The 115,070-nt window shown below is 59.7% G+C and carries 98 protein-coding genes and 1 pseudogene (1 of these 99 running past the window's edge); 38 read left to right on the top strand and 61 right to left on the bottom strand.

Annotated features, from left to right (window positions below):
• The 4 genes from CGA21_RS15285 to CGA21_RS15270 all read right to left on the bottom strand — a co-directional run.
• Window positions 1–988, bottom strand: partial view of an MFS transporter gene (locus tag CGA21_RS15285; protein ID WP_110747663.1) — the 5' portion only. Its footprint begins 308 nt before the window's first position; only the first 988 of its 1,296 coding nucleotides appear in the window; its start codon is at window positions 986–988; its stop codon lies beyond the left edge, outside the window.
• Window positions 989–1,100: 112 nt separating this feature from the next.
• On the bottom strand, window positions 1,101–2,075 hold the full coding sequence (locus CGA21_RS15280; RefSeq protein WP_188264520.1) for a sugar kinase: 975 nt from the start codon (window positions 2,073–2,075) through the stop codon (window positions 1,101–1,103).
• Window positions 2,068–2,850 (bottom strand): sugar phosphate isomerase/epimerase family protein, encoded by a 783-nt coding sequence (locus CGA21_RS15275; protein ID WP_188264519.1) that lies wholly within the window; start codon window positions 2,848–2,850, stop codon window positions 2,068–2,070. The genes CGA21_RS15280 and CGA21_RS15275 overlap by 8 nt, the downstream gene beginning before the upstream one ends.
• A gap of 79 nt (window positions 2,851–2,929) precedes the next feature.
• Complete coding sequence (locus CGA21_RS15270; RefSeq protein WP_110747654.1) at window positions 2,930–3,955, bottom strand: LacI family DNA-binding transcriptional regulator; 1,026 nt, start codon at window positions 3,953–3,955, stop codon at window positions 2,930–2,932.
• Between the two features lie 627 nt (window positions 3,956–4,582).
• Here CGA21_RS15270 and CGA21_RS15265 point away from each other — a divergent pair.
• Entirely contained in the window at window positions 4,583–6,628 is a 2,046-nt protein-coding gene (locus CGA21_RS15265; RefSeq protein WP_188264518.1) for a fibronectin type III domain-containing protein, read from the top strand.
• Window positions 6,629–6,634: 6 nt separating this feature from the next.
• On the opposite strand, the gene CGA21_RS15260 is transcribed toward CGA21_RS15265, so the two are convergent.
• The 3 genes from CGA21_RS15260 to CGA21_RS15250 all read right to left on the bottom strand — a co-directional run bounded on the left by CGA21_RS15260 (window position 6,635) and on the right by CGA21_RS15250 (window position 11,737).
• Window positions 6,635–7,276, bottom strand: coding sequence for a DUF1345 domain-containing protein (locus tag CGA21_RS15260; RefSeq protein ID WP_110747649.1), 642 nt, complete (start codon window positions 7,274–7,276; stop codon window positions 6,635–6,637).
• 189 nt (window positions 7,277–7,465) lie between these two features.
• A complete protein-coding gene (locus tag CGA21_RS15255) occupies window positions 7,466–10,564 on the bottom strand; it encodes an efflux RND transporter permease subunit (protein WP_188264517.1) in 3,099 nt (1,032 codons plus the stop codon).
• Between the two features lie 15 nt (window positions 10,565–10,579).
• Window positions 10,580–11,737 carry an efflux RND transporter periplasmic adaptor subunit gene (locus tag CGA21_RS15250; protein WP_110747643.1) on the bottom strand — a complete coding sequence of 386 codons (1,158 nt, stop codon included), beginning with the start codon at window positions 11,735–11,737 and terminating at the stop codon, window positions 10,580–10,582.
• A 292-nt stretch (window positions 11,738–12,029) separates the two neighbouring features.
• On the opposite strand from CGA21_RS15250, the gene CGA21_RS15245 reads away from it, so the two are divergent.
• Together CGA21_RS15245 and CGA21_RS15240 are read left to right on the top strand one after the other, a co-directional pair.
• The gene (locus tag CGA21_RS15245) at window positions 12,030–12,731 is read left to right on the top strand and encodes a response regulator transcription factor (RefSeq protein WP_020797194.1); all 702 of its coding nucleotides are present in this window, start codon (window positions 12,030–12,032) and stop codon (window positions 12,729–12,731) included.
• A gap of 4 nt (window positions 12,732–12,735) precedes the next feature.
• Complete coding sequence (locus tag CGA21_RS15240) at window positions 12,736–14,034, top strand: ATP-binding protein (RefSeq protein WP_110747640.1); 1,299 nt, start codon at window positions 12,736–12,738, stop codon at window positions 14,032–14,034.
• A 104-nt stretch (window positions 14,035–14,138) separates the two neighbouring features.
• On the opposite strand, the gene CGA21_RS15235 is transcribed toward CGA21_RS15240, so the two are convergent.
• The 7 genes from CGA21_RS15235 to CGA21_RS15205 all read right to left on the bottom strand — a co-directional run bounded on the left by CGA21_RS15235 (window position 14,139) and on the right by CGA21_RS15205 (window position 19,075).
• Window positions 14,139–14,900: an anti-sigma factor family protein gene (locus CGA21_RS15235; protein ID WP_110747637.1), complete on the bottom strand. Its 762-nt coding sequence runs from the start codon at window positions 14,898–14,900 to the stop codon at window positions 14,139–14,141.
• Window positions 14,897–15,382: a sigma-70 family RNA polymerase sigma factor gene (locus CGA21_RS15230; protein ID WP_110747634.1), complete on the bottom strand. Its 486-nt coding sequence runs from the start codon at window positions 15,380–15,382 to the stop codon at window positions 14,897–14,899. Before CGA21_RS15230 ends, CGA21_RS15235 begins: the two co-directional genes overlap by 4 nt.
• 66 nt (window positions 15,383–15,448) lie before the next feature.
• Window positions 15,449–15,982, bottom strand: a complete 534-nt coding sequence (locus CGA21_RS15225) for a tetratricopeptide repeat protein (RefSeq protein WP_110747631.1) — start codon at window positions 15,980–15,982, stop codon at window positions 15,449–15,451.
• A gap of 139 nt (window positions 15,983–16,121) precedes the next feature.
• Window positions 16,122–17,075: a D-2-hydroxyacid dehydrogenase family protein gene (locus CGA21_RS15220; protein ID WP_188264516.1), complete on the bottom strand. Its 954-nt coding sequence runs from the start codon at window positions 17,073–17,075 to the stop codon at window positions 16,122–16,124.
• A gap of 13 nt (window positions 17,076–17,088) precedes the next feature.
• Complete coding sequence (locus CGA21_RS15215) at window positions 17,089–18,111, bottom strand: alpha/beta fold hydrolase (protein ID WP_188264515.1); 1,023 nt, start codon at window positions 18,109–18,111, stop codon at window positions 17,089–17,091.
• Window positions 18,112–18,194: 83 nt separating this feature from the next.
• Window positions 18,195–18,629, bottom strand: a complete 435-nt coding sequence (locus CGA21_RS15210; protein WP_033040427.1) for a YqaA family protein — start codon at window positions 18,627–18,629, stop codon at window positions 18,195–18,197.
• Window positions 18,629–19,075 (bottom strand): DUF411 domain-containing protein, encoded by a 447-nt coding sequence (locus CGA21_RS15205; RefSeq protein WP_188264514.1) that lies wholly within the window; start codon window positions 19,073–19,075, stop codon window positions 18,629–18,631. Before CGA21_RS15205 ends, CGA21_RS15210 begins: the two co-directional genes overlap by 1 nt.
• A gap of 380 nt (window positions 19,076–19,455) precedes the next feature.
• Between CGA21_RS15205 and CGA21_RS15200 the strand changes: the two genes are divergently transcribed.
• A complete protein-coding gene (locus CGA21_RS15200; protein WP_075945084.1) occupies window positions 19,456–19,644 on the top strand; it encodes a hypothetical protein in 189 nt (62 codons plus the stop codon).
• Between the two features lie 23 nt (window positions 19,645–19,667).
• Here the strand turns inward: CGA21_RS15200 and CGA21_RS15195 are convergent, their stop codons facing one another.
• The gene (locus tag CGA21_RS15195; protein WP_188264513.1) at window positions 19,668–20,039 is read right to left on the bottom strand and encodes a fe2+ zn2+ uptake regulation protein; all 372 of its coding nucleotides are present in this window, start codon (window positions 20,037–20,039) and stop codon (window positions 19,668–19,670) included.
• 255 nt (window positions 20,040–20,294) lie between these two features.
• On the opposite strand from CGA21_RS15195, the gene CGA21_RS15190 reads away from it, so the two are divergent.
• Window positions 20,295–22,631: an acylase gene (locus CGA21_RS15190; RefSeq protein ID WP_188264512.1), complete on the top strand. Its 2,337-nt coding sequence runs from the start codon at window positions 20,295–20,297 to the stop codon at window positions 22,629–22,631.
• A gap of 54 nt (window positions 22,632–22,685) precedes the next feature.
• On the opposite strand, the gene CGA21_RS15185 is transcribed toward CGA21_RS15190, so the two are convergent.
• Window positions 22,686–23,687 carry a FecR family protein gene (locus CGA21_RS15185; RefSeq protein ID WP_188264511.1) on the bottom strand — a complete coding sequence of 334 codons (1,002 nt, stop codon included), beginning with the start codon at window positions 23,685–23,687 and terminating at the stop codon, window positions 22,686–22,688.
• A 96-nt stretch (window positions 23,688–23,783) separates the two neighbouring features.
• Window positions 23,784–28,634 (bottom strand): dermonecrotic toxin domain-containing protein, encoded by a 4,851-nt coding sequence (locus tag CGA21_RS15180; RefSeq protein ID WP_188264510.1) that lies wholly within the window; start codon window positions 28,632–28,634, stop codon window positions 23,784–23,786.
• 183 nt (window positions 28,635–28,817) lie between these two features.
• On the opposite strand from CGA21_RS15180, the gene CGA21_RS15175 reads away from it, so the two are divergent.
• Window positions 28,818–29,858 (top strand): Ldh family oxidoreductase, encoded by a 1,041-nt coding sequence (locus tag CGA21_RS15175; protein WP_110747580.1) that lies wholly within the window; start codon window positions 28,818–28,820, stop codon window positions 29,856–29,858.
• Window positions 29,859–29,942: 84 nt separating this feature from the next.
• Here CGA21_RS15175 and CGA21_RS15170 read toward each other — a convergent pair whose 3' ends face one another.
• Entirely contained in the window at window positions 29,943–30,260 is a 318-nt protein-coding gene (locus CGA21_RS15170; RefSeq protein ID WP_110747577.1) for a YqjD family protein, read from the bottom strand.
• A 164-nt stretch (window positions 30,261–30,424) separates the two neighbouring features.
• Here CGA21_RS15170 and CGA21_RS15165 point away from each other — a divergent pair, with 164 nt between their 5' ends.
• Window positions 30,425–30,676: a hypothetical protein gene (locus tag CGA21_RS15165; protein ID WP_008061409.1), complete on the top strand. Its 252-nt coding sequence runs from the start codon at window positions 30,425–30,427 to the stop codon at window positions 30,674–30,676.
• 119 nt (window positions 30,677–30,795) lie between these two features.
• Here CGA21_RS15165 and CGA21_RS15160 read toward each other — a convergent pair whose 3' ends face one another.
• Entirely contained in the window at window positions 30,796–31,704 is a 909-nt protein-coding gene (locus CGA21_RS15160) for a LysR family transcriptional regulator (RefSeq protein WP_188264509.1), read from the bottom strand.
• 84 nt (window positions 31,705–31,788) lie between these two features.
• Here CGA21_RS15160 and CGA21_RS15155 point away from each other — a divergent pair, with 84 nt between their 5' ends.
• Window positions 31,789–32,712: a carbon-nitrogen hydrolase family protein gene (locus CGA21_RS15155; RefSeq protein ID WP_188264508.1), complete on the top strand. Its 924-nt coding sequence runs from the start codon at window positions 31,789–31,791 to the stop codon at window positions 32,710–32,712.
• Here the strand turns inward: CGA21_RS15155 and CGA21_RS15150 are convergent.
• Window positions 32,702–34,129 carry a nucleobase:cation symporter-2 family protein gene (locus CGA21_RS15150; RefSeq protein WP_110747569.1) on the bottom strand — a complete coding sequence of 476 codons (1,428 nt, stop codon included), beginning with the start codon at window positions 34,127–34,129 and terminating at the stop codon, window positions 32,702–32,704. The genes CGA21_RS15155 and CGA21_RS15150 overlap by 11 nt on opposite strands.
• Before the next feature lie 188 nt (window positions 34,130–34,317).
• Window positions 34,318–35,211 (bottom strand): LysR family transcriptional regulator, encoded by an 894-nt coding sequence (locus tag CGA21_RS15145; RefSeq protein ID WP_110747566.1) that lies wholly within the window; start codon window positions 35,209–35,211, stop codon window positions 34,318–34,320.
• Window positions 35,212–35,313: 102 nt separating this feature from the next.
• On the opposite strand from CGA21_RS15145, the gene CGA21_RS15140 reads away from it, so the two are divergent.
• From CGA21_RS15140 to CGA21_RS15120, 5 genes are all read left to right on the top strand, one after another.
• A complete protein-coding gene (locus CGA21_RS15140) occupies window positions 35,314–36,405 on the top strand; it encodes a polyamine ABC transporter substrate-binding protein (protein ID WP_188264507.1) in 1,092 nt (363 codons plus the stop codon).
• A 13-nt stretch (window positions 36,406–36,418) separates the two neighbouring features.
• Entirely contained in the window at window positions 36,419–37,378 is a 960-nt protein-coding gene (gene speB / locus CGA21_RS15135) for an agmatinase (RefSeq protein WP_110747561.1), read from the top strand.
• A 253-nt stretch (window positions 37,379–37,631) separates the two neighbouring features.
• Entirely contained in the window at window positions 37,632–38,750 is a 1,119-nt protein-coding gene (gene zapE, locus CGA21_RS15130; RefSeq protein WP_188264506.1) for a cell division protein ZapE, read from the top strand.
• Between the two features lie 18 nt (window positions 38,751–38,768).
• Window positions 38,769–39,350 carry a DinB family protein gene (locus tag CGA21_RS15125; protein ID WP_110747556.1) on the top strand — a complete coding sequence of 194 codons (582 nt, stop codon included), beginning with the start codon at window positions 38,769–38,771 and terminating at the stop codon, window positions 39,348–39,350.
• 91 nt (window positions 39,351–39,441) lie between these two features.
• Complete coding sequence (locus tag CGA21_RS15120) at window positions 39,442–39,933, top strand: GNAT family N-acetyltransferase (RefSeq protein WP_188264505.1); 492 nt, start codon at window positions 39,442–39,444, stop codon at window positions 39,931–39,933.
• A gap of 132 nt (window positions 39,934–40,065) precedes the next feature.
• On the opposite strand, the gene CGA21_RS15115 is transcribed toward CGA21_RS15120, so the two are convergent.
• From CGA21_RS15115 to CGA21_RS15100, 4 genes and pseudogenes are all read right to left on the bottom strand, one after another.
• Window positions 40,066–40,281 carry a hypothetical protein gene (locus CGA21_RS15115; RefSeq protein WP_020797165.1) on the bottom strand — a complete coding sequence of 72 codons (216 nt, stop codon included), beginning with the start codon at window positions 40,279–40,281 and terminating at the stop codon, window positions 40,066–40,068.
• Window positions 40,282–40,388: 107 nt separating this feature from the next.
• Window positions 40,389–40,597, bottom strand: a pseudogene (locus CGA21_RS15110) (hypothetical protein); the annotation flags it as partial.
• Between the two features lie 133 nt (window positions 40,598–40,730).
• Entirely contained in the window at window positions 40,731–42,461 is a 1,731-nt protein-coding gene (locus CGA21_RS15105) for a phosphoethanolamine transferase CptA (RefSeq protein WP_188264504.1), read from the bottom strand.
• A gap of 196 nt (window positions 42,462–42,657) precedes the next feature.
• On the bottom strand, window positions 42,658–42,834 hold the full coding sequence (locus tag CGA21_RS15100) for a DUF6026 family protein (RefSeq protein WP_177411564.1): 177 nt from the start codon (window positions 42,832–42,834) through the stop codon (window positions 42,658–42,660).
• 273 nt (window positions 42,835–43,107) lie between these two features.
• Between CGA21_RS15100 and gnd the strand changes: the two genes are divergently transcribed.
• The 3 genes from gnd to CGA21_RS15085 are packed head-to-tail and all read left to right on the top strand — an operon-like array spanning window position 43,108 to window position 46,426.
• The gene (gene gnd / locus CGA21_RS15095) at window positions 43,108–44,088 is read left to right on the top strand and encodes a phosphogluconate dehydrogenase (NAD(+)-dependent, decarboxylating) (protein WP_110747551.1); all 981 of its coding nucleotides are present in this window, start codon (window positions 43,108–43,110) and stop codon (window positions 44,086–44,088) included.
• Window positions 44,085–45,608 carry a glucose-6-phosphate dehydrogenase gene (gene zwf / locus CGA21_RS15090; protein WP_110747549.1) on the top strand — a complete coding sequence of 508 codons (1,524 nt, stop codon included), beginning with the start codon at window positions 44,085–44,087 and terminating at the stop codon, window positions 45,606–45,608. Before gnd ends, zwf begins: the two co-directional genes overlap by 4 nt.
• A complete protein-coding gene (locus CGA21_RS15085) occupies window positions 45,605–46,426 on the top strand; it encodes an HAD family hydrolase (protein ID WP_188264503.1) in 822 nt (273 codons plus the stop codon). Before zwf ends, CGA21_RS15085 begins: the two co-directional genes overlap by 4 nt.
• Window positions 46,427–46,541: 115 nt before the next feature.
• Here the strand turns inward: CGA21_RS15085 and nhaB are convergent, their stop codons facing one another.
• The 3 genes from nhaB to CGA21_RS15070 form a co-directional block, all read right to left on the bottom strand.
• Window positions 46,542–48,044, bottom strand: a complete 1,503-nt coding sequence (nhaB, locus tag CGA21_RS15080; protein WP_188264502.1) for a sodium/proton antiporter NhaB — start codon at window positions 48,042–48,044, stop codon at window positions 46,542–46,544.
• A 78-nt stretch (window positions 48,045–48,122) separates the two neighbouring features.
• On the bottom strand, window positions 48,123–49,412 hold the full coding sequence (locus tag CGA21_RS15075; protein WP_188264501.1) for a hypothetical protein: 1,290 nt from the start codon (window positions 49,410–49,412) through the stop codon (window positions 48,123–48,125).
• A gap of 283 nt (window positions 49,413–49,695) precedes the next feature.
• Window positions 49,696–49,962 carry a hypothetical protein gene (locus CGA21_RS15070; protein ID WP_110747535.1) on the bottom strand — a complete coding sequence of 89 codons (267 nt, stop codon included), beginning with the start codon at window positions 49,960–49,962 and terminating at the stop codon, window positions 49,696–49,698.
• A gap of 343 nt (window positions 49,963–50,305) precedes the next feature.
• Here CGA21_RS15070 and CGA21_RS15065 point away from each other — a divergent pair, with 343 nt between their 5' ends.
• Window positions 50,306–51,631, top strand: coding sequence for a sigma-54 dependent transcriptional regulator (locus CGA21_RS15065; RefSeq protein ID WP_110747532.1), 1,326 nt, complete (start codon window positions 50,306–50,308; stop codon window positions 51,629–51,631).
• A 157-nt stretch (window positions 51,632–51,788) separates the two neighbouring features.
• Here the strand turns inward: CGA21_RS15065 and CGA21_RS15060 are convergent, their stop codons facing one another.
• The 8 genes from CGA21_RS15060 to pnuC form a co-directional block, all read right to left on the bottom strand.
• Entirely contained in the window at window positions 51,789–53,069 is a 1,281-nt protein-coding gene (locus tag CGA21_RS15060; RefSeq protein ID WP_033038538.1) for a hypothetical protein, read from the bottom strand.
• Between the two features lie 46 nt (window positions 53,070–53,115).
• Window positions 53,116–53,862, bottom strand: coding sequence for a hypothetical protein (locus CGA21_RS15055; protein WP_110747530.1), 747 nt, complete (start codon window positions 53,860–53,862; stop codon window positions 53,116–53,118).
• Between the two features lie 33 nt (window positions 53,863–53,895).
• Window positions 53,896–54,576 carry a C39 family peptidase gene (locus CGA21_RS15050; RefSeq protein ID WP_020797151.1) on the bottom strand — a complete coding sequence of 227 codons (681 nt, stop codon included), beginning with the start codon at window positions 54,574–54,576 and terminating at the stop codon, window positions 53,896–53,898.
• 61 nt (window positions 54,577–54,637) lie between these two features.
• Window positions 54,638–56,155, bottom strand: coding sequence for a heme utilization protein (locus CGA21_RS15045; RefSeq protein WP_188264500.1), 1,518 nt, complete (start codon window positions 56,153–56,155; stop codon window positions 54,638–54,640).
• Between the two features lie 51 nt (window positions 56,156–56,206).
• The gene (locus CGA21_RS15040; RefSeq protein ID WP_110747521.1) at window positions 56,207–56,779 is read right to left on the bottom strand and encodes an adhesin; all 573 of its coding nucleotides are present in this window, start codon (window positions 56,777–56,779) and stop codon (window positions 56,207–56,209) included.
• 1 nt (window position 56,780) lies between these two features.
• Window positions 56,781–57,158 carry a hypothetical protein gene (locus tag CGA21_RS15035; RefSeq protein WP_110747519.1) on the bottom strand — a complete coding sequence of 126 codons (378 nt, stop codon included), beginning with the start codon at window positions 57,156–57,158 and terminating at the stop codon, window positions 56,781–56,783.
• Window positions 57,159–57,551: 393 nt separating this feature from the next.
• Entirely contained in the window at window positions 57,552–58,076 is a 525-nt protein-coding gene (locus tag CGA21_RS15030) for an AAA family ATPase (protein WP_110747516.1), read from the bottom strand.
• Entirely contained in the window at window positions 58,073–58,636 is a 564-nt protein-coding gene (gene pnuC, locus CGA21_RS15025) for a nicotinamide riboside transporter PnuC (RefSeq protein WP_110747513.1), read from the bottom strand. Before pnuC ends, CGA21_RS15030 begins: the two co-directional genes overlap by 4 nt.
• 286 nt (window positions 58,637–58,922) lie before the next feature.
• Between pnuC and CGA21_RS15020 the strand changes: the two genes are divergently transcribed.
• Together CGA21_RS15020 and CGA21_RS15015 are read left to right on the top strand one after the other, a co-directional pair.
• On the top strand, window positions 58,923–59,753 hold the full coding sequence (locus CGA21_RS15020) for an undecaprenyl-diphosphate phosphatase (RefSeq protein WP_110747510.1): 831 nt from the start codon (window positions 58,923–58,925) through the stop codon (window positions 59,751–59,753).
• Window positions 59,750–60,160: a DUF1294 domain-containing protein gene (locus CGA21_RS15015; protein WP_188264499.1), complete on the top strand. Its 411-nt coding sequence runs from the start codon at window positions 59,750–59,752 to the stop codon at window positions 60,158–60,160. The genes CGA21_RS15020 and CGA21_RS15015 overlap by 4 nt, the downstream gene beginning before the upstream one ends.
• An 11-nt stretch (window positions 60,161–60,171) precedes the next feature.
• Here CGA21_RS15015 and CGA21_RS15010 read toward each other — a convergent pair whose 3' ends face one another.
• Together CGA21_RS15010 and CGA21_RS15005 are read right to left on the bottom strand one after the other, a co-directional pair.
• Complete coding sequence (locus CGA21_RS15010; RefSeq protein WP_110747504.1) at window positions 60,172–60,531, bottom strand: MmcQ/YjbR family DNA-binding protein; 360 nt, start codon at window positions 60,529–60,531, stop codon at window positions 60,172–60,174.
• Window positions 60,528–61,436, bottom strand: coding sequence for a LysR substrate-binding domain-containing protein (locus tag CGA21_RS15005; protein WP_110747501.1), 909 nt, complete (start codon window positions 61,434–61,436; stop codon window positions 60,528–60,530). Before CGA21_RS15005 ends, CGA21_RS15010 begins: the two co-directional genes overlap by 4 nt.
• A 132-nt stretch (window positions 61,437–61,568) precedes the next feature.
• Between CGA21_RS15005 and CGA21_RS15000 the strand changes: the two genes are divergently transcribed.
• Together CGA21_RS15000 and CGA21_RS14995 are read left to right on the top strand one after the other, a co-directional pair.
• The gene (locus CGA21_RS15000; RefSeq protein WP_110747498.1) at window positions 61,569–62,180 is read left to right on the top strand and encodes an FMN-dependent NADH-azoreductase; all 612 of its coding nucleotides are present in this window, start codon (window positions 61,569–61,571) and stop codon (window positions 62,178–62,180) included.
• 183 nt (window positions 62,181–62,363) lie between these two features.
• Window positions 62,364–63,401, top strand: a complete 1,038-nt coding sequence (locus CGA21_RS14995; RefSeq protein WP_188264498.1) for an alpha/beta hydrolase family protein — start codon at window positions 62,364–62,366, stop codon at window positions 63,399–63,401.
• 27 nt (window positions 63,402–63,428) lie between these two features.
• Here the strand turns inward: CGA21_RS14995 and CGA21_RS14990 are convergent, their stop codons facing one another.
• The 3 genes from CGA21_RS14990 to CGA21_RS14980 form a co-directional block, all read right to left on the bottom strand.
• Window positions 63,429–63,851, bottom strand: a complete 423-nt coding sequence (locus tag CGA21_RS14990; RefSeq protein ID WP_110747493.1) for a tail fiber domain-containing protein — start codon at window positions 63,849–63,851, stop codon at window positions 63,429–63,431.
• Window positions 63,852–64,005: 154 nt separating this feature from the next.
• A complete protein-coding gene (locus CGA21_RS14985; RefSeq protein ID WP_110747490.1) occupies window positions 64,006–65,202 on the bottom strand; it encodes an MFS transporter in 1,197 nt (398 codons plus the stop codon).
• A 290-nt stretch (window positions 65,203–65,492) separates the two neighbouring features.
• A complete protein-coding gene (locus CGA21_RS14980) occupies window positions 65,493–67,079 on the bottom strand; it encodes an ABC-F family ATPase (RefSeq protein WP_033044478.1) in 1,587 nt (528 codons plus the stop codon).
• 490 nt (window positions 67,080–67,569) lie between these two features.
• On the opposite strand from CGA21_RS14980, the gene lpxO reads away from it, so the two are divergent.
• Window positions 67,570–68,469: a lipid A hydroxylase LpxO gene (gene lpxO / locus CGA21_RS14975; RefSeq protein ID WP_188264497.1), complete on the top strand. Its 900-nt coding sequence runs from the start codon at window positions 67,570–67,572 to the stop codon at window positions 68,467–68,469.
• 119 nt (window positions 68,470–68,588) lie between these two features.
• Here the strand turns inward: lpxO and CGA21_RS14970 are convergent, their stop codons facing one another.
• On the bottom strand, window positions 68,589–69,449 hold the full coding sequence (locus tag CGA21_RS14970; RefSeq protein WP_020797136.1) for a Ku protein: 861 nt from the start codon (window positions 69,447–69,449) through the stop codon (window positions 68,589–68,591).
• 193 nt (window positions 69,450–69,642) lie between these two features.
• On the opposite strand from CGA21_RS14970, the gene CGA21_RS14965 reads away from it, so the two are divergent.
• Together CGA21_RS14965 and CGA21_RS14960 are read left to right on the top strand one after the other, a co-directional pair.
• Window positions 69,643–69,987 carry a hypothetical protein gene (locus tag CGA21_RS14965; protein WP_188264496.1) on the top strand — a complete coding sequence of 115 codons (345 nt, stop codon included), beginning with the start codon at window positions 69,643–69,645 and terminating at the stop codon, window positions 69,985–69,987.
• 51 nt (window positions 69,988–70,038) lie between these two features.
• Window positions 70,039–71,190 (top strand): PQQ-dependent sugar dehydrogenase, encoded by a 1,152-nt coding sequence (locus CGA21_RS14960; protein WP_188264495.1) that lies wholly within the window; start codon window positions 70,039–70,041, stop codon window positions 71,188–71,190.
• Between the two features lie 61 nt (window positions 71,191–71,251).
• On the opposite strand, the gene eco is transcribed toward CGA21_RS14960, so the two are convergent.
• Window positions 71,252–71,734, bottom strand: a complete 483-nt coding sequence (gene eco, locus CGA21_RS14955; RefSeq protein ID WP_168758207.1) for a serine protease inhibitor ecotin — start codon at window positions 71,732–71,734, stop codon at window positions 71,252–71,254.
• Window positions 71,735–72,036: 302 nt separating this feature from the next.
• Here eco and CGA21_RS14950 point away from each other — a divergent pair, with 302 nt between their 5' ends.
• On the top strand, window positions 72,037–72,309 hold the full coding sequence (locus tag CGA21_RS14950; RefSeq protein ID WP_168758206.1) for a DUF1652 domain-containing protein: 273 nt from the start codon (window positions 72,037–72,039) through the stop codon (window positions 72,307–72,309).
• A 99-nt stretch (window positions 72,310–72,408) separates the two neighbouring features.
• On the opposite strand, the gene CGA21_RS14945 is transcribed toward CGA21_RS14950, so the two are convergent.
• Complete coding sequence (locus CGA21_RS14945) at window positions 72,409–72,681, bottom strand: DUF2790 domain-containing protein (RefSeq protein ID WP_020797130.1); 273 nt, start codon at window positions 72,679–72,681, stop codon at window positions 72,409–72,411.
• Between the two features lie 356 nt (window positions 72,682–73,037).
• Here CGA21_RS14945 and CGA21_RS14940 point away from each other — a divergent pair, with 356 nt between their 5' ends.
• Window positions 73,038–74,339 carry an OprD family porin gene (locus tag CGA21_RS14940; RefSeq protein ID WP_188264494.1) on the top strand — a complete coding sequence of 434 codons (1,302 nt, stop codon included), beginning with the start codon at window positions 73,038–73,040 and terminating at the stop codon, window positions 74,337–74,339.
• Between the two features lie 112 nt (window positions 74,340–74,451).
• On the opposite strand, the gene CGA21_RS14935 is transcribed toward CGA21_RS14940, so the two are convergent.
• The 10 genes from CGA21_RS14935 to CGA21_RS14890 all read right to left on the bottom strand — a co-directional run bounded on the left by CGA21_RS14935 (window position 74,452) and on the right by CGA21_RS14890 (window position 86,030).
• Window positions 74,452–75,390 carry a carbohydrate kinase family protein gene (locus tag CGA21_RS14935; RefSeq protein ID WP_188264493.1) on the bottom strand — a complete coding sequence of 313 codons (939 nt, stop codon included), beginning with the start codon at window positions 75,388–75,390 and terminating at the stop codon, window positions 74,452–74,454.
• 13 nt (window positions 75,391–75,403) lie between these two features.
• On the bottom strand, window positions 75,404–76,900 hold the full coding sequence (gene xylB, locus CGA21_RS14930) for a xylulokinase (RefSeq protein ID WP_188264492.1): 1,497 nt from the start codon (window positions 76,898–76,900) through the stop codon (window positions 75,404–75,406).
• A gap of 156 nt (window positions 76,901–77,056) precedes the next feature.
• Window positions 77,057–78,529: a mannitol dehydrogenase family protein gene (locus tag CGA21_RS14925; protein ID WP_188264491.1), complete on the bottom strand. Its 1,473-nt coding sequence runs from the start codon at window positions 78,527–78,529 to the stop codon at window positions 77,057–77,059.
• Between the two features lie 15 nt (window positions 78,530–78,544).
• A complete protein-coding gene (locus CGA21_RS14920; RefSeq protein ID WP_188264490.1) occupies window positions 78,545–79,648 on the bottom strand; it encodes an ABC transporter ATP-binding protein in 1,104 nt (367 codons plus the stop codon).
• Window positions 79,649–79,823: 175 nt separating this feature from the next.
• Window positions 79,824–80,654 carry a carbohydrate ABC transporter permease gene (locus CGA21_RS14915; protein WP_110747456.1) on the bottom strand — a complete coding sequence of 277 codons (831 nt, stop codon included), beginning with the start codon at window positions 80,652–80,654 and terminating at the stop codon, window positions 79,824–79,826.
• A gap of 8 nt (window positions 80,655–80,662) precedes the next feature.
• The gene (locus CGA21_RS14910; RefSeq protein ID WP_223194147.1) at window positions 80,663–81,562 is read right to left on the bottom strand and encodes a carbohydrate ABC transporter permease; all 900 of its coding nucleotides are present in this window, start codon (window positions 81,560–81,562) and stop codon (window positions 80,663–80,665) included.
• Window positions 81,563–81,813: 251 nt separating this feature from the next.
• On the bottom strand, window positions 81,814–83,124 hold the full coding sequence (locus CGA21_RS14905) for an ABC transporter substrate-binding protein (protein WP_188264489.1): 1,311 nt from the start codon (window positions 83,122–83,124) through the stop codon (window positions 81,814–81,816).
• Window positions 83,125–83,382: 258 nt separating this feature from the next.
• On the bottom strand, window positions 83,383–84,288 hold the full coding sequence (locus CGA21_RS14900) for an AraC family transcriptional regulator (protein WP_110747448.1): 906 nt from the start codon (window positions 84,286–84,288) through the stop codon (window positions 83,383–83,385).
• Window positions 84,285–85,592 (bottom strand): glycosyltransferase, encoded by a 1,308-nt coding sequence (locus tag CGA21_RS14895; RefSeq protein WP_110747445.1) that lies wholly within the window; start codon window positions 85,590–85,592, stop codon window positions 84,285–84,287. The genes CGA21_RS14900 and CGA21_RS14895 overlap by 4 nt, the downstream gene beginning before the upstream one ends.
• Window positions 85,593–85,664: 72 nt before the next feature.
• Complete coding sequence (locus CGA21_RS14890; RefSeq protein ID WP_110747442.1) at window positions 85,665–86,030, bottom strand: response regulator; 366 nt, start codon at window positions 86,028–86,030, stop codon at window positions 85,665–85,667.
• 263 nt (window positions 86,031–86,293) lie between these two features.
• Here CGA21_RS14890 and CGA21_RS14885 point away from each other — a divergent pair, with 263 nt between their 5' ends.
• The 5 genes from CGA21_RS14885 (at window position 86,294) to CGA21_RS14865 (ending at window position 92,836) form a co-directional block, all read left to right on the top strand.
• Window positions 86,294–89,782, top strand: coding sequence for a response regulator (locus CGA21_RS14885; protein ID WP_188264488.1), 3,489 nt, complete (start codon window positions 86,294–86,296; stop codon window positions 89,780–89,782).
• A complete protein-coding gene (locus tag CGA21_RS14880) occupies window positions 89,783–90,616 on the top strand; it encodes a CheR family methyltransferase (protein WP_188264487.1) in 834 nt (277 codons plus the stop codon). It abuts the gene before it with no gap.
• Window positions 90,613–91,206 carry a chemotaxis protein CheB gene (locus tag CGA21_RS14875; RefSeq protein WP_110747436.1) on the top strand — a complete coding sequence of 198 codons (594 nt, stop codon included), beginning with the start codon at window positions 90,613–90,615 and terminating at the stop codon, window positions 91,204–91,206. Before CGA21_RS14880 ends, CGA21_RS14875 begins: the two co-directional genes overlap by 4 nt.
• Entirely contained in the window at window positions 91,200–92,381 is a 1,182-nt protein-coding gene (locus CGA21_RS14870; protein WP_110747433.1) for a hybrid sensor histidine kinase/response regulator, read from the top strand. The genes CGA21_RS14875 and CGA21_RS14870 overlap by 7 nt, the downstream gene beginning before the upstream one ends.
• Window positions 92,382–92,458: 77 nt before the next feature.
• Window positions 92,459–92,836 (top strand): response regulator, encoded by a 378-nt coding sequence (locus CGA21_RS14865; RefSeq protein ID WP_020797118.1) that lies wholly within the window; start codon window positions 92,459–92,461, stop codon window positions 92,834–92,836.
• Between the two features lie 119 nt (window positions 92,837–92,955).
• Here the strand turns inward: CGA21_RS14865 and CGA21_RS14860 are convergent, their stop codons facing one another.
• From CGA21_RS14860 to CGA21_RS14850, 3 genes are all read right to left on the bottom strand, one after another.
• Window positions 92,956–94,626: an ATP-binding protein gene (locus tag CGA21_RS14860; RefSeq protein ID WP_110747430.1), complete on the bottom strand. Its 1,671-nt coding sequence runs from the start codon at window positions 94,624–94,626 to the stop codon at window positions 92,956–92,958.
• Window positions 94,623–96,125: an ATPase domain-containing protein gene (locus CGA21_RS14855; RefSeq protein ID WP_188264486.1), complete on the bottom strand. Its 1,503-nt coding sequence runs from the start codon at window positions 96,123–96,125 to the stop codon at window positions 94,623–94,625. The genes CGA21_RS14860 and CGA21_RS14855 overlap by 4 nt, the downstream gene beginning before the upstream one ends.
• Window positions 96,126–96,354: 229 nt before the next feature.
• Window positions 96,355–97,410 (bottom strand): tetratricopeptide repeat protein, encoded by a 1,056-nt coding sequence (locus CGA21_RS14850; RefSeq protein WP_020797115.1) that lies wholly within the window; start codon window positions 97,408–97,410, stop codon window positions 96,355–96,357.
• Between the two features lie 148 nt (window positions 97,411–97,558).
• On the opposite strand from CGA21_RS14850, the gene CGA21_RS14845 reads away from it, so the two are divergent.
• From CGA21_RS14845 to CGA21_RS14835, 3 genes are read left to right on the top strand one after another with little or no spacing between them, the layout of a single operon-like run.
• A complete protein-coding gene (locus CGA21_RS14845; protein WP_188264485.1) occupies window positions 97,559–99,694 on the top strand; it encodes an FUSC family protein in 2,136 nt (711 codons plus the stop codon).
• Window positions 99,684–99,884, top strand: a complete 201-nt coding sequence (locus CGA21_RS14840) for a DUF1656 domain-containing protein (RefSeq protein WP_008061285.1) — start codon at window positions 99,684–99,686, stop codon at window positions 99,882–99,884. The genes CGA21_RS14845 and CGA21_RS14840 overlap by 11 nt, the downstream gene beginning before the upstream one ends.
• Before the next feature lie 4 nt (window positions 99,885–99,888).
• Entirely contained in the window at window positions 99,889–100,854 is a 966-nt protein-coding gene (locus CGA21_RS14835; protein WP_188264484.1) for a biotin/lipoyl-binding protein, read from the top strand.
• 218 nt (window positions 100,855–101,072) lie between these two features.
• Here the strand turns inward: CGA21_RS14835 and CGA21_RS14830 are convergent, their stop codons facing one another.
• The 4 genes from CGA21_RS14830 to CGA21_RS14815 form a co-directional block, all read right to left on the bottom strand.
• A complete protein-coding gene (locus tag CGA21_RS14830) occupies window positions 101,073–102,533 on the bottom strand; it encodes an efflux transporter outer membrane subunit (protein ID WP_110747416.1) in 1,461 nt (486 codons plus the stop codon).
• Window positions 102,533–105,721 (bottom strand): efflux RND transporter permease subunit, encoded by a 3,189-nt coding sequence (locus CGA21_RS14825; protein WP_110747413.1) that lies wholly within the window; start codon window positions 105,719–105,721, stop codon window positions 102,533–102,535. The genes CGA21_RS14830 and CGA21_RS14825 overlap by 1 nt, the downstream gene beginning before the upstream one ends.
• Window positions 105,722–105,736: 15 nt before the next feature.
• Entirely contained in the window at window positions 105,737–106,990 is a 1,254-nt protein-coding gene (gene mexE, locus CGA21_RS14820; RefSeq protein WP_020797110.1) for a multidrug efflux RND transporter periplasmic adaptor subunit MexE, read from the bottom strand.
• Between the two features lie 313 nt (window positions 106,991–107,303).
• Window positions 107,304–108,221, bottom strand: coding sequence for a LysR family transcriptional regulator (locus tag CGA21_RS14815; RefSeq protein WP_020797109.1), 918 nt, complete (start codon window positions 108,219–108,221; stop codon window positions 107,304–107,306).
• Window positions 108,222–108,490: 269 nt separating this feature from the next.
• Between CGA21_RS14815 and CGA21_RS14810 the strand changes: the two genes are divergently transcribed.
• The 4 genes from CGA21_RS14810 (at window position 108,491) to pgm (ending at window position 114,796) form a co-directional block, all read left to right on the top strand.
• Window positions 108,491–109,513, top strand: a complete 1,023-nt coding sequence (locus CGA21_RS14810) for a zinc-dependent alcohol dehydrogenase family protein (protein WP_110747410.1) — start codon at window positions 108,491–108,493, stop codon at window positions 109,511–109,513.
• A gap of 568 nt (window positions 109,514–110,081) precedes the next feature.
• Window positions 110,082–111,560, top strand: coding sequence for a hypothetical protein (locus CGA21_RS14805; RefSeq protein WP_188264483.1), 1,479 nt, complete (start codon window positions 110,082–110,084; stop codon window positions 111,558–111,560).
• A 67-nt stretch (window positions 111,561–111,627) separates the two neighbouring features.
• On the top strand, window positions 111,628–113,028 hold the full coding sequence (locus tag CGA21_RS14800; RefSeq protein WP_188264482.1) for a PLP-dependent aminotransferase family protein: 1,401 nt from the start codon (window positions 111,628–111,630) through the stop codon (window positions 113,026–113,028).
• Window positions 113,029–113,149: 121 nt separating this feature from the next.
• Window positions 113,150–114,796: a phosphoglucomutase (alpha-D-glucose-1,6-bisphosphate-dependent) gene (gene pgm, locus CGA21_RS14795; protein WP_188264481.1), complete on the top strand. Its 1,647-nt coding sequence runs from the start codon at window positions 113,150–113,152 to the stop codon at window positions 114,794–114,796.
• Window positions 114,797–115,070 lie beyond the last annotated feature (274 nt).

Genomic DNA, 115,070 nt, shown 5'->3' with positions numbered 1-115,070 from the left:
GCAAGGTGTAGGACCACCAGAAATGTTCGGCGCCCAAGGCGTAGGAGCCATAGAAAGCGAATGAGGCGATCAGCAGCGGCGGCCAGACGAAGCGCTTGCGTTTTTGCAGTTTGTCCGAGCCCCAGGATACCAGCAGCATGCCGATCACCGCCGCCAGGTAAGGCAGCGCCGACAGCCAGCCGGCTTGCACCATGTCCATCTGCGCACCGGCCTTGAGGATCGACGGCAGCCACAGCACGAAGCCGTAGACGCCGATGCTCCAGCAGAAAAACTGCAGCGCCAGGAGGATGACTTTCGGCGAGCGGAAGGCTTCGGCGTAGTTCTTGACGGCCTTGATGCCGACTTGCTCGGCGGCCAGGGCGCTTTCCAGGTCCTGCTTTTCCTGGTCGTTGAGCCACTTGGCCTGGGACGGACGATCATCAGCCAGGCGCCACCAGATGAATGCCCACAGCACCGCCGGCAAACCTTCGACTATGAACATCCAGCGCCAGCTGTAATGTTGCACCAGATAACCCGAGACCACCGACATCCACAGCATGGTCACCGGGTTGCCGAGGATCAGGAAGGTGTTGGCCCGTGAGCGTTCGGCGCGGGTGAACCAATGGCACAGATAGATCAGCATGGCCGGCATCACTGCGGCCTCGACCACCCCAAGCATGAAGCGGATGACGATCAGCCAGTAGGCGTTGGAGACGATACCGGTCAAGGTTGCCAGACTGCCCCAGAGGATAAGGCTGACGAAAATCAGCTTCTTCACGCTGTGTTTCTGCGCATAGATCGCCCCCGGTACCTGGAAGAAAAAGTAGCCGAGGAAGAACAGCGCACCGAGCATCGACGACAGGCCCGGCGTGATCATCAGGTCGGCCGCCATGCCCGAGGCGGCGGCGAAGCCGTAGTTGGCGCGGTCCAGATACGCCAGGCTGTAGGTGATGAAGACAATGGGCATGATGTACCACCAGCGGCGGGTGGCGAGGGTTGCGGTTTTCATGGGTGGTGCTCCTGAGCTTGTTGTTTTTGTCGCAGCAGGTAACGGTGATCCTTCCCACGCTTCGCGTGGGAATGCCTCTAGGGACGCAGAGCGTCCCCTGTGACGCAGAGCGTCACGGGCTGCATTCCCACGCAGGAGCGTGGGAACGAGCGGTGAAAGGGGGAGGCAGTTCGGCGCGTGTAGGTAACCCCTCCATGTCCCCCCGGCTCTGCACCGCGCGGCTGCCAATCCAGTTGGCCCGCTGCACGGCGTCGGCAAAGCTGTGGTTTTCGAGCAGAGCACTGATCATGCCCACGGCAAATCCATCGCCGGCACCCACCGTATCGATCACTGTTTGCACCGGTACGCCAGCGACAAATCCCTGATCCTCTTGAGTGCGGTAGTAAGCGCCATGCGGACCGAGTTTGATCGCCACCGCCTCGGCGCCCTGATCGAGGTAGAACGCGGCGATGTCGGCCGGATCGTCGCAACCGGTGAGCAAGCGCCCCTCGCTCAGCCCCGGCAACACCCAATGGGCGAGCGCGGCGAGACGGTTAATCTCGCTGATCATCTGTTGCTCGCTGGCCCACAGGCTGGGGCGCAGGTTCGGATCGAACGATACGCTGCGGCCGGCCTCGCGCATGCGGGTCATCAATTCGAACGACATTTGCCGGGCGGTTTGCGACAGTGCTGGCGGGATGCCAGTGGCATGCAGGTGTCGGGCCTTGAGTAATTGGGGCACGATCGAGTGTGGTGACAGGTGACTGGCTGCCGAACCGCGGCGGAAATATTCGACGGCGGGGTCGCTGCCATCTTCGGTGCGCGACTTGAGCTGGAAACCGGTGGGGTGCGCGGTGTCGATGTCGACATGGCGGCAGTCCACGCCTTCCTTTTCCAGGGTATCGATCACGAAGCGGCCCAGTGAATCGGCACCGACCCGACTCAGCCATGCGACCTTGAAGCCCAGGCGCGACAGGCCGATGGCGACGTTGCTGTCCGCGCCGGCGATGCGTTTGTGGAACTGGCCGACGCTGGCCAGATCACCGGCCTGCTCGGCGACGAACATCGCCATGGTTTCGCCGAACGACAGGATATCGATCTCAGACATGTGCGTTCTCCCGCTGCGATTGGCCCAGGTGGGCGAGGGCGGCGACGTGTTCGCGGGTCAACTGCACCAGGTCATCGCCTTGCAACGGGTATTCCGCCGCGCGCATGACACCTTGGGCCATGTGCCGCAGCAGGTGTTCCCACTGTTGCAAGTCGCTGGCGGCGGGCGGGATGGCGACCAGTTTGCCGTCGGCGCGACGGGTCACCGCTTTGCAGTGCACATAGTCCACATGGCGTCCGAGCAATCGAGCAGCGCTCGTTGGCGACTGGTCCTGCCAGTGCCAATTGCCGATATCGAAGGTCATCCTGATCGGCAGGCTGTGCTGCTCGACCTGCGCGAAGAAGCGCTGGAAGGGCTCGATGCGACCACCATGCAGGGTCTGGTCGTTTTCCACCAGCAACTGCACGGCACTCTCGCTCAGCAGCCGGGCGAGGGTTTGCAGATCGCTGTTGTCGGTGAAATAGCCCAGCGACACTTTTAGCCATTTGGCGCCAAAAGCCAGGGCCCGCTGCAGGGCAGCAATCAGTTCAGGGTTGGGTTTGGGTTGACCCGCCAGCCACAGCTCAATCGGCGAGGAATAAACGCTCTCCAGACCCTCGGCTCGAGAAGCCATGGCCAGTAGAGCGGGGACCTCATTGGTCAGTAGCTCTTCGCGCCATTCAATGCGCGAGGCGCCGGCAGCGGCCAGTATTTCAATAAAACTGCCCTGGCCACGTTGGCGCACAAAATCGGCACCGTAGCTGGAGAGGCTGATGGAAACGGCGGGTATATTCATTGTTTTTCTACCTCTGAAACCGGTTTCATTTTTGTTCAAAAAAAGGTGGTCCTGCTTGCCCGCGATGAGGTCGGAACAATCACCGACGATCTCCAAGGGTCGACCCCCGCACAATCAATCGCGCCGAAAAATCCAGCGTTCGCACCGGACCGTCATCCCCGCGCAAACGCTTGAGTAAACATTCAAACGCAGTGGCGCCAATCTCGGTAGTCGGTTGGGCGAGGGCGGTAATGCCACTGCCCACCAGCGGGTACCAATCCAGGTCATCCAGGGCAAGCAGGCCCACGTCCTCGAACAGATTGCACCCAAGCTCACGCAATGAGTGGGTGCTGGCCAACGCCGCAATCCCGTTCGCGCAAAACAGCGCCTTGGGGCCGGGGCCAGGAGTGTCGAGGAAGGTTTTCAGATTCGCCGTCAGCTCGCTGCCGGTTTCGGTGATGGCCCCGCGGAGCGCAGGCCGCTGTTCGATTCGCGTCTTGAAGCTGCTGACCCGTTCGATCCGCGAACTGGTGCCGTCAAAAGGCTCAGTCACCAGCATCAGGTCGCGATAACCACGCTCTTCAAGATGGGCGAGGGCGATGTCGATCGCTGCCGGATTGTCCAGCCCGACCATGTCGCTCTCGAGGTGCTCGACCTTGCGATCCACCAGCACCAGGGGCATTTCCCGATGCAGTTCGTGCAATTGGTCGCGGTGATGGCCGAGGGTGTTCACGATCAGGCCTTCGATGTTGTACGAGCGCAGCAGCGCCAGGTGCTGGCGTTCCTGCTCGTCGTCGCGGTCGGTGTTGCACACCACCAGGCTGTAGCCGTGCTGACGGCAGGCGGTTTCTACCCCGTGCATCACGGCAATCGAATAGGGGTTGCGGATGTCGGCCACCAACATGCCGATCAGGCGCGTGCGGCCGCGCTTCAAGCCACGGGCCATCTGGTTCGGGCGGTAGCCCAGTTCGGCAATCGCCCGCTCGATGCGCAAGGCTATGGCATCGGACAGCAGGGCGCGGTCTTCGCCGATGAAGCGCGACACGCTGGCCTTGGAGACCTTGGCGTGTTCAGCGACATCAAGCATGGTCACGCGGCTACGCTGGGCGGCGGAAAAACTGTTCACGGGGCACGACCTTGTTCTTGGATTTATTGGGAGACAGCGGCTGTGAGATATCGCTGAAACCGGTTTCAGGAAACACCATTACGTAAGGATCGTCAAGAGGCCAGGCGAGATAATACGTCGGTAGCACAGCTGTAGCGTGCCGCCACTATCAGTTCTGTTAGTAGCGGTTGTGGAGAGAGAAGGCTTAAATGGCTTGCCATATGGACGGGGCAATTTTTGACGCTCCACCGCACATTCAAGATGTTCGCCAGTACTTGAGAGGGTATTTAGACCATGGACTCTTCAACTGAAATCGCGACGAGTTTAGACAACACGCAGGTGCGTAATTTGAGTAACCCGGGGCGAACGTTCAACGAGGCGTGGTTGACCTGGGAACCGCCCGTAGACTCCTCCTACCTGGTCGATTATGAGATTACTTGCCCAGGTCGGGACCCCGTTCGTACAGCGGACCTGGAATACACTGCTACGGGGCTGATGCCGGATCTCAACTACCTGTTCCAAGTGCAGCCAAAGCGGTCTCAGGGGGGGCCGGCGTCACCTGCATCGATCAGCATAATCACCCGTGACCGAGTGCCCCCGACTCGACCTCAAGGACTCAAACTTCGGCCGACGTCACCCGGTAAAGTGATGATTAGCTGGCGCGCGTCGCAAGATAACGTTGGCACGTCCCGCTACGAGATTCGCCGTAATGCAGAACCATGGAAGCCACATTATGCAAACGAGTATGCCACTGCCGAATTAGAGGCTACCGAAACCTTTGAAGTGCGGGCGATAGATGCCTCTGGCAACTACTCTGTGACAGCGCTACTACGTGGCAAGGATGAAACAGCGCCTACCCAGCCTACCGAGTTACAGGCTACTGAAATCACTCATGCCTCGGTCACCCTGGAGTGGGCTGCGTCCAGTGATGACAGCAGGGATGTCTTCTATGAAATTTCTTGCGACGACACCCCGATCGACATAGTCAGCGATACCCGGGCTGTCGTTACCGATTTGACCGCCATGAGGACCTATTTTTTCAAGGTGCGTGCTAGGGATGCTACCGGGAATGGTTTTGAATCAGACCCATTGACGGTCACTACACTAGACGAGACCGCACCTTCCAAGCCAATCAAACTCTCAATCGTGACTAATATAGGCAAAAGCGCTCTCCTCTGGCACCAGCCAACTGGTAACGTCGAGCTTAACGGCTATGAGGTTTATCGAAACGGAAATCTACTCGACAAAACCGACGATACGCTTCTTTTCCCTATCGACGTGACCGAACCCTATTCATTCAAAGTCCGCGCACTGGGCACCAATGGAAAAAATGCTGATTCGGACCCGCTGTCATCCGTAGAGAATCACCCCCCCAGCAAACCCGGCATTCCGCGAGCCACGCTCATCACCGACAACTCGGTGACCCTGGAGTGGGCGCCATCCACGGACAATGTGGTTGTGGTTGGATACCGTGTTTTTCTCAACAGCACGATGATGCCCCTGGTCGAAGATACGCGCTTTACCGCCCTCGGGTTGACTGAAGGCACTACGTATAGGTGCAGGGTACGCGCGCTGGATGCAAACGGAAATTATACCGATTCCGACACCCTGCCGGTCACTCCCACCCAACCAGACACGATAGCGCCCTCCAAACCCACTAACTTAAGAGCCACCACCATCACCGGCACCTCTGTCACTCTGGAGTGGACTGCATCCAGTGATAACGTCGGGGTTACCGGCTATGAGATCTTCCGTGGCAACAATAGGATCGACACAGCGAACGGCACCCGCTTCGTTGTCAACGGCTTGAGCCCAGGTACACCCTATGTTTTCAAGGTGCGCGCGATGGATGCCGCCGGCAACGGTACCGACTCCGATCCGCTGCCAGTCACCACCACCAAACCAGACACGACAGCGCCCTCCAAACCCACTAACTTGAGAGTCATCCCATTCAGCGGCAGCTCCGTGTTCCTGGCATGGGATGCCGCCGTTGATGATGTTGGGGTTAAACATTATGAGATCTACCGCAACAATATCTACTACACCACAGAACCCGGCACGCAAGTTCTTGTGATGGATCTGGCGGGGGGGACTACCTACCTATTCGAAGTGCGGGCTGTGGATGCTGCTTCAAACACTGGCGAGTTTGAATGGATTTTGTTTACGAATCCCGGTTCGGATACCTTGCCGCCGAGCAGACCGGGCAACTTAAGAGCCTTCGAGATCACCAGCAACGCCGCTCGCCTTTCGTGGTCCCCTTCGACAGACAATGTTGCGGTGACTGGGTATGAGATATGGCACTTGCAGGAGCGGATTGATACGGTGCCCAACCTGCAATATCTCGTCACCAATCTGAACGCTTCCACCACCTACACCCTCAGGGTGTACGCTGTGGATGCTGCCGGGAACCGCTCGGAACCGAATAGTGTTGAGGTGACCACGCTCGTGAGCAATGGCCCGACCAATCTGACATTTGCGCGGACCGGCAGCACTGTCGGACTTCTCAAATGGGAACCTCCCGTTGATAGTAGCGGCGTCATCGGTTATCAGGTTACACAAGATCGATTCATCCTCGAAGATTCTCCCCATACCTTCTACCCGTTCTTTAATTTGACGCCCGGTGTAACGCACTTCTTCGAGGTGCGAGCGAACCGCAATGGAACGTATTCGGATCCTGTTCACATCAGTGGCTGAACCGCCTCAGCCGAATAACCCCGCCGCGATATTGATCGAAAACCCCAATATCGCGGTGTTGAACACAAAACCAATCAACGACTGCGCCAGTACGATTTTGCGCATTCCCCGCGTTGCAACCCCAACATCGGCGGTTTGAACTGCAACGCCGATGGTGAACGAGAAATACAGGAAGTCCCAATAATTGGGCGTCGTCAAACCTTCGGCAAATCGCAACGCCGGGTCTTTGCCGTTCCAGGTGTAGAACAGGCGCGCGTAGTGCACGCTGAAAATCACCCCGATCAGCAACCATGAACCGATGACAGTCAATGCTGTGAAGCCGTAGTGCAGCAGCTTGCGGGAGGTTTCCAGGTCTTTGCTGCCGGCCAGTTCGAAGGCGATGGTTGCCAGGCTGGCAATCGCTGCGATGCACACCACAAACAGCACCAGCGCGGCGTTTTCGTCTTCGATATCGGCGATGCGTTTCACATCGGTCGCCTTGGAGCGCAAGGTGAGCCAGAACATCAGCAGCAGATAGGTCCAGACCCCGACGTTCCAGCCGATAAGGATTTTGCTGATGATCGAGTCGGCCGGAACCAGGATGCCTACCGCGATGCCGAAGGTGGTGGCGGCGGACAGGCGAGGGTGGGTGTGGGTGAGGTAGGGCATGGAGGCTCACTGTGGCGGGGCGTCAGTGCACCATAGCGCAGGAAATTTGTAGGAGCGAGCATGCTCCGGGCGGCGTTCCGACGATGGTCGTCAAAGATGACGCGGGGAGCCTGATACCCAGAGGCGTTCTTGAGTTCATCGTCGGAACGCCGCGCGGAGCATGCTCGCTCCTACAGGGGGGGGTGTCGGTTAACGATCTTTATGGCGTTTGCGCACCCGCTTCATCACCACCACAAAAAACACCGGCACGAAGACCACCGCCAGGGTCGCGGTGATCATTCCGCCGATTACCCCGGTACCGATGGCCTGCTGGCTGGCAGAACTGGCGCCGGTCGCGATCGCCAACGGCACCACGCCGAGGATGAACGCCAGCGAGGTCATGACGATAGGCCGCAGGCGCAAGCGTGCGGCTTGCAGGGAGGCGTCGATCAAGTCGTGGCCTTCGTCGTACAGGCTCTTGGCGAATTCGATGATCAGGATCGCGTTTTTCGCCGACAGGCCGATGATGGTAATCAGCCCGACCTTGAAGAACACATCGTTGGGCATGCCGCGCAGTGTCACCGCGAGCACTGCGCCGAGTACACCCAGCGGCACCACCAGCAACACCGAGGTCGGGATCGACCAGCTCTCGTACAACGCCGCCAGGCACAGGAACACGACCAACAGTGACAAACCGAGCAGGATCGGCGCCTGGCTGCCGGACAAGCGCTCTTGCAACGACAGCCCTGTCCACTCCTGGCCCAATCCGGCCGGTCCTTGCGCCACCAGCCGTTCGATTTCCGCCATGGCCTGGCCGGTGCTGTGACCGGGTGTCGGTTCGCCGGAAATGCTGATCGCCGGATAACCGTTGTAACGGGTCAGTTGCGCCGGGCCCTGGGTCCATTCGGCCTGGGTGAAGGCCGACAAAGGCACCATTTTTCCGTCGTTGTTGCGTACGTGAATCTTCAGCAGATCGGCGACCTGGCTGCGTTGATCGCCCTCAGACTGAACCACCACCCGTTGCATCCGCCCCTGATTGGGAAAGTCATTGATGTACGTCGAACCAATCGCGGTGGAGAGCACGCTGCCGATGTCGGCAAACGACACGCCCAACGCGTTGGCCTGCTGACGGTCGACGACCAACCGCACTTGCGGCGCTTCGGCCAGGGCGCTTTCGCGCACGTTCATCAGCACCGGGCTCTTTTCAGCGGCTGCGAGCAATTCACTGCGTGCCTGCATCAGCGCGGCATGGCCGAGGCCGCCGCGATCCTGTAAGCGAAACTCGAAGCCACTGGACGTGCCCAGGCCATCGACGGGTGGCGGCAGTACCGAAAACGCCATGGCATCCTTGATCTGGCTGAGGGCAGCGTTGGCCCGGTCGGCAATCGCAGCGGCCGAGTCCTTGACGCCTCTATCGGACCAATCCTTCAACGTGCTGAACGCCAGCGCCGCGTTCTGGCCACTGCCGGAGAAGCTGAAACCGAGAATGACCACGCTGTCGCTGATGCCCGGTTCGCCGGCATTGTGCGCTTCGATCTCCTCGACCACCTGCACCGTACGGTGCTTGCTCGCGCCGGGTGGCAATTGAATGTCGGTGATGGTGTAGCCCTGGTCTTCCACCGGCAGGAACGAGGAGGGCAGGCGCATGAAACACACGCCCAGGGCCACCAGTAGCACCGCGTAGATCAACAGGTAACGCCCGGTGCGCTGCAATGCATAGGCAACCCAGCCCTGATAACGCTCGGTAAGTCGCTCGAAGCGGCGGTTGAACCCGCCAAAGAATCCGCTCTTCTCGTGGTGTGCGCCTTGGGCAATCGGTTTGAGCAAGGTTGCGCACAGCGCCGGGGTCAAGGTCAGGGCGAGGAAGGCCGAGAACAGGATCGAGGTGGCCATCGACAGCGAGAACTGTTGGTAGATCACCCCGACCGAACCCGGCATGAAGGCCATCGGAATGAACACCGCCACCAGCACCAGGGTGATGCCGATGATCGCCCCGGTGATCTGCTTCATCGCCTTGCGGGTCGCCTCCCTGGGCGACAGGCCTTCGCTGGCCATGATCCGCTCGACGTTTTCCACCACGACGATCGCGTCATCCACCAGGATACCGATGGCCAGCACCATGCCGAACATGGTCAGCACGTTGATGGAAAACCCCAGGGCCAACATGGTCGCGAAGGTGCCCATCAGCGCCACTGGCACCACCAGCGTGGGTATCAGGGTGTAGCGGATGTTCTGCAGGAACAGGAACATCACCGCGAACACCAGCAGCATCGCCTCGCCGAGGGTGTAGACCACCTTGGTGATCGAGACCTTGACGAAAGGCGAGGTGTCGTAAGGAATCGTGTACTGGACGCCTGCGGGGAAGTACCGCGACAGTTCATCCATCTTGGCCCGCACCAGGGTTGCGGTGTTCAGGGCATTGGCCCCCGGCGACAACTGGACGCCGACGGCGGTTGATGGCTTGCCGTTCAGGCGCGTGGAGAATTGGTAGTCCTGGCTGCCGATCTCGACCCGCGCGACATCGCCGATGCGCACCGTGGAACCATCAGGGTTGGCCTTGAGCACGATGGCGGCAAACTCTTCAGGGCTCGACAGCTGGCCTTTGACCAGGATGGTCGCGGTGATTTCCTGAGTCGCGCGGCTCGGCAAGTCGCCAATGCTGCCGGCCGAGACCTGGGCGTTTTGCGCGACGATGGCGGCGTTGACATCCGCCGGGGTCAGGTTGAAACCGATCAACTTGCGCGGGTCGATCCAGATGCGCATGGCGCGCTCGGCGCCATACAACTGCGCCTTGCCGACGCCGTCGAGGCGCTTGATCTCGTTCATCACGTTGCGTGCCAGGTAGTCGCTGAGCGCCACGTCGTCGAGCTTGCCGTCGCTTGAGGTGAGGGCAATCAACAGCAGGAAGCCGGCGGACACTTTTTCCACCTGCAAGCCTTGCTGGTTCACCGCTTGCGGCAGGCGCGACTCCACCACCTTGAGGCGATTCTGCACGTCGACCTGGGCCATTTCCGGATCGGTGCCCGGCTGGAAGGTGGCCTTGATCGTGGCGCTGCCCAGGCTGCTCTGCGATTCGAAGTACAACAGATGGTCGGCGCCATTGAGTTCTTCCTCGATCAGGCTGACCACGCTTTCGTCCACGGTCTGTGCTGACGCACCGGGGTACACGGCATAGATTTCGATTTGCGGCGGTGCGACGTTGGGGTACTGCGCCACCGGCAACTGCGTAATGGCCAGGGCACCGGCCAACAGGATGAACAGGGCGACCACCCAGGCGAACACCGGGCGATCGATAAAGAACTGCGGCATAAACAAGCGTCCTGCTTACTGGCCAGAAACCTGGGCAAGTGGAAGAGGGGTGTCGTCAACCTGCACTTTTTCGCCGGGACGGGCGTGTTGCAGGCCTTCGATGACGATGCGGTCGCCGGGCTTCAAACCGCCCGTGACGACCCAGCGGTCGTTCTGCACCGGCCCCAGTTCGACCGGCTGCTGGCTGACGCGCTGCTCTGCGTCGAGCAGCAATACCTGGGCGATGCCGGCACTGTCACGCTGGATGGCCCGTTGCGGCACGCTGATGCCTTGCTGGTTGACGGCTTGCTCCAGGCGCACGCGCACGAAGCTGCCTGGCAGCAGATCAAGGTCCGGGTTGGGGAATTCGCTGCGCAGGATGACCTGGCCGGTGCCCGGGTCGACGGTGATGTCGGTAAACAGCAGCTTGCCGGGCAACGGGTAGAGGCTGCCATCGTCCTGGATCAGGGTCGCCTTGGCCTGGCCTTGACCCACTTCCTTCAATTGGCCGGAACGGAACGCCCGGCGCAGGTCGTTGAGTTCGCGGGTTGATTGGGTCAGGTCGGCGTGGATCGGATCGAGTTGCTGGATCAGCGCCAATGGCGTGGTCTCGTTTTGCCCGACCAATGCGCCTTCGGTGACCAGCGCGCGGCCGATGCGTCCGGAAATCGGCGCGGTGACAGTGGCGTAGCCAAGGTTCAGCCGGGCGCGTTCAACCGCCGCCTTGCTGGCGGCCACGTCGGCGGCGGTTTGCCGGGCGTTGGCCCGGGCATTGTCGTAGTCCTGGCCGCTGATGGCCTTGTCGTCGATCAACTGGGCGTAGCGCTGCTCTTGCAGTTTCGCCTGGAACGCGTTGGCCTCGGCCTTGCGCAATACCGCCTCGGCGCTATCGAGATCCGCCTTGAACGGTGCCGGATCGATCCGGAACAGCACCTCGCCCTTTTTCACGTCGCTGCCCTCGCGAAAGGCCCGTTGCAGCACCACGCCGGCGACGCGGGCGCGCACCTCGGCCATGCGCGGCGCGGCAATGCGCCCGGTCAATTCGCTGCTGATCGACAGCGCTCGGGTTTCGACGGTTTCGATGCGAACGCTGGCCAATGGCGGCTGTTCTTCGGCGATCGAAGCCTTGTCGCACGCGCTCAGCGTCAACGCCAGTGCAATCAGGCTGAGCCCGGCAAGCAGTTTCTTTGACATGGATGACCCCAATAGTGACCCCCAGCATCCTACTGGGCGACGGCGATGGTAGCGGTGAAGCTTTGTTGGTGCTGTGTGAAATTGTGTAAGGGTTTTGCTCAGGTGTGTGCCGGGGCGTATATCCTTTACAGCTTGATTCCTTTTGCGCCTGTGATGCCGCCTTCGCGGGCAAGCCCGCTCCCACAGTGATTGACGGTGTACACATAATTTGTGTTCGCATCGGACCCTGTGGGAGCGGGCTTGCCCGCGAAGAGGGCCTGACAGACGCCACTGCACTTTCTGGAAACACCCCATGCCCAACATCCTCCTGGTCGAAGACGACACCGCACTCGCCGAGCTGATCGCCAGCTACCTGGAACGCAACGGTTACTCCGTCAACGTAATCGGTCGAGGCGATCAGGTGCGCGAACGCGCGCGGCTCACACCGCCGGACCTGGTGATCCTCGACTTGATGCTGCCCGGTCTCGATGGCTTGCAAGTCTGCCGCCTGCTGCGCGCCGATTCAGCGAGCTTGCCGATCCTCATGCTCACCGCCCGCGACGACAGCCACGATCAGGTGCTGGGCCTGGAAATGGGCGCCGACGACTACGTCACCAAACCCTGCGAACCCCGGGTGCTGCTGGCCCGGGTGCGCACCTTGCTACGGCGCAGCAGCCTTGCCGAGCCATTGGCGGCCAATGACCGGATCCTCATGGGCAATCTGTGCATCGACCTGTCCGAGCGCACGGTGACCTGGCGCGGGCAGCCGGTGGAAATGTCCAGCGGCGAGTACAACTTGCTGGTGGTGCTGGCCCGACATGCTGGCGAAGTGTTGAGCCGCGACCAGATCCTGCAACGCCTGCGTGGCATCGAGTTCAACGGCACCGACCGTTCGGTGGATGTGGCCATCTCCAAGCTGCGGCGCAAGTTCGACGACAATGCCGGCGAGGCTCGCAAGATCAAGACCGTGTGGGGCAAGGGTTACCTGTTCAGTCGATCCGAGTGGGAATGCTGAGACGATGTTCAGAATCCTCTTTCGCCTGTACCTGGTGACCATCGTTTCGTTCAGCGCCGCGATCTACCTGGTGCCGGACCTGGTGATCAAGGTCTTCCACGAGCGCTTCCTCACCTACAACCTGGATTACTCGCGCGGTTTGCAAACCCTCATGGTCAGGCAGTTCAAGGCCGTCCCGAGCGAACAATGGCCAGCCCTTGCCGCGCAAATGGACAAGGAATTCGAACCGCTGCATATCGTGCTCAGCGCCATTGACGATGCCAGCTTGTCGAGCGAAGAACAGCAGCGTTTGCAGCGCGGCGAAAACGTCGTGCGCGTTGGCGACTGGGGCTGGCGTACCCTGGCGGTGGCACCGCTGAACGAGCACACCGTGGTGCAAATGGTCGTGCCCCCAGACCCGATGGACGTCAGCCTGTTGTACTGGAGCATCAACGTGCTGATCGGCGCCACCATGCTTGCCTGTCTGCTGCTGTGGCTGCGCCCGCACTGGCGTGACCTGGAACGTCTCAAGAGCGCGGCGGAACGCTTCGGCAAGGGGCACTTGAGCGAGCGTACGCAGATTGCCGCCAGCTCCAACATCGGCAGCCTGGCCAACGTTTTCGACACGATGGCTGGCGACATCGAGAACCTGCTGAATCAACAGCGGGACCTGCTCAATGCCGTATCCCACGAATTGCGCACGCCATTGACCCGCCTGGATTTTGGCCTGGCCCTGGCCCTTTCCGATGATTTGCCCGCCACCAGCCGCGAGCGTTTGCAGGGATTGGTCAATCACATTCGTGAGCTCGACGAACTGGTGCTGGAATTGCTGTCGTACAGCCGCCTGCAAAACCCCGCACGTTTACCGGAGCCTATCGAAGTGTCGCTGGATGAATTCATCGACAGCATCCTGGGCAGCGTCGACGAAGAACAATCGCCGGATATCGTCATCGACGTGTTGCTGCACGGCCAGCTCGAACGCTTTAGCCTCGACCCACGGCTGACCGCCCGCGCCCTGCAAAACCTGTTGCGCAATGCCATGCGCTACTGCGAAAGGCGCATTCAGGTCGGTGTACAGGTGTGCCCCAAAGGCTGTGAGATCTGGGTGGACGACGATGGGATCGGTATCCCGGATGACGAGCGCGAGCGGATATTCGAACCGTTCTATCGACTCGATCGCAGCCGGGATCGGGCCACCGGCGGGTTTGGCCTGGGGTTGGCAATCAGCCGTCGGGCATTGGAAGCCCAGGGTGGAACGTTGACGGTGCAAGCGTCGCCGTTGGGTGGGGCAAGGTTTCGGCTGTGGTTGCCGACAGCGCCCTGATCCATCATCACCCGGTAGGAGCTGCCGCAGGCTGCGATCTTTTGATCTTGCTTCTTCCAATATCAAGATCAAAAGATCGCAGCCTGCGGCAGCTCCTACAAGGGTCAGGTGCTGATCCGAGTGCGTAATTGCGTGGCCATCTCCTCAAGATCCACCAGCGAATTACGCCCGATCAGCATCCACGCATGCTCCATATCCGACCAATACACGATGTTCATCCCGTGCCGTCGCTCATTGGCAAAATGCCGGCTGCCGCTGTTGGAGCGCGTGACGCACAGCGCCATCGGCCCATGAACCGGGTCCAGGTAAGTGATCTGGGCGATAGCCACGCCGTCGTATTCAAGGATTTGTGCGCGCTTGAATTGGGCGCGTGGCAAGGCCAGTTTTGCCGGCAGCAGATTGAGTCCCAATCGCGCGTCGATGGTGCGCAACTGCGCCTGTTGCGTCGCTTCGTCGCTGGGCAAATGGTCGAGGGTTTCCGGCACGTAGAGCACCATGTAGTCGGCGACGAGCCCGCGCCAGTTGTGGGTCTGCTGACTGGTTTGCCAACCGAGGAACAAACGGTCCGCCAGCACCCCGCCGGCCAGCAATCCGGCGGCGGCCGCGAGGAACCAGCGCCGACTCAGTGCAGGGCGAGTCGGGGCGGGCAGGGTATCGAGCATGGCTTGCAGGCGCTCGACCGGGGCTTGTCGAGTCACTTCGTCGTAAGCTGACTTGAACGGCATGCTGCTGCGGTCCAGCCATTGCAGGCGCAAGCCGAGCATCGGGTCTTCGGCGAGGGCGGCATCGATGCGGCTGCGTTGTTCGGCATCGAGCTGGTTGTCCAGGTAGGCCACCAGTTGCTCATCCGACAGTTTCGCGTTCATCGACGTTCTCCGGTGGAAGGGTTCGGCACCGTGTGCAGGGGCGGATACTCGGCGAGTTTCAGCCGGGCGGCGGCCAGTCGGCTCATCACGGTGCCGATGGGGACTTGCAGGACATCGGCCACCTCGCGGTAGGACAAGCCTTCGACGTAGGCCAGAAACACCGTTTCGCGCTGGGCCTCGGGCAACGCCTCTACGCGCCGGATCACCTGCGCGGCGCGAACATGGGTCTGTGCCGCTTGTTCGCCATCGAACGACAGGGCTTGATCGGCATCCACCACGCCCTGGCCCTGCTGCACTCGGCGGGCTCGCACTTCATTGATCCAGATTGAATGCAGAATGCTCATCAGCCAACGGTCCATGCGCGTGCCCGATTCAAATTGCCCGCCGCGTTCGAGCGCCCGCACGCAGGTGGCCTGCACCAAGTCCTCGGCGACATGCCGTTGTCGGGACAACAGCAAGCCGTAACGCCACAGACGCGCCAGGTGCTGTCCCAGTTCTGCCCTAATTTCCTGATCGCTGGCGATAGCGACCTCCCTCCAATCGGGTTGTCAGGTTTTCGATGACGCGTTGATGGCTTCGGCGAGGTCCTGGTATTGCTCGCAGGTGGTGTTGCCGCAGATCGATTTGATCTGCTGCAACTGTTCCCGGGCGAGGTCCAGCCGGCCCTTGATCACATAGGCTTCGCCAAGGTACTCGCGAACCAGCGCATATTGCGGATCAAGCGTGACCGACTGCAGGTAATAACCGATGCCTTCATCGGTCCGTCCCAGTTTACGCGTAGCGTAGCCCCGATAGTTCAAGGCCTTGGCGGTGTTGGGTTGCTTGAGCGTATCGAGCAGGGCCAGGGCTTCTTCGTAACGCCCGTCCTTGGCCAGCTGATAGGCGTAGTCGGTACGGTCGGCGTCCGGCAAGAGCATGCTGGTTTGCTTGACGCACCTTTGTGCCTTGCTGTCGAACACCTGCCCTCGAGGGCACTGCGGTTTGGCAGGAGTATCTTCCTCGCCGTTGGCCCATGCCAGGGAGCTGGACAGCGCGACGGCAAGCACCAGTGGTGCAGTAACAATCGAGAGACGGCGATTCATGGGCAATGCTCCGAACGGGCCGAAAACGTTGAGAAGGGCTGATGACCCTTCATGCGAAACATAAACACCTCGGCCTGAACATTTATTCATTTTTCTTGGGCGATTTTTTGCAACAAAAGCCCCAGCTTACCGGGGGCTGTCAATTCAGTAGACGAATCGGTTTTTCCGCCGCCCAGGCCTGGATGTCCTCGATCATCTGCGCAAAGAATAGATGGTAATTTTGCTGGCTGACGTACCCGACATGGGGCGTTGCCAGCACGTTGTCCAGGGTTCTGAATGGATGATGCGCGGGCAGGGGCTCTTGCTCGAACACGTCCAGCGCCGCGCCTCCCAGGCGTTGTTTCTGCAGGGCCTTGATCAGCGCCGCTTCATCGACAATCGGCCCGCGGGCGGTGTTGACCAGTAGCGCCGTGGGCTTCATCCATGCCAACGCCTGGGCGTCCACCATGCCACGGCTGCGCTCACTGAGTACCAGGTGCACCGACAACACGTCGGCCTGCTCGAACAATTGCTGCTTGCTGACGTAGGTCACGTCGAACTCGGCGGCGCGTTCGGCGCTGAGGTTTTCACTCCAGGCGATGACCCGCATGCCGAACGCCTGGCCGAAGCGGGCGACCCGTTGGCCAATGCTGCCCAGGCCCAGGATCGCCAGGGTCTTGCCATGCAGGTCGCCACCGAGGCCTTGTTGCCACTTTCCGGCGCGCAAGGCGTTGGCTTCGACCACCAGGTTGCGGGTGGCGGCCATGATCAAGGCCCAGGTCAGCTCCGGCGCGGCATGTTTATAGCTGTCGGTGCCACAGACCTGAATGCCGAGCGCAGCAGCGGCCTTGAGATCGAGGGCGGCATTGCGCATGCCACCGGTCACCAGCAGCTTGAGATTGGGCAAGCGGCGCAGCAGGTCTTCGTCGAAGCGCGTGCGCTCGCGCATCACGCAGATCACTTCAAACTCGCCCAGGCGCGTGGCCAGGGTCGGGTTGTCAGCGGGGTAGTCGTGGATGAACGCGACCTGGCCGATGGTCTCCAGCGCCGACCAGTCCACCACGTCGCGGGCCACATCCTGCCAATCATCGATCACTGCAATCTGTACCGCCATCAGCCTTACCTCATCAAGGAACGGGGTTGGTTTTGTCCAGCCAGCCAAGCAAGGCCTTGTGAAACTGCGCCGGCTCTTCCATCTGCGGCGCGTGGCCCATGCCGGGGAATTCGACCAGGGTCGATTGGGGAATCAGTTTCGCCACCTGCTTGCCGAGCACGTCGTAATGACCGATTTTCGCCTTGACCTCGGGGGGCGCGATGTCCTTGTTGATCGCCGTGGTATCGGCGGTGCCGATCAGCAGCAAGGTCGGCACCTTCAGGTCCTTGAACTCGTAGTAGACCGGTTGGGTGAAAATCATGTCGTAGATCAAAGCCGAGTTCCAGGCGACCTGGTTTTTGCCAGGGCCCTTGGCCATGCCGGCGTACATGTCTACCCAGCGGTCGAATTCGGGCTTCCAGCGGCCATCATAATAGGTGTTGCGCTGGTAGTCGTGGATGCCTTCGGCTGTCACCTTCAGTTCGCGCTCATACCATTGATCGACGGTGCGATAAGGCACGCCGAGGGCTTTCCAGTCCTCCAGGCCGATCGGGTTCACCATCGCAAGCTGGTCGACCTGTTCGGGATATTGCAGCGCATAGCGGGTGGCGAGCATGCCGCCGGTGGAATGTCCGAGCAAGCTGGCTTTCTGGATGCCGAGGGCCTTGAGCAGTTGCTGGGTGTTGCTCGCCAGTTGCTGGAAGGTGTACTGATAATGGTCCGGTTTGCTGGACGTGCAGAAACCGATCTGGTCCGGGGCAATGACCCGATAGCCGGCATCGCTCAGCGCCTTGATCGAGGTCTCCCAGGTGGCGCCGCAGAAGTTCTTGCCATGCATCAGCACCACGTTGCGGCCGTTGGCCTTGCCATGGGCTGCCACGTCCATGTAGCCCATTTGCAGGGATTTACCCTGGGACTCGAACGCAAAATGCTTGACGGTGTAGGGGTATTCGAAGCCTTGCAGCTCGGGGCCGTAGACCGGGCCCTCGGCAGCGATGGCGGGCATGGCGGCGGTCAGCAGCAGGCCGGGCAGCCAGCTTGAGCGGGTAAGGGGCATGGATGAACTCCGTTGAAAATCCGCCGATGCTGGATCGGCACGATTAGGGCGACATTAAACAGGCAATCGCCGCGGCACTTGGTTCAACTCATCCACCCCAGGGTGGCCAACGCCACTGCGCCATAACGGGCGCCTTTGGCCAGGGTCACGATCAACAGGAAACGCCCCAGCGGCTCGCGCATGACGCCGGCCACCAGGGTCAGTGGGTCGCCGATTACCGGCAGCCAACTGAGCAGTAACGACCAGTGGCCGTAACGTTGATAGTGACGACGGGCGTTTTCCAGGTGTCTGGCGCTGACCGGGAACCAGCGCCGGTCCCGAAAGCGCTCGATGGCGCGTCCCAGCCACCAGTTCACCACTGAACCGAGGACGTTGCCCAGCGTGGCGACAGCCAGCAGCAACCACAGCCAGTACCGATCGCTGAGTATCAGCCCGACCAGCACCGCTTCGGACTGCAGCGGCAGTAAAGTCGCGGCACCGAACGCCGCCAGGAACAAGCCGAAGCAGGCAGTGAAAATCAATGGGCGGGGTAGTCCGCCACCACGACATCCGTACCGTCCTTTTTCAGGCCGATCACCTGATAGGCATCGCTCATGCCGTCCATTTCCATGCCCGGCGAGCCCATGGGCATGCCAGGGGCGGCAACACCGAGCAGGTCATCGCGCTTGCTCAGGGCCAGCACTTGATCGGCTGGCACATGGCCTTCCACGAATTTGCCGTTGATCAAGCCGGTATGGCACGAGGCCAGGCGCGGAGGTACGCCGTGTTGTTGCTTGAACTCGCTCATGTTGCTTTCGACATGGTCTTCTACCTTGAAACCATTGGCTTCGAGATGGCTGATCCATTTCTTGCAGCAACCGCAATTGGCATCACGATGGACCTCGATCGGGATCAGGTCGGCGGCTTGGGCCAGGGAGGAAATGAACAGGGCGCCCAAGGCAGCCAGACGTAAATGGGTTCGCATGGGGGAAGGGGTCTCGGGTAGCGGGCGAAAATCATATTTTGAAGGTTTTTAGCGGGTAGGCGTTCCGAGTTTGTTTCGAATTGCTACCGAGTTGCTTGGCCTTATTATCGTAGATCAAAGTTGTCAGGCGGATGAGGGGAAGATGACAAGTTTGTCAGGTGGGCGGCCGCACCCGTTGCACACGGCTCACGTCATGCGTTGTCAGCGGAACGCGGAGCGTCCCTGGCGGCATTTCCGCGCAGAGCATGGGAACGATCATACATGGGGCGGCTGTCAGGCGGCGTTCGCCGCGATAAAGCTAAAAATCTTCATCGGCTGTAACATAAGCCCCCGTTTGATGGATGCACAGCGGATACATATTTCAGCTTCAGGAATTACCAATGACTCAATCGCAACGTTTGAAATACTCGATTCTGATCTCCCTCGTGGTACTGGGAATCATGTTTGGCCTTTCGTATTTGCAGAACACCGGCGTCATCAGTGAAAAACTGTTCCAGTACATCGCCATCGGCGTGGCGGTGGTCGTGGTGGTCGTCAACGGCGTGATGCGCCGCAAGGTCAAGCCCTGAGCGGCGCGCCGGGCCTGGCTCGATCAGTCGTGGCTCAGCAGGGCGGCGGCGCGTGGGTGGAGGCTGTAGCTCTTGTCCGCATTGAGGACAATCACGCCTTCGGTGCACAGGCGTTTCAACACCTCGCGCACACTCAGGAACGATAAGGGAATATCCAGTTCCAGCAAGTGCGTGTGCACGCCGCGCACGCCCAGGCTGCGGTCGTTCTCGGCGGCCGACAGCAAGGCGTCGATGACTTTCAGGCGAATCAGACTGGTTCGCAGGCCAAAGCTCTTGAGCAGGATACGGATGCGCTCGTTGCCGTGGCGCTCGGTACGCTGGTCGAAAACACCGACCCCAATGGAAGTGCCCTTTGGCGCTTTGCTACCGTCCGTTGGCAGTTGCGAGTTGTACATTGCAAAAACTCCTTTTCAGAGCCTGATCGGGAAAAATTGGGCGCTCTTGCCTTACAGACGCATGAGCGACCCAAATCATGAAGACTTAAATGTAGAAATTTCGTCGTCATGATGTGACCACTGTGTAAGGTGGCGTTGAAATGCGGTCCGCGACCGCCATCCAGTCTCCTAAATTTTCGTCGTTTGCTTCGTCCCTAACAGGATGCGCAGTCTGTACGCAGAACTGTGACCATCGGTTTTCGATCAGGAGCGAGTGTGATTATTTCCAGCCAGTTAGCCAGGATCAGCCTGGCGGGTGTATTTCTCGGGCTGAGCGTTGCGGCGAGTGCACACAACCCGCCTGGGCAGGCGAGTGCCGATATCCGCCGGACCGGTTTCGGTGTGCCACATATTCGAGCCGAGAACGAGCGGGGGCTCGGTTACGGCATCGGCTATGCCTACGCTCAGGATAACCTGTGTTTGCTGGCCAACGAGATCGCCACGGTGAACGGTCAACGCTCACGCTTGTTCGGCCCCGACCCGTTCACCGTCGAAGGTCGGGAAAACCGCCTCAGCGATCTGTTTTTCATCTGGTTGAACACCCCGCAGGCGGTCGATGCTTTCTGGCAGGCGCAACCCCCTGAAGTACGGCAGCTGATGGAAGGTTATGTGGCCGGTTACAACCGTTTCCTGGGCGAGCGTCGGGCGCGGGGCCTGCCGCCGCAGTGCCAGGGCGATTGGGTGCGGGACATTACCGCGATGGATCTGGTCAAGCTGACCCGGCGCTTGCTGGTCGAAGGCGGCGTCGGGCAGTTCGCCGAAGCCCTGGCGGGCGCGACGCCGCCGGCCGCGGTCGCCGCCACTGGCCATGAGCAGGCTTCGTTCCAGGTGGCCGCTTTACGCTTGCAGCGCTTTGCCCTCGATCGTGGCAGCAACGCGGTGGCGGTGGGCAGCGAGCGCTCCTTCAACGGACGCGGCATGTTGCTGGCCAACCCGCATTTTCCGTGGGTCGGCGGGATGCGTTTCTACCAGATGCACCTGACCATCCCTGGCAAACTGGACGTCATGGGCGCCGCATTGCCTGGATTGCCGTTGATCAATATCGGTTTCAACCAGCACCTGGCCTGGACCCACACGGTGGATTCGTCCAAGCACTTCACGCTGTATCGACTGCAACTCGATCCTAAGGATCCGACCCGTTACCTGCTCGATGGCCAATCCCTGCCAATGCACAAACAGACGCTGACGGTTGACCTCAAGCAGCCGGATGGCACGGTCAAAGCGGTGTCCCACGTGGTGTACAGCTCGCAATTCGGCCCGATTGTGCAATGGCCGGGCAAGCTGGATTGGGATAATCAGTTCGCCTACAGCTTGCGCGATGCCAACCTGGACAATGACCGGGTGTTGCAGCAGTGGTACGCCATGAACCGTGCCGGCAGCCTCAAGGCGTTCCAGGCTTCGGTCCATGAAATCCAGGGCATCCCGTGGGTCAACACCCTGGCGGCGGACGATCAGGGCCAGACGCTGTACATGAACCTGTCGGTGGTGCCGAACGTGAGCAGCGAAAAACTCGCGCAGTGCAGTGATCCACGAATCGGCTTGCAGATGATCATCCTCGACGGTTCAAACAGCGCCTGCGCCTGGGACATCGACCCGCACGCCGCACAAAAAGGCATTTTTGCCGCGAGCCAATTGCCGCAACTGCTACGCAAGGACTTCGTGCAGCATTCCAATGATTCGGCCTGGCTGGCCAATCCGGCGCAGCCGCTCACCGGTTTCTCGCCATTGATCAGCCAGGACGGCCAACCCTTGGGGCTGCGCGCGCGGTTCGCCCTGGATCGCCTGGGTTCACTGGCCAGGTCCGGGCCGATCGCGGCGGCGGATCTGCAACAGATGGTGCTGGATGACCAGGTGTATCAGGCGACGCAAGTGATGCCGGACCTGTTGCAATTCTGCGCGGCCGACCTGGGGGCCGATGCGCAGGCGCTGGCGCCGCTGTGTGCCAGCCTCAAGGCCTGGGATCGCAAGGCCAACCTCGACAGCGGCATGGGCTTCGTGCATTTCCAGAATGTCATGGAGGCGCTGGATCAGGTGCCCGATGCCTGGCGCGTGGCGTTCGATCCGCTGGACCCGCAACACACGCCGAGAGGCGTGGCGGTTGACCGTCCACAGGTGGCGCAGGCGTTGCGCCAAGCGATGCTGGCATCGGTAGAGCAGGTCCAGGCCTCAGGGCTCAGGAAAGATGCCCGCTGGGGCGATGTCCAGGTGGTCAGCAGCGGAGGGGAGCAAACGCCGATCCATGGCGGGCCGGGTACGTTGGGCGTCTACAACGCCATCCAGAGCGTGCCCAGGAGCGACGGCAAACGCGAAGTGGTCAGCGGTACCAGCTACCTGCAAGTGGTGACGTTCGATGAACAGGGCCCGCAGGCCAAGGGGCTTCTGGCATTTTCGCTGTCGAGCGATCCAGCCTCGAAATACTCGCGGGACCAGACGCTGGCTTTTTCGAAGAAGCAGCTCAGTGTGTTGCCATTCACCGAGCAACAGATCCTGGCGGACCCGGACTATCAGGCCCAGACCATCCACGAACACAACGCCAGGGGGGGTACCCAGTAAGCTGAAGGCGGGTTGATTGAGGCGTGAAGGCCGCAGCCGCGAGGGCTGCGGCCTTCAGCTTTTCGGGCTTTGCTGCGGAATGGCGTTGAGCACCGGGTTGCCGTCCTTGTTGCGGGTCAGGTAGACCGGCAGCACCTTGGGCAGGGACGTCACCAGGGTATCAAGCTCCTTGATGTTGTAGATGCCGCCGATGCGGATCGCGCCGGTGCTGTTGTCGGCGACCATCAAGGGGTTTTCGAGGTAGCGGTTGATCAATGGCAGGGCATCGCTGAGCGTCAGGTCGTCGAGCACCAGTTTGCCGTTGCGCCAGGCCAGCGAGTTGTCGTTGTCGTAGGTCTGGCTGATCCGCGGAATGTGGTCGCCATGGCGATAGCTCGCTTGCATCGAAGGGCCGAGCCTCAAGCCATCCCTCGACAGGTCATCGTTGCTGCTGACCAGTACCGAGCCTTCGACCAGGTTTACCTTCACCTGGTCTTCATACATCCAGACGTTGAATTTTGTCCCGGTGACCCGGATTCGGCCTTCGGACGCCTTGACGACGAATGGGTGCGACGCGTCGTGGCTGACGCTGAAGAACGCCTCGCCTTTTCCCAGGGTGACCTGGCGTCGATCCTTGTAGTTGCTGTAGGTCAACTCGCTGCCCAGGTTCAGTTCCACCTGGCTGCCGTCGTTCAAGGTGACCTGACGCACACTGTCGGTCGCCTCGAAGTGTTGATACGAATTGGGCAGCCAGCCCAGGTTCCAGCCGCTGTACGCCGCCAACGGCAACGCCAATGCACAAACGGCCGCCGCCATGCCGACAGTGCGCCAGGACGCCCGGGTGCGGCGCACCATTGGCGCAACGCTGGAGTCTGGTCGCGGAAGATCGCCTGCAACTTCCCAGATTTCCAGCATGGCCTCGTATTCGACCAGATGCAGTGGATGAACATCCAGCCACTGCTCGAATGCCTGGCGCTCTTCAACGGTGCAGTCGGGTTCATGCAGGCGCATGCACCAATGCGCGGCGGCTTCGGTAATGGCGTCAAACTGGGCTTGCGGGAGAGGGGTGTCGGTCATTGACTCATCCTGATTTCCCGCATTCTAACCTTGAGGGCAGCTTGCGAAAACAGCCGTCATGGCATTTACCCATCAAACGGCTGTTTATTTTCTGAATCAAGGCGTGTGGGTGTGTAACACCCGTCCGAGCTGACTGATTAACCAGGCCACGCTATCAGCGTTGCCAAGTTGTACCGCCAGCCGGACCAGTGAGTTTCTCTTGAAGGTCTCGCGAGCACCGCTCAGGTTTTCTGCGCCGGTCAACGCCAGGATATGCGCTTTGACCCGATCGGTATCTGCAAGAGTAGAACTTCCCGGATCTTCCCACTCGCCAGTGTCGGGATCCTGGGTCATGAACAGTTGTGTGTAGGGTGTCTTGATCGACAACGCGGTGTCCTGAACACTGGTCAAAGCATTTTTGAGCTGCCTGGCGGTCCCACTGGCAGTGCCGATCAGATCGGCGAAAGGTCTACCAGGATCCATGTAGGAAATGTCCTCGGAGTCACAAACGATGTGTGAAAGTTCATGCAGGAGAGTCGTCGCCCGTGCATGCGTACTGATCGGGAAGGCCTTGTCGGTAAGGTGTTGGCGGTAATGCTCGTAACTGGAGTCAAAGAACTTTTCTCCCAGGTAGATTTTCTTTTTTATGTCCTTCGGGACGACAAAACCGAATGTACTCTCGGCGCCTTCGATTACCCTGCCGACGACAAAACGATCGGACTTGGCCTTTCTGAGCGAAGGGTCCAACAAGGCGGCAAACATGTCGCCCACGACTTTTTCCAGCTTTTCCACATGTGCGGGCAGTACTTCTGGCACGTCGATGAAACGCTTGATGAGTTCGTGCACGGGGGTGGTCGTGTCGTTGGCGTTCTTCAGCAACTGCAGGTTTTGAAAACTGTTCCAGGCATAGCTCGTCGCCAGGTCCAGCGCTTCGTCGATTTGCCGGGCCTTTAGCGGGAAAAGGCGTCGTATTTGCGCCATTCCATGGGCGTCGATGTTCATGCCGTCCCAGGCCGCTGCCAGCGCATCCAGTCGGCGGATGAGGCCAAATTGCGGTGCGGGTGCAGCCCGGTCGAGCACCCATTGTTTCGATTCGTTTTGCCGTAGATAAGGGCCGAGCGCCTGTGTGCCAGCGATGCGCCAGCGGGTGCCGCGTTTGGCCACCGCAAATACCTTGCCTTCCACCGGCCCGTAAACTTGCCGGGTCGCCGGGTGCGCGTAGAGCCCGAGCGTTGAGTCGGGCTTGAGCGAAGCCAGGTCGACGTGCAGGCTTTCATGATGCTTCAGGCCAGTGCGTTCGGGGGCGGTAACCTTGATGTCTTGCCATTTGCAGGCGGCTTCAGGTTTTTCTTGCAGCGCATCGGTCGGCCTGGAAGTCGGCGGTGCGGGAATGTCCAGCGATTGGCGCAACGAAGCGAGTTGAGCAATGCCGCTGATGAACCTCTTGATGGCCGACGACCATTTATGCGTTTGCAGGTCTTCGGCGGATTGCTTGATGTCACGGTAGCTGGAGTACACCGTGACAGGGTAGGCGAGCTTGCCCATGAAAAACGAATAGGCCTCGTGCAGGTCTTCACCCAGAACGTGCTTGATGGTTGCCCATTCACCCTGCTTTCCGTCATCGGACTGACAACCGAGCAATCGGCTCAACAACGCGGCATTGTCATGGAACAATTGACCGAACAGGTGCCCCTTGATGGGGTTGGATGCCAGCGTGACGTCGGCTCTGGTATTGCCCGAGGCCACCGGCACGGCTCTTGTCGTCCGGTTGCTGGACGTTGCCATCCGCGTCTGCAGCAAGATCCGCTCGGGGTTCTCCAGGTTCATGAGTATCCAATCGAGCAATGGGCCGCGTGTCTTCAGTTCGGCCAACAACTGGGCTTCGCTTGCGTATTCCTTCATCCCGTGCTGAGGACTGTGAGGGGCCAACAGCACCTGCGGCGCTGTGTTATCTGCCGATGAACCGATCAGGTAGATGCCAGGCACCTTTACGGTTTGGCCGCTCCTGACACCGAGGAACTCCAAAGGCCGGATGATGGCGTGGGCACCTTCGACGGCGGCTCGGGCGATGGCGTCCGGCATGTCCATGACTTGGCGGACAAGGTCAAAACCGGTTTCGCTCAAGCGCTCCTGCAGTTTTTCTTCATGGGCGTAGTGCATCAGTTGCCAGGGCAGTTGCGTGTAGAAACGCTGCCGGCGAACCCTGTTTGCCTCGGTATCGGCGAGGGCTGCGCTGAGGATTTTCCGCTGATGCTCACCCGGTTTCAGATTGCGTATCAGGTCTTTGATGTAGCGTTCGTCGAAGCCTTGCGCAATGACCGTGGTGTCCAGGGGCGTCAGTTCGAGGCGGATGGTGTCGAGGTCCTTGAGGTGAGCCAACGCAAATTCGGTCAGCGTCTGCCTGCTGGATGCAGACCTGGGACCCGCGCTGATCTCGACCTGGACCTTGTCGGGGTCGATGTTGAAGTTGTCTGCCTTGAGTTGTTTTTCCAGTTCATGGTGGGCAGTGCGCTGCAATGAGCGGATGCCGGTGAGGTAATCCTGGTCGTCCTTTACGTTTTTCAGGTATTGCTCAAGCAGCTCGCCATGCAGGATCAGCTCATTGATCGACGCCTTGGCCAGCCAGGCTGGCAGTTTTTGCTGGGTGGTCAGGGACTGGGCGATGTCGGTCGCGCGACTGAGCCCGGTCATCGGCTCACGCAGGGCTACCAGATTCAACAGGTTGGCCAGCGGCGCGGGGGAGAGAGGGGTGGTCAGCGCACGGGTGACGAAGGCTTGGTCCAGATCAACGAAGGGCTTTTGCACATGTTCGAGGAAATGCCCATGAATCCGTTGCAGCGGCGCCAGCGTGTAGACTTTGCCGGGCGACCGCTCGCTGCGGCCGAGGTTTTCCAAGAGCATAAAACGATGATTTTCGTTTTCAAGGCGCCGTTCGAGCTCGTCCTTTAGTGGCGTCAGTGCCTTGAAGGCTTCAAATCCCAGTGCCGGCGTCCACAGAATGGCTTTGCCCGAGTGCACCGGATCCAGGCCACCCCGTTCAGTCAAGACAAAACAACTGGCCAGTTTCAGCGGGGTTGCAGTGGCTCCAGCCTTCAACGCCAGGGCAAAGACTTCCGGTAAAAAGCCGTTCAATGCTGCTCGCTGCCAGTGTATGGGCGTATCGAGCACGGTCTTGATGATCGCCCGTTCTGACGCACCCAGAGTGCGCGAGACGGTGCGCAGCTTCAGTTCACTGCGCAGGGCCGTTGACAGGGTATGGGTAAAACTCGATTGCAAACCCTCCAGTGACAGGTTGACCAGGCTTCGCGCATCGGTGAACGTGCGGGTCTGCGGGGGAATGGCCGGGTGTTTTTCAAGGAGTTGATCGAGCGCCTGTTCGACCGAATTGAGCAGCGACAGCTCCTGTTTGGCCGACTCGGCGCGCACGGTGGCCGGTCGCGCGTTAATGCCGCGGTCCGGCCGTGTGCTCCAGCGACCCTGGGCTTCAGCCAGCAGCAAGCGTTGATCGATCAACCCCCGAACGTCCAAGGCGTTGTCGAGCAAGGCATGAGGGTCCAGCATGCCTTCGCTTTCACGGTAACGGCTCAAGGCATGGCTGAGGTTTTGCCGCTGTTTATCCACGATGTCATGCATCAAGCGAGTAAACACCGAGCCGACGATGGGCTCACCAATGATCAGCCGTTCGTTCGGTTCCAGCCCCAGAAAGGTACTGCGTTCGTCCAATGACATGAAATTGAGCAACGTGTCTTCATGCCCCTCGCTTTCGAGCATCTGCTGGACGATTTTTTTCACCGCGGGCAGGTCGCTTGAGGCCTCGATGCCTCGGGACGGGCTGTACAGGAAACCCAACGAGTTGGCGCCGCCAATCATCAAGGTCGAGGCAAGTTCCGCAAAATGTTTGAAGGGGGCGGTGACCCGTACTTTTTCTATGCGAAGAGGGTCGGTCGAGGCGGGAGCGAGGCTGACAGTCAACAGTCGCTGGTATTGCTCTGTGGTCAATGTGCCCTGTTGACGCTGGTGTAACAGTCTCGCGTGAAAAGTGTCACGCAAGCACTCGGCGAAAAACGCCTGTCGCGACAAGCCATTGGCCATGGGCGTGTTCCAGAACGTCGCAAGCAGACTGTGCAGGTGCGGGGTGAGACTCTGCGCGATTTCTTTTATCGCGCTTTCCCAGGCATGGTTGTCGGCATCGCTGCTGATGACGTGCTCGGGGTGGGCAAACACCCTGGAGTCGCCCCTTGGCCACTGGTTCGTCAGGTAAAAAACCAGCAGCGCGTTGCTCAATGGCATCGAGGCAACCGTATGAGTCGTTTCGCCGTCATCAAACACAGAACCTGTACTGACAAAGCTTTTCAGCTGCGTCAGGCGCTGGTCGAGTTTGGGGAACGACTTGTACAGCGAGTGCTTGAGGGTGTCGTCCAGCATTGATTGCAAGGAGGGCATCTTGACCAATTCGTCGATCATCGCCTTGAGATTGTGTTCCTGCTGTTGCTTGAGCGTGAGTTCCTGATCTTCAAACACGGCACCGTCGATCTCGCGGGTGGAGATATCGAGTGCTGCGGCGGCGGCCATGCGTTGTTCGATGGAGAGGAAACGCAACAGTTCACGTTGTCCAGTGGCCTGCGCCAACCACGCGTTGAGTGTGCTTTTGAGGACGACCATGTCCGCGAATTTGATCAAGCCTTTCCACGGTGTGTAGAGCGTGACCTCGCCATTGCCGGGTCGGCTCATGGCAAAGCTGCCGGCCAATGGGATGTCGGCCTTGTCGGTCAAAGACAACAACAGATGGAAGACCTGCATCGGTTTTCCATGGCTTTTGCGGGCTGCCTGGGTCGGCAGGTAAACCGTCTTCAGCCAACTCAGATCGTCCAGGGTAAAGCCCAGCGCATTTTCCCGCTCGCCGGGTTCCCTGGCAGTGGACGCGCGCTCAGCCTCGTCAAAAAAATACGGTAATGCAGGTATTGTCATGATGCTTCCTTGTTGGACTGCGACACTGCTCGGCGCAGGTCATTGAATCAAGGGGTGACAATAGGGAGCGGGATCAGCTTGGGTGCGGTACATATTGCTTGCGCGAGAGACTTGACAGGACGCCAGTAAGAAAGCGCTTAATCGACATGTCGCCCGCCTCTAACAATAAAACTGGAGCTTCAGATGACCGCTTCGCCTGAAATGGCAGTCAGTTCGGCCAACTCAACCCTGGATTTTGATTCTCTCGTCCTGTTGCTCGAACGTATTTTCGTTCGGCATGGCACCTCCAATGAGGTCGCCAGGACACTGGCCCTCAACTGCGCCGGTGCCGAGCGCGACGGTGCCCACAGTCATGGCGTGTTCCGCATGCCCGGTTATGTGTCCACGCTCAAGAGCGGCTGGGTCAATGGCCAGGCCGTGCCTGTGGTCGAGGACGTGGCCTCGGGTTTTGTCCGGGTGGATGCCGGCAATGGTTTCGCCCAACCGGCGCTCGCCGCCGCACGCGCCTTGCTGGTGGAAAAGGCTCGCAGTGCCGGCATTGCGGTGTTGGCGATTCGTAACTCCCATCACTTCGCGGCGTTGTGGCCGGACGTCGAGCCGTTCGCCTATGAAGGGCTGGTGGCGTTGAGCGTGGTCAACAGCATGACCTGCGTGGTGCCGCACGGCGCCGATCGCCCACTGTTCGGCACCAACCCGATTGCCTTCGCCGCCCCGCGGGCAGACGGTGAGCCGATTGTCTTCGACCTCGCCACCAGCGCGATTGCCCATGGCGATGTGCAGATCGCCGCGCGCAAGGGCGAACGTTTGCCGCAGGGCATGGGCGTCGACAGCCTTGGCCAGCCGACCCAGGACCCGCAGGCAATTCTGGAGGGAGGCGCGTTGCTGCCGTTTGGTGGCCATAAAGGTTCGGCGCTGTCGATGATGGTGGAGCTCTTGGCGGCGGCGTTGACCGGCGGCAACTTCTCGTTCGAGTTCGACTGGAAGAACCACCCGGGGGCCAAGACTCCGTGGACCGGCCAACTGTTGATCGTGATCGATCCGGCCAAGGCGGCCGGGCAGAGCTTTGCCGAGCGCAGCCAGGAGTTGGTGCGGCAAATGCACGGTGTGGGGCTCAAGCGGTTACCGGGTGATCGGCGTCATCATCAGCGCGCCAAGTCCAATGCTGATGGAATTCAGTTGGATGCGGGTACGCTGGCGAATCTTCGGGAGTTGGCTGGCGCCTAGATATTTAAAAGTGGACCTGTGGGAGCGGGCTTGCCCGCTCCCACAAGGAATGCATTTCATTTTGAGGTTATTTGACGGCAGTGCTTACCGTCGTCCCAACAACAAGCCCACGACCAACCCAAAACCTGCGGAAATGGCCACGGTCTGCCATGGGTGCCCACCTATGTAGGTTTGTGTGGCTTCGACCGCCGGCAGGGTCCGAGAACGGACGCTGGTAACCGAGTCCCGTGCCTGTTGGAGTTTCTGGGAGATTTGTCCACGAAGCGTGTCCGCTTCTTCACCGACCAGTGACGCACTGCTCTTGAGCAGTTTTTCCGACTCTTCGATCAGCGACTGAAGTTCGCTGAAAGCCTGGTCCTTGATCTGGTCTTCGGCAGCTTGTGCGGCGGTTTTGCGGGCCATTGGGTGACTCCTTGCAGGTAATGGACAGTGAACAATGGAGTCTGCCGCGATAGAAAAAGTTGCAGTGACTTTGCGTGCGGACGCCATCCTGTAGAAAAATCCAGCGCAGGACATTTCTTCCTACAGTGTAAGATGTAGCCTATTTACGCAGCAGGTAATTTCCCATGAGTTTCAATCTGGCCGACAAACCCCTTGCCGAGCGCGCAGCGCTGGAAGACGAGAAATCCCGTCTGTTCGAACTCTGGCAAAACAACCTGGGCAAGGCCAAGGGCGAAGCCGCACGTCTGTTCGGTGAGCGCGCCAAGCGCAAGGGAAAATGGGCCGAGTGGGTGCGCGCCGAGCTGGATGGCATGTCGCCACCGGAGTTCTCGAACATGGTGCGAAGTGAAGTCAATCGGCTGATGGCGGCCAAATAATCGCTCGCGGCTGTTCCGATCTACTGTAGGAGCGAGCAAGCTCGCGATGGACGTCAACGATAACGAGGGCTTTGCGGGTGACCACGCTGTCCGGACGTTTTTCGCGAGCATGCTCGCTCCTACAGGAAGCTGGCGACAATCGCTTCACGCACCTTCATGACCAGGGGATCGAGCTGGGTGCTGGTGCGCCAGCCCAGTTCGATCGGGTAGCGCGGCAACGCCAGGGGGCAGGGCAGCAGTGCCAGGCCGCTGAGCGTGGCGATGCTTCGGGCGGCATGGGCCGGAATGGTCGCCACCGCCTGGCTGCCCTTGAGCAGATGCGGCAATGCGGCGAAATGCGTGGTCGAAGCGCATACCCGGCGGCTAAGGCCCAGTGCGGCCAATCCTTCGTCAGTGATCCCGATAAAACCACCCGATGACACCAGGATATGTTCACGGGTGACGAACTCTTCAAGCTCGATGGTTTGCTGTCCCGCGGCAAGACTCATCGGGTCGACCAGGCACAGGTAATCGCCTTCACCCAATACCTGGCGACTGAGCAACCGCTCGGCAAACCCGCCGGCCGTGATGGCCAGATCGATGCTGCGTTCCATCAAGGCGTGGGCGACGATCTGACTGTGGGTCTGGCGGAAGATCAGCCTCAGTTTCGGCGCGCAACGGGCGATTTCCTCGATCAAACGGCGTCCGTAGGCGATTTCGAAATCATCCGACATGCCCACTGTGACCGAGCGCCCTTCGTAGTGATGGGCCGCCGGGTCGACCATCGCCAGGCTTTGCCGGCATTTGTTCAGCGCGTCGCTGACCACCGGTTTCAACTGATTAGCCTTGAGCGTCGGCGCCAGACCGCGGCCGGTGCGCACAAACAACTGATCGCCATATAGCTCGCGCAGCCGGCGCAATGCCGCGCTTACCGCCGACTGCGTGACGCCCAGGCGCAACGCCGCGCGGCTGGCGCTGGACTCTTCGTGCAAGGCTTCGAAAACTTTGAGTAAGTTGAGGTCGACGGTGGCGATATTCATCAGGTTCATATCATTCAGCAGTAAACAGGGCTTTATTGATGATCCTTTAGCGCCTGAGAATGAGCAACACCCGATTCGAATGGAGTTACCGCAATGCCCAAGTCAACCGTTGCAGCGCTGCAAATCGGCGCTCTACCCGGCGGCAAGGCCGAGACCCTGGAGCAGATCCTCTCGTACGAAAACGCCATCCTTGAAGCCGGTGCGGCGTTGGTGGTCATGCCCGAAGCGTTGCTGGGTGGCTACCCGAAGGGCGAGGGATTCGGCACGCAACTGGGTTACCGGCTGCCGGAAGGCCGGGAAGCATTTGCCCGATATTTCGCCAACGCCATCGATGTGCCCGGCGCGGAAACCGAAGCGCTGGCCGGTCTGTCGGCGCGCACCGGGGCCAATCTGGTCATCGGTGTGATCGAGCGCGCCGGCAGCACCTTGTACTGCACCGCGCTGTACTTCGATCCGCAGGCTGGACTGGTCGCCAAACACCGAAAGCTGATGCCCACGGGCACCGAACGGCTGATCTGGGGCAAGGGTGATGGCTCGACCTTGCCGGTGCTCGACAGTCAGGCAGGGCGAATCGGCGCGGTGGTGTGCTGGGAAAACATGATGCCGCTGCTGCGCACCGCGATGTACGCCAAGGGCGTGGAGGTGTGGTGCGCACCCACGGTGGACGAGCGGGAGATGTGGCAGGTGAGCATGCGCCACATCGCCCATGAAGGGCGTTGCTTCGTGGTCAGCGCCTGTCAGGTCCAGGACTCACCGCAGGCTCTGGGCGTGGAGATCCCCCACTGGCCGGCGGACCGTCCGTTGATTGCCGGCGGCAGCGTGATCGTCGGGCCGATGGGGGACATACTCGCCGGGCCGCTGCGGGGCGGGCGCGGATTACTCACCGCCCAAATCGACACCGATGACCTGATCCGCGCGCGTTACGACTACGACGTCGTCGGTCATTACGCGCGCCCCGACGTGTTCGAGTTGACTGTGGATGAGCGTGCCAAACCCGGCGTCAGGTTCAACACTTGACCGGCACCTCCGGGTTTTCCATGACCTGGAGGATCGAGGCTTCCGGATCGAAATCGTCTTCTTCCAGCTCGATGAATTCCTCGGGCAGGAAGATGTTCAGCACGATAGCGCACAACGCGCCGACAGTAATCGGCGATTCGAAGATGTTATGCAGTGCCTTGGGTAGCTCGCGCAACACTTGCGGCACGGCCGCCACACCCAGGCCCATGCCGATGGAAATCGCCACGATCAACATGTTGCGTCGATGCAAACCGGCTTCGGCGAGGATCTTGATCCCGGCCACGGCGACGGTGCCGAACATCACCAGCTCAGCACCGCCGAGCACCGGCTTGGGCATCAGCTGCAGCACGGCGCCGATCATCGGGAACAGCCCCAGCAGCACCAACAGGCCGGCAATGAAAAACGCCACGTAGCGGCTGGCCACGCCGGTCAGCTGGATCACCCCGTTGTTCTGCGCGAAGGTCACCATCGGCATGCTGTTGAACACCGCTGCCATGGCTGAGTTGAGGCCGTCGGCGAGCAGCCCGGATTTGATTCGGCGAATGTAGACCGGGCCTTTGACCGGTTGACGGGAAATCATCGAGTTGGCGGTCAGGTCACCGGCCGCTTCCAGCGGCGACACCAGGAAAATTACCGCCACCGGGACAAACGCCACCCAGTCGAAGGCAAAGCCATACTTGAACGGTACCGGCACGCTCATCAGCGGCACGGCCGGCAAGCTGGCGAAATCGACGTGGCCCAGCATCCAGGCGACGGCGTAGCCGAGGGTCAGGCCGATGACAATCGCGCCCAGGCGCAGGAACGGCACGTCCACCCGGTTCAATATCACGATGGTGCCGAGCACCAGGGCTGCCAGGCCCAGGTGACTGGCCGCGCCGAGGTCGGGGGCGCCGAAGCCGCCAGCGATGTCGGTCATGGCGACCTTGATCAACGACAAGCCCATCAGGGTGATGATGGTGCCGGTCACGACCGGGGTGATCAGCATCCGCAGCTTGCCGATGAACTGGCTCAACACCACTTCGATGAAGGCGGCGAAGAAGCACACGCCGAAGATCGTCGAAAGGATTTCATCGGTGCCGCCGCCCCGGGCCTTGACCATGAAACCGGCACTGAGGATGACACTGATGAACGAGAAACTGGTGCCTTGCAGACACAACAGGCCCGAGCCCACCGGACCGAAGCGCCGCGCCTGGACGAAAGTGCCCAGGCCCGAGACGAACAGCGCCATGCTGATCAGGTAGGGGATTTCGCTTTGCAAGCCCAGGGCACTGCCCATGATCAGTGTCGGGGTAATGATCCCGACGAAGCTGGCGAGCACGTGCTGCAGCGCGGCGAACACCGTGGCGGTGAGGTGCGGGCGGTCGTCGAGGCCGTAAAGCAGGTCACTGTGGCGCGGGGTTTTTTCAGGGGAAGTCATGGTGGTTTATGTGCCGGGAGGCGGGGCCGGGTCAGAAAATGGAGGCGCAGGATGCCAGAAAGACTTTGAAACAGAAACTCGGGATTGTCCCAATCCCGTAGTGAGGGCATTCATCTGTGGTGGGTGGATTTATTGTGGCGAGGGGATAAATCCCCTCGCCACGGATACATACCCAAGGCACAGAGTGTTCAGGCAAACGCCGCGAGCAGGTCCTCTTCAAACGCCTTCTGCGCATCCCCGGGTACCTGCGCGCGATGGCGAGCAAGGTGAAACGCCACCTCGAAACTCAAGTCATCGCGACGTACTGGATGCAGCAAACCCTTGTCTTCCCAACTGCGGGCGAAATGACTGGGCAGATATCCCACATGCTTGCCAGACAGGATAAAGGCGAGGGTGCCTTCGACCTGCTCGGAGCGCGCCGAGCAGACCTTGCCTTGAAAGGGTTCGTCGCTGCGCAGGAAACGGTAGGGGTGATCGACCCGGTCGCATGCCTGGAGCGCCTGGTCATCCGGCGCCTCGTCGGTGAACAAGGGATGGCCAACGGCGCAATACAGGTGCTGGGTTTCGGTAAACAGCTCGCGGTAGTCAAACGCGCTCTGGATCTGCGAGAAATAGCCGATGGCCAGGTCCAGCCGCTGCTGCAACAGCAAGCGCTCCATCTCGCCGGGCATGGCGCTCATCAACTCGATGCGCACCGATTCGTCACGCTCGCGAAAGCGCCGGATCGCTTCGGCCACCCGCTGCAGCACCGATTGGTCGAGCGCTTCGGACAAGCCCAGGCGCACCTCGCCGATCAAGCGCCCGGCCACGCCATTGGATTGGTGACGAAACGCCTCGATGGACTGGAACAGGCTGCGCGTCGCGCTAAGCAATTGTTCGCCTTTGGGCGTGATCCGAAAGCCACCCTTGCCACGGCTGCACAAGCGATAGCCGAGACGGGTCTCCAGCCTGGCCATTTGCTGGCTGATGCTCGACTGGCTCAGGCCCAGTTCACCCTGGGCTGCGCTGAAGCCACCGCACTCGACCACGCTGACAAACAGGCGCAGCAATTGAAGGTCCAGGTCATGCAGTTGACCGAGCATTAAACATTACTCCGGGATAATGTCAGGTTAACAATCTTTATATTTTACCAATGTAATCGACGACGCATCCTGCATCCACTTCCCCCCGGTCAGGTGTTGGTCATGAATTGCCTATTCAAGCTGTGTGTTCCCGCGCTGTTCGTTGCCATGGCCACTGCGGCACAGGCCGAAGACAGAGTCGTCAATCTGTACAGTTGGGCCGATTACGTCGCGCCCGAAACCCTCCAGCGCTTTGAACAGGAAACCGGTATTCACGTGCGCTACGACACGTTTGATGCGCCGGAAGTGCTGGAAACCAAATTGCTCACCGGCGGCAGTGGCTATGACGTGGTGGTGCCGTCGTCCAGTGTCCTGGCCCGTGGCCTGGCGGCCGGTGCGTTGCAAGCCATTGCCCACGAAGGCTTGAAGGGCTACGCCAATCTGGACCCGGACTTGCTGGAGAAACTCGCCGCGGTCGATCCCGGCAATCAATTCGGCGTGCCTTACACCTGGGGCACGCTGGGGTTGGGGATGAATATCGAGGCGCTGCACAAACGCCTGCCGAACGTGCCGCTCAACAGCCTGGACCTGCTGTTCAAACCCGAGTACGCCAGCAAGCTCAAGGACTGCGGCATTGCGATCATCGACTCGCCGCAGGAAGTGATCGGCCTGGCATTGCATTACCTGGGCAAGGACCCCTACAGCACCGACAAGACAGATCTCGACGCGGCGCAAGCGCTGCTGCATCAACTACAGCCATCGGTGCTGTATGTCGCCAGCGGCCGGCAGATCAACGACCTGGCCAACGGCAGCGTCTGCCTGGCCCTGGCTTACAACGGTGACGCCAGCATGGCTGCCGATCAGGCGCGCAAGGCCAGCAAACCCTATGAAATCGCCTACCGGATTCCCAAGGAAGGCACCCTGGTTTGGCAGGACAACCTGGCGATCCCCAAGGACGCGCCACACCCGGAAGCCGCGCGCCAATTCATCGAATTCATGCTGCGCCCCGAGTCCGTCGCCGCGCTCACCAACACGCTGTTCTTCGCCACCGCCAACCGGGCCGCGACGCCGCTGGTCGACGAGGCGGTGCGCAGCGACCCGGACATATTTCCACCCGCCGACATCCGTCAGCGCCTGTACGCCGACCGCAGCATGAGCCTCAAGGACATGCGCCAGCGTACCCGCGTGTGGACCACTTTCCGTAGCCGCCAATAACAAGGATCCTTCAATGGACGTCCCCCTGCAGAACGATCAGGCCATCACCCGTGACAGCCTTTATGGAACCGCCGCCGAAAGCACCTACGCCGGCATCACCAGTTTCATGCGCCGACGCTACAGCCGCGACTTGCGCGGAGTCGACGTCGCGGTCAGCGGCGTGCCGTTCGACACCGCGACCAGCAACCGCCCCGGCGCCCGCTTCGGACCCCGCGGAATCCGCGCCGCGTCCACCGGGATTGCCTGGGAGCGCCACTGGCCGTGGACCTTCGACCCATTCGATCATCTGGCGGTGGTCGACTTCGGTGACTGCGACTTCGACTACGGTTCGCCGCAGTCGACCCCCGAACGTATCGAAGCCCACGCCGAGTACATCCTCGATGCGGGCAGTGCGATGCTGACTTTCGGCGGCGACCATTTCATCACCTATCCGCTGCTCAAGGCCCATGCGCGCAAGCATGGCGCGCTGTCGCTGATTCACTTCGACGCTCACAGCGATACCTGGCCGGACGAAGAGGGCAAGCGCATCGACCACGGCACCATGTTCTGGCATGCGGCCAGGGAAGGGCTGGTCGATCCGTCACGTTCGGTGCAGATCGGCTTGCGCACCACCAACGACGATCCCCAGGGGTTTGCGGTGCTGGATGCGCGGCAGGTGCACCGGCGTGGCGTCGATGCGATCGTCGAAGCCATTCGTGCAAGGGTCGGTGACAACCCGGTGTACCTGACGTTCGACATCGACTGTCTCGATCCGGCGTTCGCACCCGGCACCGGCACCCCGGTGTGTGGCGGCTTGAGCACCGTGCAGGCGCTGGAAATCCTCGGCGGCTTGCGCGGGATCAACCTGGTGGGCATGGATGTGGTGGAGGTGGCGCCGGCCTATGACAATGCGGACATCACCTCATTGGCGGCGGCGACGCTGGCGATGGAGATGCTGTGCCTGTATGCGGCGAAACATAAAGTCGACCGATAACGCCCACCCCCTGCAGGAGCAAGCCTGCTCGCGATAGAGGCCAACGATGACGCGGAAACCTGACGCCCCGCCGTGCCCTCCGTTTTTTTCGCGAGCAGGCTCGCTCCTGCAGTTGATCGGGGGCTGGCCTCCGGGATTTTGCACAGATCCAGGGATACGCCACTGCTGAAGCCGTGAACGTCCTTGACCACACACATGGGAACGGTCAGAAATTTTACAGAAGAGGTGGTCGACGGGTGGCATACTGCCGCGCATGAAAGTCGACTCTCCCCTCAGTGCCTGGCAGCACGCGATCGAACAGAAGGGTTTCGTCCAGGACGAAGCCCAGGAACATGCCGTCTGGGCCCTGCAAAAGTGCCATGAAGCGCTCCATGAAGGCCGCAGGCCGATGATGGGCGTGTACCTCTGGGGCCCGGTCGGGCGTGGCAAGACCTGGTTGATGGACCAGTTCTACCAGACCCTGCGGGTGCCGGCCCGGCGTCAGCATTTTCACCATTTCATGGGTTGGGTGCACCAGCGTTCATTCCAGCTGACCGGTACCGCCGACCCATTGAAGGCCCTGGCCCGCGAACTCAGCGAAGAAGTGCGCGTACTGTGTTTTGACGAGTTATTCGTCAATGACATCGGCGACGCGATCATCCTCGGGCGCCTGTTCCAGGTTATGTTTGAACAGGGCGTGGTGGTGGTCTGCACCTCCAACCTGCCACCGGACCAGTTGTACGCCGACGGTTTCAACCGCGATCGCTTCACGCCGGCCATCGCCGCGATCAAGCAGCACATGCAAGTGATCGCGGTGGACGGCGGCGAAGACCATCGCCTGCATCCGGGGCAGGGCTTGCAACGTTACTGGGTGGCGGCGCCCGGACAGCCCAGTGCATTGGCAGACGTATTCAAGGTGCTGACCCTGGGCCAAGCGGTTTCGAGCGCGCCGATCAAGGTCGGCTACCGTTCGCTGGAAGTGGTGCAGGCCAGCCAGAGCGTGCTTTGGTGCCGTTATGCCGACCTCTGCGAGCAGCCCTTTGCCGCGATGGATTTCATGACCCTGTGCGACACCTTCAGCGCTATTCTTCTAGGTGACGTGCCCAACCTCAGCGCGCAAAAGCGCGCCGGGCGCATTGCCCGGGGCACTGAGGACGGGGTCGAGCGCGTGGTGGCAGGCGACCGAGAATTGCCGCAGTTGTCGGTGCATGACGATGGTGTACGGCGTTTCATCGCGCTGGTGGACGAGTGTTACGACCGTAAAGTGCCGCTGTACCTCGAAGCCCAGGTGCCCATGGACGCGCTTTACACTGAGGGCTACCTGGAATTTCCCTTCCGCCGCACCCTCAGTCGCCTGCAGGAAATGCAGCTGCAACGTTTTGCCGAGGCGTGAATTCCAGGAGGCGTGAACATGAATCAACCTCTGTCCCACCATTTGTTGACCATGGCCTATCAGAATGCCTGGGCCAATCACCGGCTGGCCAAGGCCTGGTGTCAGTTGAGCCAGGAGGCGTTGACGGCCCCCCGGGTCAGCTTCTTTCCCAGTCTCAGCGCAACCCTCAACCACATCCTGACCTGCGATTGGTTCTATGTGGATGCCCTTGAGCGCGAGTTGCGCGGTGACGACCCCCATCCTGATTGCTACGTGTTCTTCAAGGACGACGTGCCCTTTACCCAGGCCGGCGACCTCAAGCGCGAACAGGCGCAGGTCGACCGGCGATTGATCGCCTACTGCGAACAAATGCGCGACGCCGACCTCGGCAAGATCGTGACCATCGCCCGGGACACACCGCAATACGACAGCCGCCTGCGCCTGCTGTCGCATCTTTTCGAGCATCAGATTCATCATCGCGGGCAGGTGCACGCGATGCTCAGTGGGACTTCGGTCGAGCCGCCGCAGCTGGACGAGTTTTTCTGCGCCGGCGAGTCGCACCTGCGGGCTGAGGATTTTGCCGAGCTGGGATGGACCGAAGCGCTGATCTGGGGGCATTGATATCAAAAGATTGCAACACGCAGGACGCTCAGGATAGGGTCGTAGTCCGATGCTTACGTATCGGGACTACTTCATGTGATCGAGGATGGAAATGGATTCCGCAGAAATTCTTGTACTTCAAGCCAGTTATACCAATCCGATACATGCCGAGGCGATATGCCTGGTATTGAACAGCTACGCCGAAGATCCAATGGGGGGTGGTCACTCCCTGCCCGCCACAGTGCTGGATCATCTTCCGGCTGAATTGGCCAAGCGTCCCCATGCGTTCAGCGTGCTGGCCTTCGTGGGTGGCGAGCCGGCCGGGTTGATCAATTGCTTTGAAGGGTTTTCGACCTTTGCCTGTCGGCCATTGGTCAACGTGCACGACGTGGCGGTGGTGCCGAAGTTTCGCGGCTTGGGTCTGAGCCAGCGGATGCTGCACAAGGTCGAGGACATCGCCCGCCAGCGCGGCTGCTGCAAAATCACCCTTGAGGTGCTGGAAGGCAATGGGCCGGCGCAGGGTTCCTACACCAAGTTCGGCTTCGCCCCGGGAGAGTTCGATCCGGCGCACGGGCGCATGATGTTCTGGATCAAGCCGCTTTAATCCCCCTGTGTAGGAGCGAGCATGCTCGCGATGGACTCAAGGACAACGAGGGGTATTTGGTGCCCCGCGTCATCGTTGACCACCATCGCGAGCATGCTCGCTCCTACAGAAAGACAGACAGGCAGAAGTCGATTATTTCGGCCTATAGGACTCGGTCATTTGCGCAGTTTGATCGTCCGGCACTCGCAGTTCCTTCGCCTGGCCTGGCGTGATGTTGCCCAGCGCCACCTGCTGGTTGTAGTGCAAGGTCTCGTAGTAGTAGCGCATGCGTTCGGCGCCGCCTTCGGCAAAGGCGCTGGCGGAGCCTAACGTCATCAGGACTGCGAGGATCAACGTGGATCTTTTCATGGTGTGCCTCCCACTTACAGATGTCGGATGCCTTTCGTCCATGAGTCAATGAATCAAAGTCGAACGCTCATTATCCGCCGATTCCGTTAAATGGGAATTAACATCGCCTAGAGTGTCCAGTCCAGGCTCAGGGTCACCGTGCGCGGATCGCCCCAATACACACCGTTATAAAACCCGACGTTGTCGTAGTACTTCTTGTCGAACAGGTTGTTGACGTTCAACGAGGCCGACAGGTGCCGGTCTCGAATGCGTAGCGCGACATCAGGTTGACCACGGTGTAGGCCTCCTGCTGGATGTTCGTGCGCTTGGTGATGATGCTGTTGTCAAAGACGAAGGAGGGTGGAGGGATTTAGAGGTAAACGAGAATTAGTATTATTTTCGTGTTGTTGGGTATGCATAAACCTCCCTGTAGGAGCGAGCATGCTCGCTCCTACAGGTACAGGTACAGGTTATTGCTGCGCAACTGCGGCCTTGGGCTTGATCAGGCTGAAATCGATCAATGGCCGCTGTTGCTGCTCGTAAGGATTGCCGATCAGCAAGGGGCGCGCCTTGAAGCTGTCGCTGACCACGCTCTTGCTGCGATCGAGTTCATCGAAACTCAACCCCGCCAGGTCTGCCCAGGTATGGATCAGGTGCGAGCTGCTGTACGGACGCCCCAGGTCAGCGGCAAAGTTCCAGTCGTGGGTTTCGCGCCATTTTGGCGAGGCCCAGGCCATGAACGGGATGGTGTACATCGGCGCCGTCGGCTTGCTCTCGTTGCGCCCGAGGGTGCCATGGCCAGGGGAGTCGAACACGTCTTCACCGTGGTCGGAGAGGTAGAGCAGGAAGCCGTTCGGGTCAGACTTGGCGAAGTCCTTGATCAGGCTCGACACCACGAAGTCGTTGTACCGCACGGCGTTGTCGTAGCTGTTATAGGTGGGCAGTTGATCGTCCCGCACGCCGGCCGGAACACCGTTGCGATCCTTGAACGTGTCGAAGGTCGCAGGGTAGCGGTACTGATAGCTCATGTGCGTGCCAAGCAAATGCACCACGATCAGCTTGCGCGGTGCCGCGTCGGCCAGGGCTTTGTTGAACGGCTCGATCACGTCGCCATCGTACTGGGCGGCATTCTGGTTGCGATTGTTGTTCAGGTACACCTGTTCGTCGGCCTGCTCGGAGAAGGTCGTGAGCATGGTGTTGCGCTTGGTCATGGTCTGCTGGTTGGTGATCCAGAACGTCTTGTAGCCAGCCTGTTTCATCATGGCAACCAATGACGGCGTGGACAGGTACAGCTCAGGGTTTTCTTCGTCAGCGAAAGTCAGAACCTGCTGCAACGCCTCGATGGTGTAGGGGCGCGGTGTGATGACGTTATCGAAGACCGCCAGTTGGTCCTTGAGCTTGTCCAGTTCCGGAGTGGTTTGCCGAGGGTAGCCGTACAGGCTCATGCGTTGACGGTTGGTGGATTCGCCAATCACCAACACGAGGGTGGCGGGCTGGTTGGCCGTGGAATCCTTGAAGTTGTGCAGTGGCGCGGCCTTGCTCGCGCTGTGCAGCATCTGCTGCATGCTGGCCAGGGTATCGAGGTAGCGGTGATAGGCCACGGCCATCTGCCATGGCACAGCCGGCTCGACGCGGGTTTCGAACTTCTCGAAGCCCTCGGCGAAGCTGCCGGTACGCATCGTTTGCTTGACCAGTGGATAACCGACCACGCCGACCAGTATGGCGGTAGCCACCACCAGGGCCTTGGCGCGAGGCAGGTACACCGGGCGCAGGCGTGTCCACAGGAAATAGCCGACCGCGGTGTGCGCGAGGAAGGCTGGAACCATCCACCAGGCAAAATACTGGGTCATGTACTCGCCAGCTTCGGACACGTTCGACTCGAACATGATGAAGATGACGCTTTGGGAGAATTCCTGCTGATAGATGAAGAAGTAACCGAGGCTGGCCATCGAGCACGCCCACAACACCACGCCGATGACCGCGGCCATCACTCGGGTTTGCCTTGGGAACAACAGCATCGGCGCCAACCAGATGGCACTCATCACGAACGCCTGGCGAAACCCGGTGAAACCGGAGGTGCCGGTCAGCTGGATCAACAGTTGGGTGATGCCGGAAAAATACCAGAAGAACAGGAACAGCCAGAGAAACCCTGCCCAATCGAAACCTTCCGCAGACGAATCGCTGCGTTTAAACCAAGTCATTCAACGCTCCAGCCAGTAGTCACTCGTACCGCCAGGCCACGCAAGCACCGAGAACGGCGGCCGCGCACAGGCCAGGCGGCGCACAATGCGCCGGAGTATCAACAGGCGAATGTGAAAATTTTGTGAGTTATTGCCGTCAAAGGGGATGCGGCGCGCCGGAAGCAGTGCGGTACTACTTCCGACAAAGGCGAGGAGATCAGGCGTGGGGTGCCCGCTGGGGCAATGGCATGGGCTGTTGGCCCTGGATCAGCAAGCGCAGTTGCGCCAGCTCCTGTTTCAACTGGTCACGCTCGTCTTTCAACTGACGCAATTCATCGCGACGGATAGTGACGTAAAGGGTTTGTGCTGGCAGTGCGGTGTGTACTGTGCCCATTGCTCACCTCGCAAATGGCGTGTTTCAACTGTAGGTTGGCCGCCGAAATCGGTGGCTCATCTACTATCGGCGCCAATTTTGATTTCTTTTGCCCCTGAAGGGAACTTTTTTATTTTTCATGGTCGTTGTGTCTTCGGCACGATTCCCGACGTTATCCATCAGGATCGGGCACAATGCCCGGAAACTTCATGCCAACGCTCTGGACTAACCTCATGAGTCGCGTTGGGCTATAACCTTTGACACACTTTTATTTGTAGTAGGGAGCATCAGCACATGCAACTCGGGATTATTGGACTGGGCCGCATGGGCGGCAATATTGCGCGGCGCCTGATGCTCAACGGACATACCACCGTTGTGTACGACCGCAATACCGCCTTCGTCGATACCTTGAGCAGCGAAGGCGCCACCGGCGTCGCCGATTTGCCGGCCCTGGTCGCTGGCCTGGCCAAACCACGAGCGGTGTGGGTCATGTTGCCGGCAGGCGCACCGACCGAAGACACCATCGACACCCTGAGCACCTTGCTCGAAGCCGGCGATACCATCATCGACGGTGGCAACACCTTCTATAAGGACGACATCCGCCGGGCCAAGACCCTTTCGGAAAAAGGCCTGCACTATATCGACGTCGGCACCTCCGGCGGTGTCTGGGGCCTGGAGCGCGGGTATTGCATGATGATCGGTGGCGACACGCAGACCGTTAGGCGTCTTGATCCGCTGTTCGACAGCCTCGCCCCAGGCATGGGCGATATCCCGCGCACCAAGGACCGCAAGTCCGATGACGATCGCGCCGAGCGCGGCTATATCCACGCCGGTCCCGCCGGTGCCGGGCATTTCGTCAAGATGATCCACAACGGCATCGAATACGGCATGATGCAGGCCTTCGCCGAAGGTTTCGACATCCTCAAGACCAAGTCCAGCACCAAGCTGCCGGAAGACCAGCGTTTTGACCTGAACGTCGCCGACATCGCCGAAGTCTGGCGTCGGGGCAGCGTGGTGTCGTCCTGGCTGCTGGACTTGACGGCCGACGCGCTGGCCAGCGATCCGAAACTCGACGGCTTCTCGGGTTCCGTGGCTGACAGCGGCGAAGGTCAATGGACCATCGAGGCCGCCATGGAGCAGGCCGTGCCTGTACCGGTGCTGTCGAACTCGCTGTTCGCCCGCTACCGCTCCCGTGGCCAGGGCACTTTTGGCGACAAGATTCTCTCGGCCCAGCGCTTCGGCTTCGGCGGCCACGTGGAGACCGCGAAAAAATGACCCATGGGATCCGCAGGAAATCCAAGACTGAACCCGCGCCACCCACCACGCTGTTCCTGTTCGGCGCCCACGGTGATCTGGTCAAGCGCCTGCTGATGCCGGCGCTGTACAACCTCAAGCGCGACGGTTTACTCGGGGATGGCTTGCGGATCGTCGGCGTTGACCATAACGCCATCAGCGATGAAGGCTTCGCGCAAAAGCTCGAGGACTTCATTCGCAATGAGGTGGCCGGCAAAATCGGCAAGGGCGATCAGGCCCTTGACCCGGCTGTGTGGGCCAATCTCGCCAAAGGCATCAGCTACGTCCAGGGCGATTTCCTGGACGACGGCACTTATCAAGCGCTGGCGGCAAAAATCGCCGCCAGCGGCACTGGCAACGCGGTGTTCTACCTGGCCACCGCGCCACGCTTTTTCAGTGAAGTGGTGCGCCGCCTCGGCGCGTCCGGCTTGCTGCAGGAAAGCCCCGAGGCGTTTCGCAGGGTGGTGATCGAAAAGCCTTTCGGTTCCGACCTGCAGACCGCCGAGGCCCTGAACGCCTGCCTGCTCAAGGTCATGTCGGAAAAGCAGATCTACCGAATCGATCATTACCTGGGCAAGGAGACCGTGCAGAACATCCTGGTCAGCCGGTTCTCCAACAGCCTGTTTGAGGCGTTCTGGAACAACCATTACATCGACCACGTGCAAATCACCGCCGCCGAAACCGTCGGCGTTGAAACCCGTGGCAGTTTCTACGAAAACACCGGCGCCCTGCGGGACATGGTGCCCAATCACCTGTTCCAGTTGTTGGCGATGGTGGCCATGGAGCCACCGGCCGCGTTTGGCGCCGATGCGGTTCGCGGTGAGAAAGCCAAGGTGGTCGGCGCGATTCGTCCCTGGTCGGTGGACGAGGCCCGTGCCAATTCGGTGCGCGGCCAGTACACCGCTGGCGAAGTCGATGGTCAGCCACTGCGCGGTTATCGCCAGGAAGACAAGGTAGCGCCCGACAGCAACACCGAAACCTATGTCGCCCTGAAAGTCATGATCGATAACTGGCGCTGGGTTGGCGTGCCTTTCTACCTGCGTACCGGCAAGCGCATGAGCGTGCGCGACACCGAAATCGTCATCTGCTTCAAACCTGCGCCTTATGCGCAGTTCCGCGATACCGAAGTCGATGAGCTGGCACCCACCTACCTGCGCATCCAGATTCAACCCAACGAAGGCATGTGGTTCGACCTACTGGCCAAGCGCCCCGGCCAGACCCTGAAGATGGACAACATCGAACTGGGGTTTGCCTACAAGGATTTCTTCGAAATGCAGCCGTCCACCGGCTACGAAACCTTGATCTACGATTGCCTGACCGGCGATCAGACCCTGTTCCAGCGCGCCGACAACATCGAGAACGGCTGGCGTGCGGTGCAGCCTTTCCTGGACGCCTGGCAGCAGGATGCCAGTGTGCAGGGCTATGCCGCAGGTGAAAACGGACCGCAAGCCGCCGAAGAACTGCTGGCTCGCGATGGCCGCGTCTGGCACGGCCTCGGATGAGTGACGAGTCGCAACAACCCATCCGCTTGCTGCTCAGTGACATGGACGGCACGTTATTGTTGCCCGATCACAGTCTCAGCCAACGCACCATCGACGCGGTCCGTTCGTTGCGTGAAGCCGGAGTGTCGTTCAGCCTGGCCACGGGGCGTCCACCCAGGGCCATGTTGCAAACGATCGAGGCCTTGGGCGTTGACCTGCCCACGGCAGCCTTCAACGGCGGCACCGTCGTTCATCCCGATGGCAGTTTGCTCGTCGCGCATTATTTGCCGGCCACGGCAGCATTGATGACCCTGGCGCTGTTCGCCGATCAACCGGAGATCGAAGTCTGGGTGTTCAGTTGCGGCGACTGGCTGGTGAAAGACGCGACCGGCCCCTTGGTGCCGCGCGAACAACACGGGCTGGGATATCCGCCAGTGGTGGTCGAAAGCTACGAACCGTACCTGGCCCGCATCGACAAGATCGTCGCCGCCAGCAGCAACACGCAGTTGCTGGTTGAGCTGGAGGCCCGGTTGCTGGCGAAAGTTGAAGGCCAGGCCCAAGTCTCGCGTTCACAGCCGGTGTATCTGGACGTAACTGCGATGCAGGCCAACAAGGGGCAGGCGCTGGCGACGCTGGCCGAGTTTCTCGGTGTGCCGCTGGCACAGACAGCGGCCATGGGCGATGGCGGCAACGACCCGGCGATGTTTCATGTGGCCGGGTTGTCGATCGCCATGGGCCAGGCGGAGGACGAAGTCAAACGCCAGGCCGATGTGGTGACGGGGACCAACACCGAGGACGGGGCGGCCCAGGCCATCGAGCGCTACATCCTCCCTCGATAGCCACACAATCCAAATGTGGGAGCGGGCTTGCTCGCGAAGGCGGTGTGTCATTCAACATTAATGTTGCCTGGCACGGCCCCTTCGCGAGCAAGCCCGCTCCCGCATTTGTTAGGTGTTACAACCAGAAACTCACGGCATACCAACCCAGAATCCCCATCACCACGGTATACGGCAACGCCATCCACACCATTCGTCCATACGACAGGCGAATCAGCGGTGCAATCGCCGAGGTCAGCAGGAACAGGAAGGCCGCCTGGCCATTGGGCGTCGCTACGCTGGGCAGGTTGGTGCCTGTGTTGATCGCAATCGCCAGCGTCTCGAAATGCTCGCGGCTCATGTGCCCGGAGAGGAAGGCCTGTTTTACTTCGGTGATGTAGATGGTGGCCACGAACACGTTGTCGCTGATGGCCGAGAGCAAGCCGTTGGCGATGTACAGCATGCCCGGTTGTTGGTCGGCGGGCAGGGCCAGCACCCAATGGATCAATGGCGTGAACAACTGTTGATCGTGGATCACCGCCACCACGGCGAAAAACACCACCAGCAACGCGGTGAAGGGCATGGCGTCCTTGAATGCGTTACCCAGGCGGTGCTCGTCGGTGATGCCGGTGAACGCGGTGATCAGCACGATCACCATCAGCCCGATCAGGCCCACTTCCGCCACATGAAAGGCCAGCCCGGCAATCAGGATCAAGGCCGCCGCACCTTGCACGAGCAACGCAGCACGCTGGCGGGAAGTGCGCTCGGCATTGTCCTGGGCGGCGTAGTTGGCCAGCACGGTGCGAACGTTGTCCGGCAGCAACGTGCCATAGCCAAACCAGCGCAGCTTTTCCAGCAGGACACAGGTGACCAGGCCTGCGACCAGCACAGGCAAGGACACCGGCGCGACCTGCAGGAAAAATTCGGCGAAGTGCCAGCCCATTTCATGGCCAATCAGCAGGTTCTGCGGTTCGCCCACCAGCGTGCACACACCACCGAGCGCTGTGCCCACGGCGCCGTGCATCAGCAGGCTGCGCAAAAACGCGCGGAATTGCTCAAGGTCGGCGTGATGCAGGGTGGGCAGGTGCTGGTCATCGCTGTACTCGCTGTCCTGGCGCGGATCGCTGCCCGAGGCGACGCGGTGGTACACCGAGTAAAACCCGACGGCGGCACTGATGATTACTGCGGTTACGGTCAGGGCATCGAGAAACGCCGACAGGAACGCCGACAAAAAGCAGAACATCAGCGCCAGCAGGGCCTTGCTGCGTACCCCTAATAGCAGGCGCGAGAACAGGAACAGCAGGAGGTCTTTCATGAAGTAGATACCGGCGACCATGAACATCAGCAGCAGGATCACCGGGAAGTTGTGCAGCAACTCGTCATAGAGCGCCTGGGGCGTGGTCATTTTCAACAACAGTGCTTCGACCAACAGCAGGCCGCCGGGCATCAGCGGATAACATTTGAGGGCCATGGCCAGCGTAAAAATGAACTCCAGCACCAGCAACCAGCCAGCCACCACCGGGCCTGCGGTCCATAACGTCACGGCGTTGAGAAGCAGGAAACCGACAATGCAGGCCTTGTACCAGCGCGGTGAGTTGCCGAGAAAATTGTGCGCGAACGCCTGGGCCATCGAGCCGGACATCGGCTACTCCTTGAGTTAAGAAACGCGCAACTTGCCGTAAGCCGAACAGAAGATCAAGCGTAGGAAAAGTCTATCGAGTTAGCCCAGGTAGCGTGCGACGATTGCCCGATAACTGCCGTCCAGCGAATAGCCACCGACGAGGATGTTGCCATCATCCTGCACCGCGATCGAAGTGGCCGTGTCAAGGCTGCGGCCCAGTCGGGTGCGTACAAATCCGCTGCCGTCGCCAAAGTCGCCATCGAGCTGCCCGCCCGGCAGGTATCGGCCCAATACAAAGTCGGCCTCGACGCCGCCAATGGTGGCACCGGCGGTCAACACGCTGCCGTCCGGCTGTATCTGCGCGGCAGTCCATTGGCAACCGCTGCGACCGACTTCCAGTAATTGCGCCTGACCGCCATTGCAATGATGATCCGGACGTCCATTGGCGTGCATTTTCAGGGCCAGGCAGCGCATGGGTTCGCGGCTGCTGCCAAAACATTGCACGTCGCCGTTGGCCTGCTGGACGATTTGGCTGACTTGGGCACTGTGTCCGCCTGCCATGAAACTCATGAAGCCATCCAGGGCAAAACTGCTGTCCAGGCTGCCATCGGCATGATAGCGGGCCACCAGGCCTTCTTCCGGGAAATTGATCGAGCCACCCACCAGGATGCGACCGTCACCTTGCACCGTCACACTGCTGAGCCAGGTATTCATCAGCAGGTGCCTGACCATCACAAAGCCGCGGCCATTGAAGCTGTTGTCCAGCGCGCCCTCTGCGGTCAGCCGTATCAGCATGGCGGCATGATCGGCGAGTTCGAAGTGATGATTGGCTACCAACAGGATGCGACCGTCGTCCTGCACGTCGACGCCGCAGGCCTCGGCGCCTGGTACGCCCGGAGGTAGCCAGACATCGCGCATGCCTTGGGAAAAGTTGCCAGGCAGCCGCACGACGCAACGGCCATTGTCGCCAAAACGCCGGACCGGTTGGCCCAGCGAGTCAAACAGCGCGAGCGCGGGGAGTGTGCGGTGTTCGCTTTCGTATTGCAGGCCGACGATCAAGATGTGCCCATTGGGCAGCACCTGTACCTTGCCTGCCATGGCCTCGAAGCCCGGTTCGAATTGCCCGATGACGCTGCCTTGTTTGCCGAAAGCCAGGTCCGCTGAACCGTCCCTGAGCAAACGCGCCAGGCCAAAGCGGCTGCCACCCGGCATCGTCACCTTGGCCGCCACCAATAGCCGGCCCTGTGAATCAATCGCGATGTCGTTGGCCAGGCTTGAAGTGCTGCCGAAGAAATACACCTGGGCGGTGCCTTTGGCAGCGAAGGTCGTGTCGAGCTTTCCAGCATCACGGACGGTTGCCGGGAAAGCCAATACAGACTGGATTGACATGCACGCATCTCCTTGCGAGTCGTCCTTATCCAGAAGTTGGGCGGTGGCGACTGTCTAGAGAATATTCAATCCCTGAATGATTAAATGCACAACTGTTAGAACTAACAGGCGGAGGGTCGTTGTGTGCCACAACAGTGTCTTTTCGAACCAATGGCAAGCCAGCAAAGAATTAAGGACGCGTCGAAGTTCAAGTAAGAAAGCGTCTTGCGTGCGCTTGGCGTGAAAAAAAGGCCAACTAATTCCAGCCAGGGATGCGGATTACCTGGCGTAATCCGCCCTACAGTTATTGCGGCATCGACCATGATTGCAGGGTGTAGCCTTCTTCGCTCAGCTCGGCGCGGGCCTGTTGCAGCAAGCACTCAAGCTGCGCTGGATCGGTATAGGCGCTGCTCGGGATCTGCGTGCGTCCAATATTGTTATTGGTGCGATCGATAACGGTCAGGGTCAGTTCGCCATTACCGTCTTGTGGGGCCCAGGCCACGCATTTGAACGGTTTAAATGCGCGGTCGGCAATCAAAAGAGCTTCGTTGACACGGAGTGGGGCGTTCATAGGTCGTCTCTCTATAGGCCCAGTCAAGTCAATAGCCGTCGGTTGGGCTTACCGTTCGGCTGGTTACTTGTACTGATGCCCGCAACCGGGGTTCAGGTCACACTCAAGCAAAAGAAATTTCAACTTTCTTTCGCATCCCAAGGATACAGCCTCGCGTTGAAAGCGTAATGAAAGAAAACTTTCGTCAGATGGCTGGAAAATCCCGCTTCTTATAACTCTTTATCTAGAAGCCCTATAGTCAAACGGTACAAGCGCCCGTCAAATTCTTGCTAACGTTACAGCCAGGTCCGCCAAATGACTGTTTTTAATAAAAAATCCTAAAATTTGGCGTCAAGGAAATCACATGAACGAAGCGCCTGCGTTACGTCGTTTATTAGTGGTGGATCCCTGCGACGACTGCCATCGTCTGTTGCCGGGATTACGCTCCGTGGGATGGGACGTTGATAGCTGTTCGCTGGACAACGCCGCCGATCGTAGTTGCGACGTGGGCTTGCTACGATTACAGCCCTTTCACCTCGAGCATCCGGATACCGTCAAAGAGGTGATCAGCCGCAGCGGTACCGAGTGGATCGCTGTACTCAATCAGGATGTCCTGCGGCTACAGAATGTCGGGGACTTTGTCTGCGAGTGGTTTTTCGATTTTCATACCTTGCCATTCGATGTCTCCAGGGTCCAGGTCACGTTGGGTCGGGCCTTTGGCATGGCGCGGCTGCGCGGACAGGGCACGGTTCATATCGATCAACCCGAGCACGAACTGCTTGGCGACAGCAAGCCCATACGCGAATTGCGCAAGTTACTGAGCAAGCTGGCACCCACTGAATCGCCGGTGTTGATTCGTGGCGAAAGCGGTACTGGTAAAGAATTGGTGGCGCGTACGCTGCATCGACAATCCCTGCGCCACAACAAACCTTTTGTCGCGATCAATTGCGGGGCTATTCCCGAGCACCTGATCCAGTCCGAGCTGTTTGGCCACGAGAAGGGGGCCTTTACGGGGGCCCATCAACGTAAGGTCGGGCGGATCGAAGCGGCCAACGGTGGCACGCTGTTTCTCGACGAGATCGGCGATCTGCCCCTGGAACTGCAGGCGAGCCTGTTGCGGTTTCTCCAGGAAAAACACATCGAGCGGGTGGGCGGCAGTCAGCCGATTCCGGTGGATGTGCGGGTATTGGCGGCAACCCATGTCGATCTTGAGGCGGCGATCGAAAAAAAAGGCTTTCGCGAAGACCTGTATTATCGTCTGAACGTGTTGCAAGTCGCGACCGCGCCCCTGCGTGAGCGCAATGGCGATCTGTCGATGCTGGCCAACCATTTTTCCCATTTCTACAGCCACGAAACGGGCCGCCGTCCCCGCAGCTTCAGTGAAGACGCACTGATAGCCATGGGCAAACATGACTGGCCGGGCAATGTGCGCGAGCTGGCCAACCGGGTGCGGCGCGGGTTGGTGCTGGCCGAGGGCCGGCAGATCGAAGCGCGAGACCTCGGGCTGATCAGCCATCACACCGTTGCCGCGCCGATGGGCACGCTGGAAGACTACAAGCACCGGGCAGAGCGCCAGGCCTTGTGTGATGTACTAAACCGCCACAGCGACAACCTGAGCATTGCCGCCAAGGTCTTGGGGATATCCAGGCCAACCTTCTACCGGTTGTTGCACAAGCATCAAATTCGCTGAACACAATACTGTAGGCGCGAGCATGCTCGCGATGGACCACAGGACACCACGGGGGTGCCAGGCTTCCCGCGTAATCGTTGAGGACCATCGCGAGCATGCTCGCTCCTACAGTAAAAGCCCCGTTGCGATTGAAATCGCAACGGGGCTTTGTCGTGGGTCAGAAGTAGTACGGGAATTTCAGGCTGAAGGAAAAGTCCGGCGAGTCGTCGGTCAGGCCGATGGCCAGGTTGGGAACGATCGTAAGGTTGTCGGTGGCGGCCAAGGTCATGCCGATGTTGAAGTTGGCCGAGTTGTAGTCGCTGTTGGAGATCGATTGCCAGTCGCCGCCATCCGGCTTGATCTTGCTCTTGCGTGCGAACTGATCGGTGAAGGAGAACGACATACTCATCTTCTCGTTCAAGGCGAAGGCAATGCCGGCGCCAATCTGCCAGGAATCGCCCAGTTTCACGTCCCCGGGCACCTTGGAATTGACCTGAGGGCTGATGTCGCTGAAAGAGTCCTCCATGTTGTAGGTGTAGGCCAAGCTGCCGAACAGCACGGCCGGGTCGAAGGTCTTGACCAGCGAGATCCCCGGGGTGATCGACCAGACACCATTGCCGGTCGGCAAGTCTTCGGGTACCGCGAGGTTATCGTTGCCCGGGACCTCGATCAGCTTGATGCCGTAAGGGTCTTCCCCGGTTGGCGCCTTGATGCGCAGTGTCGCCACCGCGTCGGGCAAGTTGGCCGACTCGTCGAGGAATTTGTAGGCCACGCCAACGTTCACATCGCCGATGGCCGGGTCGCGGGTAACGGTTTCGTCTGAAACCCCGTTGGCGGCGCCGCCGGCGCCACCGGAGGAGTACGTAGACTCGCGATAGATCACGGGGACGTTAATGTCGAACTGCCAGCGTTGCGCTACGTTGTAGCGGGCGGTCAGGTCCAGTGTCCAGTTGTCAGCCTTGATACGGTCCAGGTTGATGTTGCCGAGAAAAATCGAGTCCAGTGCCAGGAAGCCGTTGAGCGTCAGCGCACGGGTATCGTAGTGCGTGTAGGTCAGGCCGGTTTCGACGCTGAACTTGCCACCGCCGAAGAACCCGCTGGCTTCGTCGTACAGGTTGGAAACGCTTTGCGCCGGTTCCGAGTCATCCTTGAGCGACTGCCCGTAGGAGCTGCCCGTGGTTCCGGGCGCGCCGGTAGCCACCTTCTGGCCACTATTGGGCGATTCCGCGGGGGATTTGGTCAGGCGTTTGGGCGCAGGTGTCGCAGGAGCTTCTTCGACTTGTCGAACGCGCTGTTCGAGAACCATCAGCGCGTTCTGTTGTGCTTCATAACGCTGTTTCAACTCCATGAGTTCTTGTTTTAGTGCTTCTACCTGGGGGTCCGGTGCTGCGTATAGCAATGGGGCCGGTGCCAGGCTACTCAGACAAACGATAACTCTGAACGTTAACGATCGGTGCATGGGTTAGCCGTCCCTTCTGACTACAGATGATGAGACTGAGCGTAGATCAGAATCCTTGAGTGCGAAGACCTTTGAGCTGGTCCAGGTTGCCGTTCAACGAGCCGGCTGTCGCCATGTTGTCGCGCAGCACGACATTCAACGATGTGAGGTTCCTGACCTGGTTGCTATTGCCGAGCAACGTCGTGTTCTGCATCAACCCGCCCTGGGCCAGGCGTTGCATGGTGCTGCCCTGGTTGTTGTTGGCCATGATGTTAAGTTGTACCCCAGAACCGCTCGAGGAAACGCTCAGCGTGCCCGCGCCATTGGAGCCGACCAAGGTCGAGCCCGCGGCAAGTGCCTGGCCCTGCTGTGGCGTGGCTGGCGCCTGGTTGGCCTTGGTAACGTTGATATCGACGTTGTTGTAGGCACTGTTGTTGTCGCCGGCAGCCCTCACGACTTGAGTGACGCCTTCGGTGCTGTTAAGGCCGCCACCGCCGGTGACCGTGCCAGTGCCGGTGCTTTGGGTACGCGCTGAGCCAGTGCCTTTTTCGTCGATCAACGACACATAGAATTGTGGCTTGATGGTCGACTGTTGAATTTGCATCGAGGACGTTGCCCCGATCACTTCCCCGTTGGCGTTTTGCCAGGTACTGGTCATGGCAATACCGAAACTGATGATCCGTCCCGGCAAGACATAACGCCCGCGCAGGCTTGCCAGTTCCTGATCGTTCAACTCAATGGGTTTCAATATTTCTGCATGGATCGGCAGGCTGGCGGCCAGGCAAACGACGGCCAGCCAGATTGGAGTCTTCATTGGATACTCCCGGAGCATCATGCTCGCTTGTTATTAGAAGAAGTCACTTTGTATGAAGCCGAAATCCATCAACTCCGCGTCCTGCACCGGGCTGAAGGTATTGACGCGGTTCTTGGCAGTCAGCGGCAGAGGCGGGTCGAGCAATGCATTATTTTTGTCGTAGCCTTGGCCGATGACGGCAAAGATGATGCCGTTCCAGCCTTTGATAAAGTCATCGACTTTGTAGCGTTTGTGCCCGAGTACCGGATCGCCGATATAGACCCAGTCGTTATGGACTCTTTGCATGACCACAAAGTGTTTGTAGCCACGGATGTCCATGAGTACCACCACGGGAATCCTGATCTCCTTCAAAGATTCAGGTGATACACGATAGCCACGCGCCCGCATCCCGAGACTTTCCACGTAGCGCTTCATGTCGAGCATGGAGAAGCCCTGGACGCGAACCAGATCCTGATCGGAATGTGACAGCATGCCTTCGATGATCTGTTCTTCGTCTACGTCAAGCCAGTAGGCCTGGCGCAAAATGGTCGCCAGCGCAGCGGCGCCGCAACTGAAATCGGTTTTCTGCTGCACCAGGTCGGCAAACTTGCGCTCGCGAATGCTCTGGATCGGCTTGTACACCACCGCACCGCCTGGCAGGACGGACAGCGGCAGTTGCGCAGCCTCGATCACACTGGACACGCAAAGCAAGATTGCCAAGGCGATAATACGCATGGTGGGGACGCCTTCTGGTTGGGTTGAAAAGGCCCCCGGAAGGGGGCCTCGACTGACAGCATTAGAACGATTGGTTGGAGATGGCCAACGAGTTGCTTTGTTGGTTGCCCACACCAGCAGCCACGTTGACGCCCAGGTTGCCGCTGCCGCCGTTCACCGAACCGCTCAGGGTTGCAGTGTTGGTTACAGGGTTGGCCCAGCCGGTTGGAGTCAGCACTTGATAAGAGTAGGTGTTGCTCAAATCATAAGAGCTGCTTTCGCTCCAGCTTTTCGCTTTTGCGTACTCGGATTCGGACGACTTGCTGCCCGACTTATCGTACGAGGAGGCGTTCGCTTTCTCGAACGAAGTATCGAACGATTTCTCGAACGACGAATCGCGCGATTTGTCGTACGAGGATTCACGATTTTTCTCGTACGAAGAGTCGTAAGACCGGTCGAACGAGGAATCACGAGATCTGTCGAACGAGGATTCGCGCGATTTGTCGTACGATTTGTCTACCGACACGTCAAGCGATGCGCTGAGCGATGCGGTAAGCGATGCGTCAGACTCTCTGCTGCGGGTGCGATCGCCAAAACCGTAGTTGACGGTAGTGGAGCTCGAAGACGCAGCTGCCGCATCCAGGGAAGCATCCAGGGAAGCGTTCAAAGAAGCACTCGATGAACCGCTAGCGCTGCTGCTGTTGGAACCGCTGGCAGAGCTGCTGTTGGAACCGCTGGCAGCCATGCTGTTGGAACCGCTTGCGCTGCTGCTGTTGGAGCCGCTGGCATTACTGCTCTTGGAACCGCTTGCATCCAGGCTGAAGGAACCGCTGGCACTGGAGTTTTTGGACCCGGCAGCGGCCCAGCTCGACGAAGCGCTTTGACTGCCGCTAGCCTCGAAGGATTTCTCGCGAGAGGCACTACCGCTTGCGGTTTTGGTCACCGTAATGGTGTCCACGCGATAGGTGCGGTCAGCGGTGTTGTTCACGATCAGGCCAGGACCGTCTTGATTGGCGGAGGCAGTGGCCCTTGCGCTACCCAGCGGGGCATTGGTGTTGGCAATTGCCATGGTGTTTTTCTGCTGGTTCAGGTCGCCGCCAGCAATGTTGACACCCACGTTACCGCTGCTGCCATCGGCGGATCCACTCATCACGGCAGAGTTGGTTACGCCGAAGTTGTTGACGACGTTACGGTTGCTGGTTTGCCTGACGTCAGCGCTGGCAGTGGCAGTGCCGAACACGAAGCTGTTGTCGATCGCGGCGTTGTCGGACGCTGCGTTGGCGATGGCGGCAGCGTTGTCTTGCTGGTTGCCGTTACCGGCAGCCACGTTGACGCCGACGTTGCCGCTTGCGCCTGCGGCCGAACTGCTCATTTCGGCTGAGTTTTCTACCCCTTCATTCCAGATGCGGTTGCCGGTATTGCTTTGTCTGTCGTTAGCAGTGGCAGTCGCGCTGATAGGGATCATTTTTGGAGGAGGGGTTTGGTTGCCGCCGTTGTGATGACCATTGTGGTGGTCACGGCGATCGCCAGCTTGTACAGCAACAGCCATGACCGCAGCAATTGCGAAAACCAGAGGCTTTAATGCCATCGAAGGTTTCATGGTGATTCTCCGTACTTATTTTAGGTTAAGTGTTGTTATTACCTGTTTGGGTCAATCCACGACCCGTACGCTGAGGGTGTTGGCCATTCGGTTTCCCACCCCGGCGCTCTGATTCAGCTGAATCACCCCGCGGCTACCGGTGAAAGCCTGGTCACTGGTAGTGACCTGGCGATAGCCTGGTGCAGAGTCAGTTGGATCGGAGTTGTTGAACAGCGTCACGTTCTGCTGCCTGAGGACGCTGTCGTCGATACTTTGCGGTTGCGTACCGATGCTGATACGCAAGGCGTTGGCTTGCTGGGTGCTGGCGCCCGCGCTCTGGTTGACGCCCAGCACGCCATTGCCATGGCTGAAGGAGTCGCCTTGAATGCTCGAGTGAGCATCCATCCTGGGGTCGACAATGGTACGTAGCCGTTGGCGAATCTCTGTGGTCGCGCTGGCACCATGGCCATTGGCGATGGCCCTGGCATTCGCCTGCTGCTGCAGGTCGCCGGCCGCCTGGTTGACCCCAAGGTTGCCCTGGTACTGCGAGCCCGAACCGTCGATGTCGGCGTTATTGATGACGGGAGATTGGGCGAAGGTCGATGCACTGCAAAACATGGCGATCAGCAGCAGCGTACGATTCATCTTAACGGTCTCCCGTTATGATTCTCAAAGCGCCCAGGCCCTGCTGGACGTTTGAATTGACCATGTTGGCAATGCCGCTGCCGGAATTGCCCGAACGCCCGGCGGGGAGATTGGAAAGCTGGGTCTGGGTGCTGATATTGCCACCCAGATTGTTGGTGTTTTGCGTCACCAGCCGGGAGATGCCTGCACCACTGGCAACGCCGGCAAAGTCACCGTCACTCAACTCGTTGGTTTGAGCGAGGATCTGTTTGGACGGGTTGGCGTTGACGGTCGTGGGGTTAGGGTCGGGAACGAGCGGCGCACTCGTCGCGTTGCGCACCTGGACATCACGCTTGATGATGATAATGCCGTTGTCCGCTTGTGCAGACAGGCAGGCCATTGAACTCAGTGTGCATCCGACCAGCAGGAGACTATGGATTTTGTTCTGGAGTTTCCCCACGGCGGCAATTCCTTCTGTAAGTGGAACGCTGGCCCTTTTCAGCGTTGCAGGGGAAGAGAGCAGAAGGTGTGCCGGTTTTTGTTTTTTCTTTAATAACAGTGGTTTGGCTTTAACTGTTGAGGTGTTGAAAAACACTTTGTAACGTCACTGAGACAAAGCCGCGCGAAAGTGCCGTCCATGCTGGCGGCATTGCTTGCTAAGGGCGTTTAGGGGGCTTTGTATCAGCGGCTTAACATTTTCTTGAGAAACTGCTCGAATCGCTCTAGCTTGAGGGTTTGCGCGGGGTCAGGTGTTTCAGGAATGGACATTTTCTGGCAGGGCGGGGCCGCCCTGTCAGGTGCGTAGCAAGCGTGTCACAGCCTCGAACGCCATCTCCTTGCGTTGTTGCCAGTCACCTTGCAGTACCTGGTAAGGCTGGCGATGCAGGTCAAACCACTGGCGGCTGGCCTGGAAAAATTCCTGACGTTCTTCCAGTTGCGGTTGGCAACGCTGTCCGTCTTCATGCCAGGCCACGGTATCCGGGCTCAGCAGCAGGTGAAGGTCGTAATGGCGCTTCTGCAAAGCCCCTTCGATCCACGACGGGCAAGCGCCGAACAACGTTCGACTCCAAAGTACATTGCTTAACAGGTGCGTATCGAGAATCAACAGTGGCGGCCGTTTCGCCCGTGCCTGATCTTCCCACGTAAGCTGGCCAAGTGCTATGGGCGTAATGTCTTCGTAGCAGGTTAGCCGGGCTTCATTCTCGATGAAATACCGAACATACTCGCCGACCAATATGCCGCCGAAATTGGCGTGAATCTCGCTCGAAAGCCAGCTTTTGCCACTCGATTCCGGTCCTGCCAGCACCAGCACCTTCATGGGCATAGCACCGGGTCGCTGCGCCATGTCCGCCAGCCTTGAATGGCCAACAGGGTGAACAGGCCATACAGGGCAGCCGTCAGGTACATCCCCTTATAGAGGAATAAACCGACGAAGACGCAGTCCAGGACGATCCACAATGGCCAGCACTGCAGGCGTTTTTGCGCCATCCACCATTGCGCCACCAGGCTGAAGGCCGTGAGGGCGGCATCTAGCCAGGGTTGTGCGGCATCGGTCCAGTGTGCCATGGCGGCGCCCAGCAACAGGCTGCCGAGCGCGCCCAGGGCCAGCCCGGAAGCCACTGCTTGCCCCTCCAGCCGGCTGACCTCGCGTCCAAGATGCGCCTGGCCTGCGCGCGTCCACTGCCACCAGCCATAGATCTGCAGCGCGGCATATATCACTTGCAGCAACATGTCCGAGTACAGCTTCACCTCAAAAAAGATCCAGCTGTAGATCAGCACCATGACCAGGCCGATCGGCCAGCACCAAGGGTTCTGCTTGACCGTCAACCAGACGGCAATGACGCCGAGGGTAGCGGCAAACAGTTCAAGCCCGGACATACGTTTCCTTGGAAAATCGAAGAGGGGGGCGAATTGTAACCGGATTACCGGGAAGAGGCTTGATGCAGCGTCTCTCTCGGAGCCTGCAACACGACAGCATTAGGCGTACTTGTCTGCTAGGATTTCGTCCCGCACGCAAAAACCTGAAATCAAACTGATTTTTCACAAAACTCTGGAGATTTTTGCGTAGGCTTGTGCGCGCGGGACTCAACGACGCTGATTTACAGTAAACGGCTTTGAATAAATTAACGGGGCATGCGTCGACGCATTGCCTTTTGGGGGATTGATGGATCTTTGGACGGCCTTTCAGGCTTTGATTCTTGGCATTGTAGAAGGGCTGACGGAGTTCTTGCCCATTTCCAGTACCGGGCACCAGATTATTGTCGCCGACTTGCTCGACTTCGGTGGTGAGCGTGCCATGGCGTTCAACATCATTATCCAGCTCGGCGCCATCCTGGCGGTGGTCTGGCAGTTTCGTCGCAAGATTTTCGATGTGGTAGTGGGCCTGCCGACGCAGCCCAATGCCCGGCGCTTTACCGCCAACCTGCTGATTGCCTTCTTTCCGGCGGTGGTGTTGGGGGTGATTTTCGCCGACTTGATTCACCACTATCTGTTCAATCCGATCACGGTGGCCACGGCATTGGTCGTGGGCGGCATCGTCATGTTGTGGGCTGAAAAGCGCCAGCACGAAGTACATGCAGAAAGCGTCGATGACATGACCTGGAAAGACGCCCTTAAAGTCGGCCTGGCCCAGTGCCTGGCGATGATTCCGGGTACCTCGCGCTCAGGCTCGACGATCATCGGCGGCTTGTTGTTCGGCCTGTCGCGCAAGACTGCTACCGAGTTTTCCTTCTTCCTGGCCATGCCGACCATGGTGGGGGCTGCGGTGTACTCGGGGTACAAGTACCGCGACCTGTTCGTACCTGCGGATTTCCCGGTGTTTGCGATTGGCTTCATCACGGCGTTCATTTTCGCGATGATCGCAGTGCGAGGCTTGCTCATGTTCATCGCCAGCCACAGTTATGCGGTGTTCGCCTGGTACCGCATTGCTTTCGGCTTGCTCATCCTGGCCACCTGGCAATTCGGTTGGGTTGACTGGACCGCAGCCAAGCCATGAATGGCGTCAGCGCGCGAAACGGGGCAAACATCCGCCACCTGCGCCTGAAGTTGCTGGTGTTTGCGATGGTGTGCGCGCTGCCGCTGTTCGGTTCGATGTCGATGTGGCTGCAAGGGGGGTCGCTGATTCCCCTGGCGGCCTACGGCATCGTCAGCGTGCTGGCGTTCCTGCTGTACTGGAGCGACAAGCGCAAAGCGCGCGTTGATCACTGGCGTACGCCGGAAAACGTCCTGCATGCGCTGGAATTCGCTGGCGGCTGGCCGGGCGCCTTGCTCGCGCAGCAAGTGTTTCGGCACAAGACGCGCAAGGTGTCCTTTCAATTGGTGTTCTGGATCATCGTGCTGCTGCATCAGGTGTTCTGGATCGACCAGCTGTTCCTCGGGGCGCAGCTGTTCTCACTGCTCTGATCGAGGCGCTGCTAGAGCAACAGTCCGACCTGCGTGCGCTTGGGCAACTTGCTCACCACCAGTTGATGAGAACGCTGTAGCAAGCCCTGCAATTCCTCGGCGCCGAGCGGGTAGGGCGTGGTCATGATGATCCATTGTGCCCGGGCCAGATAAGGCGCCGGGTGAATGCCGGGACGGTCGCAATACCCCAGAAACAGGTCCTTGTCGACCTTGAAAGCCAGGGACTCGCCGCGCAGGTTCTGCAAGGCGAACATCTTGTTGCCGGCAATCGAAAACACCCGCACGCCACCCCATTTGTAGTCTTCACGGGCACCCGGCAAAGCCAGGCAGAAAGCCGCTACGTCGGCCTCGCTCATGCGTCCTGCCTTCATATCAAGCGATCTCCACAGGCATTGAATGTTTCGATCAGGTGGTCGAGCCAGGCGCGTACGGCCGGCATCACGCCGCGTCGATGCGGGTAGACCGCTTGCAACCAACCCCCGGGCAGGGACCACTCGGGCAGTAACTGTACCAGTGAGCCATTTGCCAGCTCCTGCTCGCAATACATCATCGGCAGCGTGGTAAAGCCCTGGCCAGCCAGTGTGCAGGTCTTGCGCACGATGAAGTCGTCGATGCCCAGCCGCGCTTCTAGGGCCAGGTCGTGCTTTTTGCCCTGGCGATCGACCAGGCCAATGTGCACCAGGCGATCGGGTTCGAGGGCGCCAAGTACCGGCAGGTTTTTCAGGTCATCGGGGTGATTGATCTCGAGCCCCTCGAGAAAGGCGGGGCTGGCAACCATCAGCATCTGCGCCTGGCGCAGGCGGCGAGTCACTAACAGCGGGTCTTCATCACCCGGTTCGCGCACGCGTAATGCAACGTCCACGCCTTCGGTCACCAGGTCGACGCGTCGATTGACCAGCATCACCTCCAACTGCACTTTCGGATACTTCTCCAGGAAGTTGCTGATTACCCCAGGCAGCATTTCGTGAGCCAGGCCGACCGGGGAAGAGACCCGCAAGCGCCCACGGGGTTCGCTGGACATACTGGCCACGGCTTCGTCAGCCATTTCCGCTTCCAGTAGCATTGCCTGGCAGTGGCGCAGATAACGTTCGCCCACGGCAGTGAGTTTCAATTGCCTTGTGGTGCGTTGCAGTAAACGTGCACCCAGGCGCTCCTCCAGCTCGGCGATGCGCCTGGACAGTCGTGACTTGGGAATCCCCAGTAAACGCCCGGCGGCCGCGAACCCGCCAGCCTCGACGACTTTGGCGAAGTAATAGAGATCATTGAGGTCTTGCATGGGCGTTTTCTCGATCGTTCTACCAGTGAGACAAACTATCGCATTGTTGCAGTCTAATCAGTTATTGGTTTGGTCTGTAGGATTGTTTCCATCAGATCGCCCCTGACGGCGATCCTCACCTGGAGATCCCACATGAAATTGCTGCATATCGATTCGAGCATTCTTGGTGACAACTCGGCTTCCCGTCAGCTGAGTAGCGAAGTCGTCAAAGCCTGGCAAGCCGCCGAGCCGTCCGCCGTTGTGACCTACCGCGATCTGGCAGCCGACGCGATCAGCCATTTCTCCTCGACCACACTGGTTGCAGCGGGTACCACGGCTGAACTGCGCAACGCCGCCCAACAGCACGAAGCCGAACTGAGCGCGTCTACCCTGGCCGAGTTCCTCGCCGCGGATGCCGTAGTGATTGCAGCGCCGATGTATAACTTCACCATCCCGACCCAATTGAAGGCCTGGATCGACCGCATTGCCGTCGCCGGCCAGACATTCCGCTACACCGAAGCCGGTCCTGAAGGCCTGTGCGGTGGCAAGAAAGTGGTGATCGTTTCGACTTCCGGTGGCCTGCACGCCGGCCAGGCAACCGGTGTTGCCCACGAAGACTACCTGAAGGTGCTGTTTGGTTTCATCGGCATTACCGACATCGAATTCGTCCGTGCCCACGGCCTGGCTTACGGTGATGAAGTGCGCGGTAAAGCGATGAGTGATGCCCAGGCACAAATCAGCGAGCAGCTGTTCGCCGCCGCATAAGGTTTGGATAAAGACCTGCTGTCGCTGCAGGCAATCCCAAAAAAAACTCTGTATTCTGTTCACGCAAGTGGCAGATACGGAGTTTTTTGTTTCTCAGTATTACTAATTGCGCTTGCAATATTGTGGCCCGAGTTATGCAGTCGAGGCTTAACGTCTCCGTTCCGTAGCAAGGTGGGGCATCCCATGGTGCGTCTTTGTGCAGCTTTACTGATCTGTCTGCTCGCCAGCCTGAATTCAGTGCGCGCAGCACCTGCGCCGCATCCTCACTGGAGCGTCGGTTTTCATGAAATGAGCTTTCTCGATCCACTCGATCTGCAACCGATGAGGGCCATTGCCTTCTACCCTTCGAGCGAGAAGGAACACGCCAGCCGGCTCGAGGGCTACACCGTCGAAGCCGGCGAAGACACCAAAGTCGCCATGGGCCGGTTTCCAATGCTGATGCTGTCCCATGGCAACACCGGCACGCCATTGGCCCTGCATGACCTGGCCACGTCGCTGGCACGCAAGGGTTTTGTGGTGGTCGCTGTTATTCATCCAGGCGATAACTCCAAAGACCACAGCCGCCTCGGCACCTTGAGCAATTTGTACGGACGGCCGATCCAGATCTCCGAAGCCATCACCGCGACCCTGGGCGATCCCATGCTCGCGCCTTATGTCAATGCCGAGCAGGTTGGCGTCATTGGCTATTCGGCAGGCGGCGAGACGGCATTGATACTGTCGGGCGCGACTCCGGACCTGGATCGTCTGCGCCGCTACTGCCAGGAACGCCCGGACGATCGTGATGCCTGCAATACCCAGGGTGAACTGATCGTCGACCGCGATGATTTGCAACCGGTAGCCGACCCGCGCGTCCATGCATTGCTGCTGATGGCGCCACTGAGCCTGAAGTTCGGTCGTCATACCCTGGCCGACGTGCATGTTCCGGTACTGCTTTACAGCGGCGATGGCGACAAGCTGGTGTACCCCGACAAGAACGCCGCCGCCCTGGCGCGTAAACTGCCCGTCGCCCCCGATTTCAAGCTGCTGGCCGGGGCCGGGCACTTCGTATTCATGGCTCCGTGCAATGATGAGCAGATCGTTGTCACGCCAGCCTTGTGCACCGATGCCGACGGTGTCGATCGCGTCGATATTCACCGTAACCTGATCTCCGAAGCCGGACGCTTTTTTTCTCGCACATTGGGCAGAGCGACGCGGGCCGGGATGCAGACCGCCGATCAATGAATGGCGAGCAGGCGCTTTTATAATTCGTTACTTGTTAGCCAAGGCTGTTTCCAGGGTTTGCACTCTGGCATTGAGTTCGCGAACCGATTCAATTAATGGTGCGACAAGTTTTTGATAGTCCACTTGCAGGTGATCGCCTTCAGTGCGTACCAACTGCGGGTAAACCTTTTGAACATCTTGAGCGATCAAGCCGACGTCAGCCTGGTCGTTTTGTTTCCAGTCGAATGTTACGCCACGGAGTTTGAGCAGGTTCTCTGTCGGGTTTGCCAAGGGCTGGACGTTTTTCTTTAATTTTTCATCGCTGAATGGGCAGCATTCGCTACCAATGTCACCAAGGTCCCAGCATTTACCATTATGGCAAATTTGCTGGTTTGAGACTTCAGCCTCGGCGGTAGCGTGCATGGAAAATGCCAGTGCTGGGGCGAGTAGGGCAAGTGACAATATGCGCATTTTATTTCTTCCTGTTTCGATATGGATGTAAGTGCGGTTAATTAAATTCTCACGGAATTAGTAATTAAAACAACGATGGCACTTAGCATTAATCGATTCGGCATATTGCATGTTGATCGTACTTTAAATGTTATGGTTGTTTATCTCATGGTTTTTAAGTAAATGTATTTGCTGCCCGCCGTGAGAGCAAAAAAGTGAGGCAAAGTCCTATCACGGACAATAACGCCGCGCAAAAGAAAATCCACGCGTACCCCATGTTCAACGCCACCGCACCCATCAACGGACCGGCAATCGCCAACGCCAGATCGAAAAACACCGCATAAGCGCTCAGGCCGGCGCCGCGACTCGCGTTAGGCACCTGCTTGATTGCCTCGACGCCCAAGGCCGGATACACCAGCGACAAGCCGAACCCGGTGAGGCCGGCACCGATCAACGCATAGCCAGTCGAAGGCGCCAGCCACAGCAGCGCCAGGCCGATGGTCTCGATAGTCATGCAGGCGATGGCCGACGGGAAGCCGCCAAATCGGCTGATGCTGGAAATGAACAGCAACCGGGCCAGGATGAAACACACCCCGAATACCGTCAGGCAATACGCCGCACCGCTCCAGCCTCGATTGATGTAATAAAGGGTAATAAAGGTGGTGAGGGTGCCGTAGCCGATTGAAGCCAGGCTCAGGCTTGCGCCAAACGGTGCAATGCGTCCGAATACGGCCCAAAAGGGCAGGCGCTCACCGCGCACCACCGGCACCGACGGCTTGTTGCGAATCAACAGCAGCGCCGCCAGGGCCAGCACCGACAGCGCGATACCCAGGCTGGCAAACCCCAGTTGACCGACCATTACCACCCCCAGGGGCGCCCCGATGGCAATCGCTCCATAGGAGGCGATGCCGTTCCAGGAGATCGAGCGCGCGGTGTGTTCGGCACCTACCTGTCCCATGCACCAACTGATAGTGCCGACCCCGATCAGTCCTTGGGCGATGCCCAGCAACAAGCGTCCGGCGATCAGGACCAGCAAGCTGATTAAAGGAGCGCTTTGCAACAACACCGACAACAACGTCAGCCCGCCACTCAGGACAATCCCCGACAGGCCATAAACGATCGCGCGCTTGGTACCGACATTGTCCGACATGCGCCCGGCCATGGGCCGGCTGAGCAGGGTAGCCAGGTATTGCGAGCCGATGGTCAGCCCTGCGACGACGGCACTGAACCCGAGCTGTTCATGGACGTATCCCGGCAGCACCGCGATGGGCAGGCCAATGCAGAGGAAGGCGACAAAGGTATAGAAAACGATGGAAACGATCTGCAGGGTGATCGCCATGGAGCTTTGCGGTGGCTGTTCTTGCGCAGACATGAGGACTCGTTCGCGGGCGGCGGCAGGAGAACTGCATGATGGCTTGGGTGAGGAACTAAAGAAAGCAGGCTAAGTAATTTGGCTTGAAATTGGATGGATCCCACGCGGTGCGTGGGAATGCCTCAACGGACGCTCCGCGTTCGGCTCTGGATTGGGACGCGGAGCGTCCCGGGCTGCATTCCCACGCAGAGCGTGGGAATGATCTAAAACGTTCGGATAACGCATTCATCCAGATTTCACGCGTTAACGTTAACGTCCATCGCGAGCATGCTCGCTCCTACAGGCTGCTCTTAGAACACCACGCCCTGGCTACGCAGGTAATCGTCATAGGTGCCGCTGAAGTCGGTCACGCCGTTAGGGCTCAACTCGATGATGCGGGTTGCCAGGGACGATACGAATTCACGGTCGTGGCTGACGAAGATCAGCGTGCCCGGGTAGTTTTCCAGCGCCAGGTTCAGCGCCTCGATGGATTCCATGTCCAAGTGGTTGGTTGGTTCGTCCATCACCAGCACGTTCGGCTTTTGCAGGATCAGCTTGCCAAACAGCATGCGACCTTGCTCACCACCGGAGATGACCTTGACCGACTTGAGGATCTCGTCGTTGGAGAACAGCATCCGGCCCAGGGTGCCACGAATGATCTGCTCGCCCTGGGTCCACTGGCCCATCCAGTCGAACAGGCTGACATCGTCTTCGAAGTCGTGGGCGTGGTCCTGGGCGTAGTAGCCCAGTTCTGCGCTTTCGGTCCATTTCACGGAGCCGGCATCCGGGGTCAGTTCGCCCATCAAGGTACGCAGCAGGGTGGTCTTGCCGATGCCGTTCGGGCCGATGATCGCTACGCGCTCGCCAGCTTCGACGGTGAAGCTGAAGTTCTTGAACAGGGTCTTGCCATCGAAGCCCTTGGACATCTGCTCGATGGTCACGGCCTGGCGGTGCAGCTTCTTGGTCTGTTCGAACCGGATGAACGGACTCACGCGGCTCGAGGGCTTGACCTCGGCCAGCTGGATCTTATCGATCTGCTTGGCCCGGGAAGTGGCCTGCTTGGCTTTCGAGGCGTTCGCCGAGAAGCGGCTGACGAACGTTTGCAGTTCGGCAATCTGGGCTTTTTTCTTGGCGTTATCCGACAGCAACTGCTCGCGGGACTGGGTCGCCGCGGTCATGTACTCGTCGTAGTTGCCCGGGAACAGGCGCAGCTCACCGTAGTCCAGGTCGGCCATGTGGGTGCAGACGCTGTTGAGGAAGTGCCGGTCGTGGGAAATGATGATCATGGTGCTGTTACGCACCGTGAGGATGGATTCCAGCCAGCGAATGGTGTTGATGTCCAGGTGGTTGGTCGGTTCATCGAGCAACAGCACTTCCGGATCGGAGAACAGGGCCTGGGCCAGCAACACCCGAAGTTTCCATCCTGGCGCCACTTCGGACATCGGGCCGAAATGCTGTTCAAGTGGAATTCCCAGGCCCAGCAGCAGTTCACCGGCACGGGATTCGGCGGTGTAGCCGTCCATTTCGGCGAATTCGGTTTCCAGCTCGGCCACGGCCATGCCGTCTTCTTCGCTCATTTCCGGCAGCGAGTAGATACGATCACGCTCGGCCTTGACCTTCCACAGCTCTTCGTGACCCATGATCACGGTGTCGATCACGGTGAATTCTTCGTAGGCGAACTGGTCCTGGCGCAATTTACCCAGGCGCACGTTCGGCTCCAGCATGACCTGGCCGCCGGACGGCTCGAGGTCACCGCCCAGGATCTTCATGAACGTTGACTTGCCGCAACCGTTGGCGCCGATCAAGCCATAGCGGTTGCCGCCGTTGAATTTGACCGAAACGTTTTCGAACAACGGCTTGGCGCCGAACTGCATCGTGATGTTAGCTGTAGAAATCAAAGGTTTTTCCTGCGAAGCATTCAGAGTAGCTAGGGTTGCGGCAGTACCGATTCAGTACCCGTTCACGCTGTTCGACCATGGGACGTACATCCCGGTCAGCAGCGCAAGATCCATCTGGCAATAAGTGGACAGCAGCATTGGGAGCGCTTGGCCCGAGTCGAAGTGCGCTGAGGCCGGGATTTCCCGTCATCAACCAAGGGGGGCGCGTAAAGTTTGGCGGCGATTGTACTGGTCTGGCCATATAAACGATAGGGCAATAAGGCCGCACCGACGCATTGACGGTATCAACGGACAGATTTTCACATTTCAAGGCTAACAATTGGTTACGGACGATGGCTAAAATGCCATCTTTCACTGATGCCAAACGTTGGCGTCGGCTCAAGGACGGGCCACCGGGCCCGTTGTCTGGTTTTCAGGCACTACTCAGGCTCCGCAGGCCACTGGTTGCCAGGGAGCGCAGTTTGCTCACCTCTGACGTGTGACGATTTTCGTGAAACTCATCATTGCCGCTGTCTACGTTATATCCATCGCGTATGTCCATCTGCGTGGCCGTGTACGCCACAAACTGAGCCGCCAACTGAGCGACCACTCGACGTTCCTGGCGCCGATCAATTGCTTGCTTTACCTGTTCTCGAAGATCCCCAACAAGCCGTTTCTCAACCCGGCGGACTTTCCCGACCTTGCGCCACTGCAGGCCCATTGGGAGGAGATTCGCGCCGAAGGCCAGAACCTGCTGAAGGCGGGGGAGATCAAGCGCTCCAATGATTACGATGACGTCGGCTTCAACTCCTTCTTCAAGACCGGCTGGAAGCGCTTCTACCTCAAGTGGTACGGCGATAGCCACCCGTCGGCCATGAAGCTTTGCCCGCGCACCACCGAACTGGTACAGAGCATCGGCTCGATCAAGGCGGCGATGTTCGCCGAATTGCCGCCGGGTTCGAAACTGGTTCGCCATCGCGATCCGTATGCCGGTTCCTACCGCTATCACCTGGGCCTGGAGACGCCTAACGATTCGGGCTGCTACATCAACGTCGACGGCGAAAATTATCATTGGCGCGACGGTCAAGCGGTGATGTTCGACGAGACGTTCATTCATTACGCAAACAACACTACCGAGCAGAACCGCATCATTCTGTTCTGCGATGTGGAGCGTCCGATGAAGTACCGCTGGGTGGCCGCATTCAACCGCTGGTTCAGCCGCCATGTGATGGCGGCTGCCGGTGCGCCGAATGAGGCGGGCGACAAGACCGGTGGCATCAACCGCCTGTTCGGCAAGGTTTACAAGATCCGCTTGAATGGCAAAGCCTTGAAAAAACGTAATCGCAAGCTTTATTACCTGCAGAAGTGGGCGTTCTTTGGTGGGTTGCTGGCGATTTTTGTCCTGGTTTGACTTGTTCGTTTGTCAAAACTGACGTCATCGTCGGCGAGCCCGCTCCCACAGGTTTTCTGGCAACCGCCTATCTTTGCAGGAGCTGGCTTGCCAGCGATGAGGTCGGAACGTTCAACCCCTTACTTGCTGACTTTTTTCCGCGCCGCCGGCTTTGTCGGCGACTTGGCCTTGGCTGTCTCCTTGCTTGCGCCCTTGCCCCCCAGGCTACGCTTGAGCAACTCAGTCAAGTCAATGACATCCGCGGTCTTGCGCTCCTCTTCGCCAGTGGCTGTTTCAACATCCTCGATTTTCCCTTCATGGGCTTTCTTGTCCACCAGGGCCATGATCTTGTCTTCGAATTCGTCCCGGTAATCCTCTGGCGACCATTCGACGCTCATGTCCTCTACCAGGCGCTTGGCCATGTCGAGTTCGCCCTTGGCCAACTCGGCCTTGGTCACATCCGGGCCTAATGCCAACTCGTCCAGGCTGCGCACTTCCGCTGGCCAGCGCAGCTTCACGAGGACCATGGCCGATTCCAGCGGCATCAAGGCCGCCAAATATTGGCGGGTATGCAGCACTACGCGAGCCAGCGCGACTTTATTGGTTTTGGTCAGGGTTTCGCGCAACAGGGCATAGACCTTGCCGCCGCGTTTATCCGGTGCCAGGTAGTAGGGCGTGTCGATGTTCTGCAGCGGGATTTGCTTGCTGTCGACAAAGGCAAAGATATCGATAGTCTGGGTCGAAAGTGGATGCGCCGAGCGAATCTCCTCCTCGCTGAGCACCACATATCGCCCCTTTTCGTATTGCACGCCTTTGACGATGTGCTCTTTGGTAACTTCCTTGCCGGTGACTTTATTGACGCGTTTGTAGCCCACCGGGTCCATGCTGCGACTGTCGAGCCAGTCGAAATCCACCCCATGGGAGGACGTCGCCGAGACCAGCGCCACAGGGATATGCACCAGCCCGAAACTGATCGCGCCTTTCCAGATTGCCCGTGCCATGGTCGTCTTTCCGAAAGTGATGTTCAGGTGACCTTGGGCCTCGTGAAAAAGTTTCAGCGGCCTGCAGGGCCGGGTGGGGCTGTGGCTCCACGTCGTGTTACATCTTGCCGGGAAGTTTGGGTTAACAAATCCCGATCCCAGGCGTAGCGTGCAATGGAAGACTCTACTCACGCATCCATCGCGAGGCTCGCCAATGAACCGATACGTACCTGGCCTTATCGTGCTGGCATTGAGCGGCGTACTCGGTCACATGGCTCAGGCCGACATCGCTTCGCCCGGTGCACCGATAGAGTTGGCGCAAAACCTGCCGGGCAGCACCCACAACAATCCCTACAACAGTCCGATCCGCCGGGCCAATCCAAACAGCATGCAAGGCACCCAGCCCAGTGCCCCGGCCATCCGTGGGCCGAACACCGTACCTGTGCCACGACCGCCCACCCTTGACAACGGCGGCATCGGCAATCGCTACCCCCAGGATCGCTCGGCCCCCAGCAGTGCTCCGAAGTTCATCCCCAATCCACCGCCCCGTAGCCCTTGAAGGATCGGGCTGGCGTCCTGTTGGCCAATCCCATGACAAAAGGAATCGTGCATGTTGCGTAGTAGCCTCCTGAGCACTTTTTTTGCCAGCACCTTGTTAGCCGCCAGCGCGCCTGTTCTGGCAGCGACCACCCAGAACATGCAAAGCGAGCAGGGCACCCTTGAGGTGACGCTGATCGCCTCGGGACTTGCGCACCCCTGGGCGTTGGCTTTTCTGCCGGACCGCCAGGGCATGCTGGTCACCGAGCGACCGGGCAACCTGCGTGTGGTGACGGCCGACGGCAAGTTGTCAGCACCGCTCAACGGCGTGCCCAAGGTCTGGGCCAAGGGGCAGGGCGGCTTGCTGGATGTGGCGCTGTCGCCCGACTTCAGGCAAGACCGGATGATTTACTTGTCCTACGCCGAAGGCGGCGGCCAGGGTGGCAAGGCGGGTACCGCGGTTGGCCGCGCCCGGTTGTCCGAAGACCTGACGACACTGAAGGATTTGCGGGTAATTTTCCGTCAGGAGCCCAAGCTCTCGGTGGGCAACCACTTTGGTTCGCGGCTGGTTTTCGACCGGGACGGCTTCCTGTTCATTACCCTGGGGGAAAACAACGACCGGCCCACCGCCCAGGACCTCGACAAGTTGCAGGGCAAGGTCGTAAGGATCTATCCCGACGGCCAGGTGCCTGAAGACAACCCCTTTGTCGGACAGGCCAACGTGCGCCCGGAAATATGGGCCTACGGCGTTCGTAATCCACAAGGCGCGGCGCTCAACCCTTGGACCGGCACGCTCTGGGAAAACGAACACGGTCCACTGGGCGGTGATGAGGTCAATATCATCGAGCGCGGCAAGAATTACGGTTGGCCACTGGCCACCCACGGCATCAATTACTCGGGCCAGCCGATTCCGGAAGCCAAAGGTAGAACCGCCGAAGGTACTCTTGGGCCACATCATGTCTGGGAAAAATCCCCCGGCCTGAGCGGCTTGGCATTCTACGACGGCGACCGCTTCAAGGCCTGGCAGCACAACGCGTTCATTGGCGCGCTGGTGAGCCGGGAACTGATTCGCCTGCAGTTCGACGGCGACAAGGTGATCCACGAAGAACGCTTGCTGGGCGAACTCGACAAGCGCATCCGCGATGTGCGGCAGGGGCCGGATGGGTATTTGTATGTGCTGACCGATGAAGAGGACGGAGCGTTGTACAAGATAGGGTTGAAATAACGCTTCACCCGATCGTTCTCACGTTAGGGAGCGATCGGGTAGACCGGGCTCAAAATCGCAGTTATTCCTCGACAGCCTTCTCAACCTTGCTCGAGGCCGACCAGACCCGGTAGCGAACTTCGATGTCCTTGGGCACGTAGAGCACGATCGGCAGTTTGCTGTTGTAGCGCAGCATGAAACCGTCACCTACCACCGGCACGAAATCCTGCTGGCGCTTGCCATCCGGGCAGGCCATCAGCGTGCTCATCGGGCCGATGACTTTTTCCAGGCGGTAGAACGGATACCCCCAACCTTCGAGGTTCTTCTCGTCGAGAATGCCGCCCAGGCGTTGGCGATTGCAGTCGACTTCCAGTGTCTTGCCAGCAAGGATCTGGACCTGGAAGTCGTCTTCACGGGTTTGCGGGGCGAGGTGGATGACCTGACGGCTGAAACCCTTTTCAGGTTTCGGAAAGGGCGCAACATCTTCGAGCTTTGCCCCATGGGCGATGCTCGACAGCGTGACGGCGATCAGCCCGATGGTGGTGCTGATGGTCGATGAACCCATGATGCCTCCTTGCGTAGGTGTAGGTGAGCCGATTCTTGATCGGCCGGGCGCCATTCTCGACGCCGGCAGCGGCCAATGCAAATCCTTTGCCTGAACATGCAATTTGCAGGGCCTTCATCAACCTTTTTTGCAATTTGCATGACCGAAATCACGAGTCCTTACAATAACCCCTTGATTTGCCGATGAGCTGCACAGCGAGATTCAAGGCATGTTTTATGCTGTAGCTGTTCTCAAGCTGACCGGGATTCCATATGAGTCAGTGTCGATGATTAATTGGCAGTCTCACAACGGAGAAGGTCGCCATGTTTCTTTCTGCCTTGGAACTACGCAACATCATTGAAAGCAGTTTTCTACCGAGACGCTGTCAATGCACGCTGTCGCCGGACATGTCCATGACTGTCAAAGTGTATGCCGATGGGGAGACCGATCAGCTCGATCTGGTAAAAACCGGTATCGATGCCCATCAACTCAATGGCTGTCGGGAAATCAACGAGCTGATAGCTGTCCTGCGTACCGATCTTCAAAACCATTACACAGAACCCGGGCATAACCAAGGGCTGCGTAAAGCGTTTTAAGCCGGGATTTCATGCTCTACCGATTCGCGCCGGGGCGGGAAAACCCCAGACCCGGCGCGTCTGTTTTTAACTGCGAGCAACTATTTTGGTCCTTTCCCTTCAGTTTTGATAACTGCAGGCGTCAGACAGTTTTCGGTAGGCGATTTCTGCAGGTTGACCCGATTGTGAGTCGATGTATTTCATCGTCGCTGTGATCACTTCGCAATCCAGGGTGGTGGGTTCGTTCAGTGCAATCACTTTGCCCACGTGCAACGGCATGCCGTAGTGATAGGAAGGCACGTTTTGTGTGGACGTGGTGTCGTTGGCCTGTGCAATGCCGGTCGATGAGGCACAGAAAAGGGCGATTGAAACGAGCAGGGCGCGCGAGTTCATGAGGCAATCTCCAGTGCAGTCGCAAGTTAGCTCGACGTGTCGTCGAACCTGCCGCACTGGGCGTCAGAGGGCTCTGAGGGCGTGCGGTCCAGTAGAGTGTTGGACTGCGCGATTAAGCATTGGTTAACTTGGCTGAACGCCACCTGTCGTACTGCCACTACCGTTCGGCGGCATTTTCCCATCAAACCGGATCACTATTGAGACTAAAGTCGTCTGCAGCGAGAAAAAGCCTTCTGCCATCATTGCTGCTCACCCCCGCGTGTTTACTTCAGCCCGATCCTCTACTGGTTCGGGCGAAGGCTATTTCTGGCTGATTGCGCCCTGGCGCAAACGCTGCATTGTTGGAGCTTTTTTTAATGCGTCCCCCTTTTACGTTCATCCGCGCTCGCCAGTCATTCGGCTTCGGCGCCCTGGTCCTGTGCGCCGGTTTTACCGGGCCGGTTCAAGCGAGCGGTTTTATCGATGACAGCACAGCGAAAATCGAATCACGTACGGTGTATTTCAACCGCGATTTTCGTGACGGGCACACCTCTAACGAGCAGGGCGCGTCCAAGCGCGAAGAGTCAGCCCAGGGTTTCATTCTGAATCTGCAATCGGGGTACACCGAGGGCACGCTCGGGTTCGGTGTCGATGCATTGGGCATGGCGGGATTCAAGCTCGATTCCAGCCCGGACAGCAGCAACAGCGGCTTGCTGCCGTCCAGCGGCAGTAACCCGCGTGGTTCGGCGGATGAATACACCAAGCTGGGCCTGACCGCCAAGGTGCGCGTTTCGCAAAGCGTGCTGAAGTACGGCGCGCTGCTGCCGGATGTGCCGCTGCTCAAGTACAACGACGGTCGCTTGCTGCCAACCATGTTCAACGGTGCGATGCTCACGTCCAGGGAAGTGCAGGATCTGAACTTCATGGCCGCGCGCCTGGACAAGTACACCGCCCGGGATTCCACCGATTCCCAGGACATCCGCCTGCACTGCAAGAACAAGCGTTATGCCTGCAACATCACGGCCAACCATTTCGACATGTACGGCTTCGATTACCGGATCAACGAGCGGCTGACAGCCCAGTATCACTACGCTGAACTGGAAGACATCTACCGTCAGCATTTTCTCGGCCTGCTGGCCAGTCAACCCCTGGGTGGCGGTGTGCTCAAGGCCGATCTGCGCTTGCTCAAGAGTGCCGACAGCGGCGCCGCCCGCGCCGGTTCCATTGACAACCGCGCGCTGAGCACGATGCTCGCTTATGCCAACGGCGGCCATACGTTCAGCGCTGGCTGGCAGCGCATGAATGGCGACAACTCGATGCCGTACCTCGATGGTAGCAATCCGTATCTGGTCAACTACCTGCAGGTCAACGACTTCGCCGCGGCGCAGGAACGTTCGTGGCAGCTGCGATACGATTACGATTTCAAGGCCATCGGCATCAACGGCCTGACTTTCCTGACCCGCTATGTCAACGGTGACCACATCAAGGTGCCAGGCAGCGATCAGGAAGGCAAAGAGTGGGAGCGTGACAGCGAGCTCAAGTATGTGGTGCAGGGCGGGACGTTCAAGGATGTCAGCCTGCGGTTGCGCAATGCGACCTACCGCACCAACTACGAGCAATATGCCCGGGATGTGGATGAGACGCGCCTGATCGTCAGCTACAACTTTTCGATCCTGTAGCGTTTGATCGTTCCCACGCGCCGCAAAGGAATGCAGCCCGGGACGCTCTGCGTCCCGAAAGGCCGAACGCGGAGCGTCCGTTGAGGCATTCCGTTGCTGCGCGTTGGAACGATCAATCCAACTGATGCCGATACGGCAAATCCGGCCCGGTCTTGCTGCACGTCAGCGCCGCCGCCTGCACCGCAAACCTCGCCATCTCATCGATCTGCTGGCGACTCAGTTGGCGAACGCCTTCGACCGAATCCAGCCCCTGCTCGGTCAGCCAGGTAATCAACGCCGCCTGGAAGGTATCGCCAGCGCCCACGGTGTCGGTGATGGTCACCGCGCAGGCCGGCACCGACCAAGAACCGTGGCCCCGACTGAATACGCTCGCACCTTCGCCGCCACGGGTCAGGAACACCAGTTGACAACGGTGTTGCAGCCAGCCCTCGACCACCCGCGCGGGGTCCTGCCCGGGGTACAGCAAGCTCAGGTCCTCATCGCTGACCTTGATCAGGTCGGCATACTCGACCAGTGTCGCAATCCGCGAACGCCACAGCTCGATGTTCGGCTGCGGATTGAGCCGCACGTTCGGATCAAGGCTGATCAGGCGCTTGCCGCTCTCCCGGCGCACCAGTTCCAGCAGCGTGTCGGCAATCGGCTGCACCACCAAAGAAAACGAACCGATGTGCAGCCCGCGCACTTGTGGCCCCAACGCCGGCAGATGCTCGGGTTTGAGTTGTCGATCCGCGCAGCCTTCGCCGCGAAAGCTGTAGTGGGGCGAGCCATTGGCCCCGAGCGCCACCATCGCCAGGGTGGTCGGTGCAGCAAAATCCACCAGGTAGTCCGTGCGTACGCCTTCCTCCTCCAGCACCTGGAGCAAGCGTCGGCCAAGGTAGTCGGTGGACAACCCGGCCAACAACGCAGCCTCCACGCCCAGGCGGCGCAAACCCACTGCGACATTGAACGGCGAGCCACCGGCAATGGCCTTGAAATTTACTTTTGAAGCCAGGCCGCTGGCGTCGTTTTCACTGAAGAAATCGAACAGCGCTTCGCCACACACCAGATACATAGTTGTTCGCTCTTTATAGGGTTGCGACATGTTGTCGATAGCGTTCATAGGCCAGCTGCGAGGCCGCCACGTTTTGCGCGATCGGCAAGGTTTCACTGGCCGGATCGAATTTCACGCAGCGCTCGCACAGATCCGCCAGGCTGAGCTCATGCCCGTTTGCCCGGGACGTGCACCATGCCGCCTGGATCGCCGCGCCAAGGGCGGCGGCTTCGCTTTGCTCGGGGCAGACGACGTTCATGTTCAGGGTGTCGGCGACGATCTGCCGCCACACCGCGCTCCTGGCGCCACCACCGATCAGGCAAATGCGCTGGCTTTGTAAGCCATTGTGGCGCAGCAGGTCCAGTCCGTAACGCAATCCGAAGGTTGTGCCTTCTACAACGGCGCGGCACAGATTGGCCCGGGTCAGGTTGCTCAGGGTCAGTCCCAGCACGCTGCCGGTGGCATGGGGCAGGGCGGGGACACGTTCGCCGTTGAGGAACGGCAGCATGCACACGCCTTCGGCGCCGATGGGGGCCTGGGCAACGAGCGCATTGAAACGCTCGATATCCAGATCGAACAGTGCCCGAATCGACGCCGTGGCGTTGGTCAGGTTCATGGTGCAAATCAATGGCAACCAACCGCCGGTGGATGAACAGAATGTGGCGACTGCCGCGTCCGCGCTGACTTTCGGTTGCTCGGCGTAGGCGTACACCGTGCCGGATGAGCCGAGGCTCATGGTGATCGCGCCCGGCTTGATGTTGCCGGTGCCGATGGCGCCCATCATGTTGTCGCCACCGCCGCTGGACACCAGCGCCTGCGGGTTGATGCCCAACTGTTCGGCAATGTCCGGCAGTACCGTGCCGACAGCTTGATGGGCATCGATCAGTTCCGGCAACGCGGCTTGCAGACGCCCGCTGGGGTCGATGTCGCGCAGTAGCTGCAAATCCCATTGGCGGGTGCGCACGTTGAAGTAACCCGTGCCCGAGGCATCGCCATACTCACTGCAACGACGACCGGTGAGCCAGAAGTTCAGGTAATCGTGGGGCAGCAGGATATGCGCGATGTGCGCAAACACATCGGGGTATTGTTCCTGGGTCCAGAGCAATTTCGAAACCGTGTAGCCCGGTGCAATCACCACGCCGAGGCGTTCCAGCGAGCCTTTTTCACCACCCAGGTGCTTTAGCAGTCGATCGTTCTGCGCGGTGGTCTCGGTATCGCACCAGAGCTTGGCCGGGCGCAGGACCTGGCCTTGCTCGTCGAGCAGCACCAGGCCATGTTGTTGGCCGGACACGCCGATACCGAGAATGCGCTGGCCATCGATATTCGCCGCCAGCAATGCGCGGCGAGTGGCGAGGGCGAATGCCTCCAGCCATTGCGCGGTGTCTTGCTCACGACGACCGTTGGCGCCGCTGATCAGTGAATGCGCTGCGGCGCCCTGGCCCAGGACCTGGCCGCTGAGCACATCGAGGATGATGGCTTTGGTGCCTTGGGTGCCGCAGTCGATGCCGAGGAATAGTTGCTGGATTGCCATGTTGGATCCTTGGTATGCCAGGTCGATTTCGGTGAGTCCATTCGCGAGCGGGCTCGCTCCCACAGAAGTCCGGGGTGGAACATGGATTTTTGTACGACATTAATCCCTGTGGGAGCGACCCTGCTCGCGAAGACGGCAGTGGGCACGCCACCGTCATCACGCCAGGACCCGCTCCAGAGTCCGTGTCACTCCCACCTCTCGCAAGCTGTTGCAACACCACTCGAACGCCGCGACAAACGCCGCCGAACGTGGAATCGCCCTACCAAAAATCTCCTCGACCTCCAGTAACCGCTGGGTGATCAAATCATCATCAACCACCAGCGCCTGACAAAACGCCGCTCGCGGATCAGGAATAGAGTAGGTAACGCCATTCTCATCCACCCCCTTTAAATACAAGGTCCACGCCGCAACGATCAGCGCCGCGCGTTTAGTTTCGCCGCCATCGGCGATCAGTCGGTTGATCGTGGGTACGGTGAACTTGGGAAACTTCGACGAACCGTCCGAGCACACGCGCTCCAGTTGATCGGCAATCGCCTGATTGGAGAAGCGTGCCACCAGGGTGTTTTTGTACTCGGTCAGATCGATCCCCGGCACTGGCGACAGCTGCGGTGTCACATCCAGGTCCATGTAGGCACGCATGAAACGCACGAACAACGGGTCGTTCATGGTCTCGTGGACGAAGCGGTAACCCTTGAGGAACCCCAGGTAAGTCAGGGCCAGGTGACTGCCGTTGAGCAGCTTGATTTTCATTTCTTCGTAAGGGCTGACGTCGTCGGTGAACTGCACCCCGACCTTTTCCCAGGCCGGGCGGCCGTTGACGAACTTGTCCTCCAGCACCCACTGCACGAACGGTTCGCAGACCACCGGCCAGGCATCGTCGACCCCATGCTGGTCGGCTAGTTGCTGGCGGTGTCGGGTGCTGGTCATCGGCGTGATGCGGTCGACCATGGCATTGGGGAAACTTACGTTGTGCTCGATCCAGTCGCGCAGTTCAGCATCAAGCAGGGCGGTAAAGGCCAGCAGGGCCTTGCGGGTAACCGCGCCGTTGTGCGGCAGGTTATCGCAGGACATCAAGGTGAATGCCGGCGTGCCTGCTGCGCGGCGTTTGGCCAGTGCGGCGCAGAGGAAACCGAACACGGTTTTCGGTGCGTTTGGGTGCGCCAGGTCGTGCTGGATCTGCGGCAAGTGGGCCATGAACTCGCCGTTGCTGTCGTCGATGCAGTAGCCGCCTTCGGTGATGGTCAGCGAGACGATACGGATCTCGGGGCTGGCGAGCTTGTCGATCAGCGCCTGGGCATCGTCTTCGGCCAGCAGCATGTCGCGGATGGCACCGATGATTCGCACTTGGGTGTCGTCGCTGTCACCGAGTTCGAACAGGGTGAACAGATAGTCCTGTGCTCGCAGATCATCCCGGGCGCGGCGATCTTCGCCGCGCAAGCCGACGCCGCAGATGGCCCAATCCAGGCCTTCGCCCTGGTTCATCAGCGCATCGGTGTAATACGCCTGGTGGGCGCGGTGGAAACCGCCGACGCCAATGTGCGCAATGCCTTGGCGGGTGTCGCTCAGGGCGTAGGCGGGCAGGGCCACCTCGGGTGCGAGGCGCTGCAGGTTGTGTTTATTGAGTTTCATCGAAGGCTCTCTAAATCAGGCGGCAACGCGCAACGGGCGGGTCAGTGCCACGCCGTCGGCATCGAATAGATGGCAGTGGCTGGCGTCCAGGTGCAGGCCCAGGGTCTCGCCGTAGCGGCTGGCCAGGTCGCCGCGCACGCGCATGGTCAAGGCTTCGCCGTTTGCTGTGCGCACGTGGCAAAAGGTGTCGCTGCCCAGCCGTTCGCTGACGTCGGCAGTGACCTGCAGTGTGCAGTCGCCGGGTGCGGCCAGTTCCAGATGTTCCGGGCGAATGCCCAGGGTGACTGCGCCGCCGACCCTCAGGCTGGCACCGCTGAGCGGCAGGCTGATGCGGGTGCCGGCGTCCAGTTGAACTTCACAACCCTGGCCGTCGATCCGGCTGACCTGGCCCTTGAGGAAGCCCATTTTCGGTGTGCCGAGAAAGCCTGCGACAAACAGGTTGGCGGGTTGGTGATAAAGGTCCAGTGGCGAGCCGACCTGTTCGATGTTGCCGCCATTGAGCACCACGACCTTATCGGCCATGGTCATTGCTTCGACCTGGTCGTGGGTCACGTAGATCATGGTGGCTTGCAGGTCTTTGTGCAGACGCAGCAATTCAAGGCGCATCTGTACCCGCAGCGCGGCGTCGAGGTTGGACAGCGGTTCGTCGAACAGGAAGATTTTCGGATTGCGCACGATCGCCCGGCCAATCGCAACGCGTTGCCGTTGGCCACCGGACAGCTGCTTGGGCTTGCGTTCGAGCATCGGTCCGAGTTCAAGGATGCGCGCTGCTTCGCCGACTTTCTTCTCGACCTCGGCTTTGGGTACGCCGGCCAGGTCAAGGGCGAACGACATGTTCTTGCGCACGCTCATGTGCGGGTACAGGGCGTAGGTCTGGAACACCATCGCCAGGTCGCGCTTGGCTGGGCTGACCTCGGTGATGTCGCGGCCGTCGAGCTCGATGGTGCCGCCGCTGACTTCTTCCAGCCCGGCTATCAGGCGCAGCAAGGTCGATTTGCCGCAACCGGACGGGCCGACAAACACCACGAACTCCTTGTCGTTCACTTCCAGGTCGATGCCCTTGATGATGGAGAAGCCTTCGAAGCCTTTTTGCAGATTCTTGATTTTCAGGTTGGCCATGAGGATGGGCCTCCACGTGTTTTTATTCGGGTTAAACCGGATAGAGTGTTTGTGGGAGCGAGCCTGCTCGCGAAGAACTGTCAGGCGACGGTTTTTTCCAGACGGTCCGCATCAGCGTTCACGTCCTTCGCGAGCAGGCTCGCTCCCACAGGGGGTCGCATGGGGTCGTCGATCTTCATTTCACGGCGCCAAACGACAGCCCGCGCACCAGCTGTTTCTGACTGATCCAGCCGAATATCAGGATCGGCGCACAGGCCAGGGTCGAGACTGCCGACAACTTGGCCCAGAACAACCCTTCGGGACTTGAGTAGGAGGCGATCAACGCAGTCAGTGGCGCAGCGTTCGATGAGGTCAGGTTCAGCGACCAGAAGGCTTCGTTCCAGCACAGGATCAGTGACAGCAGCACCGTCGAGGCCAGGCCACCCTTGGCGATCGGCAGCAGGACCCGGAGCATTTCCTGCGTCAACGTTGCACCATCGAGGCGGGCGGCTTCGAGGATGTCTTTCGGAATGTCCTTGAAGTAGGTGTAAATCATCCACACCACGATCGGCAGGTTGATCAGGGTGTAGATCACGATCAGCGCGATTCGTGTGTCGAGCAGGCCGAAACTCTTGGCCAACAGGTAGATCGGCATCAGTACGCCCACCGGCGGCAGCATCTTGGTGGAGAGCATCCACAGCAGCGTGCCTTTGGTGCGCTGGGTTTCGTAGAACGCCATGGAATAGGCTGCCGGCACCGCGATCAGCAGGCACAGGGCCGTGGCGCTGAACGAAATCACCACCGAGTTCCAGGCGAAGCTGAAGTAATCGCTGCGCTCATTGATGTGCAGGTAATTCTCAAGCGTCGGCGTGAAAATGAACTGCGGCGGCGTGGCGAACGCGTCAATTTCGCTCTTGAAACTGGTCAGCACCATCCAGAAGATCGGGAAGAAGATCAGAATCGCGATGGCCCAGGCCAGGGTGCCCAGCAGCAGGCTTTGCAGACGACGGGATTGTTGAAGTGTCATGGCGCGCCTCAGGCTTTGTCAGTCAGGTTTTTGCCGATCATGCGCACCAGCACGATGGCCGCGATGTTGGCGATCACCACCGCAATCAAGCCGCCAGCGGATGCCATGCCGACGTCGAACTGCACCAGCGCCTGGTTGTAGATCAGGTAGGCGAGGTTGGTCGAGGCGTAGCCGGGGCCACCGTTGGTGGTGGTGAAGATTTCGGCGAACACCGAGAGCAGGAAGATGGTTTCGATCATCACCACCACGGCGATCGGTCGCGCCAGGTGCGGCAGGGTCAGGTGCCAGAAGATGGCGACCGGCCCGGCGCCATCGAGGCGTGCGGCTTCCTTTTGCTCCTGGTCCAGCGACTGCATCGCCGTCATCAGGATCAGGATCGCGAAGGGCAACCACTGCCACGAGACAATGATGATGATCGACAGCAGCGGGTAGTGCGCCAGCCAATCCACCGGTTGCGCACCGAACAGCTTCCAGACGTAGGCGAGAATCCCTGATACCGGGTGAAAGATCAGGTTCTTCCAGATCAGCGCGCCGACGGTGGGCATGATGAAAAACGGCGAAATCAGCAGCACCCGTACGATGCCGCGACCGAGAAACTCACTGGCCTCCAGCAGGGCACTGATCAATACGCCGAGCACCACGCTGATCAACAGCACACTGCCCACCAGCAACAGGGTATTGGTGGCGCCGGGCATGAACCCCGAGTCGGTCAGGAAGTAGGTGAAGTTTTCCAGCCCGACGAACTGGTTTTCTCCGGGATTGAGCAGGTTGTAGCGAATCAGTGAAAAATACAGGGTCATTGCCAGCGGCACGATCATCCACAGCAGCAACAGGGCCACTGAAGGACTGACAAGGAACCAACCGGGGTTGGCCACCCGGCTTTTGCGCTGGGGTTGGACAATGTCCATGTGAGCTTTGGCAGTTGAAGTATTCATGGCGTAAGAACCGAGTCATGTAGGCCATTGAAGATCCAATGTGGGAGCGGGCTTGCTCGCGAAAGCGGTATTCCAGACGCTGAAACTGCATCGGATGTACCGGCCTCTTCGCCAGCAAGCCCGCTCCCACATGGATTGCGTTATACCTGTGGGAGCGTGGCTTGCTCGCGATGGAGTCAACTCGGTGTCCAGGTAGTCAGGACAGTTGCACCACCGCACTGTTGCTACTTGGGATACCCGGCACGCTTCATCTCGCGCCCGGTTGTTTGCTGGGCCGCGGCAAGGGCCTGGTCAACTGTGGTCTGGCCGATCAGCGCCGCCGAGAACGATTTGCCGACCTGGGTGCCAATGCCCTGGAACTCCGGGATGGTCACCAACTGGATGCCGATATAGGGCACGGGTTTGAGTGTCGGCTTGCTCGGGTCTGCCGCTTTCAGTGATTCGAGCGTCACCTTGGCAAAGGGCGCAGCGTTCATATAGGCATCGCTGTAGGTCGAGGCCCGGGTGCCTGGCGGCACGTTGGCGATGCCGTCTTCTTGCGCGACCAATGCCCCGTATTCCCTCGACGTGGCCCAGGCACTGAAGGTTTTTGCCGCGTCCTTGGCCTTGGAACTGGTGGGGATCGCCAGTGCCCAGGAATACAACCAGGCCGAGCCTTGATCGGTGACTTCGTGGGGGGCGTAGGTGAAACCGACGTGATCGCTGACCTTGCTTTGGGTCTTGTCGGTGACGAACGAGCCGGCGACGCTGGCATCGACCCAGATCGCGCATTTGCCGCTGTTGAACAGGGCCAGGTTTTCATTGAAACCGTTGCTCGATGCTCCCGGTGGGCCGGATTTCTTCATGGTCTCGACATAGAAGTTCAACGCGTTCCTCCATTCGGGGCCGTTGAACTCCGGTTGCCACTGCTCATCGAACCAGCGTGCGCCATAGGCGTTGGCCACGGTGGTGACCAGCGCCATGTTCTCGCCCCAGCCAGCCTTGCCGCGCAGGCAGATACCGTATTGTTCTTTGTCCTTGTGGGTGAGCGTGTTGGCGAATTCGGCGATCTGGGTCCAGGTCGGGCGCTCGGGCATGGTCAGGCCGGCGTCCTTGAACAGGTCGGTGCGGTAGTAGGTGATGGAGCTTTCAGCGTAGAAGGGCAAGGCGTACAGCGACCCCTTGACTGACAGGCCCTCACGCACCGACGGGAAAACATCGTCCAGGGCGTAGCTGGCCGGCAAGTCCTTCATCGGCTCCAGCCAACCTTTCGCGCCCCACAGTGCGGCTTCGTACATGCCGATGGTCAGCACATCGAACTGTCCACCCTGGGTGGCGATGTCCGTGGTCAGGCGCTGACGCAGGACGTTCTCTTCGAGGACCACCCAGTTGAGCTTGATGTCCGGGTGCTCGGCCTCGAAGGTTTTCGAGAGTTTTTGCATGCGGATCATGTCGCTGTTGTTGACGGTGGCGATCGTCAGGGTCTGGGCGCCAAGGCTGACGCTGCTGAGGGTCATGCAGGTGAGGGCAAGCAGAGCTTTTACAGAAGGTTGCATCGAGCACTCCTTTTCTGCACCCGAAGGCCACAGAAGGACAGTTATTGTTTTTGTATCTTCCGGCGGCTGGAAGAATGTGCGCTGATTACAGCCTTCTATCGAGGGCGAGACAAATCATCCATCGCACTTGGATTGATACTATTTTGCACTGGTGTTTGGCGGGGTGGACGTGGGGAAGGGCTTTTCAGCGCTGGGACTGAATCGAATCCGTACAGGTTTTCGGGTTGAAATACAGCACTGTGGGCGCGGGCTGGTGTGCTAACCGAGGTTTTGCTCGGTCAACCGTTGCACCACCAACCGCCGGTAATGCGAAGGCGTCATGCCCTTGAGCTGCTGAAAACGCCGGTTGAAGTTGGAGATATTGTTGAAACCCGACTCAAAGCACACGTCCGTCACGGGTTTGTCGCCATCGGCCAGCAGTTCGCAGGACTTGCTGATGCGCAGGCGATTGACGAATTCGATGAAACAGCGCCCGGTGGCCTGCTTGAACACGCGGCTGAAGTAGGTCGGTTTCATGCCCAGATGTTCGGCGACTTCCTCCAGCGGCAATTCGCGGGCGTAGTGGGCGAAGATGTAATCCACCGCGCGGTTGGTGCGATCGATGTTGTGTTCGTCGGCCAGTTGCGGCGTCGTTGCACCTGACAGCAGTTGATAATCTTCGCAGGCCGCCAGCAACTCCAGCAGGATGAAAAAGTGCCCGAGGCGGGTCACTCCCTGGCTGTCGGCGATGCGCTGCATGAGGTCCATCGCCTTGCCGATCGTGTGCTTGCAGCGAAACTCGATGCCGTACTGCGCGCGTTCCAACAGGGGCGTCAGGCTCTTGAGTTCGGCAAACACCTGATAGCCATTGTCGAACAGCTCGTCGGTGAAGTTGACCAGCATGTCGCGCTTGGGCACCACCTCGTCTTCGGCCACCTGGCTGATCCAGTTGTGTGGCAGGTTGGGGCCCGTGAGGAACAGGCTTTGCGGATGGAAATTGCCGATGTAGTCGCCGATGAACACCTTGCCTGAACTGGCGACGATCAGGTGCAGCTCGTATTCCTTGTGGAAATGCCAGCGCACCAAAGGGCAGGGGAAACCGTGCTGGCGATAGATGATGGACAACCCGTTATGGTCGTCCATCAATTCGTAGGAAGGGTCGGTGACGCGGGGCGCTCGGCTCATGTCGGAGCGTCTTCTCTATGGCGGTTCTTGGCTTCAATCCATTGCGCCATGTATTGCGTGCTCTTGTGCTGATGATGACGCAGCATGCTGCCGGTGAAGTTGTCTCTCCTGATTGAAGCCAGGTGTTGGCGGCAGTGCTCAAGCCGCGCAATTAGCGCCGGCCCATGGATGCGTGGCTGATAACGGCTTGCCAGCAGTTCCAGGCCCTGGGCCTGGGCCTTGAGCCATTGCGTCTTGTCCTGGTAGAGCTGCACGGCACTATCGGCAAAGCACCTGGCAGTACGGGTGATCGCTCCCGGCCATGGCTCAGCTGCGTGCATGCCCTCCGCGCCGATGGGCGTGGTGACATTCGGTGTACCACAGAGCATTGCGTCGACAATCTTGCCTTTGATACCCGCGCCAAAGCGCAACGGGGCCATGCATACCCGTGCCGCCGACATCACCTGCAAGGCGTCCTCAGCCCAGTTCATCACATGAAAGCCCTGCGCCGCATTATGCAGTGCGGTGGCCTTGGGCGGTGTGTAGGCGCCGTAGATGTGCAGTTGAGCTGCGGGTAATTGCTGGCGAATCATCGGCCAGATAGTGGTCTTGAGCCAGAGCACCGCATCCCAGTTGGGAGCATGGCGAAAATTGCCGATGTGAATAAAGTGCGCCCGGTCCTCGAACGGCACCGGCGCATGGGTGGGCAGGTCCACCATCAGCGGGCACCCATGCAACAGGCTGCGTGGCAGCTTGAAGTGTTCGACCAGCAACTCGATCTCGACTTCGGAGATCATCAGGCTCAAGTCGCAGCGATAAATCGCAGCGATCTCCCGCTGGGCCAGATCGGTCTCGGCCATGAGCTCGAATTCCTCACGCAATGCCGGCGCGAAGAGCTCGCTGAAATCATTGCCGTCTTCGCTTGCCTTCAAGCGGTTCTTGAGTCGTTGCTGGCGCGCATCGCGCAAGCTTTGCAGGTCGGAGGTCTCGAGTACCCGCAGTGCTTCGGGGCAGTGTTTCTCGACGCGCCAGCCAAACTGTTCCTCCATCATGAAACGATCGAACAAGACGATGTCCGGGGCCAGTTCGCTGATGAAGGTGTCGAAACTGCTGTTGTTCAGCTCGATCGGTATTTCACGGATACCCAGCGCCGTCAGGTCGGCGCGATGTTCGCCGCTGCCGGCCGGGCTGCTGAATGTGACGTGCCAGCCTTGCTGCAGGAAGCTTTCGAGGATCTGCATCATATGCCCGCCAGCCGCCGAAGAGCGGGGCTCGGGCCAGACGTAACCAATAACCAGGACTTTGGTTGCGTGGGGCTGACTCATGAACCGGAATTCCTTGAAACGAGCATGGCGCTGGAGAGGTAAAGGGGGCCGGCGATAAAGCGGCGGCCAACGTCAGGCATTATCGAGGATACCCTTGACCTTGTCCCGCAACTGATCGATGGAGAACGGTTTGCCAATGAGATGCATGCCTTCGGGTACATCGATGTTCTCGGCATAACCGCTGGCGAACAGTATTGGCAGGCTAGGGTGCAGCTTGCGGGCCTCATTGGCCAGTTCCCGACCGTCCATGACCGGCAAGCCGACATCGGTCATCATCAGGTCAATGTGCTGGTCTTGGTTCTTGAGGATATCCAGTGCCTGTTCACTGCCGTCGGCCTCCAGGACCTTGTACTCCAGCTCCTCCAGCACGTCGACGATCAACATGCGCACGATGGCATCGTCTTCGACGACCAGGAGGGTGGGGGTGTTGGCGGTCATGATGGGGTTCTCGGAAAGGGTGGATGGCTTTTTCGGCCGATCAGAATCGCCGGCTCTCTTGCATGAGTAAGTGAGGGGACCCGACAAGTTCCCGATAGGCTATAAAAAGAAAGGTCGGCCCGCACTAGGGCAAAGGATAACCGCTGCGTGGGCGCAACAGCAGTTGAAAGTGCATTTTGCGGCCAATCCCGTGAGAAAATTCGATCAGTGCGTCAGTTTTGGGGCAAACTCCTTGGTTTTCACCCGTTCAACAAGGCTTAACTATGACCACTGAGTCTTCGGTTGATCAGCAGCGATTCCGCAAGCTCCTTAGCCGCAACATCAGTCTACCGCTGGGCGTCGGCGCCATCAGTGCGGTTTTCTTCGTGTCGTTGATCACTTATCTGCTGTCGACGATCCAGTGGGTCGAGCACACCGACCGGGTGATCAATAACGCCAATGAGGCGGTCAAGCTGACGGTCGATCTGGAAACCGGTATGCGCGGCTACCTGCTCACCAGCGACGATAAATTCCTCGAACCCTATGAAACGGCCAAGCCACGCATTGAGGTGGTACTCAGCACCTTGCTCGAACTGACCGCGGACAACCCGGTCCAGACCGACCGCTTGCACAGGCTGGAGTCGTTGCAGAAGGAGTGGGCAGGTTACGCGCAATCGATGATCGATTTGCAGCGAAGCAACGGTGACTACCGTGGGGCGGTCAAGGCCGGTAAAGGCAAGCGCCTGACCGATGAAATCCGCAAGCAGTACGAAGACGTGATCGACATGGAGCAGCAGTTGCGCGCCACGCGTAACGAGGAAGTGCGCCGTACCACGATCTGGAGCATCACCCTTTACCTGTTGTTCATTGCCGGTATCAGCGGGTTGCTGGCCTACATCGGCCGTCGCGATCTGCTCAATCTGTCGCAAAGCTACGCCGCGACCCTGGCGGCGCAACAGGCCAGTGCCAAGCGGCTGGAGCAACAGGCCTGGCTGCGCAATGGCCAGACCCAACTGGCCGAACAAGTGCTGGGGCAACTGTCGCTCAACCTGTTGGGGCGCAACATCCTGCAGTTCTGCGCGCAGTACCTGGGCAGTGCCGTGGCGGCCATTTATGTTCGTGAAGAACACGGTGGCCTGCGCCGTGTGGCGTCCTACGGCTTTTCCCGCGAGCAGCAGGAGCGTGAGCAGCAAATCTACAGTGACGAAGGCATTGTCGGTCAGGCGGCACAACAGGCCCACCTGATTCGCCTGGACGATGTGCCCAGCGACTACTTCAAGGTCAGTTCCGGGCTCGGCGAAGGTTTGCCGCGCAGCGTGCTGGTGGTCCCGACCAGCGACGACGAGCGGGTCAACGGCGTCATTGAGCTGGGCTTCCTGCGCCCGTTGACCGACCGCGACATCGATTTGCTGGAGCTCATTGCCGGTAACATCGGCACCTCCATCGAGGCGGCGCGTTATCGCCAGCGTTTGCAGGAAGTGCTGGCTGAAACCCAGCAACTCAACGAGGAACTGCAGGTTCAGCAGGAAGAGCTCAAGACCGCCAATGAAGAGCTGGAAGAGCAGTCGCGAATTCTCAAGGAATCCCAGGCGCATCTGGAAACCCAGCAGGTCGAGCTCGAACAGACCAACGAGCAACTTGCCGAACAGGCGCAGGTGTTGGCCGAACAACGTGACGCCATGGACCTCAAGAATACCGAGCTCAACCAGGCCCAGGCCCAGCTCGAAGAGCGCGCCGAAGAACTGCAGCGTTCGAGCAAATACAAGTCCGAATTCCTCGCCAACATGTCCCACGAGTTGCGCACGCCGTTGAACAGCTCACTGATCCTGGCCAAGCTGCTCGCGGAAAACCCGCAGGAAAACCTGAGTGCCGAGCAGGTCAAGTTCGCCGAGTCGATCTATTCGGCGGGCAACGACTTGCTCAACCTGATCAACGATATTCTCGATATCTCCAAGGTCGAAGCCGGCAAGCTGGAGATACGCCCGGAAAACACCAGCGTTGCGCGCTTGGTGGATGGCTTGCGCGGGATGTTCCAGCCGCTGGCTGCGCACAAGCAACTGGATTTCCAGGTCGAGTTGCAGGACGGTGCGCCAACCATGATGTACACCGACCGCCAGCGCGTGGAGCAGATCATCAAGAACCTGCTTTCCAACGCCGTCAAGTTCACCGAGAAAGGTCGGGTCTCCTTGACCGTGAGCGCGGCGCCGAACCAAGGCATCGCCTTTATCGTCAGCGATTCGGGTATCGGTATTGCCGCTGATCAACAGGAAAGCATTTTCGAAGCCTTTCGCCAGGCCGATGGCACTACCAATCGTCGTTATGGCGGGACCGGCCTGGGCCTGTCGATTTCCCGTGACCTGGCCGCGCTGCTCGGCGGCTCGATCAATGTCTCCAGCACGCCGGGGCAGGGCAGCCAGTTCAGCCTGATCCTGCCGCAGCAATACGTGGAACCTGGCGACGAGCCCGTCGAGCGGATGCATGCCATGCCAACCCACGCTCCAACCCCGGTTGCGCCCATTGCGGTTGCGCCGGCGGTGGTCCAGGAGATTGCGCGGTTCGCCGATGACCGCCTCAATGCACCCTTCACCGTGCGTTGTATCCTGGTGGTGGAGGACGAGCCGAATTTTGCGCACATCCTTTATGACCTCGCCCATGAACTGGGTTACCAGTGCCTGGTGGCCCATGGCGCCGACGAGGGCTACGACCTGGCCAGGCAATACATTCCGGACGCCATCCTGCTGGACATGCGCCTGCCGGATCATTCCGGGCTGACGGTGCTGCAACGCCTGAAGGAACACGCCGAGACCCGGCATATTCCCGTGCATGTGATTTCGGTCGAAGACCGGGTCGAAGCGGCGATGCACATGGGAGCCATCGGTTATGCGGTCAAGCCGACTACCCGCGAAGAGCTCAAGGACGTGTTCGCGCGCCTGGAGTCCAAGCTGACCCAGAAGGTCAAGCGTGTGTTGCTGGTCGAGGACGACGACTTGCAGCGCGATAGCATTTCCCGGCTGATCGGCGATGATGACATAGAAATTACCGCCGTTGGCCTGGCGCAGGACGCCTTGGCCCTGCTGCGCACCACCGTGTTCGATTGCATGATCATCGACCTCAAGCTGCCGGACATGCTCGGCAACGACCTGCTAAAGCGCATGTCCAGCGAGAACATCTGCTCGTTCCCGCCGGTGATTGTCTATACCGGGCGCAACCTGACCCGGGACGAAGAGGCTGAGCTGCGCCGGTATTCGCGTTCGATCATTATCAAGGGTGCACGCTCGCCCGAGCGCCTGCTGGACGAAGTGACACTTTTTCTGCACAAAGTCGAATCACGGTTGTCCCATGACCGGCAGAAGATGCTCAAGACCGCGCGCAGCCGTGACAAGGTGTTCGAGGGGCGCAAGGTGTTGCTGGTGGACGACGATGTGCGCAACATTTTCGCCCTCACCAGTGCGTTGGAGCAAAAGGGCGCCGTCGTGGTCATCGGCCGCAACGGGCGTGAAGCGATTGAGCGATTGAATGAAGTCGAAGACATCGATCTGGTGCTGATGGACGTGATGATGCCGGAAATGGATGGTTTCGCAGCCACCACCTTGATCCGCAAGGAGGCGCGCTGGCGCAAACTGCCGATCATCGCGGTGACGGCCAAGGCCATGAAAGACGATCAGGAGCGCTGCCTGCAGGCCGGCGCCAACGATTACCTGGCCAAGCCCATCGACCTCGATCGCCTGTTTTCGCTGATTCGTGTGTGGTTACCGAAGATGGAACGCATTTAAGTGCAGAGCAATCATTCAGGGGAGCGCAGCAGCGAAATCGAATTGCGCTTGTTGATCGAAGCGATCTACCTCAAGTACAGCTACGATTTTCGCGATTACTCCGGCGCCTCGATCAAGCGCCGGGTGACGCACGCCTTGAGCCAGTTCGAGTGCAATACCATTTCGGCATTGCAGGAAAAGGTCCTGCACGACCCGACGGCGTTCATGCAGTTGCTGCAACTGCTGACGATTCCGGTCAGTGAAATGTTTCGCGACCCTTCCCATTTCCTGGCCATCCGCCGCGAAGTGGTGCCGTTGCTCAAGACCTACCCTTCGCTGAAGATCTGGATCGCCGGGTGCAGCACCGGTGAAGAAGTCTATTCGATGGCCATCCTGTTGCGCGAAGAGGGCTTGCTCGAGCGCACGATCATCTATGCCACTGACATCAATCCGCGTTCGCTGGACAAAGCCAAGCAAGGGATTTTCTCCATGGAGAATGTCCGCGCCTACACTTCCAACTACCAGCAGGCCGGGGGCAAGTGCTCCTTCGCCGACTATTACACGTCGGCGTACGGGTACGCGATTTTCGACAAGTCGCTGTGCGAAAACGTGACCTTCGCCGATCATAGCCTGGCGACGGACAGCGTATTCTCAGAAACTCAATTAATTTCATGTCGTAATGTATTGATTTACTTCAATAAAAAACTACAGGATCGCGCTTTCGGCTTGTTTCATGAGTCGCTTTGCCACCGCGGTTTCCTCGCTCTGGGCAGCAAGGAAACGCCAGATTTTTCAGCCTTCGGCAACCAGTTCGAGCCGTTGGTCAAACAAGAACGGATCTATCGCAAATCATGAACAGCGCAACGGGCTTACCTTCAATAGAAGCGATTGTGATCGGCGCCTCGGCTGGCGGAGTTGAGGCGCTGCTCACTATCCTGGGGCCGCTGCGACAAGGTTTCGCATTGCCGATCATCGTGGTCCTGCACCTGCCGGGCGAGCGCCGCAGTCACCTGGTGGAAGTCTTCGCCCGGCGTGTCTCGCTGCCGGTCGTGGAGGCCATGGACAAGACCCCGGTTAAAGCCGGTACCCTGTATTTCGCCACGCCCGGGTATCACTTGTCGGTGGAGCGGGACCGCAGCTTTTCCCTGAGCCTGGAAGACCGTGTGCATTATTCGCGGCCGGCCATCGACTACCTGTTCGAATCGGCTGCCGATGCCTACGGCGCAAAACTGGCCGCGGTATTGCTGACCGGCGCCAACCAGGATGGCGCCAAGGGTATGTCCCAGGTCAAGCAGCATGGCGGGCTGACCATCGTCCAGGACCCGGGCGAGGCCCAGGTCGCGACCATGCCCCAAGCGGCGCTGAATATCCTGCAGCCCGATCACATACTCCCCATACGCGGCATCGGCCGTTTGCTTGTCGAGCTGGAACGAATCGCATGCTAAGTAATATCCAGGCCAAACTGCTGATCGTCGACGATCTGCCAGAAAACCTATTGGCACTTGAAGCGCTGATCAAGCGTGAAGATCGCATCGTCTACAAGGCTTTGTCGGCCGACGAAGCCTTGTCGCTGTTGCTGCAACACGAATTCGCCATGGCCATCCTCGACGTGCAGATGCCCGGCATGAATGGCTTTGAGCTGGCCGAGTTGATGCGTGGCACGGAAAAGACCAGGAACATCCCGATCGTGTTCGTCAGTGCCGCCGGTCGAGAGCTGAACTACGCGTTCAAGGGCTACGAAAGCGGCGCCGTCGATTTCCTGCACAAGCCCCTGGATATCCAGGCGGTCAAGAGCAAGGTCAATGTCTTCGTCGACCTCTACCGCCAGAGCAAGGCCATGAAACAACAGGTCGAAGCGCTGGAGCACAGCCGTCGGGAGCAGGAAGCGCTGCTCATGCAGTTGCGCAGTACCCAGCTTGAGCTGGAGCAGGCGGTGCGTATGCGTGATGACTTCATGTCCATCGTGGCCCATGAAGTGCGCACGCCGCTCAATGGACTGATTCTTGAAACCCAGTTGCGCAAGATGCACCTGGCCCGGGACAACGCTGCCGCCTTCACCCTGGACAAGATGCACGCGATGGTCGATCGCGACGAACGGCAGATCAAAAGCCTGATCCGGCTGATCGAAGACATGCTCGATGTGTCACGTATTCGTACCGGCAAGTTGTCGATCCGCCCGACACACTTTGATCTGGCGGCGCTGGTTCGCAGTTTGTTGCACAATTTTGCCCCGCAGATCGAGGCCGCCGAAACGTCGGTCAGCCTGGACGCCGAGCAATCGGTGATGGGCGATTGGGATGAGTTTCGCATTGAACAGGTGATTTCCAACCTGCTGACCAACGCCCTGCGTTATGGCGCCAAGAGCCCGATCCACCTGAAGGTGTACAGTGAGAACGGTGAAGCACGGGTGGAAGTCCGTGATTTTGGAATCGGCATCAGCGAGGAGAACCAGCAACGGATTTTCCAGCAATTCGAGCGCGTCTCGGCCAATCATGTCGCCACCGGGCTGGGCTTGGGGTTGTTTATTTCCGAACAGATAGTTGCCGCCCATGGCGGTACCATTACCGTCGAAAGCCGGATTGGCGAAGGCGCCCTGTTTCGCGTTTGTCTGCCGCTGTAGGAAAACCGCGCGATAAACGCAACCTCTGATCGACCTCGGGGTCGTATCAGCAGCTATTGACCGAACAAAGGCTTCCCATGAGTGAAGATGCACAAGATGTAGTCCTCGTCGTCGAGGACGATCCCTCAATCCTGATGGTGCTGTCGGCCTATCTGTCGGGAGAGGGCTACCGGGTGCTGCAAGCCGAAAACGGCGAGCAGGCCTTCGAGATCCTCGCCAGCAAGCCACACTTGGACATGATGATCACCGATTTTCGCCTGCCCGGCGGGATTTCTGGGGTGCAGATCGCCGAGCCCGCGGTGAAGCTACGGCCTGAGCTCAAGGTGATTTTCATCAGCGGCTATGCCCAGGAAATTCGCGAGACGGATAGCCCCATCACTCGCAAGGCACCGATTCTTGAGAAACCGTTCGATCTGGACACGTTGCAGGAACTGATGCAGGACATGCTGTCCTGATCGGGTAGGAGCTGCCGCAGGCTGCGATCTTTTGATCTTGCTTTTAAAGATCAAAAGATCGCAGCCTGCGGCAGCTCCTACAGGGGATGGTTGTGTTCGACGCTTGCGCAGCGGCGCGTTCAGACACGAATCATCTCCTGCACCTTGGCCGTCAACAGATCAAAGGTAAACGGCTTGGTGATCATCTGCATGCCCGGATCGAGGAACCCGCCGCGCACCGCCGCATGTTCGGCATAGCCGGTAATGAACAAGACCCTCAGGTCCGGCCGCAGTTGCCGACCGATTTCCGCCAGTTGCCGACCATTCATGCCGGGCAGGCCGACGTCGCTGATCAGCAGGTCGATGCGTTGGGCCGAGTCGAGGATTGGCATCGCACTGTCGGCATCGCTGGCCTCGACAAAGGCATACCCCAGATCTCCGAGCACGTTGCTGACCAGCAGTCGCACCGCCGGATCGTCCTCGACGATCAACACGGTCTCGCCATTTTTCGCGTAGGGGGCGTGTTCGATGTTGACCGGGTTGTCCTGGGGCAGGTCACCCCCAAAACGCGGTAAATACAAGTTCACCGTGGTGCCTGCGCCGACTTCACTCTGAATGGCGACATGCCCGCCCGATTGTTTGCTGAAGCCATAGATCATCGACAATCCCAGGCCGGTGCCCTGGCCGATGGGCTTGGTGGTGAAGAACGGGTCGAAGGCCCGGTTGATGGTGCTTTGCGGCATTCCGCAGCCATTGTCGGTGACGCTCAGTACCACATAGTCGCCTGGCGCGAGATTACCGTAGGGCTTGGTGAATTCGGCATCCAGGTGGCGGTTCGAGGTCTGCACCAGCAGTTTTCCACCATCGGGCATGGCGTCGCGGGCATTGATGACCAGGTTGAGCAGGGCGCTTTCCAGTTGATTGGGGTCGGCTTCGGCGACCCATAGCTGATCGCTCAGTTGCATGTCCAAGTGAATGCTTTCATTGATGCTGCGTTTCAGCAGTTCGCCCATGGAGACCACCAGGTTATTCATCTCCACGGGCTTGGAATCGAGCGATTGGCGACGGGAAAACGCCAGCAGACGATGAGTCAGGCTCGCCGCGCGATTGGCCGACGTCACGCCAAGGTCGATCAGGCTGTCCAGATCCTCTGTGCGCCCCCGGGCCAGTCGCCGGCGCAATAACTCCAAACTGCCGATGATGCCGGTCAGCATGTTGTTGAAGTCATGGGCAATGCCACCGGTGAGTTGGCCGACCGCCTCCATTTTTTGCGACTGGCGCAGTGCTTCCTCATTGTGGCGCAGTTGTGCGGTGCGCTCTTCAACCTGTTGTTCCAGGGTCTCGAGGGTGTTTTGCAGGCGCAGTTCGCTCATGCTCAAGTCCACCAGCCGATCCCTGGCTTCATACTGTCGCCTTCGGCCGCGCAAGGCGGCGGCGACCAGGCTGATCAATGTTTCGGGGTGGAAGGGCCGTTCGAGGAACGTGACATTGCCCAGGAGGGGGCCAAAGCGTGACGCCGGATTATGTTCCGGGCCTCCATGGTGAGTCAGCAATACGATCGGCAAATCAGACCACGCCGGTTGCTGCTCGATCAGGCTCAACAGGGGTTCGAGATCGCTGCGCAGCAAGGCTTCGGAAGACATGAGCAACAAGCCGGCCCCTTGCTCCACTTCGAGGCAAAGCCCCGGCAGATCAGTACTGACGACTCCGCCGAAGCCCGCTTCATTGAGCAGCATCAAGGCGATCTGACTGTCCCGCCCCAAGGGGGCAAGAATGATCGCACGCTCGGACGTTGCATCATTGACCGTCACGGGACTTCATCCCCGAGCAGGGGATTGCTGGCACCCAAATAGGTCGGGACTCCGCGCAATACGCCCTGGAAGGTTTCCAGCGGTTCGCCGATGGTCATGCCTCTGGTGCTGATTTTGTATTCGCGGATGGTCGATTCATGGCTGCCTGTGCGTTTCTTGATGATGGAAATGGCTCGCCGCACCTTGCCCAGGGCTTCGAAGTAGCGCAGCAGAATGACCGTATCGGCCAGGTACGTGATGTCTACCGGGGCCTGCATGTCACCGACCAGGCCATGCTGGGCGACTGTCATGAACGTCGCCGCGCCTTTGCGGTTGAGGTACAGCAGTATTTCGTGCATGTGCAGCACCAGGGCGTTCTCTTCCGGCATCGCCGCTTGATAGCCGTTGATGCTGTCGATTACCACGGTCTTGATATCGCCTTCATCGACGCAGCGGCGAACCCGGTGGGAAAATTCGCCGGGGGAGAGTTCAGCGGCGTCCACTTGCTCGATCAGCAGGTTGCCGGTGGCTTGCAATGCACTCAGGTCGATGCCGATTTTCTTCATGCGAGCGAACAGCAGGCCAAGCTCTTCATCGAAGATAAACAGCGCGGCCTTTTCGCCCCGTGCCACGGCGGCGGCGGCGAAAATCATCGATATCAAGGATTTTCCGGTACCGGCCGGGCCGAGAATGAGTGTGCTTGAGCCCGTCTCGACGCCACCACCGAGCAGCGCGTCCATTTCGCGGATGCCGCTGGTCAACTGCTGTCGCTGGTAGTCACCCCGGTGCTCCGCGGCCACCAGGCGTGGGAACACGTGTACGCCGTTACCCATGATGGTGAAATCATGATAACCGCCGCGGTATTTCTGGCCACGGTATTTCACCACGCGAACGCGCCGGCGCTCGGCGCCATAGTTGGGCGTCAGTTCCTCCAGCCGAACCACTCCGTGGGCCACGCTGTGCACGGTCTTGTCCAGGGATTCGGTGGTCAGGTCGTCGAGCAGCAGCACCGTAGCCTCATAGCGCACGAAATAATGCTTGATGGCGAGGATCTGTCGACGGTATCGCAGCGAGCTTTGCGCCAGCAGGCGAATCTCGGAGAGGCTGTCGAGCACGACGCGGGTCGGCCTGACGCGTTCGACGACTTCAAAAATCTGTTTGGTGGCCTCACCCAATTCCAGGTCCGAGGAGTACAACAGCGATTGCTGGTGCTCGGCGGTCAGCAGGCTTTCGGGGGGCGTCAGTTCGAAGATATGGACGTTATCGTCCAGCTCCCAGCCATGGGAGCGCGCACCCTGGCGCAGTTCGCGTTCGGTTTCGGACAGGGTGATGTACAACGAGCGCTCGCCGGCTTGGGCTCCGGCCAACAAGAAGTGCAAGGCGACCGTGGTCTTGCCGGTTCCGGGTTCGCCCTCAAGCAAGAACACGTGGCCGCGGGACAGTCCGCCATTGAGGATGTCATCGAGACCAGTAATCCCTGTGGCGGCTTTAACGCTGATCAACTCGTTGGATGTAGACAAAAAATGCCCTCTCATGACTAGGGGAAACGAGGCAGCGGACCGATGATGGCGAGCTGCCTGTTCACTTGACCTTGGGCCGCGAGGAGCGTTCAACTTTTTTGAGAAACGTTGGGCGTGCACCTGCACTGTAGGAGCGAGGCTTGCCCGCGAAGAACGGTAATGCGGTGCAACAGGTACACCGCGGCGTCTGGTTCGCCGGCAAGCCTGGCTCCTACGTCGGTAATCTGTTTTATAGCCCCTGCTGCAGGGCCGGATCATCCGGGTTCATCTGTTCCAGCTGCGCCAGCAATATCTGAACGTTCTGCAATTGCCCGCTTTCTTTCCAGTAGTTGATCAGCAACACCCGTGCGCGGCGATCGTTCGGGTGGCGCTGGACGATTTCCTGCAGCTGTTTCTGCGCCGCTTCCAGCTCCTGCTCGCCATGCAGGGTGGTGGCCAGGTCGTAGCGATAGTCCTTGTTGTTCGGCTCTAGCTCCACGGCCTTGGACAATCCGAGCAGGGCGAACTCGCTTTGGCCGTGATGCAGCAACCAGAGCCCCAGCGCATGTTGCAGATAGGCCGAGTCGGGCTGGGCCTTGAGTTGTTTGGCCAACAGTTGCCGGGCCGCGTCGCTCTGGCCCTGTTTGTCCAGTATCTCAATCTGCATCACCAGCGCCGGCAGATTGCCCGGGTCCAGACGCAAGGTGTGTTCAAGCGCCTGTTGTGCCTTTTTCAGTTGGGCATTGTGCAGGTACAGCCGCGCCAGCTGATACTGATTGTCGGCACTTTCAGGGGCGTCTTTGAGAACCACCTGCCAGGCGTCGATAGCCTGCTCCAGCGCGCCGAAATACAGGCCGAGATCATCGGGTGACAGGCCCAGCAACGCATTGACGGCGGCCAGGCGCACACTCTGCTCGCCGTCATCGAGCAAGGGCCCCAGCAATAGGCTGCGCTGGCCGCTGGGCACCAGCCCGCTGATGCTTTTGATCGCCGCGATACGGACCTCGGGTGCCTCATGCTGCAAGTCTGCATCCGCCAGTTTCAGCGCCACGGAGCTGGGGTAGTTGGGCAGTTCGGCAAGCAGCCAGACGCGCCGCTTGGGTGATATGTCAGGGCGGGCCAGTTGCTGATAGAGCACCCGCGCGGCTCCTGGCTGGCCGTTTCGGGCTGCCGTCAGTGCTTCGCTGTAGCCGCGCTTGATCGTTTCGGGTACGACCGGGGTGCTGCTGCGCAGGAACATCCAGGCAAGGCCGATGGCAAACAGGACACAGAGGCTGATGAGCAAATAGCGGCGGGACTGGGTCATGCAGAATCCGGAAGCTGACAGGCTTTGGCAAAGCTGTCAGCTTCGGTCAGGCGGCGCCCGGAGTCAAACGCTGACTGCGATACTCAAAACCTGTCCAGACCCCGTGGCTATGACTACGCTTTCTGGAGTGGATTGGACGGGGCTTCCCATGCAAGCGCTGCTGCAATACTTCAAGACGATGCTCAACCCCGAGCGCGGGGTGCTGCTGTTTGCCTTGAGAACCATCGCGGCCGGGCTGTTGACTCTCTATCTGGCGTTCGTATTCGACCTCGAACAACCCAAGTGGTCGATCATGGCCGTGGTCATCATCAGCCAGCCCCTGGCCGGTATGGTGCTGGCCCGCAGTTTCGGTCAGGTCATCGGAACCACCCTGGGAGCGGCAGTGGCCGTGGTAATCATGGCGCTATTCCCCCAGGCGCCGCTGCCTTTCATCATGACCTTATCGCTGTGGCTGGCGTTGTGCACCGCCGGTGGCACCTTGTTGCGTTATACCAGTTCCCAGGCGTTTGTCCTCAGTGGCTACACGGCGGTGGTCGTGGGACTGTTGGCGGTTCCCGATCAGGACGGGACTTTCCTGCTGGCCGTGACCCGCGTGACCGAGACGTTGCTGGCTGTGGCCTGCGTCTGTGTCGTGAGCCTGCTGACCGCGCGCCCGGAGGCCGTGGCCAAGGAGTATTTCGACAGGATCGACCAGGTGATCAAGCTGCTGGCAACCCATGCCAGCGCCGTTATTCGTACCGAGGAAAGCGAGGAAGACTTCCACCGTCGGCAAATGCAGTTGCTGGGGCAGATCAGCGCGCTGGAGGGTGTGCGCCGGCACCTTTATTACGACGCGCCGCGCTTGCGCAGCGCCGACGACCTGGTGCAATTGCTCGGCAACCAACTGGTACTGCTGACGGCAAGACTCACCGCCTTGCGCCACCAGCGCCAATTGTTGCTCGAACGCTGGGAAGGCGAGCTCCCCGGGGAAATACAGCAACTGCTCGGCGAAGAACTGGTCTTGCTCGACGAACTGGCCCGGCAAGGGCGGGCGATATCTGGTGAGCAGCGGCGTCAGTTTGCTGCGTTGCAGCAGCGTTTCGATGCACTGGCGTACCGCTCGGAACAATTGATCGAGCCCTTGAAGGCGACCCTGCGCTCCCTGTCGTGGTCCTTACGCTGGGAACAGGCGCGCATGCTGCAGCAGCTTGAAATGATCTTGGAGTTGAGCGACGTGATCCAGAGCGGGCGCAAGGCCAGTAGCGTTTTTCGTGGCCAGGCCAATCCTTTGCACCTGGACTTCACCTTGGCGACGATGAATGCCATCCGCGCTTACTGCGCACTGATGGTGGCCGGGTTGATCTGGATCGAAACGGGATGGGACGGCGCGCGGGGCGGGATGGTCGTGGTGGGGATTCTGTGTTCGCTGATGGCGACGTTTCCCCGGCCACTGCTGGCTGCCCAGAGCTATGCCCGGGGGCTGGCGCTGGCGTTGGTGCTGTCGGCGGTGCTGCAGTTCGCGCTGGTCCCGATGATCAGCAGTTTCGAACTCCTGGCGCTGCTGCTGGCGCCCTTGCTGTATGCGGTCGCCGTGGGGTTGTCCAGCCCGGCCACGACGGGCACGGGGATTGGCCTGGGGTTGATGACGTGCCTGTTGTTGGGCCCGCAAAACACCGGCACAGGCCAAAACAGCGCCATCCAGTGGTTCGAGTTTGCTGGCGCTTATGTGTGCGCCGCGACACTGGCATTGAGTGTCTATGCCTTGATCTTTCCCTTCAGGCCTGTGCTGCGCATTCGCCGCTTGTTCAAGGAGAACTGCGAGCAGGTCTACGCCTTGCTGAAAACCCCGGCCACCGATGAAAACCAGTTCGCCTTCGAGAGTCGCATGGTCGACCGCCTGACCATGATGCTGGGACTGTTGCCCGCCATCCAGGACAAGCCATCGCGTGACCTGTTCGACGTCAGCCTGGGTTGCATGGCGCTGGGCATCGCCTTGAACCAACTGCGGCAACAGGGGCAGAACAACGCATTGCTCAGCCCGGGTTTGCAACGTCGATTATTCGCCACCGTGCGTGAAACCGGGAGGCTGGTGGCCGGTCGGCGCGACATTGGAGTGGACCACGTGCTCGACAGCCTGCACGCCTTGGGCGATGACCTGGACGCGCTGCATTCCAGTGTTCACGAACACCTCTGGTCGGTGTTTCGCATGCGCGTGGCGCTGTTGATCGTGGTGTCGTTCCTGGAACGCCACCGTGGCCACTTCGAACCCGCCACCTTGCAGGGAGTACCCGAGCTTGCCCATTGATCTGGAAATAGGCGGCGTCTACCTGCCACCGATCGCCCAGGCGTTGCTGCTGGGGGTACCGGTTTTCCTGGTGCTGGACTGGATCCTGCGGCGTCTCGGGGTGTTGCAGTTCGTCTGGCATGAAGCCTTGTTCGAAGGCGCGTTGTACGTCTGCGTGTGCGCAACGTTGATCCTGGTGATGGGAGCCTGATGCCGTGAAGAAGATCCTTGCCCATCTCACCACGGTGGCGGTAGTGGTGCTGGCTTTCGTGCTCGGCTGGTTTGCCTGGGAGCACTACACCCGTGCACCCTGGACCCGCGACGCACGAGTGCGTGCCGATGTGGTGACCTTGTCCGCCGATGTCGCGGGGCGCATCGTCAATCTCAGCGTGCAGGATAACCAACATGTGCAAAAGGACCAGTTGCTGCTGGAAATAGATCCTTCACGCTACGCCCTGGCGGTGGAGCACGCCAAGCGTTCGGTGGAAGTGGCGAAGGCTTCACTGGGGCAATCCGAGGCAACCATCGTTGCCAGCCAGGCCCTGCTCAAGCAGCGCCAGAGCGAGGAGCGGCGCCGGCGGACCCTCAAGGAACGCTCGGCGATTTCCGGCGAAGAGTGGGAAAAATCCAGCACCGATGTCTCGGTGGCCCAGGCCGATTTGCTGCGCAACCAGGCCAACCTGGGGTTTGCCCAGGCCAATGTGCAACTGGCGATCGCCGCACTGGCCGAGGCCGAACACGACCTTGAACGCACCCGCGTCGTATCGCCGATCAGTGGCTACGTCACCAACCTGCTTACCCGCCAGGGCGACTACGCCACCGCAGGCGGTCCACTGGTGGCCCTGGTGGACAGCGATTCGTTTTACGTCAGCGGCTATTTCGAAGAAACCAAACTGCCACGGATCGGCGAGGGTGATCGGGTCGACATCAAGTTGATGAGCGGCGAACGTTTCGGTGGCACTGTGCAAAGCATCGCCTTTGCCATTGCCGACCGGGAAAACCTGCCGGGCGGCCGCTTGCTGGCGAACATCAACCCCAGCTACACCTGGGTCAAGTTGGCGCAGCGGGTGCCGGTGCGGATCAAAATCGACGAAGACTATGCCGGTAGAGACAAATTGCGCGCCGGTACAACGGCTACCGTGACGGTTCGGGAGAACCACAACGCCCAAGATCACCGCTGACCCCTGTAGGAGCTGCCGAAGGCTGCGATCTTTTGATTTTGAAAAGCAAGATCAAAAGATCGCAGCCTTCGGCAGCTCCTACAGTGGGGTGTTGTCTGCTGGATGGGTAAAAAAAGCCCCGCGACCGAATGGGGCGCGGGGCAAAGAATTGGTTGGTTGCGGCCAACCAAAGGAGCTCTGTATTGCTCGGGGCGGCGTTCTGACGACAATGCGTTAAATCAGGTGCCCAACGGCGCCCTCGGGTTTTTCGCGAGCATGCTCGCTCCTACAACCGTCTCTGGTTGCCAGCCGCCACCGAGGGCCTTGTAGATCGCGACAATGCCGCGATACAGGTCGACTTCGGCCTGGGCCTGGGTGTCTTCGGCCGCCAGGCGTTCACGCTGGGCATCGAGCAGCACGAGGAAGTCGGCGGTGCCCTCGCGGTAGCGAATCTCGGCGAGGTCGGCGGCAGAACGGCTCGATTCGCTCTGGCGAATCAGCGAAATCAGTCGCTGCTGGCGCTTGCCATAGTCGCTGAAGGCGTTTTCCGATTCTTCCAGGGCCAGCAACACCTGCTGCTCGTAGGTCGCCAGGGCGCCTTCGGCATCGGCGTCGGCGCCGCGTATGCGGGCCTTTACACTGCCCAGGTCAAACGCCGCCCAGGTGATGCTCGGGCCCAGTGCCCAGGCGTTGGCCGCCGAGGAGCCGATCTGCGAGCCACGTCCGGCGGTCCAGCCGAGGAAGCCGCTGAGGCTCACCCGTGGAAACAGGTCAGCCTTAGCCACGCCGATACGCGCCGTGGCCGACGCCAGTTTGCGCTCGGCACTGAGGATGTCCGGACGGCGTTGCAGCAGTTCGGCGGGATCGCCAATCGGCAGGGCCTTGGCAATCGCCGGCAAGTCTTTGGGGCTCAGGTCCACGGCCAACTTGTCCGGACGCTGGCCGAGCAGGGTGGCGATGCGGTTTTTCTGTCGCACCTGCTCGGCCTGCAACTGCGGCACACTGGCTTCGACCGAAGCCAGGCGCGCATCGGCACGTTCCACATCGAGCTGGTCGCCGACGCCGGCATCCCGCAGGCTGATGGTGATCTTGCGCGACTCTTGCTGGTTGTTCAGGTTGGCCAGGGCAATTTTTTCCCGCAGTTGTGCACCGCGAAGCTGGCCATAGGCGTCCACCAGTTCGGCAATCATGGTCACTTGCAGCTGGTACAGATCAGCCTCGAGTGCCTGTTGCTCGGCATTCGCCGATTCCAGGTTGCGCTGGATGCGGCCAAACAGGTCGATCTCCCAGGCCATGTCCAGCCCCAGGTCATAGCGTTCGCTGTTGACACGGTCGGTGGTCTCGCCAGGAATCTGCCCTTTGCCCAAGTCACTGCTGACCCGGCTGGTGATGGTCGGCATGGCGTCATTGCTGACGTCATCGCGGATCGCCCGGGCCGCTTTCCAGCGAGCGAAGGCGACACGCAGGTCACGGTTGCCCTTGAGGGACTCGGTCACCAACTGGTTGAGGGTCGGGTCTTCGAACTGCTGCCACCAGATGCCTTCGAACCGCGAACGGTCGAAGTTCTTCTGGCCGGCTGCGCCCTGCGTGGCCGCGGTGATGTTGGCAGGCTCGGTGGCGGGGGACTTGTAGTCCGGGCCGACCGCACAGGCGCTCAGCGCCAGTACCAACAGGCTCGGCAGAAAGGCTTTCAGACTCATTAATGCGACTCCAGTTGCGATTGCACTTTCAAGACCTTGGCCGCTTTGCGCGCTTGACCACGTTCGACGAAGTTGCGGATCAGTACGTAGAACACCGGGGTCAGCAGCAGGCCGAAAAAGGTCACCCCGAGCATCCCGGAGAACACGGCCACACCCATGGCGTGACGCATCTCGGCACCGGCGCCGCTGGAGAACACCAGGGGTACCACACCCATGATGAACGCAAAGGAGGTCATCAGGATTGGCCGCAGACGCAGGCGGCAGGCTTCAAGCACCGCAGCCAGCGGATTCATGCCTTCGAGCTGTTTATCCTTGGCAAACTCGACGATCAGGATCGCGTTCTTACAGGCCAGTCCCACCAGTACGATCAAGCCGATCTGGGTGAAGATGTTGTTGTCGCCTCCCGAAGCAATAACACCGGTAATGGCTGACAGCAGGGTCATCGGTACGATCAGGATCACCGCCAGTGGCAGGCTCCAGCTTTCGTATTGAGCCGCCAGTACCAGGAACGCCAGCAGTACGCAGAGCGGGAACACGAACAGGGCGGTGTTGCCGGACAGGATCTGCTGGTAAGTCAGGTCGGTCCATTCGTAGGTCATGCCGTTGGGCAGTTCTTCCTTGAGCAGTTTTTCGATGGCTTTTTCCGCCTGGCCGGAGCTGTAGCCCGGGGCTGCGGCACCGTTGATTTCAGCGGTGATGAAGCCGTTGTAGTGCATCACGCGATCGGGGCCCGAGGTGTCGCTGACCTTGATGAAGGTCGCCAGCGGGATCATTTCGCCCTTGTTGTTGCGCACCTTGAGTTGGCCGATCTGGTCGGATTCGAGGCGGAACTGTTGTTCGGCCTGGACGTTGACCTGATAGGTTCGACCAAAGCGGTTGAAGTCGTTGGCATACAGCGAACCCAGGTAGATCTGCAGGGTGTCGAAGATGTCGCTGACGGCCACGCCGTGGGTCTTGGCTTTCTCCCGGTCGATGGCGGCATCGACCTGGGGCACGTTCACCGTGTAGCTGGTGAACAACCCGGCCAGTTCCGGAACGTTGTGGCTCTTGGCGATGATGTTCATGGTTTCCTTGTACAGCTCTTCGTAGCCCAGGTTGCCCCGGTCTTCGATCTGCAGGCGGAAACCGCCGATGGTGCCCAGGCCTTGTACCGGTGGCGGCGGGAAGATCGCCATGTAGGCTTCCTGGATCCCGGCGAACTGCCCGTTCAAGGCACCGGCAATCGCACCGGCGGACATGCTCGGATCTTTGCGCTCATCGAACGGCTTGAGGGTCACGAACACGATGCCGGCGTTCGGGCTGTTGGTGAAACCGTTGATCGACAGGCCAGGGAAGGCCACCGCACTTTCCACGCCAGGCTGTTTCAGGGCCATGTCGGACATGCGCTTGATCACGTCTTCGGTGCGGTCCAGGCTCGCCGCATCCGGCAATTGCGCGAACGCCACCAGGTATTGCTTGTCCTGGCCGGGTACGAAACCGGTCGGGGTACTGGAAAAACCGAAGAACGTCAGCACCATCAGGCCGGCGTACAGCAGCAGGGCGATGCCGCTTGAACGAATCACGCGGGCAACGGTGCCGACATAACCATGGCTGGCTTTTTCAAAGAAACGGTTGAACGGACGGAACAACCAGCCGCCGAACAGCTTGTCCAGGACCTTGGAAAAACGGTCTTTCGGCGCGTCATGGCCCTTGAGCAACACAGCGGCCAGGGCGGGCGACAGGGTCAGGGAGTTGAAGGCCGAGATTACCGTCGAAATCGCGATGGTCAGGGCGAACTGCTTGTAGAACTGGCCGGTCAAGCCGGAGATGAACGCTGCCGGAACAAACACCGCACACAGCACCAGCGCCGTGGCAATGATGGGGCCGGTCACTTCACGCATGGCGCGCTTGGTGGCTTCGACCGGGGTCAGCCCGAGCTCGATATTACGCTCGACGTTTTCCACCACCACGATCGCATCGTCCACCACGATACCGATCGCCAGCACCAGGCCAAACAGCGACAGCGCGTTCAACGAGAAACCGAACAGATGCATCACGGCAAAGGTACCGATCAGCGATACCGGCACCGCCACCAGTGGAATGATCGAGGCGCGCCAGGTCTGCAGGAACAGGATCACCACCAGCACCACGAGGATCAGCGCTTCGAACAGGGTGTGGACCACCGCCTCGATGGAGCCGCGTACGAAGATCGTCGGGTCATAAACGATGCTGAAATCCATGCCTTGCGGGAAGTTCTTCTTCAGTTCGGCCATTTTCGCCCGAACTTCGTTGGAGATCTCGATCGCGTTGGAACCCGGGCGCTGGAAGATCGGGATCGCCACCGCCGGCTGGTTGTTCAGCAGCGAGCGCAGGGCGTATTGGCTGGAGCCCAGTTCAACCCGCGCGATATCTTTGAGGCGAGTGATTTCACCATCGTCGCCAGAGCGAATGATGATGTTCTCGAACTCTTCCTCACTGACCAGGCGGCCCTGTGTGTTGACCGACAACTGGAAGCTTTGCGCATTCGGTGCAGGCGGCGCACCCAAGGCACCGGCAGCCACCTGGCGGTTCTGCTCACGGATGGCGGTGACCACGTCGGTGGCGGTCAGGTTGCGCGAAGCGGTCTTGTTCGGATCGAGCCACACGCGCAGCGAATAGTCGCCCATGCCGAACAGCTGCACATCACCGACACCGCCCAGGCGCGCCAGCTCATCCTTGATATTGAGGATTGCGTAGTTGGACAGGTACAGCATGTCGTAGCGTTTGTCCGGCGAGGTCAAGTGCACGACCATCGTCAGGTCGGGCGATGCCTTGTCCACGGTAATACCGATGCGCGTCACTTCCTCGGGAAGTTTCGGCTCGGTGCGGGTCACGCGGTTCTGCACCTGCACCTGGGCGTTGTCCAAGTCCGTGCCCAGGGCGAAGGTGATGGTCAGGGTGATCTTGCCGTCGGCAGTCGACTGCGAGGACATGTACAGCATGTTCTCGACGCCGGTGATCGCTTGCTCCAGGGGAGCGGCCACGGTTTCACCGATGACTTTGGGGTTGGCACCCGGGAAGTTGGCACGGACCACAACGGTCGGTGGCACCACTTCCGGGTATTCGCTGATCGGCAGCTGGAACAGCGAGATGGCACCGGCGATCAGGATCAGCAGCGACAGCACCGCGGCGAAGATCGGCCGTGAAATGAAAAATTGGGAAAAATTCATCGGAGTCGTTATCCCTTAACCGCGTGGGGTCGCAGCAGCCACTTTCACAACCGCACCCGGCGCAACCCTGGCAGGGGCGACTTGTGGCAGGTTGCTGGCTTCCAGCGCTTGTCGTTGTTGGGCCAGGGCCGCGAGGGTTTGCTCGCTGGCCATCGGGATCACTTCAGGAGTGACCGGCGACCCCGGGCGTACCCGCTGCAAGCCCTTGACGATGATGGTGTCGCCCGTGTTCAGGCCGTTACGCACGATGCGCAAGCCTTCGATTTTCGGCCCCAGCTCCACGGCGCGATAAGCCGTGTTGTTGTCGGCATCCATCACCAGTACGAACTTCTTGCCCAGGTCCGTGCCCACGGCCTCATCGTTGATCAACATGGCGTTGTAGGTGCCGCTGCCCACCAGTTTCAGGCGAGCGTAAAGGCCCGGCGTGTAACTGCCGTCGCTGTTGTCGAACACGGCGCGACCACGGATGGTGCCGGTTTTCGGGTTGACCTGGTTGTCGACGAAGTTCATCTGGCCCAGGTGCGGATTGCCGTCTTCATTGGACAGGCCCATGTACACCGGGGTGGTGGCGCCGCGTTTGCCCTGGCGGGCGAGCTGGGTGTACTTGAGGAACACGCGCTCGTCGGCATCGAAGTAGGCGTAGACCTTGTCGGTAGAAACCACGCTGGTCAGCGGGGTGGTGTCCGCTGTCACCAGGTTGCCGGCGGTGATTTGCGCACGGCTGACGCGACCGCTGATAGGGGCGGTGACGCGGGTGAAGCTCAGGTTCAATTTGGCCAGATCAAGCTGCGCTTGCAGGGCACCGACCGCGGCGCGAGCCTCTTGGGCTGCACTGGTGCGCGAATCGGCCAGCTCGGCGGAAATCGCATTGCTGGTGCGCAGGCGTTCGCCACGCTGGGCTTCGTTTTCGCTGCGGGTGGCATTGGCGCGGGCCTGGGCCACCAAGGCCTCGAGGCGACGGACTTCGGCCTGGAACGGACGCGGATCGATCTGGAACAGCAGGTCGCCTTTCTTGACCAAGGCGCCTTCAGTGAACGTCACTTCATCGATCTGGCCCGATACCCGTGGACGAATCTCTACGGTTTCCGGCGCTTCAAGGCGCCCCGTGAATTCATCCCATTCGTTGACCGGTTGCTCAAGCACCTTGGCCACGCTGACCTTGGCCGCGGAAGGGGTAGCGGCAGTCTCTGGCGTCTTGCCGCAAGCGCTCATCACCACTACGGCCAACACGGCCAACGGCAAGCGCAAATGTTTGAGTGACTGTTCCATGGATGCATCCGCCAATGTATTTAAGATTTGGCGAATGATGCTCGGCAGGGTTGTATCGCACGAATCGAATGGGGCGAAGGTAACTATCATTCGGAATGATAGGAGAGAGCCGGCCAGCTCTCTAGCCTGCACCTTGCGTCAAGCGGTGATCAACCCGGTTGATGGCAATTGTGTGTTTCCAGATTGGCAATGGTCTGCTTTGGATCGAGTCGCGGCCATTCGCGAGCAGGCTCGCTCCCACATTAGATTTAAGCAATGCCGTGGGAGCGAGCCTGCTCGCGAAGAGTCTATCAGCCTCGATACATCAATCGGATCAGGCCAGACTATCCGGATCCCCAAAAAACATCTGAATGCGCGATCTCAACCAACGCTCCCCCGGATCATTGTCCTGGGAACCACGCCACGCCATGTGCAATTCAAAGCTGCGCACCGGCAGCGGTGGATCTTCAGCTCGCACCCCCCCAGCCGCCGTCAGCGCATCGGCCGTATAGTCAGGCACGGTGGCCACAATGTCGGTGCCGCTCAACAGTGTGCCCAGCCCGTTGAATTGCGGCACTGCCAGCACCACATGACGTTTGCGCCCGAGCTTTTCCAGTTCTTCGTCGATAAAGCCGCTCAGGTCACCGGCGAACGACACCAGTGCATGGGGGCGCGCGCAGAAGTCGTCCAGGCTCAAGGGCCCGGGCACGGTGTCGGCGCGCAGCAGTTTTGGCGAGCTGCGGCGCAATACTTTGCGCTTGGCATTGGCTGGCAGGTCCGTGGTGTAGCTGACGCCAATGGAGATTTCTCCGGAGGCCAGCAAATTGGGCATCAATATGTAGTTGACCCGTCGCACCACCAGCACGATCCCCGGCGATTCGGCGCGCAGGCGCTTGAGCAGCATGGGCAGCAGGGCGAACTCGACGTCGTCCGACAGCCCGATGCGAAATACTGCGGTGCTGGTAGCGGGGTCGAATTCGGCGGCACGGCTGACGGCGGTGGAAATCGAATCCAGGGCCGGGGAGAGCAGGGCGAAGATCTCGACCGCGCGTGCGGACGGCTCCATGCTGCGGCCGGTGCGCACGAACAACGGGTCGTCGAACAGCCCGCGCAAGCGCGAGAGCGCCGCACTGATGGCGGGCTGGCCGAGGAACAGCTTCTCCGCGGCGCGGGTCACACTGCGTTCGTGCATCAGGGTTTCGAACACGATCAACAGGTTCAGGTCGACACGACGCAGGTCATTACGATTCATCTTGAGTCCTGGCAGAGTCAGCAAACTTGACGTGAGCGGCCATATGGGAACAATGGCCAGCAGGAATATTACGGGGAAAGGCTGGTACTCTGCACCGAGTAATTCAATTTTCCCACACCGGCTGCTCTGGTTTCCTACGACATTTGTCGAGGTTGCTGCAGCTGCGGAATCAATGACAGGCATGTCGACTATTAATAGCCACTGATAGTGTTGGGTTAAAAGCCCAGCTAGAGTTCAAGGCATTAGAGGTTCAATTGGCGAGGTTTGCGATGTCCCGCACGATCCGTTTTCACAAGTTTGGTCCAGCCGAGGTGCTCAAATGCGAAGAGCATGCGGCGACTCTGCCTGCTCCGGGCGAAGTGCAGGTGCGCGTCGAAGCCATTGGCATCAGCTGGTATGACACCCTCTGGCGCCAGAACCTGGCGTCATCCCACGCTCGCCTGCCTGCCGGTATCGGCCAGGAAATGGCCGGTGTCGTTACAGCCGTCGGTGAGGGTGTCGATGACCTGGAGGTCGGTGACAAGGTTGCCAGTTTCCCGGCCCAAAGCCCCAACGATTATCCGGTCTACGGCGAACTGATCGTTCTGCCGCGTTCGTCGGTAACGCGTTACCCGGACGTGCTCAGCCCGATCGAAGCCAGCGTGCATTACACGCCGCTGTTGATTGCCTATTTTGGCTATGTCGACCTGGCGCGGGTCAAGCCCGGGCAATTCGCCCTGGTCACGGACGCCAGCCACTGCGCCGGCCCTTCGTTCGTGCAACTGGGCAAAGCCTTGGGCGTACGAGTGATCGCCGCGACCAAAACTGCGGAGGAGCGTGAATACCTGCTGTCGCTGGGTGCCGAGAAAGTCATCGTCACCGAGGAAGAAGACCTGTTGATGCGGATCAACAAGATCACCGACAACCGCGGTGTGGACGTGGTGTTCGATGGTTTGGGTGGCCCGCAGATGTCGTTGCTCGGCGATGTCCTGGCGCCCCGCGGCAGCCTGGTGCTGTACGGCCTGCAGGGCGGTAACCAGACACCGTTCCCGGCGTGTGCGGCGTTCCAGAAGAACATTCAGTTCTTCGTGCACTGCATCGGCAATTTCACCGGCAAGCCGGAACTGGGCATCATTCAGGACCAGGTCGCGCTGCAACGTGCCTTGCGTGACATCAACCAACTGACCGCCGATCGCGTGCTGCTGCCGCTCAAGACCCGGGTTTTCCCATTCGCCGAGTTTGTCGAAGCGCACCGCTACATGGACGAATGCCCATGCCGCGAAAGGGTTGCGCTGCAAGTCGAACCTGCTTGACCCCTGCAATAGAGTCCGTGCCTGCACGGACTCTTGCGTTTTTAGCGCTTTGCCTCCCCACATGAGACGTTCCACCGGCCTGTAGGTGGATCGGTTCAGCAACTGAACCGGTTTTTGCTCTCGATCTGTAGCTTCTAATCAACATCCAAGTACTGATAATTGCATGATTACTTTCATCTCAAGGAATGAGTCATGGCCAGGTATCTTGCCGACACTTTTCAGTGCGCGTCGTTGACGCATGTTCGACAACTAGTGATTTTCTGCGTGGTCGGCACATTATTACGAGAAGCTACTTTCCTCATTTTTTGTATTAAATGTCTGTGGGACGCTGTCGGAAATTTCCTAGGATCCCGAAGGCAATCGCAACAAACCCCCGCCAAACTGCTGTACGCCAGTCCTTGCAGGCCCGCCCGGCCTGTAGCGATCAATTATTTCAAATGATGACAAAAAACTTTATTGTTAGCATTTGGTAATAAAGTTCAGTAATTAATCTCCCTTCGGGCATTCCTTGCGCTATGCGTGAAGTTGTTTGCGTTGTGTCGAACTTTTGAATATCAGGTAAATAGAAATGAGCCATATCCATGATCAGGCGATGAATAATGTCTATCAACAAGTGCTGCAACGCTTGTTGAGTTTTTTTTCACGCGCCGAGCGCACGGCGTTGCAGTTGTTGATCCAGCGCCTGGCTGTGGCTGCCGGAGGAATGGATCGGATTGGTGACTACAAGGTATTGGCGGTCCAGTGCGGATCGCGCGACAGTTGCTACACCCTGGCACTGCTGCGTGCCGCACAGTTGACAATCGCCACCCGGGCGCCCACGACATTCAAGCTGCGGTTGGCGACCCTGCGGCTCAATGGCATGAGCCAGCTGGCGCTGGATAACATCCATCGTAGCTACAACGCCTTGTTCGTCTACGACGATCCCCGGGTCGATGTTCTGATGGTTGATAACAGGGAAGTGCTGGCGTTCGATCACCGCGCGCCGGTCTCGCGCGCCGCACGTGAATCCAACCGCATGAACCTGTTGCTGATCGGCCATCGTGGCGTCGTGGACGGACCGCTTGAGCTGTGGGACGACAGTTATTTGGCCACTGGCGAGTTCCATGGTCAGATCGCCCGCTGGAACAATGGCGTCGATGCCTTGGTCAGTGGCGATCCACCGCGCCAGCAGAAGCGGTTCATCGAAGGGCTCAAGCGCGCGGCCGCCAAGGCTGGCCTGGCGACGTCGAACCGTCACGAGGCGGATTACGGCGGGTTGTTCATGTTGCTTGATGAGTTTGGCAGCGACTGTTACCAGGCTTTTTATGAGGGCTACGGCCAGGAAGCCTGGCGTCCGGCAGAACAGTTTGAGGCCTGCCGTCGCACGACCTACATCGATATCCACGACGTGCTGGTCAGCCAGCTTGAAGAGCGTTGGCCGCTACTGACTGAGTTTCTCGGGTATCAGCCCGATGAACTGGCAGCTCAACTTGGCGAAAATCAATATGTCAGCGTGGCGGTCTCGGCGCACTTGCGGGGTTTGCAATCCTGCTTCGTCCAGGGCAGCACGTATTTGGCAGGTGTAACACACTACCTGCAGCGCGCCTTGGTGATGATGCGGCGTAACCAGCTATCGGAGCGCTTATGTGAACGGGCGGACAGCGCGTATGGCAACCCCTGCAAGCTGGCTGGCCAGCGCGCACTGATCGCCGACGAGGCTTATCAGAGCTTTGGCCTGAACGAGGCGCAATGGGTGTGCCTGCTGTTTGCGCCTTTTATCGGGCAGGGTGCGTCACTGGAGCGATTTCTGCGCCAGTGTCACCCAGGCATGCTCGTGGCCATGCCTGAATTACATCGTGCCATGCAGGGGCATCCGGTCGCGGAGCAGATCCTGCAGTGGATAGTCGATGTCAGCGGCCTGCCTGTCAGCCTGGTCGGCAATTTGTATCGCATGCAACCGTTGGTGCAGCAGGCCAAGTCGATGAGCCCGCCCGACAGCCATGTATCGGAACCCGAGCAGGCAAGCGACGAGGCGTCGGTGACCGGTGAACGGTCGACAGGGCGTTGAGCGTGCGCATGTTGCCGAACTCTTCGAGTGAGCGTGACCGCTACCACCACGCAAGCGATCCCCTGCCATGAAAGGACAACGAGAAACCGATTTCGCCTATCAGTCGGTCTACCGATACTTGACCTGCCTGATCAGCGAGCTCGTGAGCGATAGCCGGGTACGTCTGCCATCCTTGCGTGAACTGTCCGAGCGCCTGAGCGTTTCGATCTCGACCATCCAGTATGCCTATGCGCTACTGGAAAAGGAGGGGCGGGTGTATTCGGTGGCCAAGTCCGGTTACTACGCGTTGCCGGTTGCCCCCGCCAGCACGCTCTACGATGGCAGCGACTTGCTCGAGAGTGTGTATGTCAACGCCCGTCTGCCCACCATGCTGGTCCTGAGTGCGGATGAGCCGGCCTTGCTGCAACCGCTCGACAGCCCATTGTTGCTGCTGGAAAGGGAACTGCTGCGACAATACCCGCGCCAGCCACAGCCGTGTGCGCAGCCCTGTGGTGAACTGGAGCTGCGTACCGCATTGGCGGCGCGCTATACCACCTCTGCGGTGCGCTGCTGGCATGCCGATGATGTCTACATTGGCGCCGACCTTCGCGGCGTGCTGGAAATCCTCATCGTCGTGCTGGCGCTCAAGGATGCCGCGGTGGTCGTCGAGTCGCCCTGTGACTGGGCGATACTGCGCTTGTTCCAGGCAGCCGGTGTGAAGGTGATCGAATGGCCGTTGCTGGGCGACGGTAGCCTGGACGACAAGTGCCTTCGGGACCTGCTGGAAGCCGAGCCGGTACGACTGGTGGTGGTGTCGTCAGGGCTGAACATGCCCCGAGGCAGCAGGGCACCCGATGAGAACCGGCAAGTGATCGCGACCTTGCTGGAGCGGCATGGCAGTTGGGTGCTGGAAAACGATTGTTATGGCGAACTCGGGTTTGAGCCCGATCAGCGGCGATTTCGCGATCTGTTGGCCCCGGAGCGCTTGATGGTGTTTTCCACGTTCGAAAAGATCATCGGCCCGGAAGCCCCTTATGGTTACCTGCTCTCGCGCCATATGAGCAGCGAGCTGCAACGGCAATTCCTGTTGCGCGCCTTTCGCTTGTCGCCGATTCGCCAGAAAGCCATCGCCCGCTTGTACAGCAACGGTCGCATCGATCAACACCTGCAGGTGCTGCGCCGACGCCTCAAGGACGGCAAGGAGCAAATGGCCCGGATGCTCCAGGAGCGCCTGGGCGACGCGCTGCAGTTCGTCGAGCCCCAGGGCGGGGCGACGATCTGGCTGCGTTCGTTGCGCCAGGTCGATATGAGCCGGGTGTTCCAGCGGTTGCTCAGGCAACAGGTGGTCGTTGCGCCCGGCGAGTTGTTCAGTCTGCAAGGCCTGCATGGGCAACACTTGCGCTTGAGCCACGGCTTTGGTAGCGACCAGGAACTGGCCGCCGTGCTGGGCTTGTTGGGGGATGCCTTGCGCCTCGAAGCCGTTGATTGAGCCGTTGCAAAATGATGCCAATGGAACGATTCCATCGAGCACTGGACAAACTGCATCGCGCTAAGGTCAAACTGCCAGTAAACTCCGCTTCTACACCTGAACTCTATTCCAGAGGTATTGCATGACACTCAGTCCTTTTGCGGGCAAACCGGCACCGGCAGAATTGTTGGTAGACATCCCGCGACTGGTCACGGCCTATTACACCGGCCAACCCGACGCCGCCATTTCGACCCAGCGGGTGGCCTTCGGTACGTCCGGGCACCGAGGCAGCTCGTTCGACTTGAGTTTCAACGAATGGCACGTCCTGGCGATCAGCCAGGCCATTTGCCTGTATCGCGAGGCCCAGGGTATCAATGGCCCTTTGTTCGTCGGCATCGACACCCACGCATTGTCCACGCCGGCGGGTGCCAGTGCCCTGGAAGTGCTGGCGGCCAATGGCGTGACGGTGATGATCGCCGAGGGTGACGAATACACGCCGACCCCAGCGGTTTCCCATGCAATCCTGTGCTACAACCGCGGCCGTACCTCTGGCCTGGCGGATGGCATCGTCATCACCCCATCCCACAATCCGCCGCAAAGCGGGGGCTACAAATACAACCCGACCAATGGCGGCCCGGCCGATACCCACATCACCAAGTGGATCGAAGCCAAGGCCAACGAACTGTTGGCGAACAAGCTCGCCGGGGTCAAGCGCATCAGCTACGAGCAGGCGCTGAAGGCCAGCACCACCCATCGCCACGACTACCTCAACACCTATGTCGCCGACCTTGTCAATGTGATCGATTTCGACGCCATTCGTGATGCCAAGCTACGCCTGGGCGTTGACCCGCTGGGTGGTGCAGGCGTGCGCTACTGGTCGGCGATTGCCGAGCATTATCGCCTGGACCTGGACGTGGTGAACCGGCAGGTCGACTCGACTTTCCGCTTCATGACCGTCGATTGGGACGGCCAGATTCGCATGGACCCATCGTCCAGCCACGCGATGCAGGGGCTGATTGGCCTCAAAGAGCGCTTCGACGTGGCCTTCGCCTGCGACCCGGATCACGACCGTCATGGCATCGTGACTCCCTCGGGCGGCCTGCTGGCGCCGAACAGCTACCTGGCCGTGTCGATCGATTATCTGTTCCAGAACCGTCCGCACTGGCGAGCCGATGCCGCGGTGGGTAAAACCGTGGTCAGCAGCGGCTTGATCGACCGTGTGGCCAAACGCCTGGGACGCCGCCTGTACGAAGTGCCTGTGGGCTTCAAGTGGTTTGCCGATGGCCTGTTCGACGGTTCGCTGGGCTTTGGTGGCGAAGAAAGCGCGGGGGCTTCGTTCCTGCGCAAGGACGGCACCGTCTGGTGCACGGACAAGGACGGGCTGATCCCGGCCTTGCTGGCGGCTGAAATGACCGCTCGTACCGGTCGCGACCCAAGCCAGGCCTACCGGGCCCTGACCGATGAACTGGGCGAGCCGTTCTCGGTACGGGTGGATGCCAAGGCCAACCCGGAACAAAAGGCCCTGTTGAGCAAGCTGTCACCGGATCAGGTCACCTCGACTGCACTGGCGGGTGAACCGATCCAGAGCATTCTCAGCCATGCGCCGGGTAACGACCAGGCCATTGGCGGCCTTAAGGTCATGACCGAAAATGGCTGGTTCGCGGCGCGCCCGTCGGGGACCGAGGATATCTACAAGATCTACGCGGAAAGCTTCATCAGCGACGACCACCTCAAGCAGTTGGTGGCTGAGGCCCAGACCCTCGTAGATGGCGCTATTAGTGCGAAATGATTGATGGCGGTCTTCGCGGGCGTCACGTGTCTGTAGGAGCGAGCGGGGGGCGATCCGACTTGCCCGCGAAGAAGGCAGCATGAACACCGATGTACTCCAGCCAAATAAAAAAGGGCGACCTTCCACGGTCGCCCTTTTTTTTGTTCGTGCTTCGTCCTGAATAAGGTTTACACCTTCTGGCTTCTTATCAGGAAGGTGCAATGGATACGGGCACAAAACGCAGTCAACGAGATTACACACTGACTTTTAAATTGTCGGTCGTCGATCAAGTCGA

Origin of the sequence: Pseudomonas sp. PSB11, assembly GCF_014596605.1 — a bacterium.
GTDB classification, from domain to species: Bacteria; Pseudomonadota; Gammaproteobacteria; order Pseudomonadales; family Pseudomonadaceae; genus Aquipseudomonas; species Aquipseudomonas umsongensis.
Note: the sequence above shows the minus strand (reverse complement) of the source record. Positions and strands in the feature narration are given on the sequence as shown.

What these genes read in the sequence shown, in the direction of transcription:
- CGA21_RS15280 (WP_188264520.1), bottom strand. Translation starts at nt 2,075, where the DNA reads ATGTCTGAGATCGATATCCTGTCGTTCGGCGAAACCATGGCGATGTTC.
- CGA21_RS15275 (WP_188264519.1), bottom strand. Translation starts at nt 2,850, where the DNA reads ATGAATATACCCGCCGTTTCCATCAGCCTCTCCAGCTACGGTGCCGAT.
- CGA21_RS15265 (WP_188264518.1), top strand. Translation starts at nt 4,583, where the DNA reads ATGATTAGCTGGCGCGCGTCGCAAGATAACGTTGGCACGTCCCGCTAC.
- CGA21_RS15260 (WP_110747649.1), bottom strand. Translation starts at nt 7,276, where the DNA reads ATGCCCTACCTCACCCACACCCACCCTCGCCTGTCCGCCGCCACCACC.
- CGA21_RS15255 (WP_188264517.1), bottom strand. Translation starts at nt 10,564, where the DNA reads ATGCCGCAGTTCTTTATCGATCGCCCGGTGTTCGCCTGGGTGGTCGCC.
- CGA21_RS15250 (WP_110747643.1), bottom strand. Translation starts at nt 11,737, where the DNA reads ATGTCAAAGAAACTGCTTGCCGGGCTCAGCCTGATTGCACTGGCGTTG.
- CGA21_RS15245 (WP_020797194.1), top strand. Translation starts at nt 12,030, where the DNA reads ATGCCCAACATCCTCCTGGTCGAAGACGACACCGCACTCGCCGAGCTG.
- CGA21_RS15240 (WP_110747640.1), top strand. Translation starts at nt 12,736, where the DNA reads ATGTTCAGAATCCTCTTTCGCCTGTACCTGGTGACCATCGTTTCGTTC.
- CGA21_RS15235 (WP_110747637.1), bottom strand. Translation starts at nt 14,900, where the DNA reads ATGAACGCGAAACTGTCGGATGAGCAACTGGTGGCCTACCTGGACAAC.
- CGA21_RS15225 (WP_110747631.1), bottom strand. Translation starts at nt 15,982, where the DNA reads ATGAATCGCCGTCTCTCGATTGTTACTGCACCACTGGTGCTTGCCGTC.
- CGA21_RS15220 (WP_188264516.1), bottom strand. Translation starts at nt 17,075, where the DNA reads ATGGCGGTACAGATTGCAGTGATCGATGATTGGCAGGATGTGGCCCGC.
- CGA21_RS15215 (WP_188264515.1), bottom strand. Translation starts at nt 18,111, where the DNA reads ATGCCCCTTACCCGCTCAAGCTGGCTGCCCGGCCTGCTGCTGACCGCC.
- CGA21_RS15205 (WP_188264514.1), bottom strand. Translation starts at nt 19,075, where the DNA reads ATGCGAACCCATTTACGTCTGGCTGCCTTGGGCGCCCTGTTCATTTCC.
- CGA21_RS15200 (WP_075945084.1), top strand. Translation starts at nt 19,456, where the DNA reads ATGACTCAATCGCAACGTTTGAAATACTCGATTCTGATCTCCCTCGTG.
- CGA21_RS15195 (WP_188264513.1), bottom strand. Translation starts at nt 20,039, where the DNA reads ATGTACAACTCGCAACTGCCAACGGACGGTAGCAAAGCGCCAAAGGGC.
- CGA21_RS15185 (WP_188264511.1), bottom strand. Translation starts at nt 23,687, where the DNA reads ATGACCGACACCCCTCTCCCGCAAGCCCAGTTTGACGCCATTACCGAA.
- CGA21_RS15180 (WP_188264510.1), bottom strand. Translation starts at nt 28,634, where the DNA reads ATGACAATACCTGCATTACCGTATTTTTTTGACGAGGCTGAGCGCGCG.
- CGA21_RS15175 (WP_110747580.1), top strand. Translation starts at nt 28,818, where the DNA reads ATGACCGCTTCGCCTGAAATGGCAGTCAGTTCGGCCAACTCAACCCTG.
- CGA21_RS15170 (WP_110747577.1), bottom strand. Translation starts at nt 30,260, where the DNA reads ATGGCCCGCAAAACCGCCGCACAAGCTGCCGAAGACCAGATCAAGGAC.
- CGA21_RS15165 (WP_008061409.1), top strand. Translation starts at nt 30,425, where the DNA reads ATGAGTTTCAATCTGGCCGACAAACCCCTTGCCGAGCGCGCAGCGCTG.
- CGA21_RS15160 (WP_188264509.1), bottom strand. Translation starts at nt 31,704, where the DNA reads ATGAACCTGATGAATATCGCCACCGTCGACCTCAACTTACTCAAAGTT.
- CGA21_RS15155 (WP_188264508.1), top strand. Translation starts at nt 31,789, where the DNA reads ATGCCCAAGTCAACCGTTGCAGCGCTGCAAATCGGCGCTCTACCCGGC.
- CGA21_RS15150 (WP_110747569.1), bottom strand. Translation starts at nt 34,129, where the DNA reads ATGACTTCCCCTGAAAAAACCCCGCGCCACAGTGACCTGCTTTACGGC.
- CGA21_RS15145 (WP_110747566.1), bottom strand. Translation starts at nt 35,211, where the DNA reads ATGCTCGGTCAACTGCATGACCTGGACCTTCAATTGCTGCGCCTGTTT.
- CGA21_RS15140 (WP_188264507.1), top strand. Translation starts at nt 35,314, where the DNA reads ATGAATTGCCTATTCAAGCTGTGTGTTCCCGCGCTGTTCGTTGCCATG.
- speB (WP_110747561.1), top strand. Translation starts at nt 36,419, where the DNA reads ATGGACGTCCCCCTGCAGAACGATCAGGCCATCACCCGTGACAGCCTT.
- zapE (WP_188264506.1), top strand. Translation starts at nt 37,632, where the DNA reads ATGAAAGTCGACTCTCCCCTCAGTGCCTGGCAGCACGCGATCGAACAG.
- CGA21_RS15125 (WP_110747556.1), top strand. Translation starts at nt 38,769, where the DNA reads ATGAATCAACCTCTGTCCCACCATTTGTTGACCATGGCCTATCAGAAT.
- CGA21_RS15120 (WP_188264505.1), top strand. Translation starts at nt 39,442, where the DNA reads ATGGATTCCGCAGAAATTCTTGTACTTCAAGCCAGTTATACCAATCCG.
- CGA21_RS15115 (WP_020797165.1), bottom strand. Translation starts at nt 40,281, where the DNA reads ATGAAAAGATCCACGTTGATCCTCGCAGTCCTGATGACGTTAGGCTCC.
- CGA21_RS15105 (WP_188264504.1), bottom strand. Translation starts at nt 42,461, where the DNA reads ATGACTTGGTTTAAACGCAGCGATTCGTCTGCGGAAGGTTTCGATTGG.
- CGA21_RS15100 (WP_177411564.1), bottom strand. Translation starts at nt 42,834, where the DNA reads ATGGGCACAGTACACACCGCACTGCCAGCACAAACCCTTTACGTCACT.
- gnd (WP_110747551.1), top strand. Translation starts at nt 43,108, where the DNA reads ATGCAACTCGGGATTATTGGACTGGGCCGCATGGGCGGCAATATTGCG.
- zwf (WP_110747549.1), top strand. Translation starts at nt 44,085, where the DNA reads ATGACCCATGGGATCCGCAGGAAATCCAAGACTGAACCCGCGCCACCC.
- CGA21_RS15085 (WP_188264503.1), top strand. Translation starts at nt 45,605, where the DNA reads ATGAGTGACGAGTCGCAACAACCCATCCGCTTGCTGCTCAGTGACATG.
- nhaB (WP_188264502.1), bottom strand. Translation starts at nt 48,044, where the DNA reads ATGTCCGGCTCGATGGCCCAGGCGTTCGCGCACAATTTTCTCGGCAAC.
- CGA21_RS15075 (WP_188264501.1), bottom strand. Translation starts at nt 49,412, where the DNA reads ATGTCAATCCAGTCTGTATTGGCTTTCCCGGCAACCGTCCGTGATGCT.
- CGA21_RS15070 (WP_110747535.1), bottom strand. Translation starts at nt 49,962, where the DNA reads ATGAACGCCCCACTCCGTGTCAACGAAGCTCTTTTGATTGCCGACCGC.
- CGA21_RS15065 (WP_110747532.1), top strand. Translation starts at nt 50,306, where the DNA reads ATGAACGAAGCGCCTGCGTTACGTCGTTTATTAGTGGTGGATCCCTGC.
- CGA21_RS15060 (WP_033038538.1), bottom strand. Translation starts at nt 53,069, where the DNA reads ATGCACCGATCGTTAACGTTCAGAGTTATCGTTTGTCTGAGTAGCCTG.
- CGA21_RS15055 (WP_110747530.1), bottom strand. Translation starts at nt 53,862, where the DNA reads ATGAAGACTCCAATCTGGCTGGCCGTCGTTTGCCTGGCCGCCAGCCTG.
- CGA21_RS15050 (WP_020797151.1), bottom strand. Translation starts at nt 54,576, where the DNA reads ATGCGTATTATCGCCTTGGCAATCTTGCTTTGCGTGTCCAGTGTGATC.
- CGA21_RS15045 (WP_188264500.1), bottom strand. Translation starts at nt 56,155, where the DNA reads ATGAAACCTTCGATGGCATTAAAGCCTCTGGTTTTCGCAATTGCTGCG.
- CGA21_RS15040 (WP_110747521.1), bottom strand. Translation starts at nt 56,779, where the DNA reads ATGAATCGTACGCTGCTGCTGATCGCCATGTTTTGCAGTGCATCGACC.
- CGA21_RS15035 (WP_110747519.1), bottom strand. Translation starts at nt 57,158, where the DNA reads ATGGCCTGCCTGTCTGCACAAGCGGACAACGGCATTATCATCATCAAG.
- CGA21_RS15030 (WP_110747516.1), bottom strand. Translation starts at nt 58,076, where the DNA reads ATGAAGGTGCTGGTGCTGGCAGGACCGGAATCGAGTGGCAAAAGCTGG.
- pnuC (WP_110747513.1), bottom strand. Translation starts at nt 58,636, where the DNA reads ATGTCCGGGCTTGAACTGTTTGCCGCTACCCTCGGCGTCATTGCCGTC.
- CGA21_RS15020 (WP_110747510.1), top strand. Translation starts at nt 58,923, where the DNA reads ATGGATCTTTGGACGGCCTTTCAGGCTTTGATTCTTGGCATTGTAGAA.
- CGA21_RS15015 (WP_188264499.1), top strand. Translation starts at nt 59,750, where the DNA reads ATGAATGGCGTCAGCGCGCGAAACGGGGCAAACATCCGCCACCTGCGC.
- CGA21_RS15010 (WP_110747504.1), bottom strand. Translation starts at nt 60,531, where the DNA reads ATGAAGGCAGGACGCATGAGCGAGGCCGACGTAGCGGCTTTCTGCCTG.
- CGA21_RS15005 (WP_110747501.1), bottom strand. Translation starts at nt 61,436, where the DNA reads ATGCAAGACCTCAATGATCTCTATTACTTCGCCAAAGTCGTCGAGGCT.
- CGA21_RS15000 (WP_110747498.1), top strand. Translation starts at nt 61,569, where the DNA reads ATGAAATTGCTGCATATCGATTCGAGCATTCTTGGTGACAACTCGGCT.
- CGA21_RS14995 (WP_188264498.1), top strand. Translation starts at nt 62,364, where the DNA reads ATGGTGCGTCTTTGTGCAGCTTTACTGATCTGTCTGCTCGCCAGCCTG.
- CGA21_RS14990 (WP_110747493.1), bottom strand. Translation starts at nt 63,851, where the DNA reads ATGCGCATATTGTCACTTGCCCTACTCGCCCCAGCACTGGCATTTTCC.
- CGA21_RS14985 (WP_110747490.1), bottom strand. Translation starts at nt 65,202, where the DNA reads ATGTCTGCGCAAGAACAGCCACCGCAAAGCTCCATGGCGATCACCCTG.
- CGA21_RS14970 (WP_020797136.1), bottom strand. Translation starts at nt 69,449, where the DNA reads ATGGCACGGGCAATCTGGAAAGGCGCGATCAGTTTCGGGCTGGTGCAT.
- CGA21_RS14965 (WP_188264496.1), top strand. Translation starts at nt 69,643, where the DNA reads ATGAACCGATACGTACCTGGCCTTATCGTGCTGGCATTGAGCGGCGTA.
- CGA21_RS14960 (WP_188264495.1), top strand. Translation starts at nt 70,039, where the DNA reads ATGTTGCGTAGTAGCCTCCTGAGCACTTTTTTTGCCAGCACCTTGTTA.
- eco (WP_168758207.1), bottom strand. Translation starts at nt 71,734, where the DNA reads ATGGGTTCATCGACCATCAGCACCACCATCGGGCTGATCGCCGTCACG.
- CGA21_RS14950 (WP_168758206.1), top strand. Translation starts at nt 72,037, where the DNA reads ATGTTTCTTTCTGCCTTGGAACTACGCAACATCATTGAAAGCAGTTTT.
- CGA21_RS14945 (WP_020797130.1), bottom strand. Translation starts at nt 72,681, where the DNA reads ATGAACTCGCGCGCCCTGCTCGTTTCAATCGCCCTTTTCTGTGCCTCA.
- CGA21_RS14940 (WP_188264494.1), top strand. Translation starts at nt 73,038, where the DNA reads ATGCGTCCCCCTTTTACGTTCATCCGCGCTCGCCAGTCATTCGGCTTC.
- CGA21_RS14935 (WP_188264493.1), bottom strand. Translation starts at nt 75,390, where the DNA reads ATGTATCTGGTGTGTGGCGAAGCGCTGTTCGATTTCTTCAGTGAAAAC.
- xylB (WP_188264492.1), bottom strand. Translation starts at nt 76,900, where the DNA reads ATGGCAATCCAGCAACTATTCCTCGGCATCGACTGCGGCACCCAAGGC.
- CGA21_RS14925 (WP_188264491.1), bottom strand. Translation starts at nt 78,529, where the DNA reads ATGAAACTCAATAAACACAACCTGCAGCGCCTCGCACCCGAGGTGGCC.
- CGA21_RS14920 (WP_188264490.1), bottom strand. Translation starts at nt 79,648, where the DNA reads ATGGCCAACCTGAAAATCAAGAATCTGCAAAAAGGCTTCGAAGGCTTC.
- CGA21_RS14915 (WP_110747456.1), bottom strand. Translation starts at nt 80,654, where the DNA reads ATGACACTTCAACAATCCCGTCGTCTGCAAAGCCTGCTGCTGGGCACC.
- CGA21_RS14910 (WP_223194147.1), bottom strand. Translation starts at nt 81,562, where the DNA reads ATGGACATTGTCCAACCCCAGCGCAAAAGCCGGGTGGCCAACCCCGGT.
- CGA21_RS14905 (WP_188264489.1), bottom strand. Translation starts at nt 83,124, where the DNA reads ATGCAACCTTCTGTAAAAGCTCTGCTTGCCCTCACCTGCATGACCCTC.
- CGA21_RS14900 (WP_110747448.1), bottom strand. Translation starts at nt 84,288, where the DNA reads ATGAGCCGAGCGCCCCGCGTCACCGACCCTTCCTACGAATTGATGGAC.
- CGA21_RS14895 (WP_110747445.1), bottom strand. Translation starts at nt 85,592, where the DNA reads ATGAGTCAGCCCCACGCAACCAAAGTCCTGGTTATTGGTTACGTCTGG.
- CGA21_RS14890 (WP_110747442.1), bottom strand. Translation starts at nt 86,030, where the DNA reads ATGACCGCCAACACCCCCACCCTCCTGGTCGTCGAAGACGATGCCATC.
- CGA21_RS14885 (WP_188264488.1), top strand. Translation starts at nt 86,294, where the DNA reads ATGACCACTGAGTCTTCGGTTGATCAGCAGCGATTCCGCAAGCTCCTT.
- CGA21_RS14875 (WP_110747436.1), top strand. Translation starts at nt 90,613, where the DNA reads ATGAACAGCGCAACGGGCTTACCTTCAATAGAAGCGATTGTGATCGGC.
- CGA21_RS14870 (WP_110747433.1), top strand. Translation starts at nt 91,200, where the DNA reads ATGCTAAGTAATATCCAGGCCAAACTGCTGATCGTCGACGATCTGCCA.
- CGA21_RS14865 (WP_020797118.1), top strand. Translation starts at nt 92,459, where the DNA reads ATGAGTGAAGATGCACAAGATGTAGTCCTCGTCGTCGAGGACGATCCC.
- CGA21_RS14850 (WP_020797115.1), bottom strand. Translation starts at nt 97,410, where the DNA reads ATGACCCAGTCCCGCCGCTATTTGCTCATCAGCCTCTGTGTCCTGTTT.
- CGA21_RS14845 (WP_188264485.1), top strand. Translation starts at nt 97,559, where the DNA reads ATGCAAGCGCTGCTGCAATACTTCAAGACGATGCTCAACCCCGAGCGC.
- CGA21_RS14830 (WP_110747416.1), bottom strand. Translation starts at nt 102,533, where the DNA reads ATGAGTCTGAAAGCCTTTCTGCCGAGCCTGTTGGTACTGGCGCTGAGC.
- CGA21_RS14825 (WP_110747413.1), bottom strand. Translation starts at nt 105,721, where the DNA reads ATGAATTTTTCCCAATTTTTCATTTCACGGCCGATCTTCGCCGCGGTG.
- mexE (WP_020797110.1), bottom strand. Translation starts at nt 106,990, where the DNA reads ATGGAACAGTCACTCAAACATTTGCGCTTGCCGTTGGCCGTGTTGGCC.
- CGA21_RS14815 (WP_020797109.1), bottom strand. Translation starts at nt 108,221, where the DNA reads ATGAATCGTAATGACCTGCGTCGTGTCGACCTGAACCTGTTGATCGTG.
- CGA21_RS14810 (WP_110747410.1), top strand. Translation starts at nt 108,491, where the DNA reads ATGTCCCGCACGATCCGTTTTCACAAGTTTGGTCCAGCCGAGGTGCTC.
- CGA21_RS14805 (WP_188264483.1), top strand. Translation starts at nt 110,082, where the DNA reads ATGAGCCATATCCATGATCAGGCGATGAATAATGTCTATCAACAAGTG.
- CGA21_RS14800 (WP_188264482.1), top strand. Translation starts at nt 111,628, where the DNA reads ATGAAAGGACAACGAGAAACCGATTTCGCCTATCAGTCGGTCTACCGA.
- pgm (WP_188264481.1), top strand. Translation starts at nt 113,150, where the DNA reads ATGACACTCAGTCCTTTTGCGGGCAAACCGGCACCGGCAGAATTGTTG.